74 protein-coding genes and 2 pseudogenes are annotated in these 91,650 nt (G+C 59.7%); 19 read left to right on the top strand and 57 right to left on the bottom strand.

Annotated features, from left to right (window positions below; genetic code table 11):
- From H8711_RS08065 to H8711_RS08090, 6 genes are all read right to left on the bottom strand, one after another.
- Positions 1-5,311, bottom strand: a 5,311-nt coding sequence (locus tag H8711_RS08065) for a beta-L-arabinofuranosidase domain-containing protein (RefSeq protein WP_249282964.1), incomplete at its 3' end; no start/stop codon positions are given.
- A gap of 303 nt (positions 5,312-5,614) precedes the next feature.
- Positions 5,615-6,283 carry a M48 family metallopeptidase gene (locus H8711_RS08070; RefSeq protein WP_249282965.1) on the bottom strand — a complete coding sequence of 223 codons (669 nt, stop codon included), beginning with the start codon at positions 6,281-6,283 and terminating at the stop codon, positions 5,615-5,617.
- On the bottom strand, positions 6,280-6,948 hold the full coding sequence (locus H8711_RS08075; protein ID WP_249282966.1) for a lactate utilization protein: 669 nt from the start codon (positions 6,946-6,948) through the stop codon (positions 6,280-6,282). The genes H8711_RS08070 and H8711_RS08075 overlap by 4 nt, the downstream gene beginning before the upstream one ends.
- Positions 6,949-6,988: 40 nt before the next feature.
- Entirely contained in the window at positions 6,989-7,702 is a 714-nt protein-coding gene (gene ymfI, locus H8711_RS08080; RefSeq protein WP_249282967.1) for an elongation factor P 5-aminopentanone reductase, read from the bottom strand.
- A gap of 143 nt (positions 7,703-7,845) precedes the next feature.
- On the bottom strand, positions 7,846-10,104 hold the full coding sequence (locus tag H8711_RS08085; protein WP_249282968.1) for a YhgE/Pip domain-containing protein: 2,259 nt from the start codon (positions 10,102-10,104) through the stop codon (positions 7,846-7,848).
- Positions 10,101-12,242, bottom strand: a complete 2,142-nt coding sequence (locus H8711_RS08090) for an efflux RND transporter permease subunit (RefSeq protein ID WP_249282969.1) — start codon at positions 12,240-12,242, stop codon at positions 10,101-10,103. Before H8711_RS08090 ends, H8711_RS08085 begins: the two co-directional genes overlap by 4 nt.
- Before the next feature lie 216 nt (positions 12,243-12,458).
- Here H8711_RS08090 and H8711_RS08095 point away from each other — a divergent pair, with 216 nt between their 5' ends.
- Entirely contained in the window at positions 12,459-13,058 is a 600-nt protein-coding gene (locus tag H8711_RS08095) for a TetR/AcrR family transcriptional regulator (RefSeq protein ID WP_249282970.1), read from the top strand.
- Between the two features lie 60 nt (positions 13,059-13,118).
- Here the strand turns inward: H8711_RS08095 and H8711_RS08100 are convergent, their stop codons facing one another.
- Both H8711_RS08100 and H8711_RS08105 read right to left on the bottom strand, forming a co-directional pair.
- A complete protein-coding gene (locus H8711_RS08100; protein ID WP_425516142.1) occupies positions 13,119-13,292 on the bottom strand; it encodes a helix-turn-helix domain-containing protein in 174 nt (57 codons plus the stop codon).
- A complete protein-coding gene (locus H8711_RS08105; protein WP_249282971.1) occupies positions 13,273-14,463 on the bottom strand; it encodes a coenzyme F420-0:L-glutamate ligase in 1,191 nt (396 codons plus the stop codon). The genes H8711_RS08100 and H8711_RS08105 overlap by 20 nt, the downstream gene beginning before the upstream one ends.
- Positions 14,464-14,626: 163 nt before the next feature.
- Between H8711_RS08105 and H8711_RS08110 the strand changes: the two genes are divergently transcribed.
- Complete coding sequence (locus H8711_RS08110; protein WP_249282972.1) at positions 14,627-15,508, top strand: LysR substrate-binding domain-containing protein; 882 nt, start codon at positions 14,627-14,629, stop codon at positions 15,506-15,508.
- On the top strand, positions 15,505-16,398 hold the full coding sequence (locus tag H8711_RS08115; RefSeq protein WP_249282973.1) for a DMT family transporter: 894 nt from the start codon (positions 15,505-15,507) through the stop codon (positions 16,396-16,398). The genes H8711_RS08110 and H8711_RS08115 overlap by 4 nt, the downstream gene beginning before the upstream one ends.
- Before the next feature lie 154 nt (positions 16,399-16,552).
- On the opposite strand, the pseudogene tnpA reads toward H8711_RS08115, so the two are convergent.
- The 20 genes and pseudogenes from tnpA to hemA form a co-directional block, all read right to left on the bottom strand.
- Positions 16,553-16,926: pseudogene (gene tnpA, locus H8711_RS08120) on the bottom strand (IS200/IS605 family transposase).
- Positions 16,927-17,144: 218 nt separating this feature from the next.
- Positions 17,145-21,632: a family 43 glycosylhydrolase gene (locus tag H8711_RS08125; protein WP_249282974.1), complete on the bottom strand. Its 4,488-nt coding sequence runs from the start codon at positions 21,630-21,632 to the stop codon at positions 17,145-17,147.
- Positions 21,633-22,124: 492 nt separating this feature from the next.
- Complete coding sequence (locus H8711_RS08130; RefSeq protein WP_249282975.1) at positions 22,125-27,296, bottom strand: c-type cytochrome; 5,172 nt, start codon at positions 27,294-27,296, stop codon at positions 22,125-22,127.
- A gap of 17 nt (positions 27,297-27,313) precedes the next feature.
- On the bottom strand, positions 27,314-28,093 hold the full coding sequence (locus H8711_RS08135) for a cytochrome c biogenesis protein (RefSeq protein ID WP_249282976.1): 780 nt from the start codon (positions 28,091-28,093) through the stop codon (positions 27,314-27,316).
- Entirely contained in the window at positions 28,080-28,946 is an 867-nt protein-coding gene (locus tag H8711_RS08140; RefSeq protein WP_249282977.1) for a cytochrome c biogenesis protein ResB, read from the bottom strand. Before H8711_RS08140 ends, H8711_RS08135 begins: the two co-directional genes overlap by 14 nt.
- Before the next feature lie 32 nt (positions 28,947-28,978).
- The gene (locus tag H8711_RS08145) at positions 28,979-33,967 is read right to left on the bottom strand and encodes an HzsA-related protein (protein WP_249282978.1); all 4,989 of its coding nucleotides are present in this window, start codon (positions 33,965-33,967) and stop codon (positions 28,979-28,981) included.
- A gap of 392 nt (positions 33,968-34,359) precedes the next feature.
- Positions 34,360-35,211, bottom strand: a complete 852-nt coding sequence (locus H8711_RS08150) for a hypothetical protein (RefSeq protein ID WP_249282979.1) — start codon at positions 35,209-35,211, stop codon at positions 34,360-34,362.
- A gap of 16 nt (positions 35,212-35,227) precedes the next feature.
- A complete protein-coding gene (locus H8711_RS08155) occupies positions 35,228-36,412 on the bottom strand; it encodes an iron-containing alcohol dehydrogenase (RefSeq protein WP_249282980.1) in 1,185 nt (394 codons plus the stop codon).
- Positions 36,405-37,385, bottom strand: a complete 981-nt coding sequence (locus tag H8711_RS08160) for an ABC transporter permease (protein ID WP_249282981.1) — start codon at positions 37,383-37,385, stop codon at positions 36,405-36,407. The genes H8711_RS08155 and H8711_RS08160 overlap by 8 nt, the downstream gene beginning before the upstream one ends.
- Complete coding sequence (locus H8711_RS08165; protein ID WP_249282982.1) at positions 37,382-38,380, bottom strand: ABC transporter permease; 999 nt, start codon at positions 38,378-38,380, stop codon at positions 37,382-37,384. Before H8711_RS08165 ends, H8711_RS08160 begins: the two co-directional genes overlap by 4 nt.
- 30 nt (positions 38,381-38,410) lie before the next feature.
- Positions 38,411-39,937 (bottom strand): sugar ABC transporter ATP-binding protein, encoded by a 1,527-nt coding sequence (locus tag H8711_RS08170; protein WP_249282983.1) that lies wholly within the window; start codon positions 39,935-39,937, stop codon positions 38,411-38,413.
- A gap of 136 nt (positions 39,938-40,073) precedes the next feature.
- Positions 40,074-41,198 (bottom strand): sugar ABC transporter substrate-binding protein, encoded by a 1,125-nt coding sequence (locus H8711_RS08175; protein ID WP_283245896.1) that lies wholly within the window; start codon positions 41,196-41,198, stop codon positions 40,074-40,076.
- Positions 41,199-41,252: 54 nt separating this feature from the next.
- Entirely contained in the window at positions 41,253-42,794 is a 1,542-nt protein-coding gene (locus tag H8711_RS14215; protein WP_249282984.1) for an FGGY family carbohydrate kinase, read from the bottom strand.
- Positions 42,795-42,820: 26 nt separating this feature from the next.
- Entirely contained in the window at positions 42,821-43,522 is a 702-nt protein-coding gene (deoC, locus tag H8711_RS08185) for a deoxyribose-phosphate aldolase (RefSeq protein WP_249282985.1), read from the bottom strand.
- A 319-nt stretch (positions 43,523-43,841) separates the two neighbouring features.
- Positions 43,842-44,576, bottom strand: a complete 735-nt coding sequence (locus tag H8711_RS08190; protein ID WP_249282986.1) for a UTRA domain-containing protein — start codon at positions 44,574-44,576, stop codon at positions 43,842-43,844.
- 140 nt (positions 44,577-44,716) lie between these two features.
- A complete protein-coding gene (gene ahbB / locus H8711_RS08195; protein ID WP_249282987.1) occupies positions 44,717-45,190 on the bottom strand; it encodes a siroheme decarboxylase subunit beta in 474 nt (157 codons plus the stop codon).
- Positions 45,171-45,650, bottom strand: coding sequence for a siroheme decarboxylase subunit alpha (gene ahbA / locus H8711_RS08200; RefSeq protein ID WP_249282988.1), 480 nt, complete (start codon positions 45,648-45,650; stop codon positions 45,171-45,173). Before ahbA ends, ahbB begins: the two co-directional genes overlap by 20 nt.
- 3 nt (positions 45,651-45,653) lie before the next feature.
- Positions 45,654-46,646: a putative heme d1 biosynthesis radical SAM protein NirJ2 gene (gene nirJ2, locus H8711_RS08205; protein ID WP_249282989.1), complete on the bottom strand. Its 993-nt coding sequence runs from the start codon at positions 46,644-46,646 to the stop codon at positions 45,654-45,656.
- On the bottom strand, positions 46,643-47,833 hold the full coding sequence (locus H8711_RS08210) for a radical SAM/SPASM domain-containing protein (RefSeq protein WP_249282990.1): 1,191 nt from the start codon (positions 47,831-47,833) through the stop codon (positions 46,643-46,645). The genes nirJ2 and H8711_RS08210 overlap by 4 nt, the downstream gene beginning before the upstream one ends.
- Positions 47,834-47,869: 36 nt before the next feature.
- Positions 47,870-49,129, bottom strand: a complete 1,260-nt coding sequence (gene hemA, locus H8711_RS08215; RefSeq protein WP_249282991.1) for a glutamyl-tRNA reductase — start codon at positions 49,127-49,129, stop codon at positions 47,870-47,872.
- Between the two features lie 248 nt (positions 49,130-49,377).
- Between hemA and H8711_RS08220 the strand changes: the two genes are divergently transcribed.
- The gene (locus H8711_RS08220; RefSeq protein ID WP_249282992.1) at positions 49,378-50,292 is read left to right on the top strand and encodes a DMT family transporter; all 915 of its coding nucleotides are present in this window, start codon (positions 49,378-49,380) and stop codon (positions 50,290-50,292) included.
- A gap of 53 nt (positions 50,293-50,345) precedes the next feature.
- Here the strand turns inward: H8711_RS08220 and H8711_RS08225 are convergent, their stop codons facing one another.
- Both H8711_RS08225 and H8711_RS08230 read right to left on the bottom strand, forming a co-directional pair.
- The gene (locus H8711_RS08225; protein WP_249282993.1) at positions 50,346-51,173 is read right to left on the bottom strand and encodes an undecaprenyl-diphosphate phosphatase; all 828 of its coding nucleotides are present in this window, start codon (positions 51,171-51,173) and stop codon (positions 50,346-50,348) included.
- Positions 51,174-51,383: 210 nt separating this feature from the next.
- Positions 51,384-52,208 (bottom strand): histidinol-phosphatase HisJ family protein, encoded by an 825-nt coding sequence (locus H8711_RS08230; protein ID WP_249282994.1) that lies wholly within the window; start codon positions 52,206-52,208, stop codon positions 51,384-51,386.
- Positions 52,209-52,346: 138 nt separating this feature from the next.
- Here H8711_RS08230 and sdaAB point away from each other — a divergent pair, with 138 nt between their 5' ends.
- Genes sdaAB through H8711_RS08245 form a run of 3 tightly spaced genes read left to right on the top strand, consistent with a single transcriptional unit; the run spans position 52,347 to position 54,827 of the window.
- Entirely contained in the window at positions 52,347-53,015 is a 669-nt protein-coding gene (gene sdaAB, locus H8711_RS08235) for an L-serine ammonia-lyase, iron-sulfur-dependent subunit beta (protein WP_249282995.1), read from the top strand.
- A gap of 16 nt (positions 53,016-53,031) precedes the next feature.
- Positions 53,032-53,916: an L-serine ammonia-lyase, iron-sulfur-dependent, subunit alpha gene (sdaAA, locus tag H8711_RS08240; RefSeq protein ID WP_249282996.1), complete on the top strand. Its 885-nt coding sequence runs from the start codon at positions 53,032-53,034 to the stop codon at positions 53,914-53,916.
- Positions 53,916-54,827, top strand: coding sequence for a YitT family protein (locus tag H8711_RS08245; protein WP_249282997.1), 912 nt, complete (start codon positions 53,916-53,918; stop codon positions 54,825-54,827). The genes sdaAA and H8711_RS08245 overlap by 1 nt, the downstream gene beginning before the upstream one ends.
- Positions 54,828-54,839: 12 nt before the next feature.
- Here H8711_RS08245 and H8711_RS08250 read toward each other — a convergent pair whose 3' ends face one another.
- The 4 genes from H8711_RS08250 to H8711_RS08265 form a co-directional block, all read right to left on the bottom strand.
- Positions 54,840-55,271 carry a flavodoxin gene (locus H8711_RS08250; protein ID WP_249282998.1) on the bottom strand — a complete coding sequence of 144 codons (432 nt, stop codon included), beginning with the start codon at positions 55,269-55,271 and terminating at the stop codon, positions 54,840-54,842.
- A gap of 25 nt (positions 55,272-55,296) precedes the next feature.
- Positions 55,297-55,869 (bottom strand): DUF3793 family protein, encoded by a 573-nt coding sequence (locus H8711_RS08255; protein WP_249282999.1) that lies wholly within the window; start codon positions 55,867-55,869, stop codon positions 55,297-55,299.
- Between the two features lie 203 nt (positions 55,870-56,072).
- A complete protein-coding gene (locus H8711_RS08260; protein ID WP_249283000.1) occupies positions 56,073-56,639 on the bottom strand; it encodes a hydrolase in 567 nt (188 codons plus the stop codon).
- Between the two features lie 44 nt (positions 56,640-56,683).
- On the bottom strand, positions 56,684-57,919 hold the full coding sequence (locus tag H8711_RS08265) for a 6-phosphofructokinase (protein WP_249283001.1): 1,236 nt from the start codon (positions 57,917-57,919) through the stop codon (positions 56,684-56,686).
- A gap of 245 nt (positions 57,920-58,164) precedes the next feature.
- Here H8711_RS08265 and H8711_RS08270 point away from each other — a divergent pair, with 245 nt between their 5' ends.
- A complete protein-coding gene (locus H8711_RS08270; RefSeq protein ID WP_249283002.1) occupies positions 58,165-59,010 on the top strand; it encodes a helix-turn-helix domain-containing protein in 846 nt (281 codons plus the stop codon).
- 60 nt (positions 59,011-59,070) lie between these two features.
- On the opposite strand, the gene H8711_RS08275 is transcribed toward H8711_RS08270, so the two are convergent.
- From H8711_RS08275 to H8711_RS08315, 9 genes are all read right to left on the bottom strand, one after another.
- Positions 59,071-59,466 (bottom strand): secondary thiamine-phosphate synthase enzyme YjbQ, encoded by a 396-nt coding sequence (locus H8711_RS08275; RefSeq protein ID WP_249283003.1) that lies wholly within the window; start codon positions 59,464-59,466, stop codon positions 59,071-59,073.
- Entirely contained in the window at positions 59,463-60,011 is a 549-nt protein-coding gene (gene thpR, locus H8711_RS08280) for an RNA 2',3'-cyclic phosphodiesterase (protein WP_249283004.1), read from the bottom strand. The genes H8711_RS08275 and thpR overlap by 4 nt, the downstream gene beginning before the upstream one ends.
- 193 nt (positions 60,012-60,204) lie before the next feature.
- Positions 60,205-61,785 carry a response regulator gene (locus H8711_RS08285; RefSeq protein WP_249283005.1) on the bottom strand — a complete coding sequence of 527 codons (1,581 nt, stop codon included), beginning with the start codon at positions 61,783-61,785 and terminating at the stop codon, positions 60,205-60,207.
- Between the two features lie 4 nt (positions 61,786-61,789).
- Positions 61,790-63,565 carry a histidine kinase gene (locus H8711_RS14220; RefSeq protein ID WP_249283006.1) on the bottom strand — a complete coding sequence of 592 codons (1,776 nt, stop codon included), beginning with the start codon at positions 63,563-63,565 and terminating at the stop codon, positions 61,790-61,792.
- A gap of 144 nt (positions 63,566-63,709) precedes the next feature.
- Positions 63,710-64,780, bottom strand: a complete 1,071-nt coding sequence (locus H8711_RS08295) for an arabinose ABC transporter substrate-binding protein (protein ID WP_249283007.1) — start codon at positions 64,778-64,780, stop codon at positions 63,710-63,712.
- A gap of 57 nt (positions 64,781-64,837) precedes the next feature.
- Entirely contained in the window at positions 64,838-65,839 is a 1,002-nt protein-coding gene (locus tag H8711_RS08300; protein ID WP_249283008.1) for an ABC transporter permease, read from the bottom strand.
- Complete coding sequence (locus H8711_RS08305) at positions 65,839-67,353, bottom strand: sugar ABC transporter ATP-binding protein (protein WP_249283009.1); 1,515 nt, start codon at positions 67,351-67,353, stop codon at positions 65,839-65,841. Before H8711_RS08305 ends, H8711_RS08300 begins: the two co-directional genes overlap by 1 nt.
- Positions 67,354-67,573: 220 nt before the next feature.
- Positions 67,574-69,322: an ABC transporter ATP-binding protein gene (locus H8711_RS08310; RefSeq protein WP_249283010.1), complete on the bottom strand. Its 1,749-nt coding sequence runs from the start codon at positions 69,320-69,322 to the stop codon at positions 67,574-67,576.
- Positions 69,319-71,055 carry an ABC transporter ATP-binding protein gene (locus tag H8711_RS08315; RefSeq protein ID WP_249283011.1) on the bottom strand — a complete coding sequence of 579 codons (1,737 nt, stop codon included), beginning with the start codon at positions 71,053-71,055 and terminating at the stop codon, positions 69,319-69,321. Before H8711_RS08315 ends, H8711_RS08310 begins: the two co-directional genes overlap by 4 nt.
- A 161-nt stretch (positions 71,056-71,216) precedes the next feature.
- On the opposite strand from H8711_RS08315, the gene H8711_RS08320 reads away from it, so the two are divergent.
- The 5 genes from H8711_RS08320 (at position 71,217) to atpC (ending at position 75,667) form a co-directional block, all read left to right on the top strand.
- Positions 71,217-71,894 carry a DUF624 domain-containing protein gene (locus tag H8711_RS08320; protein ID WP_249283012.1) on the top strand — a complete coding sequence of 226 codons (678 nt, stop codon included), beginning with the start codon at positions 71,217-71,219 and terminating at the stop codon, positions 71,892-71,894.
- A gap of 82 nt (positions 71,895-71,976) precedes the next feature.
- Positions 71,977-72,843, top strand: coding sequence for a carbohydrate ABC transporter permease (locus tag H8711_RS08325; protein ID WP_249283013.1), 867 nt, complete (start codon positions 71,977-71,979; stop codon positions 72,841-72,843).
- Complete coding sequence (locus H8711_RS08330) at positions 72,844-73,860, top strand: carbohydrate ABC transporter permease (protein ID WP_249283014.1); 1,017 nt, start codon at positions 72,844-72,846, stop codon at positions 73,858-73,860.
- A gap of 16 nt (positions 73,861-73,876) precedes the next feature.
- A complete protein-coding gene (atpD, locus tag H8711_RS08335; protein ID WP_249283015.1) occupies positions 73,877-75,274 on the top strand; it encodes a F0F1 ATP synthase subunit beta in 1,398 nt (465 codons plus the stop codon).
- Positions 75,275-75,277: 3 nt separating this feature from the next.
- A complete protein-coding gene (atpC, locus tag H8711_RS08340) occupies positions 75,278-75,667 on the top strand; it encodes an ATP synthase F1 subunit epsilon (RefSeq protein WP_249283016.1) in 390 nt (129 codons plus the stop codon).
- A 143-nt stretch (positions 75,668-75,810) separates the two neighbouring features.
- On the opposite strand, the gene H8711_RS08345 is transcribed toward atpC, so the two are convergent.
- The 8 genes from H8711_RS08345 to H8711_RS08380 form a co-directional block, all read right to left on the bottom strand.
- Positions 75,811-77,121: an alpha-amylase family glycosyl hydrolase gene (locus tag H8711_RS08345; RefSeq protein ID WP_249283017.1), complete on the bottom strand. Its 1,311-nt coding sequence runs from the start codon at positions 77,119-77,121 to the stop codon at positions 75,811-75,813.
- 65 nt (positions 77,122-77,186) lie between these two features.
- On the bottom strand, positions 77,187-78,047 hold the full coding sequence (gene atpG / locus H8711_RS08350) for an ATP synthase F1 subunit gamma (RefSeq protein WP_249283018.1): 861 nt from the start codon (positions 78,045-78,047) through the stop codon (positions 77,187-77,189).
- Between the two features lie 3 nt (positions 78,048-78,050).
- On the bottom strand, positions 78,051-79,562 hold the full coding sequence (atpA, locus tag H8711_RS08355) for a F0F1 ATP synthase subunit alpha (protein ID WP_249283019.1): 1,512 nt from the start codon (positions 79,560-79,562) through the stop codon (positions 78,051-78,053).
- Position 79,563: 1 nt separating this feature from the next.
- Positions 79,564-80,097 (bottom strand): ATP synthase F1 subunit delta, encoded by a 534-nt coding sequence (gene atpH / locus H8711_RS08360; RefSeq protein WP_249283020.1) that lies wholly within the window; start codon positions 80,095-80,097, stop codon positions 79,564-79,566.
- Complete coding sequence (gene atpF, locus H8711_RS08365; RefSeq protein ID WP_249283021.1) at positions 80,094-80,600, bottom strand: F0F1 ATP synthase subunit B; 507 nt, start codon at positions 80,598-80,600, stop codon at positions 80,094-80,096. The genes atpH and atpF overlap by 4 nt, the downstream gene beginning before the upstream one ends.
- A gap of 19 nt (positions 80,601-80,619) precedes the next feature.
- Positions 80,620-80,877, bottom strand: a complete 258-nt coding sequence (atpE, locus tag H8711_RS08370; RefSeq protein ID WP_425515995.1) for an ATP synthase F0 subunit C — start codon at positions 80,875-80,877, stop codon at positions 80,620-80,622.
- An 18-nt stretch (positions 80,878-80,895) separates the two neighbouring features.
- Complete coding sequence (locus H8711_RS08375) at positions 80,896-81,636, bottom strand: F0F1 ATP synthase subunit A (RefSeq protein ID WP_249283023.1); 741 nt, start codon at positions 81,634-81,636, stop codon at positions 80,896-80,898.
- Between the two features lie 3 nt (positions 81,637-81,639).
- Positions 81,640-82,035, bottom strand: a complete 396-nt coding sequence (locus tag H8711_RS08380) for an ATP synthase subunit I (protein ID WP_249283024.1) — start codon at positions 82,033-82,035, stop codon at positions 81,640-81,642.
- A 237-nt stretch (positions 82,036-82,272) separates the two neighbouring features.
- On the opposite strand from H8711_RS08380, the gene H8711_RS08385 reads away from it, so the two are divergent.
- The 4 genes from H8711_RS08385 to H8711_RS08400 all read left to right on the top strand — a co-directional run bounded on the left by H8711_RS08385 (position 82,273) and on the right by H8711_RS08400 (position 85,200).
- A complete protein-coding gene (locus H8711_RS08385) occupies positions 82,273-82,947 on the top strand; it encodes a YczE/YyaS/YitT family protein (RefSeq protein WP_249283025.1) in 675 nt (224 codons plus the stop codon).
- 114 nt (positions 82,948-83,061) lie between these two features.
- Entirely contained in the window at positions 83,062-83,973 is a 912-nt protein-coding gene (locus tag H8711_RS08390) for a helix-turn-helix transcriptional regulator (RefSeq protein ID WP_249283026.1), read from the top strand.
- 71 nt (positions 83,974-84,044) lie between these two features.
- The gene (locus H8711_RS08395) at positions 84,045-84,320 is read left to right on the top strand and encodes a zinc ribbon domain-containing protein (protein WP_249283027.1); all 276 of its coding nucleotides are present in this window, start codon (positions 84,045-84,047) and stop codon (positions 84,318-84,320) included.
- Positions 84,313-85,200 carry an SPL family radical SAM protein gene (locus tag H8711_RS08400; protein ID WP_249283028.1) on the top strand — a complete coding sequence of 296 codons (888 nt, stop codon included), beginning with the start codon at positions 84,313-84,315 and terminating at the stop codon, positions 85,198-85,200. The genes H8711_RS08395 and H8711_RS08400 overlap by 8 nt, the downstream gene beginning before the upstream one ends.
- A gap of 43 nt (positions 85,201-85,243) precedes the next feature.
- Here H8711_RS08400 and H8711_RS08405 read toward each other — a convergent pair whose 3' ends face one another.
- The gene (locus H8711_RS08405; RefSeq protein ID WP_249283029.1) at positions 85,244-85,717 is read right to left on the bottom strand and encodes a hypothetical protein; all 474 of its coding nucleotides are present in this window, start codon (positions 85,715-85,717) and stop codon (positions 85,244-85,246) included.
- Positions 85,718-85,886: 169 nt separating this feature from the next.
- Positions 85,887-86,315, bottom strand: coding sequence for an Hsp20/alpha crystallin family protein (locus tag H8711_RS08410; protein ID WP_249283030.1), 429 nt, complete (start codon positions 86,313-86,315; stop codon positions 85,887-85,889).
- A gap of 329 nt (positions 86,316-86,644) precedes the next feature.
- Here H8711_RS08410 and H8711_RS08415 point away from each other — a divergent pair, with 329 nt between their 5' ends.
- A complete protein-coding gene (locus H8711_RS08415) occupies positions 86,645-87,433 on the top strand; it encodes a ZIP family metal transporter (protein WP_343264719.1) in 789 nt (262 codons plus the stop codon).
- Positions 87,434-87,512: 79 nt separating this feature from the next.
- Positions 87,513-88,787 (top strand): competence/damage-inducible protein A, encoded by a 1,275-nt coding sequence (locus H8711_RS08420; RefSeq protein WP_249283032.1) that lies wholly within the window; start codon positions 87,513-87,515, stop codon positions 88,785-88,787.
- Between the two features lie 59 nt (positions 88,788-88,846).
- On the opposite strand, the gene H8711_RS08425 is transcribed toward H8711_RS08420, so the two are convergent.
- From H8711_RS08425 to H8711_RS08440, 4 genes and pseudogenes are all read right to left on the bottom strand, one after another.
- On the bottom strand, positions 88,847-89,086 hold the full coding sequence (locus H8711_RS08425; protein ID WP_249283033.1) for an AbrB/MazE/SpoVT family DNA-binding domain-containing protein: 240 nt from the start codon (positions 89,084-89,086) through the stop codon (positions 88,847-88,849).
- Positions 89,083-89,331 (bottom strand): helix-turn-helix domain-containing protein, encoded by a 249-nt coding sequence (locus H8711_RS08430; protein ID WP_249283034.1) that lies wholly within the window; start codon positions 89,329-89,331, stop codon positions 89,083-89,085. The genes H8711_RS08425 and H8711_RS08430 overlap by 4 nt, the downstream gene beginning before the upstream one ends.
- A gap of 97 nt (positions 89,332-89,428) precedes the next feature.
- Positions 89,429-90,769 carry an MATE family efflux transporter gene (locus H8711_RS08435; RefSeq protein WP_249283035.1) on the bottom strand — a complete coding sequence of 447 codons (1,341 nt, stop codon included), beginning with the start codon at positions 90,767-90,769 and terminating at the stop codon, positions 89,429-89,431.
- A 194-nt stretch (positions 90,770-90,963) separates the two neighbouring features.
- Positions 90,964-91,650 (bottom strand): annotated as a pseudogene (locus H8711_RS08440) (hypothetical protein); the annotation flags it as partial.

Here is a 91,650-nt window from a genome sequence, read left to right on the forward strand (position 1 = left end):
CATCGAACGCCGCCCAGCTCTCCTCGGTGTAACGCGCTTCCTCGAACACTCCGTCGATCGCTTTGATCAGCGATTCCAGCATGCTCTTATCCACATCGGAGGGAATCTCGCCCTCCACCGCAAAGTGGATGGTGTAGGTCTTCTCGTTGCCAGAAACCGCTTTCACAGTAACAATCGCATCGCCCGGGAGCTCGGAAACCTGCTCTGTTTCGATAGCGGCTACCATACCGTCGGTGGAAACCTCCACACACGGGAGTTTCGCGTCTGCCGGCAGGGTCACTTCATATTCATAGACGTTCTTGTCGAAGTCAGCGAGCTGCTCTGTGCTCCGCTCGACATCCTTCCACTCGCCATCCGCAAAATACTGGAGCTTCCAAGACTCAGGCGCAACCACGCCGTCGTCCCACGCGCGGTACCAGTACGCTTCCACCGCAGCCACAGTCTGAGGCTCAGCAAAGTCGAACTGCACCCACTGCTCGCCCGCCTCGGGCCAGGTGGACCAAGTCTCGGTGGTTGTGGTTTCGCCCCACACGCCGTTGTTGATCGCATCGATGGTTGAATACTGCTCGCAGGTGTAGGACGCACTCAGAGTTGCATCGATCGCGATATTGTTCCCATCTTCGGTCAGGACACGGAATTCCTCCAGACCGACCGGCTTCTCGCCGCCATCGGCCAGCATACGGAACTGCGTCGAGGTGACCGGTGCAAAGGTTGCCAGATTGAACTTATCATACACAGTGGTAAACGGATAGTCGCCGTAAGTCATGCCGGTGACAGTGGGATCCGCAGGCGCTTCGCTGCCCAGCTTACCGATCAGTTTCCACTCTGTGATACCGGGCATGCCCTGGCCATTGCTGCCGGCCGAGGTCAACACCAGACGGATCTTCTGGGTGGTAACTGCCGGGAAGTTGTAAACGTTGTCGGAGTTTGCCACAAAATTGTCGTACTCGCCGACCGACACAAACTCGGTGCCGTTCCAAACCTGGATATCCAGGCCAGCGGGAACCTTGACGCCGCCGCCGTCAGCATACCAGTTGATGTTGCTGCCCCACAGGGTGACATCCTGATCGAAGTCATACTGCACCCAGATTTCCTCTGTCCCCGTGTAGAGGTAAGACGACCAGCGGTGCTGATAACCGGCTTCGCCGTCGTTGAGGCCCTCTACTTTATCATACGGGGAGGTGTAGCTCGCGGTGGGAACCGCCAGGGACTCGAGGGGAACCACAGGCTCTTCCTTCTCCGCAAAGTGGATGGTGTACAGGCGCTCATCCGTGCCGGAGACGGTCTTGATGGAGATGATCGCGTCGCCCGGCAGCTCGGTGGGCTGCTGGATTTCCACGATTGCCAGGTTCTCGTCGTAATCGGCGACGACAAACGGTACGTTCGCGCCGACCGGGAGGTCTACGTCGTACTCGGTAATGTTGTTGTCGAAGTCCACAATTTGGCCTTCAAACCGCTCGACATCCTTCCACTCGCCGCTCTCGTCGAGATACTGGAAGGTCCAGGAATCCGGCTTGGTAACGCCGTCATCCCACGCGCGGTACCAGAACGCTTCGGCCTGAGCGACAGTCTTGGGTTCAGCAAAGTCGAACTGCACCCAGTGCACGCCGTTTTCGCCGGTCTCCGGATAGGTGGACCACACGTCGTCGGTGCCATTGTAAATGGAGGAATCATCCCATTTACCGTTGTTGATGCCGGTGATGGTCGACCACTGCTCGCAGGTGTAGGAGGCGGTCAGAGACGCCTCTTGCTCCACATACTCGCCGTCTGTGGTCAGGATGCGGAACTCACGCAGGCCGACCGGCTTCTTGGGATTGGTGGTGACCATGCGGAAGCTCTGGGAGGTAGCCGGCGCAAAGGTGGCCACGTTGAACTTGTCGTAATCGGTGCCAAACGGCATATCGCCGTAACGCACTGCGGTGATCTCAGGACGGTCGATATCAACGGTGCCGATCTGGCCGAGCAGCTTCCACTCCATGATGCCGGGCATACCGCTGCCGCTGGAGGAAAGCGCGCCCTTCGGGGTGATGACCAGACGGATCTTGTTGGTCACGACCGGCTGGAAGCGATAGATGTTCTCCTGGGATTTGATGAAGGTGTCGTATTCGCCGATCTTGTTGACCGAAACGAACTGTGTGCCGTCCCAGTACTGGATATCCAGGCCGGTGGGCACCTGCACGCCGCCGCCGTCGTCGTACCACTTGATGTTGCTGCCCCACAGGGTGACATCCACATCAAAGTCGTACTGTACCCACGGATTTGTGCTGCCCTTGTAGCTATAGGCGGTCCAACGGTTGTCGCTGCCGTCGTTGAGGTTGCCCACGCTGTCATAGGGGGAGGTAAAGCTCGCGGTCGGGGTCGCAAACAGCTCAAGCGCTGCCTCGTCGAGATCCCACGGCTCCTCCTTGATGTAAACCACCATATTATTCTTTTCACGGTTACACCAGGAATAATACGGGATCAGGGTCCAGGTGATCTCATCGAAGCCATCAGCGCTGAGCGATTGCAGTTTGCCAGGTGCCTTGATCTTCAGAACCGATTTGATTCCGTAGGGATCCGGCTCGCCGTCGAGGTTCTCCACCCACTCGGTGGTGAACTCGGAATCGGTCGGCAGGGTCGCCATGTTGAATTTGAAGTCGTTATCCGCGCCTTCCGCCGCATAGACGATCGGGCCGCGTTTCACTGCGGTGAAGCCGCGGTCGGCTTCCACGCGCTCATCGGCGTAAACACGGGTAGCTTCCATTGGGAAGTTGAGCTCCACAGTGTCGCCGTCGTTCCACACGCGATCGATCACGACGTAGCCGTTCGCATCCGGGGTGGCCGAAACAGCCTCGCCGCCCACCATCACAGTGTTTTCACCGGTGGCCCAATCGGGCACGCGGAACCGGATGGAGAACTGCTGCGCCTCATCCACGCCGACCGTCAGCTTGGAAGTGCCTTCCCAAGGCATATCGGATTCGAGGTTAAGCTTCACAGGCTTGCCGCCGACATTCAGGGTCGCATTGTTGGCGATGTAGAGGTTCATGGTGACCTCGTTGCCCTTCTGCGTGTAGATGTAACCGCCGAGGTTCATCACGGTGCGCATCAGGTTGGGCGGGCAACAGGCGGTACCGAACCAAGAGGAACGGGTCTTGCCGCCGCCGCTCGACATCGGGTTGCCGTAGAAGAACTTGTCGCCGTCGTAATTGACGCAGGAGATGATGCTGTTGTAAAGGGTGAGCTCCATCTTATCCGCGTATTTGCTCTCGCTGAACAGGAGGTTCATGCGCTGGTTCCACATCGCGTTGGCAACCTGCGCGCAGGTCTCGCAGTATGCGGTGTCGTTGGGCAGGTCATAGGAAGTACCAAAGCCCTCGTTGCCGGGGTTGGAACCGATGCCGCCGGTGACATACTGCTGGGTGTTGGTTACGTCGTCCCACAGGGCGAGCAGCGCGTCGTTATACTCGTCGGTGCCCTCCTGCAGCGCCACGTCTGCCATGCCGGTGTACATATACTGCGCGCGCACCGCGTGGCCAACCGCTTTGGTCTGCTCGGTGACAGGCGCGTGATCCTGATCGTAGGAGCTGTTGTGGTTGGTGCCGTGGCGGCCCTCATAGTCGCCGCGGGTATCCAGGAAGAATTTGGAGAGAGCGATGTACTTGTCCGCCTTCTCGCCGTAGTTGACGCCGTTCAGCTCGCCAATCTCAGTGCAGAGGTTGGCCAGCTTGATGAGCGCCAGCTCGATCTCCTGGTGACCGGGAACCTGTTTCCATTTGCCCGGGCCGAACAGGCTCTCGACATAGTCGGCGTTCTTCACCGCGACATCCAGCAGACGGGTGTCGCCGGTCGCGCGGTAGTGCGCCACAGCCGCCTCGTAGAAGTGGCCCGCACAGTACAGCTCGTGCAGGTTGAAGTCGGTCCACTTGGGGGTGGAGCCGCCCTGCAGGGTGAAGTATGTATCGAAGTAACCGTCCGCCTCCTGGGCGTCCACATAGTAGGGGATCCACTCTTCCAGCTTCTCTTTGATGTACTGCTGGCCGTCCATGATCTCCTGGTCGCCCTTGGCGTCGACCTGAAGGGCGAGGCACATCGATTCGAGCACTTTATGGACATCGGAGTCCACATAGAACGCGCCGCTGAATCCGCCATAGGATTCGCCGCGGTTCTTGAGCGCCGCATTCTTGATGTTGGGGATACCGCCGGTGCCTTTTTCGACATTCGCAATGCCGATGGGGATGACCTCGCAGATAAACTGCTTCTGGCGGGGCGCCCAGAAATCATCGGTAATATGCACCTGGGTGAAATCCACCGCGTGGGCGGTGTTGTCATCGGCGCCGCCGATCGGTTTTTTCACGATCACGTTGGCGGAAACGGTGAGGTTGTCGTCGTTGGTAAACGCCGCCGTCTCAGCCAAGGTGCCGGTGAACGCATAGGTCTTGGAGGTGTTGCCGTCGTAGTCCGCGCAGGTCCACTCGGCGACATCCGCCGTAGCCTCCAGCTCGTTCACGATGCCGCATTCGTCGAGGTCCGCGTTGGTGACGCTTCTCACTTTGAAAGCGGTAGCCTCAAACGGCTGCGCATAGGAACGCAGGCCGATGAGATCGCCCGAGAACTTGCTGTCCTTAAACTGATACATTTTGGCGCCATTCAGGAAAGCCGTGATGGTATCCTGATAGGCGACCACCTTGATGGTGTAGGGCTGTCCGGCTTTGTAGTCGAACACGGGGGAATTGATGTAATGCCAGCTGCCGTCGGCATAGCCGATACACATGCCGTTTGATTTGCTTTCGCCGCTGTAGCCCACGCCGACATAGTAGCCGTTGTAGGAGTCGGCGTTCTTGTCTGTCACATCACTGCTGCGGAACATAATGCCGAAGTTGTTGGTCGGGTCAGCCGGGCCGGTCACGGTGGCCTCGACCACAAAGTCGGTGCTGGTTTTCACATTTGCGAGCAGCTTGAGGTTGGTGCTTCTGCCAACCGAAAGCTTGCCATCTGTGAAGTTGACCACCTTGTCCGGGTCGTAGGTGGTGTCCCACTTCTCCGCACTGGTGGCCGCGCTGCTGAAGTCATCCTCAAAGAGAACCTCTTCCGCAGGCAGGGTCGGGTTTTCGCCCTTGAGCACCACGTTGACCGTGGCGGGCAGGGCGGCCTGGACCTGCTCCAGCGTGCTGCCGTGCTCCACACGGACATCCGCAACCGTTTTAATCCGAAGGAGCGACGGTGTGGAACCGCCGTTCGGCCCTTCGGCCATCGCGGTCAGCGGACTGCACAGCATCGCTGCGCAGAGCGTCAGGCTGATCCATTTTTTCAAGGTTGATTTGCGTTGTTTCAATTTGTTGTTCCCTCCCATTTCGTATAGAGATACCTTGGTAACTTTATTATCCTCTTTTTGGAGAAAAAAGTCTTTGGGATTTTCGCACATCTTTTTATAATTTTTTAACATTGAGCAAAAAATTTTTGTCAGTAATCTCTCCCTCCCCGCCAATCCATCATCGCTTGCTTGCCGGCACCACTTATTTTCCGTCCCCCTTTTCATTGCATGATATTTTAAAAAATTTACATGTTTTTACAATTTCCCATTCCGATATAAAATCGGACCGGGATGCATCACCCCGGCCCATTGCCTTTTCGCTATTTACCAGCCCTCATTCCACAGGCGTTCGGCCAGCTTTTGCAGCGAAGCGCGCCGCGCTTGGTAGTCGGGCAGGATATCCTCGACCAGCCGCCAAAAAGCCTGGGAATGGTTGTGCTCCCGCAGATGCGCCAGCTCATGCACCACCACATAATCCACCGCCAGGGGATCGGCCATCATCAGCCGCCAGGTGAAGTTAAGCGAACCCGCACCCGAGCAGGAACCCCAGCGCCGCGCGGCCCCGCTGATCTTGACCGCGGACGGAACCGCCCCGACCAGCGGAGCAAACCGCGCCACCCGCCCGGGGAGCTCCTTCTGCGCCAGCGAGCGATAGAGCCCGACAGCAGCCGTGCGCAGGGTCTCTGTGTCCGCTATGTCCACACAGGGCAGGTAAAATGCCTCGCCGTCGAACCGCGCGGAGCCGGCGGTCCGCACCACCGGATAGTCCGCGCCCAGATAGGGCAGACGGTCGAAGGCAGGCGCACAGCGCTGCTCCAGGCGAGCCGCCATCTGCGCGCGGTGGCGCTCGATCCAGCCGTTCTTCTCCGCGACAAAGCGGTCGATGACCGACCGGGAAAGGCGCAGCGGGGCACGGACCTCCACTTCGGCCCGCTCGGTGATGTGGATGGCGAGGGTCTTGCGCCTGGAACGTATCAGTGTGTATGCGGTCAATAGCCCAGCTCCTCGCCCACGAGGATGACCTTGATGCGGTTTTTGATCTTCTGGTAAGCGCTGACGACATAGGTGCTGCAAATGCGCCCCTCGCTCGCGCAGCCGGAGGTCATGTAGCGGTTGCCCGAGGCGAACGCGGCGCACTCCCCCTTCTCCTTACAGTAGGTGCGGCAGTCCAGCCGCTCGCAGTTGGCGGGCGCAGCGATCGACTTGACCCGCACCGAAGCCTTTTCCACATCCTTGCACAGCTTATTGTAACCGGCCACAACAATCACCGACTTGGGGCCGAAGATGAGCGCCGCCGTGCGGTTGCCCATGCCGTCCACATTGTACAGCTCGCCGTTTTCGGTGATCGCGTTGCTGCTGCACAGAAAGACGTCGGCTGAAAATGCCTGGCGCTGCACCGCATCCTTCTCCTCCGGCGGGCAGTTGTCTCGATCCAGCAGGTGGTAGCGCCCGCTGCGCAGGTGCTCCATCACGCCGCATTCGTTCAGGGTCATCGAGCCGCCGAATGCGACTGTCGCGCCCTCCTCAATCAGCTCCGCGACCTTGGCGGGCGCGTCCTCCCTGCGCTCGACATAAATGCCCATCATATTGTTCTTTTCCAGCGCCGCAATGGTCTTTTCAATGCGTTTTTTGACGATCATTTTTGTGTACTGATCCATCCGTCCTCATCCTTTCCGTCTGTTTTTGTCAATAGCTTCGTTATATGACAAAGCCCCCGTTGGGGCTGATGACCTGCCCGGTGATAAAATCCGCCTGCCCTGACGCCAGGAATAGAATCAGATCGGCCACCTCGCCAGCGGTTCCCAGCCGGCCCAGCGGCGTCTCCTCGCGGAGCTGCTCCAGCGCGCCCTCCGGCAGCGCCGCGTTCATCTCGGTATCGATCACCCCGGGTGCAACACAGTTGACCTGGATGCCCGAGAGGCCCAGCTCCTTGGCGAGCGCCTTGGTGAAGCCGATGATCGCCGCCTTGGCCGCCGAATAATGCACCTCGCAGCTTCCCCCCGTGATCCCCCAGATGCTGGAGAGGTTGATGATCTTGCCCGCGTGCCGGTCGATCATGCCGCGGACCACCGCCTGTGAACAATAAAAGGTCCCATCGACATGCACCGCAAACATGCGCGCCCAGTCCTCACCGGTGATCTCGGTGAACAGCTTCTGCTGGGCGACGCCCGCGTTGTTCACCAGCACGTCGATCCCGCCCAGGCGCGCCTCCACCAAGCTGACCATTCTGCGCACCTGCACCGGGTCGCCGACATCCGCCTGCACAGTGGTCACCGGGCAATCCCCCAGCTCCCGCGCGAGCGTCAGCGCCCGCTGCTCGCCGGTGCGGTAGTGGATCGCCACCTTCCATCCCGCGCGTGCAAACCGCCGGGCCGTCTCGGCCCCGATGCCGCTCGAAGCCCCTGTGATCAAAACCGTTCCCGCCAGCGCAATGCGCCCCCTTTCGATCCCGTTTCTTTCAGTATAGTACAGGTGGGCGGGTTTGTAAACAGCCCCAGGCAACGCAAAAAGGACCGGCGCCGCACAGTGCGGCGCCGGTCCCGGCTCGCCGGATATCAACGCTGGAACAGGCCCTTGACCTTCTCCCAGAAGCTGGTCTTTTCCTCCTCGATTGTGGTCTCCTCCTCTTCGATCTCGGGGGCCTTGATCTCGTCGGTTTTGAGAATGAACTTCACGCTGGTCTCCGCCCCATCGGGCGCGCCGGTGTAGGTGGTAAAACCCTTGGAGGCCTCGCAGATCGCATCCTTGATATGCAGCGCCTGCTTGACGTCGTCGGTGAGATCGGTCACGTCATCGGTCAGCTCGTCGATGCCGTCGATCTGGAATTCCTCCATGCCCTCGCTGAACTCGGCGGTCTTATCCCGCAGCTCGGCGGTGGCGTCCTTGAACTCATAGATGGCGTCCCTGATCTTGTAGGAGGCATGGCACAGCTGGTTCATGCCGTCCGCCAGGTCGTCCGCACCCTTTTGCAGCTCGTCGAGCATGGCGCCCAGCTTTTCCAGTGCAGCCGCGCGCACCGCGGGGTCGTCGCTCTGTAGCGCCTTGAGGATCGGGCCGAGGTCGGGGTCGAGCGCGAGCTTTTGCAGCAGCTCCGCGTTGTCGGCCTGTAGCTGCTGGGCGGCCTGCGCGGCGAGCATCGAGTTGCGCATGATGGAAAGCTGCGAGCAGTAGGGCTCGCCGCCGAGTTTCTCCGCGATGATCGCCTTGACGGCCGCGAGCTGCTCCTCCTGGGAAACCGTATACGCGCCCAGCACCCGGACTTCGGCCTCCGGCGCGGACGCCGTGTCATCGGCCGGGGCTTCCGCCGCGGGTTCCCCGCCCGCCTCCGCTGGCTGCTCGGGCTCTGTCTGAACCTGCGTCTCCGGCTGGGGCTCGGTTTCGGCCGGCTGCTCCGGTGCATCCTTGCTGTCGGACGAGGCTTCATCTTCTTTGCTCTGTTCCGGGGCGACCACCTCCGGCTGTCCGGTGGGGAGCTGCGCCAGTTCGCCCTGCACCTCCACGATCATCTGGGCCAGAAGGGTGGAAAGGTAATCGATAAACGCGTCGTCCGAGGTGAGCGCCTCTTTCATCGCCTCCATCTGCTGCATCAGGGCCTGCCCCTGCGCCATCAACGCCGGGTCGCCGCTGGTGAGCAGCGCCTGAATCATCGCGGTGAGGTGGTCCTGCTGGGCCTGAGCCTCCTGTAACGCGCCCAGCATCTGCCGCAGCGCGCCCAGGTTGGCGCTGCCCGCGGCCGAGCGGAGCGATCCGACCAGCCCATCGACCGCGTTCGCAAGGGTGTTCGCGCCGTCACGCGCCTCGTCCAGCTTGTCGTCGAATTTGTTGTAGTTGGTGCGCAGGGTGTCCATGTTGTCGTCGAACTCCACCCCTGCGTCCGCGAGCTGTACCGCGCCGTCGCGCAGCTGCTCAGTGGCGTCGTTGAGGTCGTCGATGCCGTCGAGCAGGTCGTCGATGTCCGCTTCGATGTCGTTGTCGTCCTCGAACAGCTCGCTGTCGTTGGCCACCGCCATCATGATCGAAGGCAGGTGAAAGTTCTCCGCCTGTGCGGTGACGACGAATTCATCCTTGAGCTTATCCTTGAGGTCGCCCAGCTCCTCGTCAAACAGACCCTCGAAGCTGTCGCGCAGGCCGGGCACCCCGGCGAACACGATGATCTGGTTGGTCGATTCGTTCATCTGGATACCGTCGTCCGCCTTGACGTTGGTGAAGGTGTCGTCGGGCAGGTTGAGCATCACCGCTGTGAGAAACAGCGGGGAAATCGGGCGCTCCACCCCGTCGATCACCTGGGTCTGGCCGTAGGTGTTGACCAGCTTGATGCGGATTTCCACCTCGCCGCTCTCGCCACCCAGGTCTTCAGGTGATATTTCCCTTCCATTCAGCTTGTAGCTGATCTGCGCCTGCACCGGGAGCTGGTTGTCGGTGGTGCCCTGGTAATAGACGTCCCTATCGCTGGTGTTCCAGCGCAGCTTGTCGCCGTCCCGCTCGGGCTGGGCGTCGCTCTTGAGGTTTTTAATCCCCTGCAAGCTGCTGACATCCTCCACCCCGGCGAGGCCGGTGTCGCTGTGAAGCCAACTGCTGACGATTTGTTTTTTAACGCCGCCGCTGCTGTCGAGCAGCACGTAGACGCTCTCGTCCTTGGAGAGGCCCTCCACAGCCTCATCGGAGGCCTCCTCCAGCGCCGGTTCCGGCAAAACAGGTTCATCCGCCGCTGCATCAGCGGCAACAGGCGCGGCGTTCAACGCCCACACGCTGGGTACGCACGCCAGGGTCACCGCGACCAGGACGGCCAGAATCTTTTTGCTCTTGGTTTTCATCCTTCCATCTCTCCTTTGACAGTGAGCGCTTTCGCTGCGGCCGCACTCCCGCGGCGCGCTTTGCGCGCGAGTTTCTTCTTGCCCAGCCAATCCCAGCTGGTCCTTTCGATCACACCCGAGCACACCGCGAGGATGGCCGGCATGACGAACAGGATGACCACCATACTGATGATGGCGCCGCGCGCCAACAGCATACAGATACTTTTAATCAGTTCGATTTTGGACACCGCCACCACGCCGATGTTGGCGGCGAAGAAGGTGAGACCGCTGGTGATGATCGACTGGGAGCTGGTGCTGGCCGCGACGCGCACCGCGTCGAGCTTCTCCCGGCCGGCCTGGCGCTCCTCCTGGAAGCGGGTGGTCATCAGGATGGCGTAGTCGACGGTGGCGCCGAGCTGGATGGTGCCGATCACGATGCTGGAGATGAACGGGATCACCGAACCGGTGAAGTACGGGATGCCCATGTTGATCATGATGGCGAGCTCGATGGCGGCCACCAGCAGCACCGGCAGCGACGCAGATTTGAACACCAGGGCGATGATGACGAACACCACCAGAATGGAGGTGACGCTGACGTTGGCGAAATCGTGATCGGCCACAGTGATCAGGTCCTGGGTCATGGCGCCCTCGCCCGCGACCATCGCGCCCGGGTCGTATTGCTTGATAATCCGGTTGATGTTCTCCAACTGGGTGGTCATGCCCGGCGTACCGGGCTTGACGCTGGTGCTGACGACGAACATCTTTTTGCCGCCGCTCTGGAAGATGTCCTTCACCGACTGGGGAATGAACTCCTCCGGGATGCCCCCGCCCAGGAACTTTTCATAGGCCACCACGCTGGTGATGCCCTTTTCCTGCTCGATCTGATCGACTATGTCGGCCACTTGGTAGCCCTCCACCGAATCGTCGAGGATGACGAAGTGGGTGGTCGCCATGTCGAAATCCTCCTTCATCTTGTCGGTACCCACGATGGCGGGCAGGTCGCTGGGCAGCGAATCAAACAGCGTGTAGTAGACGCTGGTCTTGTTCTGCGCGATTGAAAAGGGAATGAACAGCAGCAGCGCGATAATCACGATCGGCTTGCGGTGGCGCACCACAAAGTCGCTGGTCCTGGTGAGCTGCGGGATGAAGGTGCGATGGGTGTATTTATGGATCGGCTTATCGAAGAAGAGGAGCAGCGCGGGCAGGACGATGACGGTGGTGAGCACGCCGAAGACCACGCCCTTAGCCATCACCAAACCGATGTCGCTGCCGAGCTCCAGATCCATTGTGCACATCGCAAGGAAGCCCGCGATGGTGGTGGTGGAGCTGCCGACGATTGAGGTGAAGGTGTTGTGGATCGCCTTGGCCATCGCCTCCTGGCTTTCGAGGCCGCGGCCGAGCTCCTCATCGTAGCGGTCGAGCAGAAAGATCGAAAAGTCGGTGGTGACGGCCAACTGCAGCACCGCGGCGAGCGCCTCGGTGATGAAGGAAATCTCCCCGAAGAAGATGTTGGTGCCCATGTTGTAAACCACCGCGAACCCGATGCCGAGAATGAAGATGAACGGCACCAGCGTGGACTTCTGCCCCAGCGACAGGATCACCGCCGAAAGCGCCACGGCCACCAGCACATAGATCGGCATCTCGCTGTTGAACAGCGCTTTGAGGTCCGCCTCGATGGCCGAGATACCGCCCATGAAGCAGTCCTTGCGCAGCAGCTTCTCAATCTGCTCCAGCGCGCTGATCGTACGGTCATCCGAGGTGCCGCCGTCAAAGGTGACCAGCATCATGGTGGCGTCGTCCCGGTAGTAGATCGAGCTGATGTCGTCCGGGATCATTTCGGTGGGCACGGTGACGTCCAGGACGTTATCCTGCCACAGCACCTCTTTGACGCCCGGCACCTGTTCGATCTCGGCCTTCATATCCAGCAGTTCCTTCACCGGCATGTGCTCCACTGTGATGATCGCCGTGCTTGCGATGCCGAACTCCCGGTCCAAACAGTTCTGCCCCTGCATCGATTCCAGCTCCTCAGGCAGATAGCTGAGAATGTCGTAGTTGATGCGGGTACCGATGTAGCCCATCGCCGACGGCACCAGCAGCGCCACGGCCACGACGATGATGAGCACCCTGCACTTTACAATCCATTTTGCAAGTCGTTCCAATCCGATTCCTCCTCCGGCGGCGCGGCGAATCGGGCGGCGCGCCGTTATGACCATTGGTCACTTTTTATGCTGTACCCATTATAGGCAGAAAGTGACTAGCGGTCAATTGATAAAATGACCAATAGTCACCATACATTTCCTGAAGATTTTGTATATTGACTGTTAGTCATTTTAGTGTTATCCTTACTGTCAGACAAACAAGGGGAGATGAGGCGGATGGCCGGCAAATTGCAGCGGCAGAAGCAGGAAAAAAAGGAGAGCCTGGTGGACGCCTCCTATGACCTGTTCTTAAAAAAGGGGTTCAACAAGACCTCAATCGACGACATCGTCAAGAAAGCCAACGTGGCAAAGGGCACCTTCTACCTTTATTTTAAGGACAAGTCGGATGTGATGGAAAACATCGTGTTGCGCATGAGCTCGCGCATCCTGGTGGAGGCTTATCGCGCGGCGGACGAGCGCGGCTGCGACGACCTGGTGGAGAACATCATCTTTGTTGTGGACTACATCGTGGAATATTTTAAGCGCAATAAGCTGGTGTTGCAGATGATTAAGCGCGATTTTTCCTGGCCGCTGATCCGCGAGAAGATTGACGAGCTCTCGCCCGAATACGGCGAGGCACTGGAGGTGCTGGAGAGCTTCTTAACCCACCCTTACTTCGCGGGGCAGGATCCCGACGAGGTGTTCAAGCTCCTGTTTCTGATTATTGATATGTGTGGCTCGGTCTGCTACAGCTCGATCATCCACAACCAGCCGGACGATATCGACCATATGAAGCCGTTTTTGTACGGCGTGATCCGCAAAATCCTGAAAAAATAAAAGACACCCGAGCGGCGTGCACCGTGCACAGCCCGTTTGGGTGTCTTTTTCTATTCGGGATCACGTGATATCGGTCGCCGCTTCTTCCCCATTGGGATTCCACTCCAGCAGGTCGCCGGGCTGGCAGCCGAGCGCGCGGCAGATCGCGTCGAGGGTGGAAAAGCGAACCACCTTCGCTTTACGGGTCTCGCGGGAGAATGGCAGCGCACACCGATCAGTCGGTATAATTATCAAAATAGCCCTGGATCAACACGATGGGGGTGCCCTTGTCGCCGCTGCCGGTGGTAAGGTCGCAGAGCGAGCCCAGCAGATCGGTGATGCGGCGGGGGGTGGTGCCCTGCGTCGCCATGGTGCCCTTCAGCTCGCGGGGCTTGTTCTTGATGTAGTTGGAGATGGCCTGTTTGAGCGCCTCGCCGGACAGGTCCGCGAAGTCGTTGTCCGCCAGATACTTGAGCTTGACCTCGTTCGGGGTGCCCACCAAGCCCTCGGTGTAAGCCGGGGAGACGACCGGGTCAGCCAGCTCCCAGATCTTGCCCACGGGGTCTTTGAACGCGCCGTCGCCGTAAACCATCACCTCAACATGCTTGCCGGTGGCCTGGAGCACACGGGCCTGCACCTCGGTGACAAAATGCTCGCAGTCGCGCGGGAACAGCTTGACGCTCTCTTCAGTGGCCTTGTTGGAGCCGAGCAGGCCGAAATCGGCGTTGAAGCCGCTGCCGTCCACCGGCGCGGTCATGATCTCGTCCAAGCCCAGCACGATTTTGGCTCCGGCGGCTTTGAGCAGCCGCTTGCTGCGCGCGCGGGTGTGGATGTCGCAGCAGAGCACATTCTCGGTGTAGTTGAGGATGGTCTTGGCCGCGTTGGCAAATACAAATTCGACCTCGGCGCCCTCCTCCCGGCACAGACCCTTGTAATATTCGACATAGTCCACGCCGGTGAAGGTGTGGGGGTTGCTGCCGAACAGCTCGCGGTATTTTTCCTCGGACAGCACATCGGTCCAGGGGTTGACCCCTTTCTCATCGAGCAGGTCCACGTCCACCAGATGGTTGCCCACCTCGTCGGAGGGGTAGCTCATCATGATGGTGAGCTTCTTCGCGCCGCGCGCGATGCCGCGCAGGCAGATGGCGAAGCGGTTGCGGCTCATGATGGGGAACAGCACGCCGAACTCGCCGGTGGGGAACTTCGCCTTAATGTCTGCGGCGATGGCGTCCACGCTCGCATAGTTGCCCTGCGCGCGGGCCACCACAGCCTCGGTGACGCCGATCACGTCCCGGTCATGGATGGGAAAATTTTCGCAGCGCGCCGCGTCCAGCACCGAGCTGACCACAATGTTGGCGAGGTCGTCGCCTTCGCGGATGATGGGCGCTCTCACGCCGCGGGATACCGTACCGACTGTTCTAGACATAATCCTTCTCCTTTTTACTGCTGTATGTGATGCGGCGGGCCGTGCGCCCGTCCTTGCTTTTTACAACCATATTTATTATAATAGAACCATGTACATAAGTAAAATTAGTATTTTTCCTTATTATCATTAGATATTCTTATATTTTCGTAAAGGGGGTTACACTGTGCTGGTCAATCTGGAGCTGTACCGGGTGTTTTGCGAGGTCGCGCGCTCGGGCAGCTTTTCTAAGGCGGCCGAGGCCCTTTACATCACCCAGCCGGCGGTCAGCCAATCGGTCGGGCAGCTCGAGCGTCAGCTCGGCCGGCGGCTGTTCACCCGCGGGCGGCGCGGGGTCTCCCTCACCCCGGAGGGGGAAATGCTTTACGGCCATATCTCGTCGGCGCTGGGCATCATCGCCACCGGTGAGGAGAAGCTCGAGCGGATGCGCCATCTCCAGGCGGGGGAGCTCTCGATCGGGGCGGGCGACACCATCTCGGAGCACTACCTGCTGCCCCACCTCGAGCGGTTTCACAGCCTCTACCCCGACATCCGCCTCAAGGTGATCAACCGCACCAGCGGACAGGCCATCGAGCTGCTGCGGTCGGGGGCGATCGATCTGGCGCTTGCCAACCTGCCGTTGGAGCTCTCCGGCATCGACGTGACCGAGTGCATGGAGGTGCACGACATCTTTGTGGCCTCCGCCCGGAAGTTCCCCCACCTGCGGGGCCGCACGCTGGAGCACTGGGAACTGGCGCAGAGCCATCTGGTGATGCTGGAGCGGCTGAGCAGCTCTCGCCGGTATGTCGATTCGTTCTTTCTGAGCGGCGGCGTCCGGCTGGAACCGGAGATCGAGCTGGGCGCGCACGACCTGCTCTTGGAGTTCGCGCGTATCGGGCTCGGGGTGGCCTGTGTGATCGAGGAGTTCTCCTCCGATTACCTGGAAAGCGGGGAGCTGTTCGCTCTGAAGTTAAAAAATCCAGTTCCGCCCCGGTCGATCGGCCTGTGTTTCCTCGCGGGGGTGCTGCCGTCGTTTGCGGCAGAACGTTTTAAGGAGATGTTGACGTGAATTCATCTGTAAAATCCTATGGGCTGATCTTTTTGGGCGCCGCGCTTTGGGGCGGCATCGGGGTGTTCTTCCGCGCGCTTTCCGCCGAGGGATTCACCCCCATGCAGGTGGTGGCCATCCGCGCAGCGGTCGCCGGGGCGGTGATGGCGGTTTTTCTGGCGATCAAAAAGCCCGCTCTGCTGCGCATCCGCCTGCGCGACTGCTGGATGTTTGTGGGCACCGGCATCATCAGCCTGGTATTTTTCAACTGGTGTTACTTCAGCGCGATCGAGCTGAGTTCGATGTCGGTGGCAGCGGTGCTGCTCTACACCTCCCCCATCTTTGTGGTGCTGCTTTCCGCCCCGTTGTTCGGCGAGCGCCTCACCCGCCGCAAATTGGTCGCGCTGGCCCTCACCTTTGCGGGTTGCATCCTGGTGAGCGGCCTGCTCTCGGGCGGCGCTGGCGCGATGAGCCTCAAGGGCCTGCTGCTGGGCGTCGGCTCCGGTTTTGGCTATGCGCTCTACAGCATCTTCGGCCGCTACGCCCTGCGCCGGTACGACACCATGACGATCACCCTGTACACCTTTCTGTTCGCGGCGCTCGCGGTGGTGCCCTTCTCCGGCGTGATCGGGATGGCCCCGGCCCTGTTGCAGCCGTCCAATGCGCTGAGCGCCCTCGGCATCGGCGTGCTGTGCACCATGCTGCCCTACATCCTCTACACCGAGGGCCTGTCCGGCGTGGAAACTGGGCGCGCGGCGATCCTGGCCACGGTGGAACCGGCGGTCGCCACCATCCTGGGGATATGCTTGTTCCAGGAGCAGCTCGGCCCGGCCAAGCTGCTGGGGATGGCGCTGATCTTCGCGTCGATCCTGCTGCTGAACACGCGGAACGCGCCCGCACCGGCCAAATAAAGAGTTTTCTTTGTGGAGTCAGAACCCCCAGCTTCGCCAAGGCTTGGGAAAGCCTAAAAAGAGTATGATACGGACAACACCCTTCAAGGGGCCGCGAATGGATCGGTCAATTGCATTGCTGACTCATGACAGACCCCTAAAGGGTCGTTATTCTCTATGCCTTGGTATTCCTGCTGCCCGTAAATGGGTCAATGAACTCTTTTGAACTCATCTGACCCGCTACCTGATCCGCCTCTAATTGTTGTTTGATGTATTCCTGTATCTGCATTTTATTCCTCCCATATGTCTGTCGAAAAACATTAAGCTGCTTTTTCTTTTGGGATATCCCATGATTTGTGATACACTCAGCTTTGGCGGAATACTGAGCAACATATGGATATGATCCGGCATTGCATGTGCTTCTATGATCTCCACATGCTTGTACTCACATAGTTTTCTCAAAATTCCTCCTATATCTTTTCTCAATTTTCCATATACTACCTTTCTCCGGTACTTTGGTACAATAACTATGTGATAGGCTTTGCTCATCCATTTGGGACTGACCTCCTTTGATTTCTTGTGCGGTTGGCGAAATCCGCATTTATTATATCAAAGGAGGTCTTCTTTTTTTAATTGTCGCTATTGCTTTCCTTCCTCCACCGGCATTGCCGGTGGTTTATTACATAACAACAAGCCCGCGCATTCCAACAGAATGCGCGGGCTGTCTTGATCTAGTTCTCTACTCTATGAAAACCTTCGATCAGAAATTAGTTCTCGCGTTTTTTGCGAATTACGACCACACAGGCTACGCCAGCAGCAGCGATCATCGCAACAACAACCGCCAGAATCACCCAAACCGAGGTGTCGTTCGCGGTCTCCGCAACCGGTGCGGTCTCCTGAACGCTCTCTTCGGGCACGATCGGGACGATCGGTTCGACTGTAACCGGTGCTTTCGGCTCTACAGGAGCAGCCGGAACAACCGCTTCCGGCGCCATAGCGATCTCGCCACCGGTCTCGGGGTTAGCGTTCGCAGCTTCCTCAGCGGGAGCAGCCGGTGCCACAGGCGCGGGAGCAGGAGCAGCCTCAGCGCCAGCCATGGCGATCAACTCGTCGGCGTTGTAGTAAACAGCCGCAGCGTTGACCTTCATGTTCGCAGCAGAAATGGGATAATCCTTGTCATTGATCGTCAGGTTCAGGTTGACGCCCTTCGCTTTCGCTGCATCCAGCACAGTCGCGGGCATCATTGCGCCGCTCTCCAGCACAGCGTTCACGGTAGCGCCTTCGGAAGCGCCCGCGATCTTGTCGAGCACGCCATCCCAGTAGTCGTTGTCGTCCACTTTGCTGACAGAACCCTTGGAGGAGTTGTTCTTAGCAGGCTTGAGCGCATCCTCAACCACAGCCTTCTGCATACCGAGCAGCTTCTCAGCCTCAGCCAGTTCGATCTCGGTCACATCAGCATCCGCCAGGAGGGCTTTCACTTCAGCGATCACCTCTTCGGTCTCCGCTTTGAGGTCCTCAGACAGTTTGCTGTTATCCAGCAGGCTTTCCAGTGTAGCAACGTCCTTGCTCAGGCGGACCTTCGCGGTGGCGATCACAACCGCTGACGTCGCCGCATTCACCGAGCTCTGGGTCGCCGCTTTGTCCTTCAGGACGCTCTCCGCTGCTTCGACCGCTGCTTCCAATCCAGCCAGGGTTGCAGGATCGTATTTGTCTGCATCTGCGAGGATATCCTTAGCGGTCTCAATCGCAGCTTCCAGGCCAGCTTTGTTGACAGAAATGAGCTCCAGATTGGTCATCGCGTCAACCAAGGTATCAAACGCAGTCTTTACATCGGTTTCGCTTGCAGCGTCATTGGCGAGCACTTTCTTGGCCGCATCCAGAGCGTCCGCCAGAACCTTCCAGCTCTCGCTGGTATATTTCTCCGCCTCCAGCTCTTCAGCTTCCTTCACAAAGCGCTCCAGGAGGCTCTTGTCGACATCTTCCAACGCGATGATGCAGGACATCACATCGTTATAGGCGTCGTTAATCTCTTCCTGAGTCGCTTCCTCGCTATCCAGCACCAGCTGCGCAGCTTCAATCGCATCATTCAGCGCTTCAATCGAGGCATCCGTCACACCGCCGGCATTCACAGCTGCTTTCGCCAGCTCGACCGCCAGCTTGAGCAGGCTCTTGTCGGGTGCATAAGTGAGCTCGTCGCGCGCTTTCACCAGGTCGATGTAGGCGTCGTAAGCTTCTTCTAGGGTCGCGTCTTTGTTCTCCAGAACCGCCTTGGCAGCATCCAGCGCCTCGGTGAAAGCAGCCCAGCTCTCAGCGGTGAATTTGTCCCCAACATAGCTGTCGCAGGTGTCGACCAGATCCTTCAGGAACTTCTTGTCGACCGACGGCACATCCGGCTCGTCCTCAAGCTCGTCGAGCAGGATGATCTCAATGGAGCCCAGGGTGAGCTTACCAGCGCCGTTCTTCGCTTCCAGCGTGATGGTGTTGTCATAACCGGGGTTGAGTTTCTTGGTGGTGAAGACAGACTCAGAGAAGAACGATCTGCCGCCGGTCTTCGGGAAGTTGATGGCCTTGTAGTTCATGTCGTTAGCAGTCAGGAACATACGGGGCAGGTCATCCGGGGTAGCATAGTTGAAGACGATCATCGCTCTGCTGCCCTCTTCGCCGCCGTAGACGTTTTCAAGCGTGACGGTCGCGCCGGTCTTATACAGATCAGTGACGATCTTGCCGTCGTAAGGAGCGCTGCTGTCAGCGCTCTTCACAGCGCCGCCGCTGACCACAGCATCATCCATGCTGTAGACAGTGCCTTCCGGACGCACATAGTCCGGACCATTCTGCTCAACGCTGTCAAAGGTCTTCGCCATTCTCTGAATGGTGCCGTCCTCATTGAAGTGAATCTCGTCCACACAGACGGAACGCAGGGTACCGTTATTGGAAAGATCCATGGTGTGGTAGAACCAATACCATTTACCCTTGAACTCCACAACAGAGCCGTGGGAGGTGTCGCAGCCGGTGGGATCAAAGAACGCGCCTTTGTACTCCCACGGACCTAGAGGATCGTCGCTCATTGCATAGTTGAACTTATCGCCGGAGAAGCCGGTGCTGCTATCGCCGCCGCCCGGATAGATCAGATAATAGATGCCGTTCCGCTCGAACACGGAGGGACCTTCATGGTAAGCGGGCAGGATATCCGTGGTGTCGATCTGCTCCAACGGAGCTTCCAGCGTCACCATGTCGTCTTTCAGTTTGCCCTGGAAGAACCGCTGGCTGCCGCCGATGTAGATGTACGGCTGGCCATCGAAGATGCGCACACAGACGTCGATCATGCCGTTGCCGCCAGCGCCTTCAATGTAGCCTTTGAAATCTTCGGTGTAGGTATCTTCCGCGGGGATCTCCTCGAAGTCACGATCGGGGTAACGGCTTCTGCGGACGCCGGTCTGCCAGCTGTCGCCCCAGTCACCGGTGCTCCAGTCGGGTGCCGGCCAGTAGAAGTAATAGTACTGGTCATCAGGATTGTACGCGGCGTCGGGCGCCCACATGAAGGGTCTTTCATCGTAGGGGCCCCAATCCAGGTCGCTCGCTCTCAGAATTTCGCCCTCGTCGACCCAGTCGACCATGTTCTCAGTGGAGTAGACATGGTAAGCGTCCATTCTGTCGCAACCCGCGGAAGGATAGTTGTCGTGGGAGGGATACAGATAGAGCTTATCGGGGTTGGTCGGCCACACGTGGGCCTCGGGGTCTGCGGTGAAGATGCTCTTGATGATGGGGTTATTCGGCTGAATATACGCCTCGTCGCCCTCGCTGGGCTCGATCGAGCCGGGCACGGTGACATCGTTCACATCGATGTAGTCGATGTCAATCCAAGCGTTGCCGTCGTTGCTGATTCTGGGAGTCACGACGTTGGACACATAGATGGTGTTCACGCCAGCTCTCATGTCAACGAACACAGAAGAGGTGCCATCTTCGTTCAAATAGACCTCTTTGTTGGTGCCGTCGTTGGATTTCACAGCGATTCTATCCTGCTTGGCAGCAGTGACAGAGCTATCGTAACCGACGATCATCTCGACGATACCGGTGGTCTCTCTCTCGACGGTGTACTCGACATGCGAGATGTTCGAGAAGTCGGCTTTGATCGCGCCGAAGGAGGTGGTATCGGCAAAACCGCCGACCTTCTTGCCGCCGGAGCTGGCCGCGTTCTCGATGATGTTCGCGCCCGAGAGAACAGCGTCCTCAGCCTCATAGCGGGTATAGTTGTCCTCGCCCTCAGGCAGCAGAACAGCCATCACGCGCTTAGCAGCGTTTACCGGGAACACAACCGTCTCAGACTTGTAGCCCTCTTTGCTGACGGTGTATCTGTAGAAGCCTTCTTCCAGATTGTAGACCTTGCCGCCCTCTTCGGTGGGCTCGCAGGCTTTGCCGTCCAGCGTGGTCACAGTGACGTTCGCGTCGTAAGGTCTCACGCTGAAGGTGGTATCGTAGTTCTGCAGACCCTCGGGCAGGGGTTTCATCGTCAGGGTGATGCGACCGAAGTTGTACTCACCCGAAGTAAACACGATGTAAAGATCCTGTACGCCCGCGTTGTGCGGCTGAATGTCAGTGCACTCAACATCTTTACCGGGGGCGCCCCAGCCACCCGTACCTTGAGTCAATGTCAGTGCACCGATGGACACCGCATCCTCAAAGCTGGAGCCGGAGGGAGCGACGCGCAGGTCAAATCCCAATGTCAGATTCGTACTGTTATTGCCTATCGCGTAGTTGACGGTGTAGGACTCCACGCCGCCCAACAGGTTGACATCTTTGATCTTGATCCAGGACAAGGGACGAATCCAGCCGATGTAGCCAGAGCCTTCGATCTCCATGTCGCGGCCGCTCGCGTTGTTGTTAGTGCTGTTGTAGTGGTCATCGCCGAGCGTTCTGCTGATTGTGAGCTCCGCCGCGGGGACGTGGCTCATCGCAACATCAACCGTGGTGTTACCCGCGACCTCGACGGTGTCCATCACCGTGACGTACAGGGGCGCTCTTACAATGTAGGTATAGGTGCCGGGCGCCACCATGTAGCCGCCATCGGCTCCCGCTTCAATCACAGCGCCGGTCACGCTATCCTGAAGGACGATCGTCTCTTCCGCCGCCTCTTCATTGAAGGTGACGTTAAAGACGAGGCTGTTCAGATCCTCTGCGGAAGCAGTGACCAAAACTGTTGAAAGAACAATTGCCAGCGCCAGAAACAAGCTCAACATCTGTTTGAATTTCTTGGACATTCCATGTTTCTCCTTTCTTTTCATCAAAAATTTTCCATCTTGTTTGAAAGTTTGGCTTTTCAAACACACGATGGGTTTCCCCCGAGATCGCTCATCTCAGGGTCGATATGGCATCTCCCCCTTTCACCTTCGACGGATTTCCACTATAAACCACTCGTGCACGAGCACAGTTTTTGTCATAAGTCTATGTAAAAAATTACATGTCCCTAATATCTCTGCATTATCCCAATTTAAAGGTGCAGAAAATTTTGACTAAAACTATTTGTGCACGAGCACATAATACTGTAAAAACAGAATAACATATTCCATAAAATGTCGATCCATCTTTTGGAAACGATCCTTATGTTTTCTCCAGCATTGGGTGAACCTGCACCCTTGGCGCCGCATCTCTGACTAGAATTGTAATAATCAAAAGCACCCCTTTGCGGGCCGCCCTGCGGCGGCCCGGCATTGGGGTGCTTTTTTATGGCTTTTTCGGATGATACACCGCCATTATTTGGCGCTGTGCCGTTTTTTTGCCACCAGCCAGATGGCTCCGGAGGCGAGTACGATCACCGCAATCGCCAGGAAGATCCAACTGTTGTTGCTCTCGGGTTCAACGGGTGCGGTCGCCTCAGCCGGGGCCTCCGCCTGCTGCTCAGCATTCTGAACAGGCGCGGTGGGCGCAGCCGGTGCGAGCGTCACGTTGTCCTCGTGGGCGGGAACGCTCGGTACAGTCGCTGGTACAGCCGGTGCAATCGTTGCGGGAATCTCGCCGCCCGTCTCCGGGTTGGAGGCTTCGCTGCCCGCCGCAGGCGCGGTGGGTGCAACCGCTGCAGGTGCGCCGCCAGCCATCGCCTTGATCTCGTCGGAGGTGTAATACACAGCCGCCGCGCTGTAGCCCTTCAGCTCGCCTGCGCCGTTCACCGCATGGTCCACTCCGCCGATCTCGAAGACTCCGATCACGCCCTTGTTCTTCAAGGCGTCGATCGCTGTCGCAGGCACATTCGCGTCCTCGTCCAGCTTCACGCTTACTTTGCCGCCCTTTTCGGTCGCATTGATCTTCTCGATCACTTCCGCCCAGTAGTCGCTGTCGCTCACTGCGCTTGCGCTGCCGCCCTTCGAGCTCGAAGGTTTGCTCGGTTTCGGATCGGGTTCCGGATCCGGTTTGACCGGGATCTCAACCAGGCCGCTCAGCGCATTCGTCAGGCTGCTGGTCAGAACCTCTTCGTCCTCGTCGGAGTAATCGTCGGACTCCAGTGCCGCTTCCGCCTTCGCAATCGCGTTGGTCAGCGCTTTCACGCTCGCCGCGGTGTAGCCGCTCAGGTCGAGCTGCTCCACTTCCGCTTTGACTTCCGCGACCTTCGCCGCCAGGCGCACCTTCGACATCGCAATGGTCAGGTCTTTGGCCATCTTGTTTACTTCGTCCTGATCGGCCTCTTCATCCTCAACCAGCAGCTCCGCCGGGTCAATCAGAGCGCTCAGCTCTTTCAAGGTCTCCGGATCGTATTTGCCGCTGTCGAGCATCTCTCTCGCCGCATCCACAGCAGGAATCAGCGTCGCTTTGTTCGCCTTCAGTTTCAGCGCGGTCACCGCTGCGGACAACTCGTCATAGGCCTTCCTGATATCCTCGTCGGTCGCGTTGGTGTCGGCTTCCACCGTCTTGGCACTCGCCAGCGCCGTTTCCAGAGCTTCCAGGGTGCTCGGCGTGTAGTCGCCCTCCTTGTTCTCTGCAAACACGATCAGCGCGCTCAGGTAGTCGCGGTTCGCACGATCCACCACCGAGATGATGGCAGTCATGACCTCGTTGTACATCGCGTTGACCTGATCCTGGGTCATCGCGTCGCTGCTGAGCAGCTCATTCGCAGCGTCAATCGCCTTCTGGATTGCATCGACAGAATTGCCGGTCAGCTCGGAGCCGAACTCGTCGATTGTCTGTTGCGCCAGCTCAATCGCCAGCTCCAGCATGCTGGTATCCACCGCGTAGACAAGGCCGTCGCGTGCCTTCACCAGTGCGAGATAGGCGTCGAATACTTCCTTCTGGCTCGCGGACTTGTTGTCCACCACAGCCTGCGCCGCATCCAGCGCCTCAATCAGCGCCGCCCAGCTTTCCGCTGTGAAGCGCTCTTCCTCGTACTTGCCATCGATTGCCTCGATCAGCGCGATCAGCGCGGACTTATCCGCCACGTCCGGCTCTTCTGCCAGCGCGACTGGAATGTTCACAGCGCCTCCGTTGACGGTGAAGCTGTCGGTCGCATCGAGGTAGCCCTCTTTGCTCACCGTGTAGGTATATTCGCCGTTCTTCAGCTTGTAGCTGCCGTCCGCCTCAGCTTCGACAGGCTCGCCGTCCGCGTTCACAACCGTCACAACCGCATCCTCGGGATCCAGCGTGAAGGTAACTGTGTAGGTGTCGTCGCTGACTTCGATCAAGCTGTCAACCGCCGCTTTCAGCTTGTCATACGCGCTCTGGATCGCGGTCTGCTCCGCCTCTTCGCCCAGCTCAATGACAGCCAGGGCGTCCGCCAGGGCCGTTTCCAGCTCAGCAAAGCTCGTTTCGGTGTACTTGCCGTCTTCGTTGGTCAGATCGACATACTTGTTGTAGAGAGTTTCCAGTTTTTCCATGGTAGCCGACTCTTCCACAACCTCTTCGACGCCCAGGGACAGCACATACTCAACGACATCCTCGAGCTCCTGCTCAGTCAGGTCGTCCACCTTGCCGTGTTTGTGCTTGCCGTTGTCATCGACCGGGTTGCAGGTGGTCAGGACATCCATAATGGTTGCTGCGCTGCCGTCGCACAGGTAGGGAGCGGTTCTCCAAACCTCTCTGAGCGGCGGAACCAGCAGACCGCGGGACTCATTGCCGCTCTGGGTGTAGTTGTAGATCTGGAGGTCCTGGCCCTTGATCTCGCCAGCGTGGCAGCTGGCGCAACCGGCCTTGCCCTCGAACAGCTCTTTGCCGCGCTGCGCGGACTCGCTGAGCTTGCCGTTCACCAGATAGGGGCTCGGCTCGGGCTCAAGGGATCTCACATACTCATCCATCTGGAGGAACTTCTCCTCCGGGAAGGTGTTGTTGAACATGATGTACTTGAGGCCGGCACGAACCGCCGCATAAGCGCTCGGGCGGATACCAGTGGCCATAACGCGGCCACGCTTGAAGGTATCCAACATGGTTCTCGCCTGCTTCGGGGTACCGATGCCGTCGTTCAGGTTATCCCAGTTGAGGGCGTCGCTGCGGGCGTCGGGATGGCAGGACGCGCAGCTCTGCCACTGCTGGAAGCCGATGGTAGAATCGTTCCAGAGGCGCTCTCCCGCGCGGACATCGTCTTCCACAGCATCGGTCTCAAATTTGATGAGCTTTTTGACCTTGGTGTTGATATTGACGACCGATACGCTGCCGCCGAAGTAGTTGGCAGTGTATACCTTGCCGCCCAGCACCGCGAGGCCTCTCGGGCCATCTTCGCCGAGGTTGATGCGGGTCTTCATGGAGGTGAGGAAGGTCAGGTCGTTCGGGATATCCTCTGCGCCTTCCAGCAGGCCCTGCACCTTGGTGGTGCCAGCCCGTACGCCGTCGATCTTCTTGCGCATCTTGGTGCGGTCGATGATCATCAGCTCGCGCGTACCCGAGATCGACACGATCAACTTATCCATGGTCGCTTCGATGCCCCAGGGGTTGCCCGCACCGAGGTCGATGTCGTCGAGCAGCATGGTCGCGGTCACGGTGTTGGTCGCGGTTTCAATCTCAGAGACGGCGTTGGTATAGACCCAGCCTCTGTCCGCGTGCGTTGTGGCGACCATGTAGCGGCCCAGCGCATGGGTGACATAGATGTACTTGCCATCCGGCGAAACAGCCATGTCCTTCATGTTGGTAGAGCCGTTGGTGAGCTTGAGCGTCTCGTCCACTGTCAGGGCGTCGGGATCGACCACGACAACCTCAGAGGAGACGACCTCATCCTTCATGGTGCCGGTGGGCAGATGGCCTGCCACATACAGCTTACCGTTTACCAGTTCCATCGCCATGGGTTCGCGGGTGACCGCTTCCGGGCTGGAAACGGTCGCGCCGGTGAGGCCGCCGTCCACCAGGTCGATGCTCTGGAGGGTACCGCTGAAGCGGTTGGCCACATAGAGGACATTCTCATCCTCGCTGAGCGCCAGCGCACTGGGGGTGTGGCCCACCGAAACCATATCGGTCACGGTGTTGGTCTCGGTATCGATTTCGATCACTTTGCCGTTCAGGCCGCCCGCAGCGACGAACAGCTTGCTGCCGCTCTGGTTGAGCAGCATGGAGGTCGGCCGGTAATCCAGCTCGATCGCCGCAATCAGCTTATCGGAGACATTGCGGATAACCTGGATGGATTTATTGGTGTAATCCGCGATGTAAACCTTGCCGGTGTTGATCGAGGCAACCGCATCCAGAGGCGAACGGTATTCGCTGGAGGGATCGGGGATGTCCTCTTCATCCGGGTCGGGTTTGAAGTCCACGTTCATGTCGTCGATGACCTGAACGTTGGAGATATTGCCGCCGTCGGCGGTATCCATGTACCAGACGAGCTCCTTGGTCTCGGGATTGATCTCGATGACCGCGGAGACGCCGGACGCGCCGCCGTGGCCGCCCCAGTTGGCCAGAACAATGTTGCCGTTATCCAGCAGATTGATGGCCGCCGGGAAGCCGAGGGTCACGCCGGGGATGGAGTTCGCCGCGATGGTCCAGATTTCTTCGCCATCGGGGCTGAACTTTTTGATGTTGGGGGTGTTGCCGCCCGCGATCACGACGTTGCCGTCCTTGTCCTTGTCGGCCATGAAGCCGGTGCCGAACGGATAGCTCTTGAGGAACGAGCCGTCGGAATCCAGCTCAACCGTGTAGTTGTTGCTGAAGTGAACCAGCAGATAATGTCCATCGTCCGTTTTATGGGCCTGGCGGATCTGGCCGTGGGTGCCGCCATTATTCCCAAACTCGGGAACGGTCTCGCTATTAACGAGCAGCTCCTTGCGGACATTGCCGTTCGGGTCGAGTTCTACGATGCGTACATAGCTCGAATACACTTCGCCAACCAGCACGCCGCCGTCGGGCAGCGCCTGCGAGGTGTGGTTCTCAGCGCCCTTGGGCACCTCATACTCCCACAGCAGGTCGTAGCCGGTGGTCTCGGGGTACGCCGGACGGATCATGCGGACATAGGAGCCCGCAGGTGCGAAGTCGTTGCGCGCCGCATAGACGATGTTGCCGTTGGGCAGCAGGTCTGCGTCGTTCGCCTCGCTCCACAGGGTATCGAGGCCGGTCATCTCCCAAATTGTGGAGCCATCGTAATCTACAATTGCAATGCGGTCGTGATGGCTTCCGCTGATGAGGACACGGTGGCCCTCCTGATCCGCGGCTTTGGGTGCGAATACTTTTGCAAGGATTGCCGCGGAGGTTTCGGACTCTTCCGGATCAAGCTCCGGCTTCTCTTCGGGCTGCTCGCTTGGTTCTTTCTCTTCCTCATTCTGCTCCGGCGCCTCTTCCGCCGGAGGGGTCGTCTCATCCGGTACGAGATCGGCCGGAGACGCCTCTGGATTCACATCCTGTTCGGCGACGATTGCTCCGGTTTCCGGCAGATCATCGGTAGGGGCGGCCCATGCCGTCGTCGCTGTGCCGATCAGCATCGAGACCGTCAGGACAAGAGCCATTACCCGTCTGAGCTTGGTCTTCATTGAATCAACTCCTTTTCTTAAGCGTAGGTGTGCAGCGAACCGGGTATTTTGGGCAGCAGATTGACACACAGGAAGGTGACAATCAGCGCTGCGAAGCCCAAAATCGAAAAGACAAACGCATACTTTTGCAGCTTGCTGCTGCGCAAAGCATGGAAATAACACAGATAGAGCATACCGGTGACAAGGGACCATATCTCCTTGATATCCCATTGCCAGTAGTTCCCCCACACCTGGTCGGCCCACAAAGCGCCGAACAGCAGGCCGATGGTCATGAAGGGAAAGGACAATCTGTGAATGGTGTAGATCGCTTTCTTCATCCGCACAGGGTGATTCTGATTTACCAAATAGGCCACTGTGAGGATGAAAGCGACCGCGGCCAACGCGTAGGAGAGCATATAACTGAAAACATGCGGGACAAACCAGCCGGAGCGCAGTGCCGGAACCAACGCCCAGCGCATCTCCTTATCCATAAACAGGGTCCCGATCAACGGGATGGCCGAGCCGAAACAAAAGTATGGGGCCACCCAGCGCTGATCTTTTTCAAAAACTGCGATCAACAGGTAGATCACAAGGAACACAAGGGAAAGATCGGAGAGCACCTGATACATGCTGGCAAAGGGAGGGTATCCGTTGATATACCAGTTCTTGATGAAGATACCGAGGTTTGCCAGCCAGCCGATCGCCGCGAGCATCGCGGCCGGTTTGGTCTTCTTGCGGAGCAGGAGGGCGCCCGCCGCCAAATAGCAAGTCACGGCGGTCAGACAAAGGATCAGCGCCAAAAGCTCAATGAACTCCATCCGTCGCGTCCCCCTTCCGGTCGAAAACTTTGAAGCACATGATCGCTGTTCCGAGGATCAGCATCCAGATTCCAATCCGCATGGGCAGGTTGCCCGGATCATTCTTGACATACAGCGAGACATAGCTGCCCCCGTCGTGGTCATAATCCATCAGGTAGAACTTCCAGCCCCTGTAGATGCAGGGCTCGTTCACCCGCAGCAGCACCTCGTATTGGTCCCCGTCGAGGATGCGCATGTGCGCTTCATACTGGCGGTCTGCGGGCGGAAGTTTTTCCAAGAGCAGCCCGTCGGGCGTTTCGTAGCTGTCGAGGAACCCGGTCTGATCCATCAGCTCCTCTTTGGCCACGGTTCCACGGCCGTTTCCGAGGTCGTAGAAGCCCTTGCGGTTGAGAATCACGGTTTCTTTAAGGACAGAATAGCCGTCCGGGGCGGAAGGATCGGGCTGGTAGAGCCGATAATCCGGGTCGTACTGCTCGACCTGGAAATCCAAGATCGAGATGTTGAATCCGAAGTCGACCTCCGAGCCGTCCTCCTTCTGCACCACGCTGTAAGCCGCTCTCGCATCGATCGGGATGTTGAAATTGACCTCCCGAACGGTGAAGAAGCTCACGAAGGAACCGATGATGAGCACCACCAGGCCGATGTGGCAGATGTAAAACCCGATCTTCTTCCACTGGGGCTTGTATTTGATGATGCAGAGAATCTGCACCGCCGTAAACACAGCCACGAGGAGCAGGAAAGCGGGATTTTCGTAGTACTTGAACTCGTGGTTGACCCCCATGACGAGGGAACACACGATCAAGACAGCCGTCAGCACCGCCATCAGAGCCACGGAGGGCTTCATCAGTTTCATACGGCGATTCCTCCTTCAATCAATCTTCTGGGTTAGGGCCATCCGGGCCATCCGTCGGGCCAATCCTTCAGGCCGTCCGCCTCGTTATCCCAGTCATAGCGCTTCTCGCCGTTGACAATCGCCTGGCGGTTCGCTTTTTCAATGGCATCGCGGAGCTTCACTTTCTGAATTCTCCAAGCATCCATCGGGCAAGGCGTATAAGGTGTAATGGCGATATCCGGGTTGCCGGGCATCGAGGTAAGTCCAGCCCAGTCGACATCCGGGTTTGCGATCAAGCGGGCCTGGCCGGACTTGATCAGATTGAGGGTGGTGTTGTACTCGTTGGAGCCAACCGCCCAGCGCTTGAGGATCGGGCTCTTTTCGGGGTTATCGAAGTAAATCGGAGCCGCTCTTCTCTCGCCCCAACTAAAGCTCCACTGCAGGCCGCCCGGGATCGAGTTGATTTCGTTCCAGTTCATTGCAGAACGGCCGCCGGGGTAGTTGCTGTAGTTGGAGGCGTAGTCGCCGTAATAGGTGCCGTTGAGGTCGACCCACTCAGCCACTCTGCGCTTCTCAGCTTCGGTCAGGCGGGCCGCGTGGTCGGGATCCTCAAACAGCTTCTTGATCAGCACGCTGTTGTAGGAGCCCCACTGCTTCGCGGTGGTGAACTCCTGGCCGCCGCCGCCGATCGCGCCGACGAGCGCGCCGTTGAAGTAAGCCGATTTGCCGCGGTTGCGCCACAGGTCCACATAGGAGGCGTTGAAGTAGACGCCCTTATCGGGAACCAGGGTGAGGTCGGCCGCGGGGTTCTCGTAGCCGTGGCAGCTGATGCAGTTCTTGGTGAACACAGGCTGCACCTCGGTGAGATAGTTCATGCTGGGCAGATCGTAGTAATCGGGATAGAGGACCTCGTCGTCGTAATCCGCGAGGCTGTCGGTGCCGGTCTCGAAATCAAGCGTGCGTTTCTGCGGCTTGTCGGGGACGTTGACGCCGATCGTCTTGGGGACGCCGGGGGTCTCTTCATCGCTGATGTAATCGGGGTTCGGAACCACTTCAAAGTTCGCTTCCAACGCCATCGGGGTCTTGCGGTCGGTGTTGACGTCCGGAGCCATTCTGCGATCTTCGTGGCAACCGATGCAGCCGGTCTTTTCGCCCGACTGGGTCAGGGTGCCCGAACGCATCGACTGGATCATCCGTCCATCCTCATCGAGCAGCTGGAAGTAGACGAATTTGTCCTGCGGCACCTCGAAGTAGGCGGAACCGTCCTCATAGACGGGCACCTCGCCGATGGTGCGCTTGACCTCGAAGCTGTGCCAGTTGACGCCCGGGTTCTGCTGGCCCTCGCCGCCCCACTGCTCGCCTTGGCTGATGTGGCGCTTGGGCATCGATTCGACGATGCGGAGGGTCTTCACGGTGCCGGGCTCAACACCCTGCATGTGGGTGCCCTCGTACACATTCTGTACAAAGAAGGTACCAACATCGTCGAGGTAGTTTCTGCGGTCGGACGGGGTGTTCTCCTTCTCACGGGGCATCAGCAGATTCGCGTCGAACGCGCCCTGGCTGGTGGGATCCTCGTAGAGCAGGGTCTCGTTGCCGTAGACATCCAGCAGGTAGAGGCCGGTCTTACGGCCCTTGCCCGGAATCTGGCGGCTGGCGATGAAATATTTGTCGCTCAGCGGCTGCGGGTCCTCATACTTGATGGAGAAGCTGCTCGGGTGATCGATGTCTCTGCCGCCCTGGTTGGAGTCGCGTACCACGTTGATCTTATCGGCGGGCCAGGTGCGCAGAACCGGCGCACGGCCGTCCACGCCGTTGCTGCGGTCGATGATCTGCAGGCCGCCCCATGCCACATCGTGGGTGGAGGTCCAGGTGCAGATCACGTTCTGTGTGCCGGGGATCGCCTTGGCGTCAATCATGGCGCCGACGGGGGTGTTGTTGCCGTAGTAGGTGACCTGCTGGGTGCCATCCTCGGCCACCGTCCACAGGCCCTGCGCACTGCCGAAGTCGCGGTCGTTGTACTCCCAGCGGTCGTACAGGATGCGGCCGTCGGGCAGAACGTCGGTCGGACGCTCAAACAGTGTGCTGTTGGTGATCTTCACAATGTTCGCGCCGTCGCCTTCCATCCGGTACAGGTTGGCCGAGATGTGGCGGTTGCACATGACATATTTCGGGTCGCGGGTACCGGCGAACACGATGTTGCCGCTGGGCATATACATCGGGTCCATATGATCCGCGGTGTACATCTGGGTGAGCTGCTTTTCATCCACGATGGCGTTCTTTTCCTCATTGAGGGTGTACTCGTAGATGTTGTAGCTGTCGTTCGCCCACTGGCGGCGGTAGGAGATCAAAATCTTGTCGCCGTCGTAGGAGACGTCGGGATCGCGGAACACGCCGGTGTCAGTGCTCTTCAGGGTGGAGACCTCGCCGCCCTTGGCAAAGTCGATCACCTTGATGGTGCCGCCCGGGAGATAACTACTGCTGTTGATCTCGCCGTCGGTGCTGGGCAGCATGTTGTGGGTGTTGTGGTGATCCTGCTGATACTGCTGACGGGTGACAAACACGATGGGCGCCTGTTTGAGCAGGGGGTTGGACATGATGGTCTCTTTCTCAAGGGCGTCCATCTCCTCCTTGAAGCCCACAACCGCGGGATCGTTCGGCTTGACGTTGCCGTCCATCCACAGGCTGTCGTGCAGGGCTTCCTTCTCCTCAATCGCGCTCAGGATCTCTTCACCGTCGGTGTATTCGTCGGGATAAGTGTCGAGCAGGTCGCGCACCATCAGCTTGAGGGTGGCGAACTTGGTCGAATCCCAACCGGTGATCGCGCTGAGCTCTTCCTCCGAGCCGATGGGCAGCTCGCGCGGGAAGGTGCCGACCGCGTGGAAGTCGTCGAAGATCACATGGCCCCAGCCGACCGCCGTGTTGTCGTACACTTCCAGGTAGAGCTTGTCATACTTGTTGATGAGGCCGGTCAGGTCGTGCTCCTGCCGCTCAAAGATGTACTGGTTCTTGCTGCAGTTCCATTTGGCGACGATGGTGCCGTCGGTGCGCTTGAGGGCCACATAGGCCCCATCTTTGACCTGCTCCGCGGTGCCGCCGCCGATGAGGAAGTTCACCTTGGGGTTGTTCTCCACGTCGATGGTGAACACCGGGGAACGGAAGACGCCTGTCTGGCCGTCGTTGTACGAACCGTTCTCATTTTCCTCTGTCGTCAGGTAGTATTTGCCCTGTTTCTGGATGTCGACATTGCCGTTAAAATCGGTGTCGCGGTAGCCGATCGGTCTGCCGAACGTGCTGTTTGGCATGGTCCGCCAGGGCTCCACTTTGCCGCTTTCAAAGTCGTAGGTGATATCCACAATGGGGGCCTCAATGACGTGGCCGGTAAATTTGATGTCGTCCACCGCGAGGAAGCCCCAGCCGCTGCTGGTGGCGTCCACGATCTTGAAGAACACCTCGGTGCCCATCGGCACCTTACCGGTGACATCGAAGGTGACATCCTTGAAGACATAGCGGTTTTCCTGGCTGCCGATCTTCGCGAGCTCCTTGCCGGTAGCCGCGTCGCAAACCGCAAAATACAGCTTGCTGATGTCGGTGCCGCCGCAGATCTTCATAGTGATGATCGGGTCGAGCAGCGCGAAGTTCACCGAGCGGAGTTCACCCTGCTGGACATCGCTAAAGGCGGCGTCAGATACCTCCACCGTGGTGAGGTAATATGTGCCCTCCTTCTGGATGGGGGCCTGCGGGGCGTTGATCTCGGTGTCGAGGGAGCCGATGATCTTGCCGAGCTCACCCTTCACCAGGGAGAACGGACCGGTGGTGCCGTCCTCAAAGTTCCAGTGGTACTCGACGGGCTCGTAGTAAATCTCGCCCTTCACACGGATGTCGTCGACCGAGATGAAGCCCCACCCGCTGGTGGTGTTGTCCACGATCTTGATATAAACCAGGCGGTTTTCGACGTAGTTTTCGCCCAGGTTCATGCTGACTTCGTTGAACACATGGCCGCCCTCCGACACGCTGACAGTCGCCAGCTCCTCGTCGGTTTCCGCATCGCACACCGCGACGTAGTTCTTGGGGCCGCCCGCCAGCTTGAGCAGGACCTCCGGGCTCATGATCTTGAACACCGGGGACTGGATGACGCCGGTAAACTCTTCGTTATAACCCAGCGTACCGTCCGTCTCCACGGTGCAGAGGTAGTATGTACCGTCTTTTCCGTTCGGGGTGTTTACACCACTCGCGATGGTGTTGCGGTCGTAGTCCCAATTCGCGACGACCTTCTCGCCGAATTCACCCTCTGTGATGGTGAACGGATAGATGTCGCCGTCCTCAAAGCTCCACTTGATCTCGGGAGCAGGCTCGGGACGAATTTCCTCGTCCGGCAGAACACAGCCGTACGCGTGGAAATCGTCGAAGGTGATGTGGGCCCAACCGCCTGAGCTCTTATCCACAACCTTGATGAATGCGAGGTTGTCGGTGAGCTTCTTATTGGTAAGATCCCACTCGACGCGCACCATCGTCTCATTCGCGTTGCCGCGCACCTTCATGACCTCGCGGCCGTAGATGTCGCACAGCGCGACGTAGACCATTTCGTTGTTGCCGCCTCCCACCAGGAAATTGACCTTCATGTTGGCCTCATCCAAGCGGAAGATCGGGGAGCGCACAACGCCTTCAAAGGCGTCCGAGGGCTTGGTCATCAGCGCGCCCGCGCCATCGGGAAACCGTGCATAAGCCGGATCGTCTTCTGTGTAGAACTCGCCCGTTTCCAGCGTGGTGAAGAAGTAATCTCCCTGCTTGGTATAGGGCACCGTCGGAGAATTGTGCTCGTAGGGAATGCTGGAAATGCCGTTGTTGGGGAATTCGCCTTCAATGAGCTCGAAAGGGGCTAATTCGCCATTTTCAAAATCCCAGACGATTTCCGCACAGGGTTCCGAAGCACTTTCCGCCTGTTTTTGCAAGGATGCCTCGCCGTCCGCTGCGTACACAAACGAACTGAGTGTCATGACAGCGGCCAAAACGATCGACATCTTTTTCAAAAACGTTTTCTTCATGTTTTCCTATCCTCCTATTCTTTTTGGTATGGGGACGCCGGTTTTTTGCCTCTTTCTCCTCCTCCTTTTTCCTCCATATTTTTCATCTTAACTTGATATACTAAATATCAAATTAATTATAACGTAATTATGTTTAAATAGCAATTACATTCTTTTGCCGTGAAGAAAATTTGGTTAAAACGTGATAATAATATGAAAAATCGACCTTTTTCTCTATTTTTTAGCTGAAGTTTGTATCAAAACATATCTAATTTATGGGATGTTTTAAATTGAGCCCTCTTTGTTTTCCACCCGCTTATGTACCATTGTTAGGACACGACAAAAATAGTACGGCCCGCTGCGGCAAGTGCAGCGGGCCGATACTATAATTAAGGAGGGGTGAATGAAAAAGATTAGCAGCCTGTTAAGCTCCAAACCTCTTGGTTGGCTATTGTTGCCGCCGGCGCAACCGGCTGTTCTTCCCCAAAGGTTTCCATTTCAGCCATCCAGTTATCGGCCCCCACAAACACCGCCACGTTGCATCCGCCCAGCGGATAGCGTCCGCCCGGCCGGTACCCGATTTGTTGTTTGGTAAAGCACAGATTTTGCGCCTCCCAGCGCATGGAAACCACGCCTTTCGGCGCGCAGACACAACGTTTGCTGACCCTGCCCTGAGGCACCACAATCATGCGCTCCTCGGTGAAGCTCACCTGCGGGTCGTTGATGAGGCACTGGTTGCCGGCGAACTTGGTGGGGATGACGATGGTCACCGCGTCCCAGGTGGCGTCGTCCTGTCCCAGTTCGACCGAAATCACCTTGCCCTCGGGGTTGATACAGGTTGGGGACCAAACGCCGCCCGAATAGATCATCGGGCCCTCGTTGGTGATGAAGTTGGTCACTGAAAACTCGTTTTCGCTCAGCACCTCCACCTGGATGCCGCGGGAAATTTGGAAAAAGGGATGTTTCGGGGAGGTGACGCGCACCGTGTTGCCGGAGATTTCCGCCTCGCAGGGCTCGTTGTCGCCCATGTAGGCGTCCACCGCTTCGTCCGCATAGGGGCGGGTGATCCACACCCGATGGCCGCCGTGCAGCTTCCATTCCCCATTCTGCACCGCGTCGCGATCCCAGTAGAGGATGTTCTCCCCGCCGGGCCGCCCGAAGAAGGCAATCCGGGGGCCGCACCCGGTGACCAGCACCAGGCGCGCTTCGGAGGTGAGTATCTCGACGGCGTCAAACCCGTCGAAGGTGGTCTTTTCAATTGTCATGGCGCCCACCGTCCCCTCACAGGGCCAGGCGGTAGATGGCCTTGACGTCTTCCTTGGTCATCGGGGGCACGCTGCCCAGCACGCCGTCGGCGTTGAAGCTGACGCGCTCCACGTCGTCCGCCAGCATATCGATGTCCTCTTCCTTGGCGCCGAACTGGCTGATGCGGGTCTGCACGCCCACCTTCTCGACCATCGCCTCATATTCCAGCGCGGCCTCAGCCAGCGGTTTGCCGAACATGCGCTGGGCAAACTGCTCATAATGGGCATTGCCCGGATGGGTCGCAAAGTATTTCATAAACGCGATCATCATCACCGCCAGGGTGGCACCGTGGGTGGCCTTGTAGCGCGCGCTCAGCACATGGCCGAACTGGTGCATCGGGGCCCAGGTGTAGGTGCCCGAGAGCACCCAACCGTTGAGGGCGATCGCCGAAGCCCACTGCATCACGCCGCGCGCCTGGACATCGTCGGGATTCTCAAGCACCTTGGGCAGGGTATCCAGTACCGCGCGCACCAGACCTTCCTGCATACGGTCCTGGAGCTCCAGGTTGACATCCGGGTCGCCGTTGAAATAGCCCTCGACGGTGTGCGCGATGGTATCGAGCGCGGCGCATGCGGTCTGGTAGGGCGGGAGCGTCTTGGAAAGGGCCGGGTCGACCAGCGCCGCCTTCGCATACATGCAGTCGGGCGCCCACACATAGGATTTGCTGACCGTCTCCTCATCGGTGATGACTGCGGTGCAGTTCATCTCGCTGCCGGTGGCGGGCAGGGTGGGAATCATAATCATCGGCAGGGCCTCCTTGGGGGGGACCTGGCTGCCGTCCGCGTGGCTGAACGCAATCATCTTGCGGATGTCATCCTCGGGGTAGCACACGCCGGCCGCGATGACCTTGGTGCAGTCCATCGCGCTGCCGCCGCCCACGCCGATCAGCAGGTCGGCGCCGAACTCCTTGCACACATCCACGCCCTTTTTCGCCTGGGCGATGGTGGGGTTCGCCATGACCTCGAGGTAATCGAGGTACTCCACGCCCGCCGCTTTGAGGGAGTCGTGGATGCGGTCAAACAGGTTGCCGTAAAAGGAAATGTCCGTGTAGGAGACAATCACCGCTTTTTTACCGTACTCCGCCGCGATTGCGCCGACTTTTTCGATCGAATCGGAACCGAAGTACACCTTGACGGGGTTGTAGTACTCAAAATTATTCATAAGTCAAAACGCCCACCTTTCCTCTTTGTTTGTTTTTGGATATTGTAACAACGGATACGCCCAGAATGAGCAATGTGCCTTTGATAATCTGGCTCATGAAGTAGGAGGCGCCGACCACGGTGAGGCCATAAGTCAGGATGCCCAGCAGGATCGCGCCGATCAGGGTGCCGGCCACATTGGCCTTGCCCATCTTGAACACCACCGCACCGAGGAACACCACCGTGAAGCCGTCCAGGAAAAAGGAGGAGCCCATCTTGGGCTGGCCAGACTGCATGATACCCATCATCAACACGCCGCCGATGGCCGCAAACAGGGCCGCCACGATGAACACCATCGCCATGATGCGGCCGCTCTTGACGCCGGTCTCTCTGACCGCCTGCGGGTTTTCACCGATCGCGTAGACATACTGGCCGAATTTGGTCTTTTCCTGCACCACAAAGCAGATGGCGTAAAGCGCCAGCGCCAGCAGGAACAGCACTGGAATGCCGAGGAACTTATACCAGACGATGTTGTAGACCAGCGTACCGGCCGTGGTGACTGGGATGGGGATGCCCTTGCCGATCCAGCAGGCGATCGCTTTGGCGATGCCCGAAACCGCGATGGTCGCAATCAGGGAGGGGAACTTGAACTTGATGACCAGCAAACTGGTGAGCGCGCCGAACGCGACGCCCAGCGCGATTGCGGCCAGCGCCGCCACGCCAAAGGACATGCCGCCCCGGATGAACAGCGCGGTGAGCATACTGGCACACGCCGCGATATCGGGGAACGCGTTGTCGATCTCGCCGATCGAGATGACCCAGGTGACGCCCAGCACCAGGACCGCGGTGCTGCTGCTCTGGCGCAGAATCTCCATGAGGTTTTCCCAGCTCAGGAAGGCTTCCGGCCGCATCACGCTGAAGATAGCGTAAACCAGAATTACAATCCAGACCAGTGCGAATTCAGGCCGGAGGAAGAAGAGTTTCTTTTTATTCATTGTGCGGCCACCGCCTTTCCTTTCGCCGCGGCGGATTTCTTGCCGACCGAGGAGAGTTCAAATTTCGAGGAGAGGATCGCAACGATCAACAACAGCGCAACCACCAGGTCGCTGATGTAGAACGGAACGCTCATCAGGGTAAAGCCGTTTTGGACCATCGAGGTGAACACCGCGCCCAGGAAGGTGCCGATGACGCTGGGCTTGCGGAACACCGCGTTGCCGATGAACACCGCCGAGAAGCAGGGCATCAGCAGGGTGAGGCCGGACTTGACGTTGCCGTTGCCCTGCGCCGCCGTGGTAATCATGGCGGCCATGGCAGCCATGCCGCCGCAGATGACGAATGAAATCACAATGACCTTGTTGACATTGATGCCCGAGAAGAACGCCGCTTTTCTGTTGGCACCAATCGCATAGAACTGGCGGCCGTACTTGGAGCGCTCCAGCACCATGTAGGCGAGGAAGTAGAGCGCCAGCATGATGATGACCGGAAGGGGAATCCCCACGATGCGGGCGTTGTTCAGGCTGGTGATACCCGACGAGGGAAAGTTGGTGTAGATGAACGCGCCGTCGCTGAACAGATAGGCCGCGCCGAACGCAATCGAGCCGATTGCAATGGTGCTGATCTTATCCGGCAGCTTGAACTTGCCCACTGCGATACCCGAAACCAGGCCCCAGCAGCAGCCGGCGACGATACCGGCCAAAATGCAGACGACCGGATGCCAGCCCTTGGCGATCAGCCAAGCCATCAGCATGGCGGAAAAGCAGCTGCTCATGTAGAACGAGATGTCCGCATGATCGACTGCGATGACAAAGGTGAGGCCGAGCGCCGCGATGGCGACGACCGAAACATGCTTGAGGATGTTGAGAATGTTGATAACGCTCGCAAAGTTTTTATTGAGCATGGCGAACGTGAAAAAAACTGCGAGAAACAATACCGAAAAGATGATGATAGTGAACACCTCATCGGAAATTCGCTTTTTCTTAGCTTGTTCCATGGTATCCCTCCTTCAAATGATTGGGGGCAATCAAACCGCTTGCTCACTGGGCGCATCCGCGGTGACCGCGTGCACCAGCATCTGGCTGAGCGTGGTATCCTTGGCGGCGGAACGGAAGGTGCACTTGCCCTTGTAGATGACCTGCACCCGGTCCGCCATACCCAGGACCTCTTCGCAGTCCGAGGAGATGATGATGACCGCCGCGTCCTTGGAGAGCTGGCGCATAATCTCGTAGATGCCCGATTTGGCGCCCACGTCCACGCCCACAGTGGGCTCGGTGAAGATGTAAATATCCGCCTCGGTGAACAGACCCTTGCCGATGACCACCTTCTGCTGGTTACCGCCGGAGAGCTCGCCCACCTTCTTTTTAATGCTTGGGGTGGCGATTGCAAGCTGCTTCACCATGTCCTCCGCGTAGCTGTTCTCCTTTTTGCGGAGCACCAGGCCCAGCTTGTTGATGACGCGCTGGAGCTTGGCGAGGGTGATATTGGTGGCGATGGGCAGGCCGCCGATCTGGCCTTCGGCCTTGCGGTCGCCCGGCACCAGGTAGATGCCGCTCTTGATGGCGTGCGCCGTGGATTTGAGCTCCAGCGGCTTGCCGTGCACCACCAACTGGCCGGATGATTTGTACATGGCGCCGAACAGAACCTTGGATATCTCGTCGATGCCCGACCCGACCAGGCCGAAGATGCCGTAGATTTCGCCCTTTTTCGCCTGGAAGCTGATGTGTTCAAACTTGCCCTCGAGGTTGAGGTCCTGCGCTTCAAAGAGCACGTCGGTGCCCGGCTTTTCCGCCTTGTGCGGATAGAGCTGTACCAGCTTTTTGCCGAGCATCAGCTCTGCAATCAATTCGGAATTGACCTTGCCCTGTTCCACCGGAAGCTGTGCCACGGTCTGCCCGTTGCGGAAAACGGTCATGGCGTCGCAGATTTCGCTGACCTCGTCCAGGTGATGGGTGATGTATATGATCGATACCCCTTTCGATTTGAGCAGACGCACCAGATCGAAGAGGATCTGCTTTTCCTTCTCCGTTAGAATGGAAGTGGGCTCGTCGAGGATGAGAATATTGGTGCGCTTGGACAGCGCACGCAGCACCGCGATGATCTCCTTCTCGATGGCGCTCAGCATATAAACCGGCTTATCGAGGTCCACGTCCAGGGGGAACTCCTTGAGGAGTTCGATGGCTTTCTGCCGCAGCTCCTTGCGGCTCATCGGCGAAAGCACGTTTTTCTTATCATTTTCTGAGCCGAGATAGATGTTTTCATAACCCGTAAAGGATGGGATGACCTGAGGGTCCTGATATACGGTGGAGATGCCGGCCTTGATCGCGTCGGCAGGACTGTTGATCGAGACCTTTTCGCCGTCGATGAGGATCTCACCGGCGTCCTTGATGTAAACACCCGAAAGAACCTTAATCAGGGTGGATTTCCCCGCGCCGTTGATGCCCAACAGTGCGTGTACCTCGCCCGCTTTCAGGCGAAATTCTGCATTGTCCAGTGCCCTCATAGAAAGGAACTCCTTGACGATGCCTTTCATCTCCAAACGATATTCGCTCATAAAATGTGCCTCCTTTCTACTTGCCCATGGTCAATTGCACAATTTTAGTTTTTAGAAAGGAGCAATACAACCTAGGCCATATTGCTCCTTTCTATCTGTTTAACGCTTATTCAACTGATTGCTGTTTTGAAATTGCTTACAGAGTGGGATCCCAGCCGAGTACATCGTAGTTGCCCGGGATATCGTAATCGCCGATGTTCTTCCAGCCCTCGGGAACGGGGGTGTTGACGATCATCTCGTTGGTGATACCGATGGAGGGAACCATGACGATTCTGGGAACCGCCTCGCCGTTCATGTACTTGACAGCGTACTCAACGCACAGGGAAGCCATGGTGTAAATGGACTCGCCGCAGGTAGCGATGAAGTTCGGGTTGGCCTTCATAACCTCGAAGCAGTGCTCGCCGCCGTCGGAACCAGTGAAGAGAATCTCGTTGCGGCCAGCAGCCTGGCAAGCCTCGAGGCCCTCAAACACAGCGCCGTCCCATGCGCACCAGATCGCGTCCAGATCGCCCACGTTCGGGCAAGCGGTCAGCATGTTGTCGATCGCCATACGGGGGGTAACTGCGCCGGTGGAATCCCAGGACCATCTCTGAACCACTTCGATCTCGGGATACTGCTTCAGAACGAACTCAGCGCCATGGCTGCGCTCCGCCCAGGCTTCGTTGGAGGGCAGGTCGATCATCGCGATCTTGCCTTTGCCGCCCAGCTTGGTGACCAGCTGTTTCATGGTCCACATGCCGCCCTTGTAGTTGTCGAACATAACGGTGGAAACCGCCGCTGCGCCCGGAATCAGGGCGTCGTCGCAGAAGACGGGGATGCCCGCGTCGCAAGCGTGCTTGACAGCCTCGGCAATGCCGACGGGATCGGATGCGGTGACGAACAGAACGTCGGGTTTAGATTTGATGAACGCTTCGATCTGCTCGGACTGTTTCTTCGGGTCGTAGTTCGCGTCGACGATCTGATAGTTGGTGATGCCGTATTTCGCAAACTCGGTCTCATAGGTGTACTTCTGGCGCTGGCCGGACTCGTTCTCCAACCAGCCGAGGGAGACGGCCACGTTCAGGTCTTTGGCGGCCTTTTTGCCCGGGGCCGCGGTGTCCGCGGGGGCCTGGGAATCATCCGCAGGGTCGGAATCGGCGGGAGCCGAGGTGGACGGGGCGTCCGACGGCGCGGGCGCCTGGCTGGACGGAGCGCTGGACGAGCAAGCGACCATGCCCAACGTCATTGCGGTTGCGAGTAACATAGCAAGTAGTTTTTTCATGTTCTTTCCTCCTGTAATTTGGTAATGTGCGTATGCGCGAATGCCATTCCGGCATTATAAACTGTTGTTAAGCTCCGCCAGCATGTCGCCGATGTCGCACTGCATGTCGGCGGTCTTTTCAAATACCTTCAGGATCTTTTCGTACTTCGCATTGTTCTCGGGGTTGGGTTGAATCACACTCTTGACCTTGTGGATCTCGGTGACCTTGTCGAAGCTGTCCCACAGCCCCGCGCCCACCGCAGCGACTGCCGCCGCTCCCAGCGAGCCGGCGTCCTGCCCGACGTTGGTTTCCACAATGTTTTTATTGTAGATGTCTGCAAACAGGCCGCGCCAGAATTTGCTCTTGCCGCCTCCGCCCACAATCAGCATGTCGTCCGCGATGTGGCCGCATTTCGCGAGCACATCCATCGCCACCCTGAGGTTGAGGCAGACGCCCTCGAGCGTCGCGCGGATCAGGTCGGCCTGCGTGTGCCCCAGATCGAGCCCCAGGAACGCGCCGCGGATATTGATCGAGCGATCGATGCTCGATCCGCCCGCCAGGCTGGGGTTGAAGAGAAGCGCCTTCGCGCCGACCGGCGAGGTCTCCGCCAAGCGGTCCATCGCGATGTAGGCGTCGATGCCGCCGTTCTGTTCCGCCTCTACAAAGTTGCGGCAGATGGTATCGCGCAGCCACTTGTAGGAATTGCCCGCCGCAAAGATCGCGGTGGCCGAGGCGAACATGCCCGGCACGCAGTGGGTAAACACGTAGGGTCGCTTTTGCGCGTCGAGCAGCGGCTGCTCCGAAGAGATCGCAATCCAGGCGGAGGTGCCCAGCGAGGTGTAGGCCATGCCGTCGTGGATGCAACCCGCGCCCAGCGCCATACAGGCGTTGTCCACGCCGCCGCACGCCACTTTGACGCTTTTCGGCAGTCCGAGCTCGGCGGCCGCCTGCTCGGTCAATGTGCCGATGATCTCGGTGGAGGGGACGATCTCGGGGAATTTGCTGGCCGGGATGCCGGAGGCTTCTATGTATTCGGGTTTGTACTTCCACGCCTTGAGGTCATACACGCCGCTGCCGGAGGCGTAGGAATAATCGGTACACAGCCGGCCGGTCATCTTGTAGTTGATGTAGTCCTTGGTGCCGATGAACACCTGCGCTGCCTCGAACATCTCCGGGCAGTGCTTTTTGTACCACATGAGCTTGAAGACCGCGTAGAGCGGCGGCGGGAATCCATTGCCCGTGGTCATGTACCACTCTTCCTCGGGGATCTTCTCAAACATCTCTTTGGCTTCTTCGCCCGCGCGGGAATCCGACCAGATCGGCACGTATTCCGCCAACAGGCTGCCGTCGTGTCCGATCGGCACGACGCCGAGGCTGTGGCCCGAAACCGCCAGACAGACGATGTCGTTTAAATCGATATCGGTCTTGGCGATCAGCCCCTGGGTGGAGCGGACCACGATGTCCCACCACTCCTCCGGCTTCTGCTCGTGAAAGCCCGACGCCGGATAAAAATTGTTGCAGGGCACAAACGAACTCGCCAGGGACTGCCCCTCCTCGCTGAACAGCGAGGCCTTGGTGCCCCCTGTGCCCAGGTCATAGGAAATGATATACTTCACGCTCTCACCTCCCGAGCTCTCTCAATTTATCTTGCCACCAGCACGCTCGCGCGCTCATAGGCTTCTTCCACGATTTTCAGCGCCGAGTTGATGCCGATGCCAAAGCGGCTGCAGCCCGCGTCCATCATTTCGAGGAGCGTATCCAGGGTGCGGATGCCGCCCGCCGCTTTGATGAGCGCCGCGTTGCCGATGGTGCTTTTGATCAGACGGATGGTATCTACGGTTGTGGGCCTCGGGCCCCAGCCCGTGCCGGTCTTGACATAGGTGACGCCCGCCTCCACGGCGATTTCAGCGCCGCGGGCAATCTCATCGTCGGTGAGGTAACAAATTTCCAGGATGGATTTTACTGGCCGGCCGTTGGCCGCCTCCACCACGGCTTTGATGTCGTCGCGGACCAAATCGTATTCGCCGGATTTGAGCGCGCCCACGTTGATGACCATATCGAGCTCATCCACGCCGTAAGCGATCATCTCCTTGGCATCCGCCACCTTGACGAAAGTCGTATCGGCGCCCGAGGGAAATCCAACCACTCCTCCCACCATCACGTCCTCTGTATCACTGAGCTGTTCCACCAAATATCTGGTAAAACAGGGCATCGCAAATGCTGCGATAAAATGGTGCTTCTTGGAAGCTTCCACGATACGATCAACTTCTTCCAGCGCTACGTCGGTTCGCACGCCGCTAATGTCGATGACCCTGGCTATTTTTGTCAAATCCAAGTTCGGCATATCACCCATCCTCTCTAGTTTTGCCCTTGTCTAAGGTGATTACATTATAACGTAATTATGTTTAACTGGCAATAGATTTTGCAAAACTTCAGAATTATTGGATATCGCTACAATTATTTTTGTTTTATCTTAGTTATTATCATTATTGACAGTTTCTAATAGGTGCTGTTTTAAATACGTTTCTAACATCCGGTCGAAAAAACATGTTGTTTTTTGGGTTAATGGTATCGAAAACTGCCGCTTTTGCGAGTCAAAAAAACTCCCCCGCCGCACGTGTGCAGCAGAGGAGTTTTTTGACTATCCAGGCGCCTGTCAGGACTTAGAACATCGAGTCCTCCTTGTAGCGCCCTTCCATATTGATTTCGAGCTCATACCGGTCGCCCACCAGGCTCAGGCGGTCAGCACACACCGGCCTGCCGTTGGCGTAACACACCCGGCGCATATAAAGCAGCGCTGAGCCGATGGGGATTTGCAGCATCTCCGCGTCGGTAAAATCGGCCGACTTGGCGGAGATGCGGTCGAATGCGGAGTCGATGTTGATGTTGTACTGCTCCTCCAAAAACTGATAGAGCGATGTGATGGCGTTGACATAATTCTCGATGCCCGGGACCATGGCCGGGATAAGATGATTGCGCATGATCGCGATCGGCTTTTCATCGGCCAACTGGATGCGCTGCACCCGCACCACCTTCTCGCCCACCGGGATGCCCAGGTCGGCTGAGAGGCGCGGGGTGGCCTCGATGGTGTCGATGTACATATTTTTTGGCCGCACCTTGCAGCCCTTTTTGCGCAGCGTCTCCGAAATGGATGTCACCATGTTGAGATTTTGTTTGGTCCTATAGTCAAGAATCTGTGTGCCGCGCCCCTGTTTTGCCACCACAAATCCCTCTCGGGAAAGGATGTCCACCGCGCGGCGCACTGTAGTACGGCTGACGTTGAAACGTTTTTCCAGTTCCGGTTCCGGAGGCAGCAATTCACCGATCGCGTATTCGCCGTCGATAATCTCCCGTTTGATGATTTTGTAGACCCGCATATACGCTGGAATTTTTTCCACAATGAATTCCTCCCGTTTGTTACATATATTTGGAAATAATTATAACATAATTCGACACATAAATGACCTGTTTGCCGTCCAATTATTCTTAATTTTTTGTGTTAATCTGCACAATTTATTTTTTTAATGCCACGAGGTCATCATGTCTCGCTATAATATTTCATTCCAGCTTTTTTCAGCTCCCGGATGGTGCTGAGCAGGCGGTATTCGCTGCAACCGGTGCGCGCAGCGATCTCACGCACCGCCCGTAGCACCCCTTCTTCGGAGTTCGCATGGATCATCGTATACAGGTTGTAGGGCCAATCCCGCTGGCGCAGGCGGCAGTAGCAGTGGGATACCTCGCGTTGGCTCGCCATCAGCTCCCCGACGCGCGCGGTCTCATCGTCCGGTACATCCCACACCACCATGACGTTGTGCATATATCCCGCCTTGACGTGGTGTAGCGCCACGCCGATGCGGCGCATCTCCCCCGTCTCCTGCATCCGCTGTACGCGCCGCAGCAGCTCCTTCTCCTCCACGCCCAACCGCTGCGCGATCTCGCGGAACGGTGTGGGCGAAAGGGGCAGGTCGTCACACAGCGCGCGCACAATCCTTCTATCCAGTGGGTCCCTCATTCCGGCCTCCCTCCTCCATATCAAAATTCACTTTAATTTTATAAAAAGCCAGCGAAGAAAAGTCGCGCACCTCCACGCCAGCCGCCCGCTCGATCTCCCGTACTGTGCGGCTGACCCCTTGCTCGCCCTCTGCGATCACGGTGAACCATACATTGTACTGGTCGTTGTCGCGCAGATAGTTGTGCGTCACCTGTGGAAACGCATTGATCGCCGCCGCCACCCGATCGAGATCCCCTTCGGGCACCTTGGCGGCGCACAGCGTGCTCCGGTAGCCCAGCGCCGCGGGCTGGAAAAAAGCGGAGATGCGGCGGATGATTCCGTCCTCCTTGAGACGCGCCACGCGGGCGATGAACTCCTCTTCGGTGACGCCGGCCTGCCCGGCCAGAGCAAGGTACGGCCGGTCGCACACCGGCAGCCCGTTTTGCAGCAGGTTGAGTATCCTGCGGTCGGTCCCGTCCATACGCTACCGCCCCCTTTGGCCGTACTGGCAGATGATGTCCTCCGCCATCAGGTTGCCGTCGTGATAATAGGCGGCCCGGGCGCGGCACCCGCCGCAGCTCTTCTGATAGGCGCACGCCCCGCACGCGCCCTCATAGGCTGCGGTGCGCAGGCGGTGGAACACCGGGTTGTCGCGCCAAATCTCGTCGAACGGGGTCTCGCGCACGTTGCCGATCTCCTCGCTGATATAGGCGCACGGCTGCACCCGGCCGGTCGGCCCGATGATACAGTAGGAGGTACCCGCGATGCAGCCCTTGCCGAAGCGCATGGGCACCCCGAGCTGTTTGGCGATGCGCATGAACTGGGGCGCGCAGGTGGGTTTGATCTCGATGTCCACCTCCGCAGCCTTTTTCACCGCGCGGGTGAGCACCTCCTCATAGGTATCGGGATCGAGCGCCTCGTCCGCGATATCCTTGCCGCGGCCGGTCGGCACCAAAAAGAAGATGTGGTGAGCCACCGCGCCGCGCTCCACGGCGAAGTCGGTGAGCTGTTCCAGCTCGGGCGCGTTCCAATCCATGATGGTGGTGTGAATCTGAAAAGGGAGCCCCGCCTTCTTGCAGTTTTCCATCCCCTGCACCGCGCGGTCCCACGCATGCTCGCACCCGCGCAGCTTGTCGTGGCGGCAGCGGTCGAGGCTGTCCAGGCTGATACCCACGCCCCGTGCGCCGGCCTCCTTCAGTTTTTGCGCCGCTTCCTCGGTGATCAGCGTGCCGTTGCTGCCCAGCACCGGGCGCAGCCCCCGCTGCGCGGCGTGGGCGATCAATTCATAGATGTCCTCGCGCATCAGCGGCTCGCCGCCGCTGAAGATCATCACCTTGAAACCCGCTCGCGCGATCTCGTCGATCAGCTTTTTGCCCTCGGCGGTGTTCAGTTCCCCCGCCCGGCGGTCACCCGATTCGCGGTAGCAGTGGCTGCAATACAGGTTGCATTCGTTGGTGGTGTTCCAGGATAAAATCATAAGCGTGCCCCCTCTCCCACGGCGATCTCCTCGTCAGTCAGGTAACAAGCCGGGTCGCTGTCCCAGAAGTCGCCGTCGATCGCTTCCGCACGGGCGCGGAAGTTTCCGTTGCAGATTTCATAGTAGCCGCAGGCGGCGCACCGGCCGTGGATCTTCTCCCGGCGGCGGCGCAGGTCGTGCAGCAGCGGGATCGAATCGTCGGTCCAAATCTCGCTGAACGGCCGCTCGCGGACATTGCCGAGGGTGTGGTGCTGGGTGAACTGGTCGGGATGCACATTGCCGAGGTTATCCACGTTGGCAAACGCCATGCCCGAACGATTGCCGCCGTTGACCGCCAGCCGCCCGTACACCTGTTCGGCCTGCTCCGGCCGGTTCTTTTTGAGCCATTGGTAGAGGTAAACCCCATCCGCGTGGTTGTCCACCATCAAAATCTCCTTTTTGAGCCCGCGCCGGTCGAAGTCCAGCACCGCCTCAATGATCCGGTCCATCACGGCCCGGGTCTGTTCGTGGGTCACATCCTCCTCGATCATCTTGCTGCCTCGCCCGGAGTAGACCAGGTGGTAGAAGCAGACGCGATCGACCGATTCCTCCTCGAGCAGCCGGATGATCTGATCCAGCTCGCCGACATTGTGTTTGTTGATGGTGAAGCGCAGCCCGACCTTCTGGCCGATCGCCACGCAGTTGCGGATGCCCTGCAAAGAGCGCTGATACGCCCCCTTGACCCCGCGGAAGGCGTCGTGGATTTCCTCCATGCCGTCCATGCTGATGCCGACGTAGCCCACGCCGATCTGCTGAAGGCGGCGCGCCACTTCCGGGGTGATGAGGGTGCCGTTGGTGGAAATGGTGGGCCGCACACCGCACTCCGCGCAGTATTCGGCCAGTTCAAAGAAGTCCTTCCGCATCAGCGGTTCGCCGCCGGTAAACAGCAGCACTGGCACGTGGAATTCGCCCAAATCCTTGATAAACGCCTTGGCCTCGCCGGTGGTCAGCTCGTTTTCATACTTTTTATTCTCCGAAGAGGCATAGCAGTGGACGCACTTGAGGTTGCAGGTGCGCGACATGTTCCAGGCCACCACCGGGCCGCAGCCCGCGCGCGTCCCCGTCAGGTAGCCCCTGGCCGAATCCGCGTAGCGGATGCTGTTCCCATAGCTTTCGCTGCCCACCAAAAGTTTTGTTACGTCGAGCATAGGGTCCTATCCTCCCAATTCTTCTGTATTGCGCGGTCAAAGCGCGTCCTCGCGCCGCCGCTTGTCGTGAAGCATCCCGCCCAGGCAGCGGAAAAACACCTCGATGTCCTCCTTGCAGGCGGTTTCCTTCACCCGGTAGATGAATTTTTCCATGATCTCGTCCACTGCGCCGCTCACCGCCTGCCGGATGACCTCCTCGTCGCGCGGGTCGGCCGCCTGGCGGCAGGCCACCTTCACCCGGCGGTCCACCCGGCGCTGCGCGCATTCGCGCACATCCTGCAGCAGCGGCACGTTCTGCCGGAAGGCGAACCACCGCTCAAATTCGTCCACGTCGCGCTGGATCTCCTCCTCGGCAAGCAGCGACTTCTCGCTGCGCAGCTTGCGGTTGGCCTCAGCCACCCCCTTGAGCTGATCGATATTGTAATAGGCGCACTGCGCCAACTGTACGATGTCGCCGTCGATATCGCGGGGCACCGCCAGGTCGAGAAAGACGCGCGGTTTTTGCGTTGCTATGTATTGACGCGCGTCTGCGAATGTTATAGTATAATGCGGGCTGCTTGTGCAGCTCACCACCACATCAGCCTCGTCCAGATAGTCGTAGCGCCGTTCATACGGCACCTGCGCTGCGGACGGGCACTTGGCCGCAAGGTTGGTGGCCGAACATCTGCTGCGCACAGTCACACGCGCGTCCATGCCAGCTGCAGTGAGATTTTTCAGCGCGATCACGCCCATCTCGCCCGAGCCCACCACCAGCGCCTTTTTGCCCTCCAGGCTGCCGAGCTGCTTTTGCGCGGCGTGCACCGCAATGGTGCCCACCGAAATGGAACAACTGGACAGGCCGGTCTTGCTCTTGGTCCGCTTGGCGGTGGTGATCGCCGCGCGGAACAGGGTGTTCATCACCATGCCCGACAGCTTGGCTTCGAGGGCCAACGTGTGCGCCAGCTTGACCTGCCGCAGAATTTCGTCCTCCCCCATCACCTGGGAATCGAGCCCCGACGCCACCCGGAACAGGTACGAAACGCATTTTTTGCCCTCGTAGAGGTACAGGTGCTTCCTCAGCCGGGTGACCTCCATCCCGCAGCTCTCGCACAGCGCCTGTTCCGCGCGGTTGGCGTCCGCCTGATAGAGGTAGACCTCGGTGCGGTTGCAGGTGGAGAGCAGCACGCCCTCCCGCGCTCCGGACTGCCCGATGATCTGCGCCAGCCGCTGCGGGCACTGCGCGCTGCAAACGCTCAGCTTCTCTCGAATCTCCAGCGGCGCGGTCTTATAGCTGATACCAATGACAAGCAAGTCCATTTTTTTCACCGTCCATCGCTTCAACCCATGATGTAGTAATTACATTATAACATCATTATGTTTGTCTCTCAATCTATTTTTTTCGTTATGCAACTAAATTATTGAGAGTATCTTTGTGTAATTTTCCGATATATTCGTGATTTTTCCTCTTTTAGAGCCAATATTTGCGTCAATTTGAACAGTTAAGCACGTGCGGCAAACATATTACCCGCTAAAACATCATGTTAAATTCAGAAGGAGCGACTTCCATGATCGAACGAAAAAACCTGGCCGGGCATCTGGCCGCATTGTTCACCATCCTCATCTGGGGCACCACCTTCGTCTCCACCAAGGTGCTGCTGCGCAGCTTCCAGCCCATCGAAATCCTGTTTTTCCGGTTCGCTCTGGGTTACCTGGCGCTGCTGCTGGCAAAGCCCCGGCCCCTGCGGTGCGCGCAGCCGCGGCAGGAGCTCTATTTTATGGGCGCGGGCCTGTGCGGCGTCACCCTCTACTTCCTGTGTGAAAACATCGCGCTCACCTATACCCTTGCCTCCAACGTGGGGGTGCTCGTGTCGATCTCGCCGTTCTTCACCGCGATTCTTGCCCACCGCTTTCTCGACGGGGAGCGGCTGCACCCGCGCTTTTTCCTGGGCTTTGCGGCCGCCATCGCGGGTATCGCGCTCATCGGCCTCAACGGCAGCTTCGTGCTCAAGCTGAACCCCATGGGCGACCTGCTGGCGGCGTTGGCCGCGGTGGTGTGGGCGATTTACTCGGTATTGATGCGCAAAATCAGCGGGTTTGGCTACGGCACCGTGCAGTGTACCCGCCGGGTGTTCTTCTACGGCCTGCTGTTCATGATTCCGGCCCTGTTTTTCTTTCCCTTCGAGTTCGGCCTCGAGCGTCTGGCCCAACCGGTCAACCTGCTCAACCTCCTCTTCCTCGGTCTGGGCGCGTCGGCCGCCTGCTTCGCCACCTGGAACTGGGCGGTCAAAACGCTGGGGGCTGTCAAGACCAGTATCTACATCTATGCCGTCCCGGTCGTGACCATTCTCTTTTCAGCGCTCATCCTGCACGAGCATATCACCTGGATGGCGCTCGCCGGCACCGCCTTGACGTTGCTGGGGTTGCTGCTCTCGGAAAACCTGCTCGCGCATCTGCGGCGCGCGCGCACCCATGGAAGCTGAAAAGGGCCCGGTCCGACTTGCGGTCGGACCGGGCCCCTTATGTTGCTGATCTGTCAGTGCGCGATCAGTGCAAAGTAGATCGCCAGCACCGCGCCAAGCGCGATGCGATACCAGCCGAACACCTTGAAGTCGTGCTTCTTGATGTAACCCATCAGGAATTTGATGGCCAGCACCGAAACCACATATGCCACCGCCATGCCGAGCACCAGGATGACCCACTCGTCGGTGGTGAAGTCGAAGCCGAACTTCACCAGTTTAAGCAGGCTCGCACCGAACATGGTGGGAATGGCCAGGAAGAAGGAAAACTCCGCCGCCACATAGCGCGAGCAGCCGATGAGCATGGCGCCCAGGATGGTGGCGCCCGAACGGGAGGTGCCCGGGATCATCGACAGCACTTGAAACGCGCCGATGGCCAGAGCTGTCTTGTAGGTGAGCTGGTTGAGATCGGTCACAGCGAACTGGCGGCCTTGGTTGCGATTTTCCAGCCAGATAAACAGCACGCCGTAGACGATCAGGGTAACCACCACCGGCCAGGGGCCGAAAAACAGCGCCTCGATCTGGTCGTCGAACGGGATGCCGATGAGGGCGCTCGGCAGGATACCCACCAACACCTTGAGCCACAGCCGCACCGTGTCGCCGCGCTGCTTGGGGGTCTTGGAGAGGGCAAACGGATTGAGCTTGCGGAAGAACAATGTCACCACCGCGAGAATCGCACCCAGTTGGATGACCACCAGAAACAGCGATTTGAACTCGGCCGACACGTCCAAGTGGATGAATTCATCCGCCAAAATCATATGCCCGGTGCTGCTGATCGGCAGCCATTCGGTGATTCCCTCGATGACGCCCAGCGCCACGACCTTCATCAGTTCCAAAAAATTCATCGTCATTACTCCCTGTCCGCGGCCGTCCCCGCTTGATTGTTTCGATTGCTTTCTTTTCCTAGTCTATGCCGCCGGACGGTAAAAATGTGGATTTTTCCGCCTGCGGCGCCGCCAACCAACAGTATACCACGGTTTGCTGCCGAAGACCACATCAACCAGAACGAAACAAGCCGCGCGATTGCTTCAACCGCGCGGCACTGCCAAACAATTTTATTGATCTGCGATGGAGTAGAAGGATGGCTTGCGGTCCTCATACAGCGCGAGCTTGGTAAAGCCCGCTGCGAGGGCCAGCTCCCTTGCGGCGTCGAAATCCGCTGCGACATCGCACGCGCGGTGCGCATCCGAACCGATCACCAGGATTTTGCCCCCCAGGCTGCGGTAGAGTTTGAGGATATCCAGGCCGGGCAGCGTCTCACCCAACCCCTGCCGCAGGCCGGAGGTGTTGATCTCCAGCCCTTTGTCCCGCCGGACCAGCCGCTTGAGGATCGCTTCGACCTCGTCAAAGTAGTCGATCAGCCGGATGTGGAAGCCCTGCCGGCCCGCATAGCGCTTGATCAAATCGATGTGCCCCATGCAGTCAAAGTCGCCGCAGTCGGCCATCTCATAGAGCAGCGCGAGGTTCTGCCGCGTGAGGGTTTCGTTGGAGCCTTCAGAATAGTGCTTGAACGCCAAATCGACCCCATAAACCTTATGGACCGACCCCAGCACATAGTCGTAGCGGCAGCGGCTCAAAATCTCCGCTGCGCGCGCGGGATTGCAACCCGGCTGGCCGAGCTCGACCGCGCGCCGCACCCGCAGCTTGCCGTCGAACAGCTCGTTGCAGCGCTGCCATTCGGCAAAGTAGCGCTCGATGTACCGGTCGTCAAACATCGCGGGCTCCTTGCCCGAATAATCCGGCGGGAACAGCTCCAGATGATCGGTCACCGCTATCTCGCGCATCCCGCGCTCGACCGCTGCGCGGCACATCTCTTCCATCGGCACGCGCGCATCGGGCGAGATGCTGTGCATGTGATAATCTGCCGTCACTCGATTCATTCCTGTCATCTCCTGCATTTTTGCCCTCATTTTGTTCCATTATATATTGACAAGTTCTCCCTGGCAAGTGCTATGATGTGGATGATTTTCCACTTTGGCGACCGGTACAAAATCACCGCAGAGGAGGCGGACGATTCTATGAAAGAAATCAGCATCTTTGACGTGATCGGGCCGACGATGATCGGCCCCTCCAGCTCGCACACGGCGGGCGCGCTGCGCATCGCCCTGCTGGCGGGCAAGCTGGTGCGGGGGCGCATCGTGCGCGCTGACTTCACCCTGTACGGCTCGTTCGCCCAAACCTATAAGGGGCACGGCACCGACCGCGCGCTGGTCGCGGGGGTACTGGGCTTTTCCACCGATGACCCGCGCATCCGCGATTCCTTTTCTCACGCCGAACAGGCAGGGCTGGCATACTCCTTCACCATCGGCGGATTGGGGCGCGACCTGCACCCCAATACTGTGGACATCACCCTACAAAGCGATACCGGACAGTCCGTCTCGGTGCGTGGGGTGTCCACCGGCGGGGGAAGCTGCTTGATCGAACGGATCGACGGGGTGGCGGTCAGCCTGTCGGGCGATTACAACACCCTGCTCATCCGTCAGCAGGATACCCCCGGTGTGGTGGCCTATATCACCGGCGTGCTCAGCGACTACGGCATCAACATCGCTTTCATGCGCATGTACCGCGAGACCAAGGGCCAAACCGCTTATACCATCATCGAAGTGGACGGCGGCCTGTCCGACGCGATCGTCCCCCGCATCGAGGGACATCCGGCGATCGACAGCGCGCTGTTGATCCAGATTTGAACGGGAGGGAAAGCGAATGGATTTTACTACAGGAGCCGACCTGCTCTCCCTGTGTGAGGAGAACGGGTGGACCATCGCGCAGGTCATGTTACAGCGCGAAACCGAACAGACCGGCGTCTCCCGCGAGGCGGTGCGCAGCCGCCTCGACGGCGTTTACGGCGTGATGTGGCGCGCGGTGCGCACCGCGCTGACCGAGCCGCTGCGGTCGATGGGCGGGCTGATCGGCGGCGAGGCACAGAAGATGCAGGCCCGCCGTCAACAGACGCGGCCCGCCTGCGGCGAGACCACCGCCAAAGCGGTCTGTTACGCCATGGGGGTGCTCGAGGTCAACGCCTCGATGGGCCTGATCGTGGCCGCGCCCACGGCCGGTTCCTCCGGGGTGATTCCGGGGGTGTTCCTCGCCCTACAGGAGGAGTTCGGCTTCTCCGACGGCGAGATGACCGACGCTCTGCTCTGTGCGGGCGCGGTGGGATACCTCATCACCCGCAACGCCACCGTCGCCGGAGCGGAGGGCGGATGCCAGGCCGAAGTCGGCACGGCGGCGGCCATGGCGGCGGCAGCCGCCACCCAGCTGCTGGGCGGCACGCCGCAGGCGTGCCTGGCCGCCGCCGCATTGGCGCTGGGCAACCTGCTGGGGCTGGTGTGCGACCCGGTGGCCGGGCTGGTGGAGGCGCCCTGCCAGACCCGCAACGCAATTGGCGCGTCCAATGCGCTCATCTCCGCCGAGATCGCGCTCTCCGGCATCTCCAGCCTCATCCCCTTCGACGAGATGGTGGAGGCGATGCGCAAAGTGGGGGCCAGCCTGCCTTCCTCCCTGCGTGAGACCGCCCAGGGAGGATGCGCGGCAACCCCCACGGGATGCGCCCTGTGCAAAAAAATCTATGAATCGAGGGATGCCTGATGTCTCAGCGCGTCAAATTTGAAATCAAACGCTACTGCTTCATGGTAGTGGGATGTTTTGCCTACGCCATGGCGCTCGACCTGTTTTTGGTGCCCAACAACATCGTGGCGGGTGGCGTGACCGGCCTGGCCACCGTGCTCAACCTGGTCTTTGGCGTGGGCGTGGGCGCGTTCAGCATCCTGCTCAACCTCCCCATCCTGCTGCTCGGCCTCAAGACCCAGGGGGTGCCGTTCATTCTGCGCTGCTTCCTCACCACCGCGCTGCTCGGCGTGTTCACCGACCTGTTCGCCTTTCTCCCCACGATCACCCAGGAGCCGGTGATCGCCGCCATCTACGGCGGAGTGGCGCAGGGCGTGGCGATCGGCCTGTTCTGCCGGTTTGCGGTCTCCAGCGGCGGCACCGAGCTGCTCGCGCGGGTAATCCAGCCCAAGCTGTCGGGCATCTCGCTCGGCAACCTGATCGGCGTCCTAGACGGCGTGGTGGTGCTGGTGGGCAGCGTGGTGCTCAAAAATCCGGAAAATGTGCTGATGGCCTTGATCGTCATCTTCATCAGCGCGCGGGTGAGCGATCTGATCATCACCGGCATGGACTACGCCAAGATGTGCTATATCATCACCGACCGCCCGGACGAGGTGGCTGAAACGCTGCTGCAAAACTCGCCCCGCGGCGTCACCCGGCTGGACGGCACCGGCATGTACACCAAAACCGCCCATCCGGTGCTGATGACGGTGATCAAAAAGCAGCAGCTCACCAAGCTGCGGCTGTTGGTGGAGGCCACCGACCCGAATGCATTCATCATCGTCAGTGAGACCACCGAGGTGCTCGGCAACGGTTGGAGCCCGATTGTCGGGGAATCCGCGCCCCAAAAGCGCCCCAAAAAAAGAAACACACAGGGGCTTCCCCCTGTGTGATCCCCTCTTTTTTTACAGAGCTGCAAGCTGTTTGCCGAGCTCCTCGCAGCGGGCGAGCCCCTCCTCGTCCGGCAGTTCGTGGACGATTAGCCCCTCGGGGTCGGCCAGAACCGCGCCCGCCTGCGCGCACCGCTCGGTCCAATTGCGCATCCACTCCCCGTCTCCCCAGCCATAGGAGCCGAACAAGGCGACCTTTTTGCCGCTCAGCTTGCCCTCCAGCTCAGTGAAGAACGGCTCGAAGCTGTCCTCCTCCAGCACCTCAGCCCCCATCGCGGGGCAACCGAGTGCCAGGCGGTCGCAGCCCGCAGCCTCGTCCGCCGTGATTGTTTCAACCGAGCACATCGCGGCATCCGTGCCGTCCGCCCTCAGGCCGGCCAACACCGCGTTCGCCATCAATTCCGTGTTGCCAGTTCCGCTCCAATAGATTACTGCTGCCTTGCTCATCACAAAACTCCTTCCATACGATCGGTCAGGCCGCAAGGATCTCATCGAGCCCCATGCCCCGGCCGGCCAAAGTGAGATAATGCTTTCTGCATTCGTCATACTTCGCAAAGAGAGCCTTCGCCCCTTCCACGTCCCCATAGACCTTCCAGTATCCGAGATACCGCGGATTCTGTCCCTTGTACTCGATGAAGCCCTGCACATCCTCCAGCGGATACCCCAAAAAGACGCCGATTTCGTGTGGGAACAGGGCCGTCCTGCCGCGGTGACAACACATGCGCTGATGCAGTGTGTTCAGCAGCTCCTCCACCCCAGCGCCTCTGCGGTATCCGTGGGCCTTTAAAAACGACCTCTGCTCCGGCCCCGCCAGCCAGCGATCCAGCAGAGCCCGCCGGTAGACCATCACCACCAGATGCCGCTCGCACTCGCACAGCACCCGAAACCGGATGCCGAACGCTGCGAGTGAGGCGGCGCACCGCCCCAGGTCCTCGAGCAAACGGGGAAATTTTTGCTTGGAACAGGTGAAGACGCACGCCGGCTTGATCCCCGCGAGGGTGGGCGCGCAATGGACACAGAGCAGTTGTTCAAACCGGTTGGACATGTCAGCACCTCTTTGCAGAATTTCATAGTTAGCATAAGCTAACCACAGGTTTAAAAAACACGGCGCGCAAAACATCGAGCGCCGAACAGTTAGCTTTTGCTAACTACAGTTAGTTTACCACTTCTTCCCTCCGCTGTCAAGCATATTTTGCAATCAAACAGCGTGGCGGCCTCCGCACAAGTGCTGAGGCCGCCACGCCCGGGTCAAATATCCATGGTATCCATCAGGCTGCGCATCGCCAGAATGGTGCGGCTGATGAGATCGTCCAGCTCCCAGCCCAGCATCTCGGCCCCCTTGGCGATCACCTCGCGGGAACAGCCCGCCGCAAAAGCCGGGGTTTTGAACTTCTTCTTCACCGACTTGAGCTCCAGGTCACCCACGCTCTTGGACGGGCGCATGATTGCGACCGCGCCGATCAGGCCGCTTAGCTCATCCACCGCAAACAGCACCTTCTCCATCACATGCTCGGGCGCGATGTCCACGCAAAGGCCGTAGCCGTGGCTGGCCGTGGCGCGGATGACCCGCTTGTCCAGGTCGAGTTCGCGCATCAGCTCCTGCGATTTGACACAGTGCTGCTCCGGAAACCGCTCAAAGTCCAGGTCGTGCAGCAGGCCCACCACCCGCCAGAATTCCTCGTTCTCCGGGTCGTATTCCTTGGCGAAATAGCCCATCACCCCCGAGACGATCTCGGCGTGGCGCAGGTGGAACTCCTCCTGGTTGTAACGCGCGAGGATTTCACGCGCCTGCTGCATATTCGGTACATAGCTCATCTGAGAAACACTCCTTTATTCACACGGCCGCGCGCCTATCCCGATCACTTGGGGGCGACCGGTGTCTTATCAAATGCAAAGTAGACCGGCACCCCATCTGCGGCCATCTCCTTGGCCTCGCCCAGAATCAAGGGGCGCAGATACTCCACCAGCTCCTCCCCCACGTCGCAGCCGCTTGGGGCAATCCACTCGCGCGGCACCCGCTTTTCGAGATTTGCCACCTCGCCGATCCCGGCGTATTCATAGGAGACCAGATAGGGGTGGTTGGAGATGCGATGGAGCACCGCCATCACACCGGTCTTGCCGCTGAGCGCGAAGGACACCGCCTCCGCGCCGATGCGGTAAGCCTCGCGGATATCGGTGCCGGAATAGAGGTGGGAGGCGGAGCGCTGAAGCACGTTGAGCTCCACCGAACGCACCTTGCACCCAATGCGCTCCCGCACCAGGTCCTCGAGGAATTTGCCCACCCCCGCGAGATAGCGGTGGCCGAACGCATCGGTCGCGCCGCTTTTGGCGGTGGCGACATACTCGCCGTTTGGCAGACGAACTCCCTCCGATACCGCCACCACAATGTGCTTGGTGGTCCTGCCCAGGTCGCGCAGGCGGTCTAAAAAGCGCTTGGGATCAAACGGCGCTTCAGGCAGGTAGATGAGATGGGGTGCGGTGCAATTTTCGCGCCGGGCCAGCACCGAGGCCGCGGTCAGCCATCCGGCGTTGCGACCCATGATCTCCACAATGGTGACCGACGGGATGTCGTACACCTCGCTGTCGCAGACGATCTCCGCGACACAGGTGGCGATATACTTGGCGGCCGAGCCGAATCCGGGGGTGTGGTCGGTGCAGGGCAGGTCGTTGTCGATCGTCTTGGGGATGCCGACACAGCGAATTGTTTCCCCCTTCGACTCGAAATAGGCGGACAGCTTCTTCACCGTGTCCATCGAATCGTTGCCGCCGATATAGAAGAAATAACCGATACCGTACCGGTGGAAGGTCTCCAAAATTTTCTCATAGGTCTCGTCCGGCTGTTCCGGCAGCTTGAAGCGGCAGGAGCCGAGCGCCATCGCCGGGGTGGCCTGCAGGCGCTGGAAATCCTCCACGCTGCGCAGGTCCTTGCGCAGATCGATGATCCGCTGCCCGAGCACACCCTCCAGCCCATTGAGCGTCCCATAAATTTCGCCGATCTGCGGGCTTTTCATCGCCCGTTTGATCGCGCCTGCCAGGGACGCGTTGATCGCTACGGTCGGCCCGCCGGACTGGCCGATCAGCATATTGTTCGCCATTTGATGCCCTCCTGTTGTTTTCGCGCGCGGCCGGACGGCCTGCCCGCGTTTTCCCCTCAAATGTTTCGTTTCTCATTATAGTACACCCCCGGCGTTTTTTCAATGTGCTTCGTGCCTTTGGCGCCGGTTGTCTTATTTTGCGTATGGTTTCAACAAAAAATGCGCCCTTTTACCTAGCTTTTCCCCACAAAATAAGCTATAATAAACAGGGGATAATCTTCCTTTTCGGAAAGGAGCGAGCTGATTTGCTGTGTACCGATCGAGGCGTTCTTGCCCCATCCGATTACTACTTCGCCACCCCGTCGCTCACCGCAAAAAATCTGTTCTATCATCTGCTTTCAGTGGGCGAATTTTTTTGCGAGCAGGGCTATTATGTCAAGCGGGATAGCTTCAACAGCTTGTTGCTCCTCTACCTGCTGGACGGGGAGTGCACCTTGCGCTACGGCGGTAAGGTCTACCGGGCGCAAAAGGGCGATATGATGTTTGTCAACTGCTACCAACCGCACGAATATTTTACCGACACCCATATGCACTGCCTGTGGGTGCACTTCGACGGCTGTCAAAGTCTGGGGTTCTGGGAAACGGTCACCAAGAGCCGCGGCATGGTGGATTGTTGCCATCATCCGGAGCCCTATCTGGAGATGATGGACATCCTGCTGCACATCTTCCGCACCGATCAGACCTTGTCTGAGCCCACCATCTCGGTGCTGCTGCACAAGGTGCTGTGCAGCATGATCGCAGCCATCACCGCCGACGGCACCCTTCAGCTGGACGAGGGGCCGGTTGCCCGGGCGGCGCGATACATCCTGGAGCACTATAACCGGCGCATCTCGGTGGAGGAGCTGGCGCAGATGGCGATGCTGAGCTCCTCGCACTTCTCGCGCCAGTTCAAGCGCCAGACCGGCTACTCCCCCTATGAATTCCTGTTGAAGACGCGCATGGACGCCGCCAAACAGCTGCTGAAAAAGACCGATCTGCCCATCGCCTCCATCGCGCGGGAGACCGGCTTCGCCAACGCGCCCGCCTTTGTCAGCGCCTTCCACTCGCGGGTGGGCATCTCACCCAAGCGGTTTCGCTCCACCATGTTCTAACTTTTTACAACAACAGACCCGCCTGCCGGCAAAAAGCCGCGTCAGGCGGGTTTTCTTTGTTCAATCCCCAATCACCTTGACCAAAAACCGGCGGGTGCGCGGGCCGTCGAACTCGCAAAAATAGATGCCCTGCCAGGTGCCCAGCGCCAGCTCGCCGCCCTCCACCGGAACCGTCACGCTTGAACCCATCGCACTGGCCTTGAGATGCGCCGCCGAATTTCCCTCGGCGTGGCGAAAATCCGGCCGGTCGGGGTAGAGATCACCCAAGGCCAAAAGCATATCCCGCACCACATCCGGGTCCGCATTCTCGTTGATGGTGACGCCCGCCGTGGTGTGCGGACAGAACACCACGCAGATTCCGTCGCGCACACCGCTCTGCGCCAGCGCCTCGCGCACCCGCGCGGTGATGGGAAGAAACCCCTCCCGTCCGGTGTTCAGCTGATAATTCCAAATCATCTTGTCCCCTCCTCCCCTCTCAAACTGCGGCGGAAGATGCTGGTATAAGTGAGCCTTCCGCCGATCCGTTCCGATTTCATCAGGTGAATCTCAGCCACCGCCTGCTCCAGGGGCGGCACGGTCTGTTCCAGCGCCCCGCGAGGGAACGGCCCTGCAAACAGCACCTCCCGCCCCAGCGTCAGGTGCGGGCGGAACGCGCGCTCCTCCAGCGCAAAGCCGGCCGTCCTGAGCGCTCCGGTGAGCTGCCGGTGCAGCTCCTCCAGCTCGGGGCAGCGCTGGATTCCCATCCAGCAGATGTCTCCACCCCGCCGTTCAAACCGGCCGAATCCCGCCAGCCGCAGGGCGAACGGACCGGCGCTCACCGCGTCCACCGCCTGTTTGGCCTGTTCCACCCGGCTGGTCTCCCCCAGAAAGGCCAAAGTCAAATGCAGGTTTTCGCGCCTGGTGAAGTTGCCCGACATCGCCTGTCCCCTGAGCGCATCGATCGCCCTGCAAAGCCCCGTCTTGACCGGGTCGTCCAATAGAATCGCCACAAATAGCCGCATATTTCTCCGCCTTTCCTGTCTGTTATGGCCGTCCTTTCTCCGCTAGTATAACACAATCGGGCGAAAAGCGGAAACCCGCTTTTGCAATCGTTATAAAACGGTTGGCCGCCCTGCGGGCAGGGCCTGTTTCCGCTGAAGTAACCGGGCGCAATGGAAAAAACGCCGCCCCGGAAGATTCCAAAGCGGCGCTGGGTTATTTTGCGGCGAGCGATTTCTTGTACTCGTTGGGGGTCATGCCGGTCTGCTTTTTGAACACCATGGAAAAGTACTGCGGCGTTGCAAAGCTGAGCGCGTTGGAAATCTCATACAGCTTGAGGGACTGATCCTCGAGCATCTCCTTGGCTTTTTCAATCTTCTTTGCGACGACATACTGCATCAGGTTCTCCCCCGTCTTCTCCTTGAAGGCGCGGCAGAGATAACCCTTGTGCACATGCACCGTGTCCGCGATGTCGCTCAGGGTGATCTCCTTGTCATAGTTCTGTTCCACATACCGCTTCACCCGCTCGGTCAGGTCGCCCTGCGTGCCAGCCGTCTCCGCCTCGTGGCGCAGCAGTTCGCCGAACAGGCGGCTGAAATAGCCGGACATCTCGCTGGCTGTCTCGAGCGCCTCGATACGCTCCAAGGAAATCTGGTCGTTCTCCAACACCTCGCCGACGCTCAAATTATTCTGGTAGAGGTACTCCATGGCCACCCCATATAGGCGGTTATTGACATAGCGGAAGTAGTTGGCCTCCATAAAGCCGTCCATCAGGTCGGGGATGTAGAGCTTTTCCACCTGCTGGAGCGCTTCAAGGTCGTTGTCGTTCAACAGTACCTTGAGGTCGCGCATCCGCTGCTCCAGCAGTTCCTTGTCAAACGCCTTGCAGGAGGTATCGATGGCATTGTAGATGATGTTTTTGTTGAGGCCCAACACCACCCGCATACTGCACGCCCGCTCCGCCTGGTGGTGGAGGGTGCGCAGATCGTCGAGCGACGGGCTCTGGTTGGAGATGCCGATACTCACCGAAGGGATACCCACACTCTTTGCCAGCTTGCGGATTCTGTTTGCGTACTGAATGACATTGGTATAGAAGTTGAGCAGGCTGAAATCGTCCACCAGCTTGGTGAGCACGAAGAAGGAATCGTGTGTGATCGCCGCCAGCGCCATGGTCTTGGCCTCCAAAGCCGAACGGAAGCGGTCCACCTTTCGGCCCCACTCCTCGCGGTCGTCGGCGTAGCGGTGCTTGCCGTAGCTGTCCACCACCACGTTGAGCCCCACCAACAGGTAACCGTGCTCCACCTTCAGCAGGCTGTTGAGCGCGGCGCGCTCCTCTTCGGTCACTGTGCCGTAGGCGAGCATCCGTTCCACAATGCGGTTTGCCTTCTCCTTCTGCGCCTGCGCCTGGTTATCGAGGTCCTCGTTCATTTGGGCTGTCATGTTCACAATCTGAAAATACAACTCCTCCGAATTGATGAGGTCCTTGATGAGATAATCCTCGATGCCGAGCTGCATGGCCCGGCGCGCATATTCAAACTTTTCGTGACAGCTCACCACCACAATCTTCTGTGTGTGGTTGCGCTTTTTGATCTCTTCGATCAGCTCCAGCCCGTTCATGACCGGCATTTCGATGTCGGTCATGACGATGTCAAAGGGCGTTTGGCTGTAAAGCTCCAGCGCTTGCTTGCCGTTGCGCGCGCACACCGGCGGTGCAAAGCCCGCCTTCTCCCAGTCGATGATGCATTTGAGGGTCTCGCGCGCCGCAAACTCATCGTCTACAATCAAAATATGATGCATTTTTTCACCCGCCTGATTCATTGTACCGACTTTCTCTTGGAATAGTAAAGCTGATGACGGTGCCGATATTTTTCGTGGATTCGATGGTGAGCTTGGACTCCTCCCCATAGTAGAGCAGAAGCCGTTCATCCACATTGCTTAAGCCCACGCTGTTGAACCCGCGATGCCTCTCCCGGATCTTACTGAGGGTCTGCGGGTCCATGCCAACCCCGTCGTCTGAGATGGAGACCTCCACCGAGTCGCTGAGCGAGCTGATGCTCACCAGGATACGGCCCGGCCCCTGCCGGGGATAGATACCATGAAGCAGCGCGTTTTCCACGAGCGGCTGCAACAGCAGCTTGGGGATGGGGCAGCCCAGCGCCCCTTCGTCCACCTGGTAGACCACCGCCACCGGCTCCTCATAGCGATAGCTCTGAATTTTGACGTAGGATTCCAAAAATTCGAGCTCCTTTTTGATGGGAACCATCTCGTTCTGATTGGAAAGGGTGGAGCGCAGCAGCGTGTTGAGCGACTGGATTAACATCCGGATCTCCACACACCGGCTTTTGAGCGCCAAATAGGAGACCGTATTCAAAGTGTTATACAGAAAGTGCGGATTGATCTGGCTTTGCAGCGATTCCAGTTGGAATTTGAGCGCCGCTACCTCGGCCTTCTTCTTTTCCTCCTGCTCGTGGTAGACCGCATCGATAAACGCATTGATGTCGTCGAGCATGTGGTTGAAGCCGTTCACCAGGTAAGCGAGCTCATCCCGCGTGGTCACCTCCAGCTTGTTGGGCATCTCGCCCTGCTCGAACTTGGCCATCGCATTTTTCATGTTGTAGATCGGCCTGGTGATCTTCCACGAGATCAGCCGGCTGATCACCATCACCACCAGGATGCCCAGCGAACCGATCAGTCCCACCACCCAGATGAGCTGCATCAGGTCCTTTTTGAGCGCAGTGTTGGAGGCTACCCCCACCATGATCCAGTCGGGATAGGTGCTCACCTCCTGCTTATAGTAGGTGTAATCGCCCGCGGTCCGGTAGGTCTCTCCAAAATATCCCTCGCGTGCGAACTTGAGCGATTCCTGCTCCAGTTCCGGGTTCCATTCCCCCAGCCGGTAGATCACCCCGTCCGATTTAGAGACGATGTAGGTGCTGTCGAACAGGGAGTGGGCCAGCGACTGCGAGCTTGGGAACAGGTAGTTGCGCCCCACGTTCATCAGCACATAGCCGGACACCTCAAAGTTTTCGTCTCGCACTACGCTGAGGTAGGAGAGGCTGTTGTTCTGCATATAGTCCGGCGAGATGGTTGGGGAGGGGAAGTTGTGCGGGGTCGAGAACTTTTCCTCGCGCCCGGACCTCAAAAAGTGCTCCAACCCGGACAGCTCGGCCAGCGGCCGGTTAAAATTTTCAGATTCGGGCGTATCGATCATCCGGCCGGATGGATCGACCAGGCTGACCCGCTGCACACCGTATGTACTCGAGGTGAGATATCCCAACCGGGAATGGAGCATGTCGTAATCCTCATTCGTCCCTTTGATGAACTGACTCACCAGATAATCCCGTTTGAGCGAACGGACCAACTGGCGGTACAGATCGATCTTTTTGTCGATCTCCTGCGACAGCAGCATGGTGCGTTCCTGCATCAGGCTGTTCTTCTGTTCCATAAAGCGGTCGGTGAACAGCGCGCTGGCCGAAAAGACGATGATGAGAAGGATGCCAGCGATCAGCAGGGAGAAGGAGAGCGCAATGCGGTTGTTGATACTTTTCATCTGTTCCTTCACTCTCTTTTGTTTCACAGGGCTCCCTCCTTCTTCCATTGCCCGCGGCGTTAAACATCATTATAACATATCTTAGTCCGCAAATCCTAATAGGAAGAAAATGCCAAAATCCATGCCAGGGATATACCCCGGCATGGATTTTGGTTGGAAACACTGCGAAAATTATTCCGCCTGGTCCTTCATAATTTCTTTGTAGTTCTCCTTGGTGATCATAACCGCCGGGGTTTTGAATTCCCAAGGAATCTCGGTGCCGTTGAGCAGATAATTCATCATATTCTCAGCGGAGTAAGCGCCGACATCGACATAGTTGATGAAAGCGGTCGCTTTAAACGCGGACTCTTCCTCTTTGGCAAACTCGAGCTTCGCGAGATAACCGCCGATGCCGCAGACGACGGACTCTTTGTCTAGGCCGGCAGCCTCGAGGGCGCGGGTTGCGCCGGCGGCGCCTTCATCGTTCGGGGTCATAACGATCCATTTTTTGATGGACGGATTCGCGGTGAACACGCCGGCAGCAGCGTTGTACGCTTTATCCTGCTCGCCGTTGTAGTCGGATCTGAAGGTTCTCTCAGCCGGCCAATCGGGGAATACCTTGCCCCAAGACTCAATCTGGCCCTCGGTTCTGGGCACGCAGGAGGAAACCTGATCCATGGTGAGGTACAGAACAGCGGTGTCCTCGCCGGTCATGTTGTTCTCTTTGGCATAGTTTGCAGTCCACTCGCCAACAGCCTGGCCGATGGCAAAACCGTCGATGCCGACCCAAGGAGCGATCATCTCGCCGCTTTCGTCGAGCAGCTGGTCGTCCGCCGCGATAACGGGGATGCCGGCCTCTTTGCACTTATCAACAGTGACCTGAGACAGCTTCTGATCGGGTACGCAGACCAGGATGCCGGAAACGCCCTGAGTGATGGCGTTGTCGAGCGCCTGCAGGTAGGTGTCGGGATTCATTTTGGCGTCGATGAACATGAAGTCCTTCGCGCCCATCTCGATGCATTTCTGTTTTGCAGCTTCGCCCTCACCGATGAACCACTGCTGGTCGCCAGCCTTGTAGATACCAGCGATGATGATATCCTCAGCGGGAGCGGCGGGCTCAGAGCTGGACTCGGAAGGAGCCGCAGCGGAAGAGGACGGCGCAGCGGGTTCCGCAACGCTCGAGGACTCCGAGGGCTGCGCGCCGCAACCGAACAGGCTCATTGCGAGCATGGATGCGAGAATCAGTGACAATGCTTTCTTCATTTGAAATAATCCTCCTTTAATTTTATCTGACCGGCAAAGCTGCCGGAAAGGTACTGCTTATTTTGCTTTTTGACGATTCTTCTGACGGATGTAATCGAAGGTAAGCGCAAGCAGCAGCAGCGCGCCTTTTGCCACGTTCTGCCAGAACGACTGGACGTTGAGCATGATCAGGCCGTTGTTGAAGCCCTGCAAAATCGCGAGGCCCAGGAAAGCGCCAAAGATTGAACCAACACCACCCTGGTTGGAGACGCCGCCCAGGATCGCCGCGGTGATGCCGTCGAACTCGAGACCCACGCAGGCCTGCGGTTGGCCGGTGTTCATACGCGCCGCCAGAATCATGCCGCCGATAGCGGTGAGTACGTTCATGATGATAAACAGCATGTATGTGGTGAACTTAATCGAGATACCAGCCAAGCGGGCCGCCACCGGGTTGCCGCCCACTATGTAAATTTCACGCCCGAAGCGGGTGCGCTTGAGGATGATGCCGAACAGCACGAACACCAGCAGCATAAAGAAGATGGGGAAGGTGAGGAAACTCAGGCCAAAGAATTTGAAGTTGCCCATCTTCAGGAAGGTGCTGTTGGTAATCAGCACACCCTCGCCGTTGGAGATGATAAATGCGAAGCCGCGCATGATCGACTGCATCGCCACCGTGGCGATAAAGGACGACATTTTGAGCTGCGTGACACAGAATGCGATGACAGCGCCCAAAACCGCACCTGCGGCTACAACCGTCAGGATGGTAACACCGGCCGGCAAACCCTGTTGCAGCAGCAGCGCCGCCATGACGCCCGAAAAGGCCGCGGTGGAACCCACCGAGAGGTCCATGTGGTTGCCGATCAACAAGAGCGCTTCACCCACGGTGATCAGGCCGGTCAGTGAGGCGGAAGTCAAAACGCTGATTAAGTTTCTCGACGTAAAGTAATTCTTATTGAGAATCGAAAATACCGCAACGATCACAACAAATGCGAGCACCAAACTGATGCTCTCAGACCGGAGAATGTTTTTGAGCGTCTGCTTAAAATTAAAACCTCTGCGCTTTGCCGTGCTCTGCTCCATTATCCAGCCACCTCCTCTTGATTCTTTTTCTTATCCAGCATCGCGTAGCTCAGGATTTTGGGTTCCGTCGCCTCCGCGCGCGGAATGTCCGCCGTGATATATCCGTCCTTCATCACCAGGATGCGGTCGGAGATGCCGATGACCTCGGTGAGCTCCGAGGAGATCATGATGACCGCGACGCCCCGTTTGGCCGCTTCGCAGATCATGTGGTAGATCTCTGATTTCGCGCCCACATCGATGCCCTTGGTCGGTTCGTCAAAGATAATCAGCTTGGGGTTCATCGCCATCCAGCGGGCCAAAACGACCTTCTGCTGGTTGCCGCCCGAAAGGTTGATGACCTTCTGCTCCATGCTCGGGGTCTTGACGTTAAAGTCCTTGATCGACTGCGCGGTGAACTCGCGTTCCTTATGGAAGTTGACAAAGCCCATCCGGCACAGGTCGCCCAGAATCGCCTGGGAGGTGTTTTCGCGCACCGTCAGGATCAGCGACAGGCCCTCCAGCTTGCGATCCTCCGGACAGAGCGCCACGCCCGCGTCCATCGCCTGCCGCGGCGACTTGGGGTGGTAGGGCTTGCCCTCCAGCGTCATGCTGCCCGCCGTAAGCGGGTCCGCACCGAAGATGGCGCGCGCCGTTTCAGTGCGCCCTGCGCCCGCCAGCCCGGAAAAGCCGACGATCTCGCCCGCGCGCACCTGCAAGTTGATGTCGTGCACGTATTCAGTGGAGACGTTGTTGAGCTCCAGAACCACGTCGCCGATCTTGTCGTTGCGCGGCAGGGTGTTGAATACGTCGCCGATGTCGCGCCCGACCATCATCTTGATGAGCTCAGGTTCGCTGGTCTGTGAGGTTTCCTTCACGCCCATCAGCTTGCCGTCCTTGAAGACCACCACGCGGTCGGTCAGTTCAAAAATTTCTTTCATGCGGTGCGACACATAGATGATCGCCTTGCCCTCGCTCTTCAGCTTGCGAATGATGTTGAAGAGGATGGTGATCTCCGCATCGGTGAGCGGCGCGGTGGGTTCGTCAAAGCAGATGATGTCCGCTTTGCGGTTGTAGGCTTTCATGATCTCGACCATCTGCTGGTAGGCCACCGAAATCCGCCGCACCGGGGTTTCGGGCCGGATGGGGAGGCCAAACTCGTCGATAATCGCCTGCGCCCTGGCGTTGAGCTCCTTAAAGTTGATAAAGCCGCCACGCGTGATCGGGTTGCCCATGAAGATGTTTTCCGCCACCGACAGATACGGGGCGAGCTGCCGCTCCTGGTAGATTACGCTGATGCCCGCCTTGATCGCCTCATTGGGGGAATGAAACTCCACCTCCTTATCGTCGATGAAGATTTTCCCGCTGGTGTGCCGGTAGTCGCCGTTGAGAATTTTGAGCAGCGTGGACTTTCCGGCTCCGTTTTCGCCGAGAAAGGCGACGATTTCGCCCTTGTTCACGCCAAAGCTCATGTCGTCCAGCGCCTTGACGCCGGGGAATTCCATGCAGATTTTTTCAAACCGCAGGTATTCCGACATTCCGCATCCCTCCTGCCTATCGTTGAGTGCCCGGGTGTTTGTCCCTTGTCTCCTTCATTTGCGTTTTCAGTATACGGAAATTCTATCCAGAAGTCAGTACAAAAAATTAACCCAAAGTTATAATTTATTAACCTCTTTTGAACAAACAACTTTCCTAAAAAACAAAAAAACTGCCCTTTTCATAGTGAAAAAGGGCAGTTTTTCGTTTTTTAACGGCTTTTTAGGGTTCTTCGCTGGGGGCAAATTGGCTGTTGTAAAGCTCCGCATAGAACCCGCCGAGCGCCAGCAACTCGGCATGGGCGCCCTGCTCCACAATGTGGCCGTCGCGCATCACCAGGATGCAGTCGGCCTCGCGGATGGTGGAAAGGCGGTGGGCCACCACAAAGCTGGTGCGGCCCTCCATCATCGCGTCGAACGCCTTCTGGATGCGCAGCTCGGTGCGGGTATCGATCGAGCTGGTCGCCTCGTCGAGAATCAGCATGGGCGGGCGGGTGAGCATGATGCGCGCGATGCAGAGCAGCTGCCGCTGCCCCTGCGAGATACCGCCGCCCTCCTCGCCCACCGGGGTGTCGTACCCCTGGGGCAAGCGCTTGATGAAGCTGTGCGCATGGGCGGATTTGGCCGCGGCGACCACCTCGTCGAGGGTGGCGTCCGGCTTGCCGTAGGCGATGTTCTCGCGGATGGTGCCGGAGAACAGCCAGGTCTCCTGCAACACCATGCCATACTGCGCGCGCAGGCTGTCGCGCGCAATGGCGCGGGTCTCGGTTCCATCCACATAAATCGCGCCGGAGTCGATGTCGTAAAACCGCATGAGCAGGTTGATGATGGTGGTCTTGCCGCAGCCAGTGGGCCCCACGATGGCGATGCGCTCGCCGGGACGCGCCTTCAGGCTGAGGTGCTCGATCAGCTTGCGGTCGGGATTGTAGGAGAAACTTACATCCTCCAAACGGACCGCGCCCTCGCAGCGGTCGAGCGCGAGCGCGCCGGGGGCGTCGGGGGATTCGGCGGGCTCGTCGAGCACTGCAAACACCCGGCGGGCGCTGGCCGCCGCGGTCTGCAATTCGGTCACCACGCCGGATATCTCATTGAACGGCTTGGTGTACTGGTTGGCGTAGTTGAGAAAGGTGGAGAGCTGGCCGACCGAGATATGGCCCGAGATGGCGGCGAGCGAACCGAACAGGCCCACCGCCGCATACACCAACCCGTTGACAAACCGGGTGCTGGGGTTGGTGGTGGAGGAATAGAACTGAGCGTTCACGCCGGTGCGGTAGAGACGCGCGTTGATCTCGTCGAACCGCTCCTGAGCGCGCGCCTCATAGCCGAACGCCTTGACCACCTTCTGGTTGCCGATCAGCTCCTCGATGAAGCCGCCGAGCTCGCCGCGGATCATCGACTGCTTTCGGAACTCGTCGAAGGTGTGCTTGGCGATGAACGACGCCACAAACAGCGAAAGCGGGGTAATCAGCACCACGATCAGCGCGATCTGCACGTTGATCGCGAGCATAAAGCCGAGGGTTCCCAGGATGGTGACCACCCCGGTAAACAGCTGCGAAAAGCCCTGGATCAGGCCGTCGGAGATCTGATCGATGTCGTTGACCACCCGGCTGATGAGGTCGCCGTGCGCGTTGCGGTCGAGGTAGGAAAGCGGTGCGGCCTCCAGCTTTTGAAACACCGCCGTGCGCAGGTCCTTGACGGTGGAATAGGAGATCACATTGGTGCACAGGGTCATCAGCCACTGGAACAGCGCGCCCGCCAACACCACCCCGCCCAGCAGGGCCAAAATGCGCAGGATCGCACGGAAATCCACCGCGCCTGGGCCGACGATAAAGTCGATAGCGTCGCCGATCAGCACCGGTGCATACAGGCTCAGCGACACGCTGGCCAGCGCGCAGGCGAGCGCGGCCGCCAGATAGCCGCGGTAGGGGCGGGTGAAGCGCATCAGCCGCCGGAATACCGATTGCTGTTTCATGAACGGTTCGCCTCCTCGCTGCTGAGTTGGGACAGGCAGATCTCGCGGTAGACCGGGCAGGACTCCATCAGTTCCCGGTGGGTGCCGACACCCGCCACCGCTCCGTCGTCCAACACCACGATGCGGTCCGCTGCCTTGACGGTGTTGGCCCGCTGCGACACCATCAGCACGGTCATGCCGCGGGTATCCCTCCGCAGGGCGCGGCGCAGGGCGGCGTCGGTGGCAAAATCCAGCGCGCTCGCGCTGTCGTCCAAAATGAGAATCTGCGGGCTTCCCACCAGCGCGCGGGCGATGGTGAGCCGCTGCTTCTGCCCGCCGGAAAAGTTCTTGCCGCCCTGCGCCACCGGCGCGTCCAGCCCGCCGGGCAGGCGGTCTACAAACTCCTTGGCCTGCGCCACCGCGAGGGCGCGCTCGATCTGTCCGTCGTCCGCGCCCTCGCAGCCCCACTGCATATTCTGCCGGACGGTGCCGGAAAACAGCACCGCCTGCTGCGGCACCACGCCGATCTGTCCGCGCAGCTGCGCAAAGGGGTAGTCCCTCACATCCACCCCGTCCACCAGCACCGCGCCCTGCTGCGGGTCGTAAAACCGGGGGATCAGGCTGACCAGGGTGGACTTGCCCGAGCCGGTGCCACCGATCACGCCGATCGTCTCCCCGGGCGCGACGGCGAGGTTCACATGGCAGAGCGCGGGCTCGTCGCCGCCCGAATAGGAGAACGACACGTCGCGGAACTCGATTTTCGGCGCGCCGGGCACCGGGGCCCGCTCGGTGTTTCCCTCGTCGGTGACGCTCGGCGCGGTGTCGAAGATCTCGTTGACACGCGCGGCCGAGGCCGACGCCTTGGTGAAAATCACCACCAGGTTGGCCACCACGATGAGGGCCAGCAGAATTTGAGTCATGTAGTTCCACAGGGCGATCACCTCGCCTTGGGTGAGGGTACCCGCGTCCACCCGCAATCCGCCGAACCAGACGATGGCGACGATCGCGGCGTTGGCCAGGATGGTGGTGGCCGGGTTGAGCAGCGCGGAGAGCTTCGCCACCCGGATCGAGGTCTGACGCAGCTCCTCGCTGGCGTCCTCAAACCGCCGCATCTCCGCTTTCTGGCGGGAGAATGCGCGGATGACCCGCGCGCCGCTCAGGTTTTCGCGTGTGATGAGCGACACCCGGTCGAGCATCCGCTGGATTTTGCCGTAAAACGGCACCGAACGGCTCATCACCAGGTAAAGCACCAGGGCGATCAGCACCGCCGCAGCCAAAAAGATCACCGACATCTGCAAATCCAGCGCCATCGCCATCACCGTGGCGCCAATCGCCAAAAACGGCGCGCGGAACACCAGCCGGATGAGCATAGCGACCGCGAGCTGGAGCTGGTTGACATCGTTGTTGAGGCGGGTGATCATCGACGGGGTGCCGATGCGGTCGATCTCGGCGTGGGACAGAGTGCCGATCTTGCGGAACAATTCCCCGCGCACCACCGTGCCGAACCCCTGCGACGCGCGCGACGCAAAGAACTGGCAGGTGAGCGAGCAGCCGAGCCCCACCACCCCGAGCAGCACCATCAGGCCGCCCATCCGCCACACGTGGGCGGGGTCGTTCAGTTTGATTCCCTTGTCGATCATGCTGGCCATCACCAGCGGCACGATCAGCTCAAAGACCGCCTCGGTCATTTTGAACGCAGGTCCCAGGATCACCTGCTTGCGAAAGCCCTTCAAATAGCGGGCGAGTCGTCTCATCCCTTCGCACGCTCCTTTCCGCTTTGACAAAATATTACCAAAGTATTATATCACAGACAGGCGAGGATAGAAGCTCTGCCGAAAAAATTCCTTCCGCCGCAGTACAATAAAAGCGCCGCGCATGTGGAATACTATTCCAAACTGTGATCGGAGGGATCGACATGAATCTTTGGTCCGGCGGGCGCGCCGACGCGCCGCTGCCCGATGCTGCGGACCGCCTGCCGCTATTTTTGCGGCTATGCGTGCGGCATTTCGGCGAACTCGTCAAGCTCAACCTGCTGTTCTTGCTCTGTTGCTTGCCGGTCGTCACCATCGGACCGGCCTGCGCGGGGCTCGCGCGGGTCACCACCCTGATGGCGCGGGAACAGCCGTTTTTTGTCCTCCACGACTTCAAACGGGCGTTTTGTAAAAACTGGAAACAGGCCCTCAGCGCCGGGCTGCTGTTCGCGGTGTTGGGCGCGGGGCTGTGGGCCGGGCTGAGCGTCTACCGCGCAGCGGCGCGGCAAATCCCCGCGTTTTGGGCCGCTTGGCTGCTGATGGCCTGCGCAGGGGCAGTATTGGGGCTCGCCGCGGTGTCGCTGTTCGCGCTGCTGGTTTCGGTAGATCTGCCGCTGCGCGCTGTCTGCAAGGATGCGCTGCTGCTGGGACTTTTGAACCTCCGCCGCACCCTGCCCGCCTGTGCGTTGGTGCTGCTCGCGGGGGCCGCCTGCATCCAGCTGCTGCCGCTGAGCGCGCCCGTTTTGCTGCTTTTCTTTTTTTCGGCCGCGGCGCTCGCCTGCTCCTGTGCGGCGTGGCCAAGCATCGCACGGCATGTCGTTCGCCCAGATATCGGCACTTAACCCAAGCGCAGGTTTATTTTGCTGCTCCGCGGCAAACAATAGCGAGAGACCTGTTCTAATCTCTTTACATGAGGTGGCTACCATGAAAAAAACAAAACTCAGCTTTTGGGGTTTTCTCTTCCCCGTGCTGTTCGCCTTTGTCGCGGTGCAGCTCATCCCCACCGTGATCGGCCTCGGCTACTCCTTCACCGACTGGAACGGCATCAGCCGGGAGATCAATTTCGTCAACTTTGACAACTACGCCCGCGTATTCACCGGCGACCCGGAGTTTATGGGCGCATTTTGGTTCACCGTGCGGTTTGCAATTGTGACGGTGATCTCGGTCAACCTGGTGGGCTTTGCGCTCGCGCTCATCGTCACCCAGGGGTTCAAGGGGTCGAACCTGCTGCGCGCGGTGTTCTTTGTCCCCAACCTGATCGGCGGCATCCTGCTGGGCTTCACCTGGCAGTTCATCTTTACCAAGGTGTTCCAGAGTATCGGCGACAAGCTGGGGCTCGGCTTTCTGGACGGCTGGCTCTCCACCCCGGAGACCGGGTTCTGGGGCCTGGTGATCGTCACCACCTGGCAGCTCGCGGGCTATATGATGATTATCTATATCGCCTCGATCCAGAACATCCCCGACTCGCTCAAGGAGGCGGCCCAGATCGACGGCGCGGGGCCCTGGAAGCGCCTCACCCGCATCACCATCCCCCTGATCGCGCCCGCGTTCACCATCGGCCTGTTCCTGTCGCTTTCAAACTCGTTCAAGCTGTTCGACCAGAACCTGTCGCTCACCGGCGGCGGGCCGTACAAATCCACCCAGATGCTGGCGCTCAACATCTACAACACTGCGTTCACCTACAACGAGCTGGGCTATGCGCAGGCCAAGGCCGTGATCTTCCTGATCGTGGTGGCCGTCATCAGCCTGACACAGCTCTATTTCAGCAAGAAAAGGGAGGTTGAGATGTAAATGGGACGCAAACTTTCGCGTGTGATCACCGGCCTGGTCGGCCTGGCGCTGGGCATCCTGTTCCTGTTCCCGCTCTATGTGCTGGCCATCAACTCGTTCAAAACCCAGAAGGGCATCTTTCTCGACGTGCTGGCCCTGCCGGCCGACCCGTACTTCACCTTCAAAAACTATCCGCAGGCGTTTGAAAAGCTGGACTACCTGGCCAGCCTCGGCAACTCGCTGCTCATCTCGGTGGTCTCCACCCTGCTCATCGTGGTGCTCTCAGCCATGGCCGCCTGGGTGCTGGTGCGGTATAAGATCAAGACCAGCACGGTGGTGTTCATGACCTTCGCCACTGCCATGCTGATCCCCTTCCAGTGCGTGATGCTACCGCTGGTGCGCCTGATGAGCACCCCCAGCTATATCGCGGCGCTGATCGCGCTGGCCGGGGTATACCTGGCGTTCCTGCTGTCGCTCGTGGTGCGCGCAGCGGCGGAAAAGAGGCTGGGCAGCGGTAAGGCCAAAATTCCGGCCTGGATCGCCTTTCTGGTGCTGGCCCCGGCACTGGCGCTGCTGCTGTTGGCGGTCATCCGGTCGCGCGGGGAGCTCACCGCCCTCAACCGTCCGGGTCTCATCTTTATGTATGTCGGCTTCGGCGCGAGCCTTTCAATCATCCTGTTCCACGGCTTTATCAAAAACGTGCCGCTCGAGCTGGAGGAGGCCGCCACCATCGACGGGTGCAGCCCGTTCCGCACCTTTTGGCAGGTGGTGTTTCCCCTGCTGCGCACCATCTCGGTCACGGTGGCGATCCTCAACGTGATGTGGATTTGGAACGACTTCCTGCTGCCGCAGCTCACCATCAACAAAGCGGGCTGGCAGACCATCCCGCTCAAGACCTACTTCTTCTTCGGCCAGTTCTCCAAGCGGTGGGATCTTGCAACAGCCGGCCTCATCATGGGTATGCTGCCGATCGTGATCTTCTACCTGTTCTGCCAGAAATATATCGTCAAGGGCATCACCGACGGCGCGATCAAATAACAAAGGGGGCATTGCGATGAGTGAACGCAAGACCGGCGTTGTCACCCAGGTGATCGGCCCGGTGCTGGACATCCGCTTCCCCGAAGGCGAGCTGCCCGACCTGCTCAGCGCTGTGACAATCGAGCATCGCGGCCGCCTGTTGACCGCCGAGGTGGCGCAGCAGGTGGGCGGCGGCACGGTGCGCTGCATCGCCATGAGCTCCACCGACGGGCTGCCGCGCGGCGTCGCCGCAACCGACACCGGCGGACCGATCGCCGTGCCGGTGGGGGAGGCCACCCTCGGGCGGGTGTTCAACCTGCTGGGGGAACCGGTGGACAACCTGCCCCCGCCGCAGGATGTGGAGGAGTGGCCGATCCACCGCGAACCGCCCTCCTACGAGGACCAGGAGAGCGCCACCGAGGTGCTGGAGACCGGCATCAAGGTGGTGGACCTGATCGCACCCTACGCCAAGGGCGGCAAGATCGGCCTGTTCGGCGGCGCGGGCGTGGGCAAGACGGTGCTCATCATGGAACTCATCCACAATGTGGCGCGGGAACACGGCGGCATCTCGGTGTTCACCGGCGTTGGGGAGCGCACCCGCGAGGGCAACGACCTCTACCACGAGATGAAGGAGAGCGGGGTGCTCCAAAAGACCGCGCTGGTCTACGGCCAGATGAACGAACCGCCGGGCGCGCGCATGAGGGTGGCCCTTTCGGGGCTCACGATGGCCGAATACTTCCGCGACCGCGAGGGTCAGGATGTGCTGCTGTTTATCGACAACATCTTCCGCTTCACCCAGGCGGGTGCGGAGGTTTCGGCACTGCTGGGGCGGATGCCCTCGGCGGTGGGCTATCAGCCCACCCTGGCGGGCGAGATGGGGGCGCTTCAGGAACGCATCACCTCCACACGGCGCGGTTCGATCACCTCGGTGCAGGCGGTGTATGTGCCGGCTGACGACCTGACCGACCCAGCCCCGGCCACCACCTTCGCCCACCTGGACGCGACCACTGTGCTCAGCCGCCAGATCGCGTCGCTGGGCATCTACCCGGCAGTGGACCCACTGGATTCCTCCAGCCGCATCCTTTCCCCCTCGGTGGTGGGCGAGGAGCACTACCGCGTGGCACGCGAGGTGCAGCGGGTGTTGCAGCGCTATAAAGAGTTGCAGGACATCATCGCCATCATGGGCATGGAGGAGCTGAGCGAGGAGGACAAGCTGGTGGTGGCGCGTGCGCGCCGCTTGCAGCGGTTCCTCTCCCAGCCGTTCTCGGTGGCCGAGCCGTTCACCGGCATGTCCGGACGCTATGTCCCGGTGGAGGAGACGGTGCGCGGCTTCCGGGAGATTCTCGAAGGGCGGCACGACAGCCTGCCCGAATCGGCCTTCCTGTTTGTCGGCACGATCGACGAGGCGGTGGAGAAGGCCAAGCGGGAGGGCTGACCGATGGCGACCTTTCATCTACAGATCGTCACCCCGGACGGGGTGTTCTTCGACGGCGACGCGGCCAAGGTGACGGTGCGCGCGGCTGACGGCGATGTGACCGTGCTGCCCCGCCACATCGACTATGTCACGGCCCTGGGCATGGGGGAGGCGCGCGTCACCGGCTCCGATGGCGCCACCCGGCGGGCGGCCTGCATGGGCGGGCTGCTCGCGGTGTCCGGGGGCGCTGTGCGCATTGTGGCCACGACTTTCGAGTGGGCCGACCAGATCGACGAAAACCGCGCCCGCCGCGCCAAGGAGGAGGCCGAGCGCCGCCTTGCCGGGCCGGACGCGAACGCACTGGCCGAGGCGCGGCTGCGCCGCGCGCTCACCCGCCTGCGGGTGGTGGAGTAAAACTTCATGCGCCTGCGGGATTATCCTACGCGCCTAAATTTTTAAGGCCAAGCCGCATTTCCGCCCGTATGGCCAACTTGTCTTAGCTTTCGTACAGTAAAAAATCCGCTTCCCGAAAATTGGGAAGCGGATTTTTTCATATTTTAATCGATCTGCCAGAAAGCCGCACTGTAGGGCGGCAGCACGCTGCCCCCGCCGAAGTCGTGCAGCTCGCCGGTGATGAGGTCGCGCGCGCGCCCAGCGCCCGCGTCGAAGTGGGCGGTGTAGGGCTGGCCGTCGCTGTTGATCGCCACCAGCACCCGGTCGCCCTCGCAGGCCCGCTCGAAGATCACCTGCCGGTTGGTGAGCATCAACGAGCGGAACCCGCCGTAGCACAGCGCGCGGCTCGCGCGGTGGGCCTTGGCGAGCGCCGCGATCCAGGCGGTGAGGCCGTTCTCCTCCGGATGCTCAAAGGCGGGACGCAGGCTGTCGTCGCTCCCCTGCATCTTCGCCCCCTTCACTCCCCACTCGCTGCCGTAATAGATGCACGGGATGCCCGGCATACCGAACAGCAGGGCGTAGATGAGCGGCAGATGCTCGGGATTCGACAGGTTACTCGCGATGCGCGAGACATCGTGGTTATCCACAAAGCACAGCAGGTGCTTGCCCTTGTAGAGGGTCCAATTTTCGGGGCCGAACTGGCGCAGCAGGCTGTGGGTGATCTCAAACATATTGTTGCTGTTGAAGCTGGAATACAGCCCCTTGTAGCACTCGTAGTTGGTGCAGCTGTGCAGCATCTGGTCGCTCACAAACTGGTTGTAGTCTCCGTGCAGCAGCTCGCCCACCAAAAAGAATTCCGGCTTGAGCGAATCACAGAAGGCGCGCAGCTCGCGCAGGAAGTCGCGGTCGAGGCAGTAGGCCACATCGAGGCGCAGGCCGTCGATATCGAACTGCTCCACCCAGCCCCGGATGCAGGAGAACAGGTGCTCCTTCACCGCGGGGTTGCGCAGGTTGAGCTTGACCAGCTCGTAATGACCCTCCCAGCCCTCGTACCACAGCCCGTCGTGATAGGGGCTGTCGCCGCCGAAGCTGATCTGAAACCAGTCTTTATATTGCGAGCCCTCCCGGTTGCGCAGCACGTCCTGAAACGCCCAAAAGCCGCGCCCCACATGGTTGAACACCCCGTCGAGCACCACGCGGACGCCCGCGCCGTGCAGCGTTTTGCAGACGGAGGCAAAGTCCTCGTTGGTCCCCAGGCGCGCGTCGATCTTCGTGTAATCGCGGGTGTCGTACCCGTGCCGGTCGGACTCAAACACCGGCGAAAAATAGACCGCATTGGCCCCCAGCCGCGCGATATGCCCGGCCCAATCCGCCACCCTGCGGATACGCGGCGTGACGACGCCGTCGTTTTCCTGCGGCGCGCCGCACAGCCCCAGCGGATAAATCTGATAAAATACGCTTTCATCGGCCCACATGAGCGGTCCCTCCCCTTGTCTCTGGATTGCCTCTTATTATACAGGACATCGCGCCCCGAGGCAAGCTAACCCTCCTGCGCGCCCGCGCCCGCCGCAATTTCGGTGATCTCCTGGGTGATCGCGCCCTGGCGCGCCCGGTTGTAATGCAGGCTGAGGCTCTCAATCATCTCATCCGCGTTTTTGCTGGCGGTGTCCATGGCGGTGCGGCGCGCGGCCAGCTCGGACGCGCGAGACTCACACAGCGCCCCGTAGAGGACGCCGAACAGGTAGTCGGGTACAATCGCGTCGAACACCGCCTGCGCGCCCGGCTCATAGAGGATCGGCGAATCCGGCCGTTCCTCCCCGGCGTCGGTGCGGCCGCGCAGCGGCAGCAGCTTCAGCGAGGTCGCATTCTGGCTGAGCATCGATACAAAATTGGTGTATGCGAGGTACAGCTCATCGTAATCCCCCCGCAGGAAGCCCTGTGCCAGCAGGCGCGACGCGGCGTGGCAATCCCCCACCGACGCCTCCTGCGCCGCGGCGAGCGCGTCGGTCAGCGATTCCCACCCGCGCCTCCGGGCATATTCCGCGGCCTTCTTCCCCACCGGCAGCACCACCGCGGGCCGTTCGTCGATGCAGCGCTCAGCCTCCCGGAACAGGTTGGCGTTGTAACCGCCGGCCAGACCCCGGTCGCCCGCGATGAGCACGCAGCAGAGCCGCCCTGCCTCGCGCTTTTGCAGGTAGGGGGAGCTCACGGCCAACGCGCCGTAGGCGATGTCAGTGACGGTGCTGTGCATCAGCTCAAAGTAGGGGCGGCTGGCCTGCACCCGGTCGAGCGCGCCGCGCAGCTTGGAGGACGCGACCAGCTCCATCGCCTTGGTGAGCTGGCGGGTGCCGGAGATGCTACGAATTCTGGTGCGGATCTCCCGCATGGAACCGGCGGCCATCGGTCATTCCCCCTTTCCAAACGTCCGCTTGCACGCTTCAATCGCATCCTCCAGCCTCCGGGTGTTCTCCTCCGAGAGGTCGCCGGTGCGGTGGATTTCCTCGATATAAGCGGGGCAGAAGTCCCGCAGGTAGGAAAACAGCTCCCGCTCAAACGCGGGCACCTGCTCAGCGGGCAGCTCCTCCAGCCGATGGTTGACCACCGCGTAGAGGATCGCCACCTGAAGCGCCACATCCGCCGGTTGGCCGCGCCCCTGGCGCAGCGCCTGCACGATGCGTTCCCCCTGCGCCAGACGGCGGCGGGTGTCCGCGTCGAGGTCGGAACCGAACTGCGCGAAACTTTGCAGCTCGCGGTACTGGGAATAGAGCAGCTTGAGCGACCCAGCCACCCGCTTCATCGCCTTGATCTGGGCGCTGCCGCCCACACGGCTCACCGAGATGCCGGGGTTGACGGCGGGCATCACACCCGCGTGGAACAGCTCGCTCTCCAAAAAGATCTGGCCGTCGGTGATCGAGATGACATTGGTCGGGATGTAAGCCGACACGTCGCCCGCCTGGGTCTCGATGATCGGCAGGGCGGTGAGGCTACCGCCGCCCGCCTCGGGCGACAGGCGCGCCGCGCGCTCCAGCAGGCGGCTGTGCAGGTAGAACACGTCGCCGGGGTAGGCCTCGCGCCCGGGCGGCCGCCGGATGAGCAGCGACAGCGCGCGGTAGGCCACCGCGTGGCGGGAAAGGTCGTCGTAGACGATCAGCACGTCGCGGCCCTGATACATAAAGTGTTCGCCCATGGCGCATCCGGCGTAGGGCGCGATGTATTGCAGCGGGGCGGGCTCGCCCGCGGGCGCGGATACCACGGTGGTGTATTCCATCGCGCCGCCGACGGACAGCTCCTCCACCAACTGCGCCACCGTCGAATTCTTCTGCCCGATGGCGACATAGATGCACAGCACATCCTTGCCCCGCTGGTTGAGGATGGTGTCGAGCGCGATTGCGGTCTTGCCGGTCTGGCGGTCGCCGATGATGAGCTCGCGCTGGCCGCGCCCGATGGGAATCATGCTGTCGATCGCCTTGACGCCGGTTTGCAGCGGCACCGACACGCTCTTGCGCGAGAGGATGCCGGGCGCCTCCCCCTCCACGGGGCGGGTCTCCCCGGCCTGGATCGGACCCCGGCCGTCGATCGGACGGCCGAGCGCGTCCACCACCCGGCCGATGAGCGCCTCCCCGACCGGCACCGAGACCACCCGACCGGTGCGCCGCACCAGGTCGCCCTCGCGGATGCCGATATCCGAGCCGAGCACCGCGATTGCAACCGACTCCTCCTCCAGGTTGAGCGCCACGCCGAACACGCCGGTGGAAAACTCCACCAGCTCGTTTGCTACACAGGCGTCCAGCCCGTGCACACGCGCGATGCCGTCCCCCACCAGCAGCACCCGGCCGGTCTCGCTCGCCTCAATTTTGTTGCCGTACTGTTTGATCTGCTCCTTGATGACCTCGCAGAGCTCCTCGGGATGCAGCATGTTATCCGTCCTCCCCCAATTTTTTGCGCAGCTCGTCCAGCCGTCCGCGCACGCTGCCCTCCAGCAGGCGTCCGCTCACCTCCAGGCGCACCCCGCCCAGCAGCGCGGGGTCCACCCGGTTGTGCAGCCGGATTTCCCAGCCGGTGGACGCGGCCAGCCGCCGTTGCAGCCGTTCGAGCTGCCCTGCCGTCAGAGGGATTGCACTCACCGCCTCGGCCTCGCGGATTCGGTGGGCCTCTTCATAGCGGCGGCGGTACTCGGCCGCGCAATCGCGGAAGCGCGCGAGCAGGCCGCGTTCGGTCAGCAGCGCGCAGACGCGGTAAAGGTAGGCGTGCACCCGGCCGTCCAGCGCCTGCGCCAACAGACCGAGTCGCTCGCCGCGCGGCAAGGCCGGGTCCCCCAGCAGGGACAGCCAGCGCGGTTCCCCGGCAAACGCCTGTTCCAGGGCGTCCAGTTCGCCCAGCACCGCGCGGTCGATCTGTTCGGCGGCGCACAGCTCAAACAGCGCGTCGCCGTAGGACGCCGCGCCGGTCATGACGCGTCACCCACCTGGTCGAGGAATTCCTCGATCAGCTTTTCGTGGTCCTCCGGGGAGATCTCACGCTCCACCACCCGTTCGGCCAGATCGATGGCGATGCCCGAGATCTCCCGCTTCAGCGCGCTCCGCGCCTGTTCCTGCTCCCGTTTGAGCTCCCGCCGGGCGCGTTCCGCCACGGCGCCGGCCTGCTCGCGCGCCTCGCGCAACATCGCCTCCTCGCGCTCAGCGGCGCGGCGGGCGGCGGTGTCGAGCAGTTCGCCCGCTTCAGCGCGGGCCGCCTCCAGCTTTTGTTCATATTCCTGCCGCAGCGCCTGCGCCTCGGCGCGGGCCCCCTCGGCGGCGCGGTAATCCTCGGCGATCTGTTCCTCGCGCTTTTGCAGGATGGCCTGCACCGGCCGGAACAACAGGCGCTTTACAATCGCGCACAGAATGAGCAGGTTGCCCCAAGTCATCACCAGCCGCCACGGGTCGATCGAGATAAATTCGAGATATTCCGGCATGGCCGGTCCCCCCTTTTATTTACAGCTTGCCGATGAGCGGATTGACGAACAGCAGGATCAGCGCCACGATAAAGCCGTAGATGCCGGTGGTCTCCGCGATGGCGCAGCCCAGCAGCATGGTCGAGGTTACCTCGCCCCTTGCCTCGGGCTGGCGGCCGATCGCTTCGCACGCCTTACCCACCGCGTAGCCCTCGCCGATGCCCGGGCCGATGCCCGCAATCATGGCGAGTCCCGCGCCGATAGCGGATGCACCCAGAATAATCGCTCGTTCCAACATCATGGAACACCTCCCTTTTTATTTGCTTTCCCCGGCCGCGGCCGAGACATACATCATGGTGAGCATGCAAAAGATAAATGCCTGCAGCAGGCCGGAGAAGAGGTCAAAATAGATCGACAGAAACGCGGGCAGACCGAGCTGAAACAGCGGGATCTCCCGCACAAACGCCGCCGGAACCCAACTGAGCGCCAGATGGCTGAGCGAAGCGAGCGCGCCGTAGACTAAAGCGGTGATCACCGTGCCCGACGCGATGTTGCCGAAGTGGCGGAACGCCATCGAAATCGGGGTGGAAATTTCGCTGATGATGTTGAACGGGGTGAGCACGGCGATCGGCTGGGTGAACCCCTTGAGGTATCCGCCCAGGCCGCTGCTTTTCACCTTATAATAGGTAATCATCACAAACACCAGCAGCGCCCAACCCAGCTCGGTGCTCAGATCCGCGGTGGGCGGGTAGAGCCCCAGCAGGCTGGAGAGGCTGGAGAGGGCGGACAGCGCGAACAGGCTGGCGATGAACGGCGCGAACCCCGCGAACCGCTCCCCCATATTGCTTTTGACAAAATCTGAGGCAGTCTTGACCAGCAGCTCGGCCACCACCTGCCGCCGCGAGACGCCGCGCACCTGCAAATTGCGGGTGAGCCAGTAGCACAGGGCGGCGATCACCGCCATCACCAGCCAACTGACCACCTCGGTCTCGGTGATGCGCAGCCCCAGGCCTGGCACCTCAAAAAATACCCGTGCGCCGGTTACATTGAGTTCCATGGCCTACTCCGCGCCCCTCTCCCGGGGCGGGCGGAAGCCCATGAGCGCGATGGTGACGCGCGGGAACAGCAGCGGCGCGATCACAGCGACCGGGTGGAACCAGGGCAGCGACACCCCGGCGATTCCAACCAGGCCGGTGGCCAGCAGCCGCAGCCCGTAGGAAAGCCGGATGAGCCCAGCGGCGCGCCCGGGATCGGTGCAATCGACCGCGCGCTGCACCGAGCAGCCCAGCCAAAAGAAGTTGAGCACCGCGTAACCGCCGCCCAACGCCGCGCCGGCCAGCACCGTCCAGTCGAACCGGCCCAGCAGCGCGAACACCGCGAGCATGGCGGCGCACAGCCCCGCCACCCCCAGCGCCACGCGGCGGGTCTCGGTTTTCACCGATGGGGAAAGTTTCATGGAAAAGCCACCTTTCCTGCCGAAGATTTTGAAATTAGCTTGCCCCAAACCGCGCCGGATAACAAGGGTTGAAACCAAAAATCTGTTTGACCGTCTGCTGACAAAGTTTGACAGGCGCTGCAATTTCGTGTACAATGATTTCTAATAAAAAGACAGGGTCGCAGTGGTCAAATGCTGTGAAAAATCACCGGATGGAATTTCGGCGGATGGGCGCGTGACGGCCAAAAGGAGAGGATTATGAAACTGGTTTATCGCGTCATCACCTACGTATTCGGGCTCTTTTTAATCTCGATGGGGGTCGCCTTTTCGGTCAACTGCAATCTGGGCGTCTCGCCGGTCAATTCGTTCCCCTACGTCATCAGCCAGGTGTTCCACTTCGACTTCGGCAACTGCGTCACGGCGGTGTTCCTGTGTTATGTGCTGCTGCAAATCCTGTTGCTTCGGCGGGAGTTTAAGCTCAAAAATCTGCTTCAAATGGTGTTTGCCACCCTGTTCGGTTACTTCGTGGATCTCTCCAAGCTGATTCTGGGCGATTTTGCTATCCCCACCTACGCGGGCAAGCTGCTGATGCTCGCCATCAGCATCCTTTTAATCGCCGTGGGCATCACCTTTTATCTCGAGGCGGACATCGTCCCCCTGCCGATGGAGGGCCTGGCGATGGCTGTCACCGCAAAACTCAGGCGCTTTCAGTTCCACAACGTCAAGGTGGCGCTGGACTGCACCAGCGTGATTCTGGCCACTGCGCTCTCGCTGATCGCGCTGCATACCCTGGTCGGCCTGCGCGAGGGCACCTTCCTTTCCGCCCTGCTGGTGGGCAAGGTGATGGCGTTGATCGGCAAGCCGGTCAAAAAGCCGCTGCACGCGCTCTGCTACGGTGCACCGCAGCCCAAATCCGCCGAGCCACAAAAATAAGATTCCAATCGGCAAGCCCTCCCGGAACTCCGGGAGGACTTTTTTGCCCCTTGCGCCGCGCCGCAAAAGGTGGCATACTGAATAAAAAATCCTTCGCCCGGGGAGGGACCAGCCTTGCAGATCAACCGCCTGTTTGAAATCGTCTACCTGCTCTTGGAGCGCGAGCAGATGACCGCAGCCCAGCTCGCTGCCCGCTTCGAGGTCTCCCCCCGCACCATCTACCGCGACATCGACACACTCTCCGGCGCGGGCATCCCCATCTATGCCAGCAAGGGCAAGGGCGGCGGCATCCGCCTGCTGCCCGACTTCGTGCTCAACAAGTCGCTGCTCTCTGAGCGGGAGCAGAACGAAATCCTGTTCGCCCTGCAAAGCCTGCGCGCCACCAGCGCGGGCGACAACGCGGTGCTCGACCGGCTGAGCACCCTGTTCCACCGCGAGGGCGCGGACTGGATCGACGTGGACTTCTCACGCTGGGGCAGCGGCGGAGGTGAGCGCGAAACCTTTCGCCTGCTCAAAGCCGCAATTTTGGAGCGGCGGGTGGTCGCGTTCACCTACTACAGCTCCTACGGGCTGGCGAGTGAGCGGCGGGTGGAGCCACGGATGCTGCGCTTCAAGGGCGGCGGATGGTATTTGCAGGGATATTGCCTCGCAAAACAGGCCTACCGCACCTTCAAAATCAGCCGGATTGAAAATCTGCGCGCTACCGGCGAGCCGTTCCTGCCCCGGACCGATCCGCTGCCCGAACTGGACGGGGAAACCAGTCTGCCATCCGGCTGCCTGGTGTCGCTCAAGCTGTGGTTTTCGCCGCGCGCAGCCTTCCGGGTGTGGGACGAATTCGAGCACAGCCAGGTGACCCACAACCCGGACGGCAGCTTTCTGGTGCGCGCCGCCTACCCCGAGGCGGGCTGGGTATACGGCTTTTTGCTGTCCTTCGGGGAGGATGTGCGGGTGCTTTCGCCCGAGCGCGTGGGCCTTGCGCTGCGGGAGCAGGCAAAAAAAATTGCCGCGCTGTACGGCGGCGGCTAAAATATGACATGCAGTTGTCCGATTCCATCTGGTAGGATGGAAGCAATCAAGCGAAAGGATGTGTTTCCAGGATGAACGACCAGATTTTTTGCCAGAGCTGCGGGATGCCCATGACCGAAGAGGCGCACTTCGGCACCGACGCCGATGGGGGCCGCAACAGGGATTATTGCTGTTATTGCTACCAAAAGGGCGCCTTTACGGCCGACTGCTCGATGGAGGAGATGATCGAATTCTGCATCGACGCGGTCAAGGACATCACCCCCAACCCCTACGGCGACCCAGATACCGCCCGCGAGGCGATGCGCCAATGGTTCCCCATGCTCAAGCGGTGGCGCAAGGATGCTTGAGACCGTCCCTGCCAAGACGATCGTCACCCGTGCCAAGGGCGGATGGTTCGGCATCGACTACAACATGAACCTCTACCGCGGCTGCTGCCACGGCTGCATCTACTGCGACAGCCGCAGCGCCTGCTACGGCATCGACCGGTTCGACGAGGTGCGCGTCAAGGAAAACGCCCTGGAGCTGGTGCGCAACGATCTGCGCCGCAAGGTGAAGACCGGCGTGGTGGGTACCGGCGCGATGAGCGACCCGTACAACCCCTTCGAGCGCGAGCACGAATACACACGCCATGCCCTGGAGCTGATCGACGCCTACAGCTTCGGGGTGGCCATCGCCACCAAAAGCGACCTGATCCGGCGGGACATCGACCTGTTGCAGGGGATCAGCGCCCACTCGCCGGTGCTCTGCAAGCTGACCGTCACCACCGTTGACGAGGAGCTCTGCCGCAAGCTGGAGCCCCGCGCACCCGCCGCAGCGCAGCGGCTGGCGGCAATCGAGGCGCTGGCTCGGGCGGGACTGTTCGCAGGGGTGCTGCTCATGCCGGTGTTACCATTTCTCGAGGACACCACCCAAAATGTGCTCGAGGTGGCGCGGCGCGCGCGGGCGAGCGGGGCGCGGTTTGTCTACCCGGCCTTCGGCGTGACGCTGCGGCAAAATCAGCGGGAATGGTTTTACGACCGACTGGACAAGCAGTTCCCCGGCGAGGGGCTGCGCGAACGTTATCAGCGGCGGTTCGGCGAGCGCTACGAATGCCGCAGCCCCCGGGCGCGCGCGCTGTGGGAGGCGTTTTCCGCTGAGTGCGACCGCCTTGGCCTGCTTTACCGGATGGAGGACATCGTGCGCGCCTACCGCATGGGCTACGAAAGCCCGCAGATCAGCCTGTATTGACGCAAAAAATCCCCCGCTGTTTTGCACAGCAGGGGATTTTCCTTTATTCCAGAATAGAGAGGACTCCCTCGCGCGACGCGGTCTCCGCGTCCGCCAGGATGTCCTGTTCCATCCGGGTGACCACTGCGTTCGAGGTGTCGGTCCCGTCGATCGAACCGGTGTAATAGATGCGCACCTGGGAATCGACCAGCAGGCCGTTACAGGCGGCCTTATCCGCGTCCTCGGTGCTAAAAGAAAGCTCCTTTCCGTCCTCGGTGCGGATGACAATCGAGTTCATCGCGGCGTCCACAATGGCGCCCTCCACCATCGATTCGCCCGCCGGCATCGGGTCGCTGCTCTGCTCCCCCGAAGAAGCGCTGGAACCGCCGCCATCGCCGTCCATGTCGACGTGCCGAATTCCGCTGGAGCTGGCGGGTTCCGCCCCCTCGCTCTGACTCGAAGGTTGCGCATCCTTGCCGCAGGCGGCGAGGGCAACGCAAAGAACAGCGGCCAATGCCGCAACAATCCATCTTTTCAAAGGGATCACTCCTTGTTTTTTCTTCTATTTTAACAGGAAGCAGTCAAGTTTTCCACCGCATCCTGGAAACATTGTGAAAACAATGGATGAATTCGGCGCGATTCCACATCATAAAAAACGGGCGGACCACCCGTGCAAGGCTGCGTCCGCCCGAAGAAGGGTCAAACGATTATTTGAGCTCGATTCTGCGGGTCTGCTCATGGGCCGGGGCGCTCTTGGGGAGCGCCAGCTCCAATACGCCGTTTTTGTAATCGGCCGTGATGTGGTCGGTTTGGATGCCCGACACATCGAAGCTGCGCGCATACGAGCCGTAGTGGCGCTCGCGGCGGACGAAATTGCCCTCCTTGTCCTTCTCTTCCCGATCCTCGCGGTGCTCCGCGGAGATGGTCAGCAGGTCGTTGTTGAGGTCGATGCGGATGTCCTCCTTCTGGAAGCCCGGCAGTTCCGCCTGCAAAATGTATTTGTCGCCCTGGTCGATGATATCGGTCTTGCACTCGCTCAGGTCGCCCATCATATCGCCAAAAAAGTTCTTTTCAAAGTGGTCGAAGTAGTTGGCAAGGCTACGTTCCTTGCGTCCAAACGGCATCAGATCAAACATAAGTCATTCCTCCATTTTTATATGGTATGTAGTTTTTGGGGAGGACGCCTCTGTCTGCGTCCTCAGCAGGTTTTATCGCTTTGCCTGCGAAACAATCCGGCTGCGTGCCACATCGCAACCACCGTCCTTTCTGTCTCTCTTTTGTTTACGCCCTCATTATAGTTCCGGGTTGTGACAAATCAAGCGATAGTTTTTGAATAAATTGTAAAAATTAGCAGTCTATAATAAAGAGTGCTAATTCAATTTTAAAGCTCCCCCGTTGCAACCCGCGGCGGATCGTGCTATGCTGAGATCACACAATTGAGATGGGAGGTTTTTCCTTGGACAATCTGCATCCGGTGGTTCTCGCCCTGGTGGGAACCGGCCTACCTTTCTTCGCCACGGCGCTGGGCGCGGCGGTGGTGTTTTTCTTCCGCGACGAAATCAAACCCGCCGTGCAGCGGGTTTTTCTGGGCTTTGCCGCGGGTGTGATGATCGCCGCGTCGGTCTGGTCGCTGCTCATCCCCTCCATCGAAATGGCCGAAGAGCAGGGGACGGCCGGCTGGATTCCCGCGGCGGGCGGCTTTGTGTTGGGCGGGGTGTTCCTGCTGCTGCTCGACCGGCTGCTGCCGCACCTGCACCCGGGCGAGGACCAGCCTGAGGGCCCGCCCTCTTCCCTGCGGCGCACCACCATGCTGGTGTTCGCCGTCACGCTGCACAACATCCCGGAGGGGATGGCGGTGGGCCTGTCGTTCGCGCTGGCCGCCCAGAGCGGCGTATCGATCACAATGGCCTCCGCGATGGCCCTGGCGGTGGGCATTGCGCTGCAAAACTTTCCCGAAGGCGCGGCCATCTCGCTGCCGCTCAAAAAGGAGGGACTCTCCAACACCCGTTCCTTTGTCTACGGCGCGCTGTCCGGCATTGTTGAACCGATCTTCGGCGTGTTGGCGGTGCTGCTGGTGGGCGCAGTCACACCAATCATGCCCTGGTTGCTCAGCTTTGCGGCGGGCGCGATGATCTATGTGGTGGTGGAGGAGCTGATCCCCGAGGCGCACCTGGGCGAGCACTCCCATTCGGGCACCGTCGGCGTGATGGCGGGCTTTTTGGTCATGATGATCCTGGACGTGGCGCTGGGCTGACGTCGGCCGCGCATAACCGCCGCCCAGGCGGGATATTCTACAAGATTGGAACCAATCGAACGAAATGGAGCGAACCGATATGAATCCAATACAGCACGACTCAGCGGAAATCCTCTGCATCGGCACGGAGATTCTGCTGGGCAACATCGTCAACACCAACTCGGCGGAAATCTCCCGCGCACTCGCCGAAATCGGCGTCAATCTCTACCACCACACGGTGGTGGGCGACAACCCCGAGCGGCTCAAAGAGGCGTTGGAGATCGCCTTTTCGCGCAACAACATCGTCATCACCACCGGCGGGCTGGGCCCCACCTACGACGACCTCACCAAGGAGACGATCGCCGACTACTTCGGCCTGCCCCTGGTGCTGTACGAGCCGTCCGCCAGGAGCATACGCTGCTTTTTTGAAAAGTGGAAGCGGCAGATGACCGAAAACAACCTCAAGCAGGCGATGATGCCCGAGGGCTGCGTGGTGCTGGAAAACCACAACGGCACCGCGCCCGGCTGCATCATCGAACAGGAGGGCAAGGTGGCGGTGATGCTGCCCGGCCCGCCGCGCGAGATGGGCCCGATGTTCACCCAGCAGGTGATTCCGTATCTGCAAAAGCGGTCGGGGCAGGTGTTCCGCTCCCACTGCGTCTACTTCTTCGGCATCGGGGAGAGCGCGCTCGAATCGGAGCTGCGCGACACCATCGAGGGGATGGAGAACCCCACCATCGCCCCCTACGCCAAGGACGGCGAGGTGATGCTGCGGGTCACCGCTCGCGCGCACACCGCCGAGGAGGCGGAGGAGCTGATGCGCCCGGCCGTGGCGATGCTGCAGGAGCGCTTTCCGCAATACATCTATGGCGTGGATGTGGATAACCTGCAAACAGCGCTGGTGCGCGCGCTGGAGCAGCGAGGCCTCAAGGTGGCCACCGCCGAGAGCTGCACCGGCGGCTACCTCTCCAAGCGGATCACCGAGGTGGCGGGCAGCAGCGCGGTGTTCGACTGCGGCGTGACCAGCTACGCCAATGAGATCAAAGAGAAGCTGTTGGGGGTACGCCGCGAGACCCTGGAGCGGTACGGCGCGGTGTCCGAGCAGACCGCCCGCGAGATGGCCGACGGGGTGCGCCGCCTGGCGGGCGCGGATATCGGCCTTTCCACCACCGGGGTGGCCGGGCCGGGCCACAGCGAGGCCAAGCCGGTGGGCCTGGTGTATGTGGGGGTGTCCAGCGAATGGCACAGCGAGGTGCTGGAATTGCAGCTTTCGCGCGGCTACCAGAACGAGCGCGACCTCATCCGCTATCTGGCGGCCTCCTATGCGCTGTCCGCCGCGCTGGGGGCGGCGAAGGGCTACCCCAACGAAAAATAATCTGCGAGAAACGGCGAAGGGCCGGGCAACTTTGAAGTTGCCCGGCCCTTTCTCTGTTGTTACAGCGCCTTGATTCGTTCGATGCACGCGGCGCACAGACTGTTGTAGCCTACCTCGGTGAGCTCCTGCTCGGAGCCGCACAGCTTGCAGCACGGCCGCGCCTTTGACAAAACGATCTCGTCGCCCTCCCGGCGGATGGAAAGTTTCATTTTTTCGCGCAGGTCGAGCGCATGCCGCAGCTCCTTGGGCAGCACCACCCGCCCGAGCTCGTCGACGGCGCGCTCACAGATTTCGCTCATTTTTGTCCCTTCTCATACTGGCCATAATGGTAAAACAACCGATACGTATCGACTTCGAGCGCGTCGGCAATCTTAAAGATGGTATCAAGCGATGCGCCGACGCGGGCATTCTCAATCTTGCCGATGCTGACCGTCTCCATATCAATTTTTTCTGCCAATGCCTCCTGTGTGTATCCCTGCAATTTGCGAAAGTGCTGGATGTTCAATCCCAACAGAACATATTTGCTCTTTTGTTTCCTGTCCATCCATAGCACCCTCCTCTAAATGAAAGGATACTACAAATGGAGTTTTTTGGTAACGAACTGAAAATATTGAAATCCATATCCTCAATATAGATTTGTTTTATTCCGCCGTCCGCCCGCGCTTTCTGCGGTCCCAAGCGAGCATCACCGCTTCATAGAGCAGCATCAGCACCCAGCCGATCATGCAGGCCGACGCGATGCCAGCGATGCCCGAGACCGGCGCGAGCCAATAGGAGAAGATCACGCGGAACACAATCTGCAGCAGGGTGGAAATCAACGTGATGGCGAGGCGCCCCATGCCGCGGAAATAGCCCTGTAAGCCGTTGTTGAGCCCGGCCAGCAGGTAATAAAACGCCATGCCGTGCAGGTACAGGACGCCCAGCTCGATCACCGCGCCGCCGCTTTCAGGCACAAACAAGTGCATCAGCGGGCCCGCGCCGAAGTAGATCACGCCGCAGGCCACGGCCCAATAGAGGGTTTGCAGCCCCATCCCGATCCAAAAGCCGCGCAGGATGCGCTTGTCGTCCCCCGCGCCCCGGTTCTGCGCCACAAAGGTGGTCATCGCGCTGCCCACGCTCTGCATAGGAGTGATCGCAAAATCGTCCACGCGCGAGACCGCATTGAACGCCGCGATGCTGCCAACGCCCAGTGGATTCACCGCGCCCTGTACCACGAGCTTGCCCAGATAGATACAGGTTTGCTGCAAGGCCGTCACCCAGCTGTAGGAGACGGTCTCCCACAGCATCCCGCGGTCGAGCACAAACTCCTCGCGCCGGAATTGCAGCAGCGGGATCCTCCGGTTGATGTACAGCAGGCACAGCAGGCTGGACACCGCCTGGGAGACGACGGTGGCAATCGCAGCGCCGCGCACCTCGAGATTCATCCCCATCACCAGCAGAAGGTCGAGCCCCACATTGAGCACGCTGGAAAGGATCAGGAACAACAGCGGCGTGCGGCTGTCGCCGATGCTGCGCAGCGTGTTGGAAAAGAAGTTATACAGGTAGGTGAAGATCAGGCCGGAAAACACGATGCGCAGATATCCTGCGGAATGGTCGATGATCTCCGCAGGGGTTTGGATGAGCCAGAGCACCGGCTTTGCCAGCAAAAAGCAGAGGACTGTGACCACCAGCGTGAACGCGGCGCCCGCCAGCAGCGTGGTGCTCACCTCGCGTTTGAGCCTGGAAAAATCCTGCGCGCCGTAGTAGTTGCTCATCAGCACCGACGCGCCCATGCAGATGCCGCCGATGAAAAAGATCACCACATTCATGATCGGATTTGCAGCGCCCACCGCCGCCACCGCCTCGGTGCCAACATAGCGTCCCACGATGATGCTGTCCACCGCGTTGTAGGTCATCTGGAACAGGTTGCCCAGAATCATGGGCAGCGCAAACCCGATCAAACTTTTGGCGATGCTCCCCTGTGTCATATTGTGCCCGGCCATAGCATCCTCCCCATCGAAAGCTGCGCCCCGAAACCGGCACAGCATAGTCTTTATCTTTTAGAATAGTTCTGATCGATGCATTTGTAAAGTGGGGTTCCCACAAAAGGCGGGGGGACGGCAACATTGTGCCGTCCCCCCGCCTTGCATAGGGATGATATGAAATGAGGAAATGGGAAAACAAGTTTGATTGGGGATTATTTCTCCATCTGTTTGCGACGGAAGAGGACGACAGCCACAGCCGCAGCCGCCAACAGCACCACGGTGATGACGATACCTGTCATCAGGCCGTTGTTGCTCTCTTCCGCTGTCTCAGCCGCCTCAGCCTGAGCCGCGGGGGCCTCGGGTGCAGCGGGAACCACAGGCTCGATCACCGCGGGAACTTCGGGTACGACCGGCTCCACAGGAATCGTCGCCTCGGGTGCCGCAGGCGCTACCGCCGCGGGAACCTCGCCGCCCGTCTCCGGGTTGCTGTTCGCTGCAGGGGCATTCACTGTGCCGCTCGCAGCAGGCACAGTGCCGGCCATCGCCTTGATCTCGTCGGAGGTGTAGTACACAGCCGCCGCGCTGTAGCCCTTCAGCTCGCCCGCGCCGTTCACTGCATGATCCACTCCGCCGATTCCGAAGATTCCAGTCACGCCTCTGTCCTTCAGAGCGTCAATCACTGTCGCGGGCACCATCGCGCCCTCGTCCAGCTTCGCGTTCACTTTGCCGCCCTTTTCAGTCGCATTGATCTTCTCGATCACTTCTGCCCAGTAGTCGCTATCCGCTACCTGGCTCGTGCTGCCCTTGTTGGGTTTGCTCGGCTTCGGAGGATCAACCGGCTTGTCGTCGTCCACCAGTTTCAGCGCATCTACCGCCTTATCCAGCTTCTGTGCAGTCGC

Origin of the sequence: Ligaoa zhengdingensis, from assembly GCF_014384885.1 — a bacterium.
GTDB lineage: Bacteria > Bacillota > Clostridia > Oscillospirales > Ruminococcaceae > Ligaoa > Ligaoa zhengdingensis.

What these genes read in the sequence shown, in the direction of transcription:
- atpA (WP_249283019.1), bottom strand. Translation starts at nt 79,562, where the DNA reads ATGCTGCATCCCGAGGAGCTCTGCGAGGTCATCAAGGAGCAGATCAAA.
- H8711_RS08165 (WP_249282982.1), bottom strand. Translation starts at nt 38,380, where the DNA reads ATGGAACAAGCTAAGAAAAAGCGAATTTCCGATGAGGTGTTCACTATC.
- H8711_RS08130 (WP_249282975.1), bottom strand. Translation starts at nt 27,296, where the DNA reads ATGAAGACCAAGCTCAGACGGGTAATGGCTCTTGTCCTGACGGTCTCG.
- H8711_RS08310 (WP_249283010.1), bottom strand. Translation starts at nt 69,322, where the DNA reads ATGAAACAGCAATCGGTATTCCGGCGGCTGATGCGCTTCACCCGCCCC.
- H8711_RS08145 (WP_249282978.1), bottom strand. Translation starts at nt 33,967, where the DNA reads ATGAAGAAAACGTTTTTGAAAAAGATGTCGATCGTTTTGGCCGCTGTC.
- H8711_RS08230 (WP_249282994.1), bottom strand. Translation starts at nt 52,208, where the DNA reads ATGAATCGAGTGACGGCAGATTATCACATGCACAGCATCTCGCCCGAT.
- sdaAA (WP_249282996.1), top strand. Translation starts at nt 53,032, where the DNA reads ATGGATTTTACTACAGGAGCCGACCTGCTCTCCCTGTGTGAGGAGAAC.
- H8711_RS08140 (WP_249282977.1), bottom strand. Translation starts at nt 28,946, where the DNA reads ATGAAACTGATGAAGCCCTCCGTGGCTCTGATGGCGGTGCTGACGGCT.
- atpE (WP_425515995.1), bottom strand. Translation starts at nt 80,877, where the DNA reads ATGTTGGAACGAGCGATTATTCTGGGTGCATCCGCTATCGGCGCGGGA.
- H8711_RS08300 (WP_249283008.1), bottom strand. Translation starts at nt 65,839, where the DNA reads ATGGAGCAGAGCACGGCAAAGCGCAGAGGTTTTAATTTTAAGCAGACG.
- H8711_RS08315 (WP_249283011.1), bottom strand. Translation starts at nt 71,055, where the DNA reads ATGAGACGACTCGCCCGCTATTTGAAGGGCTTTCGCAAGCAGGTGATC.
- H8711_RS08380 (WP_249283024.1), bottom strand. Translation starts at nt 82,035, where the DNA reads ATGAAACTTTCCCCATCGGTGAAAACCGAGACCCGCCGCGTGGCGCTG.
- H8711_RS08325 (WP_249283013.1), top strand. Translation starts at nt 71,977, where the DNA reads ATGAAAAAAACAAAACTCAGCTTTTGGGGTTTTCTCTTCCCCGTGCTG.
- H8711_RS08345 (WP_249283017.1), bottom strand. Translation starts at nt 77,121, where the DNA reads ATGTGGGCCGATGAAAGCGTATTTTATCAGATTTATCCGCTGGGGCTG.
- H8711_RS08135 (WP_249282976.1), bottom strand. Translation starts at nt 28,093, where the DNA reads ATGGAGTTCATTGAGCTTTTGGCGCTGATCCTTTGTCTGACCGCCGTG.
- H8711_RS08125 (WP_249282974.1), bottom strand. Translation starts at nt 21,632, where the DNA reads ATGTCCAAGAAATTCAAACAGATGTTGAGCTTGTTTCTGGCGCTGGCA.
- H8711_RS08170 (WP_249282983.1), bottom strand. Translation starts at nt 39,937, where the DNA reads ATGAGCGAATATCGTTTGGAGATGAAAGGCATCGTCAAGGAGTTCCTT.
- H8711_RS08160 (WP_249282981.1), bottom strand. Translation starts at nt 37,385, where the DNA reads ATGAATAAAAAGAAACTCTTCTTCCTCCGGCCTGAATTCGCACTGGTC.
- nirJ2 (WP_249282989.1), bottom strand. Translation starts at nt 46,646, where the DNA reads ATGATTTTATCCTGGAACACCACCAACGAATGCAACCTGTATTGCAGC.
- H8711_RS08255 (WP_249282999.1), bottom strand. Translation starts at nt 55,869, where the DNA reads ATGTCCAACCGGTTTGAACAACTGCTCTGTGTCCATTGCGCGCCCACC.
- H8711_RS08175 (WP_283245896.1), bottom strand. Translation starts at nt 41,198, where the DNA reads ATGAAAAAACTACTTGCTATGTTACTCGCAACCGCAATGACGTTGGGC.
- H8711_RS08155 (WP_249282980.1), bottom strand. Translation starts at nt 36,412, where the DNA reads ATGAATAATTTTGAGTACTACAACCCCGTCAAGGTGTACTTCGGTTCC.
- deoC (WP_249282985.1), bottom strand. Translation starts at nt 43,522, where the DNA reads ATGCCGAACTTGGATTTGACAAAAATAGCCAGGGTCATCGACATTAGC.
- H8711_RS08430 (WP_249283034.1), bottom strand. Translation starts at nt 89,331, where the DNA reads ATGGACAGGAAACAAAAGAGCAAATATGTTCTGTTGGGATTGAACATC.
- H8711_RS08265 (WP_249283001.1), bottom strand. Translation starts at nt 57,919, where the DNA reads ATGGCGAACAATATGCTGATCGGCCAGTCCGGCGGGCCGACCGTAGCG.
- sdaAB (WP_249282995.1), top strand. Translation starts at nt 52,347, where the DNA reads ATGAAAGAAATCAGCATCTTTGACGTGATCGGGCCGACGATGATCGGC.
- H8711_RS08435 (WP_249283035.1), bottom strand. Translation starts at nt 90,769, where the DNA reads ATGGCCGGGCACAATATGACACAGGGGAGCATCGCCAAAAGTTTGATC.
- thpR (WP_249283004.1), bottom strand. Translation starts at nt 60,011, where the DNA reads ATGCGGCTATTTGTGGCGATTCTATTGGACGACCCGGTCAAGACGGGG.
- ahbB (WP_249282987.1), bottom strand. Translation starts at nt 45,190, where the DNA reads ATGAGGGACCCACTGGATAGAAGGATTGTGCGCGCGCTGTGTGACGAC.
- atpH (WP_249283020.1), bottom strand. Translation starts at nt 80,097, where the DNA reads ATGACCGGCGCGGCGTCCTACGGCGACGCGCTGTTTGAGCTGTGCGCC.
- H8711_RS08420 (WP_249283032.1), top strand. Translation starts at nt 87,513, where the DNA reads ATGAATCCAATACAGCACGACTCAGCGGAAATCCTCTGCATCGGCACG.
- atpF (WP_249283021.1), bottom strand. Translation starts at nt 80,600, where the DNA reads ATGCCGGAATATCTCGAATTTATCTCGATCGACCCGTGGCGGCTGGTG.
- H8711_RS08320 (WP_249283012.1), top strand. Translation starts at nt 71,217, where the DNA reads ATGAATCTTTGGTCCGGCGGGCGCGCCGACGCGCCGCTGCCCGATGCT.
- H8711_RS08395 (WP_249283027.1), top strand. Translation starts at nt 84,045, where the DNA reads ATGAACGACCAGATTTTTTGCCAGAGCTGCGGGATGCCCATGACCGAA.
- H8711_RS08250 (WP_249282998.1), bottom strand. Translation starts at nt 55,271, where the DNA reads ATGAGCAAGGCAGCAGTAATCTATTGGAGCGGAACTGGCAACACGGAA.
- H8711_RS08385 (WP_249283025.1), top strand. Translation starts at nt 82,273, where the DNA reads ATGAAACTGGTTTATCGCGTCATCACCTACGTATTCGGGCTCTTTTTA.
- H8711_RS08425 (WP_249283033.1), bottom strand. Translation starts at nt 89,086, where the DNA reads ATGAGCGAAATCTGTGAGCGCGCCGTCGACGAGCTCGGGCGGGTGGTG.
- H8711_RS08295 (WP_249283007.1), bottom strand. Translation starts at nt 64,780, where the DNA reads ATGAAGAAAGCATTGTCACTGATTCTCGCATCCATGCTCGCAATGAGC.
- H8711_RS08330 (WP_249283014.1), top strand. Translation starts at nt 72,844, where the DNA reads ATGGGACGCAAACTTTCGCGTGTGATCACCGGCCTGGTCGGCCTGGCG.
- H8711_RS08260 (WP_249283000.1), bottom strand. Translation starts at nt 56,639, where the DNA reads ATGAGCTATGTACCGAATATGCAGCAGGCGCGTGAAATCCTCGCGCGT.
- atpD (WP_249283015.1), top strand. Translation starts at nt 73,877, where the DNA reads ATGAGTGAACGCAAGACCGGCGTTGTCACCCAGGTGATCGGCCCGGTG.
- H8711_RS08245 (WP_249282997.1), top strand. Translation starts at nt 53,916, where the DNA reads ATGTCTCAGCGCGTCAAATTTGAAATCAAACGCTACTGCTTCATGGTA.
- H8711_RS08275 (WP_249283003.1), bottom strand. Translation starts at nt 59,466, where the DNA reads ATGATTTGGAATTATCAGCTGAACACCGGACGGGAGGGGTTTCTTCCC.
- H8711_RS08285 (WP_249283005.1), bottom strand. Translation starts at nt 61,785, where the DNA reads ATGCATCATATTTTGATTGTAGACGATGAGTTTGCGGCGCGCGAGACC.
- H8711_RS08095 (WP_249282970.1), top strand. Translation starts at nt 12,459, where the DNA reads ATGGCCGGCAAATTGCAGCGGCAGAAGCAGGAAAAAAAGGAGAGCCTG.
- ahbA (WP_249282988.1), bottom strand. Translation starts at nt 45,650, where the DNA reads ATGGACGGGACCGACCGCAGGATACTCAACCTGCTGCAAAACGGGCTG.
- atpG (WP_249283018.1), bottom strand. Translation starts at nt 78,047, where the DNA reads ATGGCCGCCGGTTCCATGCGGGAGATCCGCACCAGAATTCGTAGCATC.
- H8711_RS08400 (WP_249283028.1), top strand. Translation starts at nt 84,313, where the DNA reads ATGCTTGAGACCGTCCCTGCCAAGACGATCGTCACCCGTGCCAAGGGC.
- H8711_RS08225 (WP_249282993.1), bottom strand. Translation starts at nt 51,173, where the DNA reads ATGAATTTTTTGGAACTGATGAAGGTCGTGGCGCTGGGCGTCATCGAG.
- atpC (WP_249283016.1), top strand. Translation starts at nt 75,278, where the DNA reads ATGGCGACCTTTCATCTACAGATCGTCACCCCGGACGGGGTGTTCTTC.
- H8711_RS08210 (WP_249282990.1), bottom strand. Translation starts at nt 47,833, where the DNA reads ATGCTCGACGTAACAAAACTTTTGGTGGGCAGCGAAAGCTATGGGAAC.
- H8711_RS08305 (WP_249283009.1), bottom strand. Translation starts at nt 67,353, where the DNA reads ATGTCGGAATACCTGCGGTTTGAAAAAATCTGCATGGAATTCCCCGGC.
- hemA (WP_249282991.1), bottom strand. Translation starts at nt 49,129, where the DNA reads ATGGACTTGCTTGTCATTGGTATCAGCTATAAGACCGCGCCGCTGGAG.
- H8711_RS08105 (WP_249282971.1), bottom strand. Translation starts at nt 14,463, where the DNA reads ATGTCTAGAACAGTCGGTACGGTATCCCGCGGCGTGAGAGCGCCCATC.
- H8711_RS08085 (WP_249282968.1), bottom strand. Translation starts at nt 10,104, where the DNA reads ATGAAAACCAAGAGCAAAAAGATTCTGGCCGTCCTGGTCGCGGTGACC.
- H8711_RS08075 (WP_249282966.1), bottom strand. Translation starts at nt 6,948, where the DNA reads ATGGATCAGTACACAAAAATGATCGTCAAAAAACGCATTGAAAAGACC.
- H8711_RS08410 (WP_249283030.1), bottom strand. Translation starts at nt 86,315, where the DNA reads ATGTTTGATCTGATGCCGTTTGGACGCAAGGAACGTAGCCTTGCCAAC.
- H8711_RS08375 (WP_249283023.1), bottom strand. Translation starts at nt 81,636, where the DNA reads ATGGAACTCAATGTAACCGGCGCACGGGTATTTTTTGAGGTGCCAGGC.
- H8711_RS08220 (WP_249282992.1), top strand. Translation starts at nt 49,378, where the DNA reads ATGATCGAACGAAAAAACCTGGCCGGGCATCTGGCCGCATTGTTCACC.
- H8711_RS08150 (WP_249282979.1), bottom strand. Translation starts at nt 35,211, where the DNA reads ATGACAATTGAAAAGACCACCTTCGACGGGTTTGACGCCGTCGAGATA.